67 protein-coding genes, 4 pseudogenes and 1 riboswitch (2 of these 72 running past the window's edge) are annotated in these 115,343 nt (G+C 72.2%); of the genes and pseudogenes, 35 read left to right on the top strand and 36 right to left on the bottom strand.

All coding sequences use genetic code 11. From position 1 onward, the window contains the following. Positions 1-718, bottom strand: the 5' portion of a protein-coding gene (locus ACRAS8_RS08885) for a helix-turn-helix transcriptional regulator (protein ID WP_438485403.1). Its footprint begins 20 nt before the window's first position; only the first 718 of its 738 coding nucleotides appear in the window; the start codon lies at positions 716-718; its stop codon lies off the left edge, out of view. Between the two features lie 260 nt (positions 719-978). Between ACRAS8_RS08885 and ACRAS8_RS08880 the strand changes: the two genes are divergently transcribed. Then, positions 979-1,488, top strand: a complete 510-nt coding sequence (locus tag ACRAS8_RS08880; protein WP_438490393.1) for a DoxX family protein — start codon at positions 979-981, stop codon at positions 1,486-1,488. A gap of 86 nt (positions 1,489-1,574) precedes the next feature. On the opposite strand, the gene ACRAS8_RS08875 is transcribed toward ACRAS8_RS08880, so the two are convergent. Then, positions 1,575-1,760, bottom strand: a complete 186-nt coding sequence (locus ACRAS8_RS08875) for a hypothetical protein (protein WP_438485402.1) — start codon at positions 1,758-1,760, stop codon at positions 1,575-1,577. 230 nt (positions 1,761-1,990) lie between these two features. Here ACRAS8_RS08875 and ACRAS8_RS08870 point away from each other — a divergent pair, with 230 nt between their 5' ends. Further along, the gene (locus ACRAS8_RS08870) at positions 1,991-3,157 is read left to right on the top strand and encodes a sensor histidine kinase (RefSeq protein WP_438485401.1); all 1,167 of its coding nucleotides are present in this window, start codon (positions 1,991-1,993) and stop codon (positions 3,155-3,157) included. Further along, positions 3,145-3,798, top strand: a complete 654-nt coding sequence (locus ACRAS8_RS08865) for a LuxR C-terminal-related transcriptional regulator (RefSeq protein WP_438485400.1) — start codon at positions 3,145-3,147, stop codon at positions 3,796-3,798. The genes ACRAS8_RS08870 and ACRAS8_RS08865 overlap by 13 nt, the downstream gene beginning before the upstream one ends. A 141-nt stretch (positions 3,799-3,939) precedes the next feature. On the opposite strand, the gene ACRAS8_RS08860 is transcribed toward ACRAS8_RS08865, so the two are convergent. From ACRAS8_RS08860 to ACRAS8_RS08835, 6 genes are all read right to left on the bottom strand, one after another. Next, positions 3,940-4,551: a response regulator transcription factor gene (locus ACRAS8_RS08860; RefSeq protein WP_438485399.1), complete on the bottom strand. Its 612-nt coding sequence runs from the start codon at positions 4,549-4,551 to the stop codon at positions 3,940-3,942. Positions 4,552-4,570: 19 nt separating this feature from the next. After that, positions 4,571-5,812 (bottom strand): sensor histidine kinase, encoded by a 1,242-nt coding sequence (locus ACRAS8_RS08855; RefSeq protein ID WP_438485398.1) that lies wholly within the window; start codon positions 5,810-5,812, stop codon positions 4,571-4,573. A 78-nt stretch (positions 5,813-5,890) separates the two neighbouring features. Then, a complete protein-coding gene (locus ACRAS8_RS08850; RefSeq protein ID WP_438485397.1) occupies positions 5,891-8,209 on the bottom strand; it encodes a TOMM precursor leader peptide-binding protein in 2,319 nt (772 codons plus the stop codon). Between the two features lie 24 nt (positions 8,210-8,233). Continuing rightward, positions 8,234-8,425 carry a hypothetical protein gene (locus ACRAS8_RS08845; protein ID WP_438485396.1) on the bottom strand — a complete coding sequence of 64 codons (192 nt, stop codon included), beginning with the start codon at positions 8,423-8,425 and terminating at the stop codon, positions 8,234-8,236. Positions 8,426-8,530: 105 nt separating this feature from the next. Further along, on the bottom strand, positions 8,531-9,229 hold the full coding sequence (locus tag ACRAS8_RS08840) for a hypothetical protein (RefSeq protein ID WP_438485395.1): 699 nt from the start codon (positions 9,227-9,229) through the stop codon (positions 8,531-8,533). Beyond that, positions 9,226-10,074, bottom strand: coding sequence for an alpha/beta fold hydrolase (locus ACRAS8_RS08835; protein WP_438485394.1), 849 nt, complete (start codon positions 10,072-10,074; stop codon positions 9,226-9,228). Before ACRAS8_RS08835 ends, ACRAS8_RS08840 begins: the two co-directional genes overlap by 4 nt. A 159-nt stretch (positions 10,075-10,233) precedes the next feature. On the opposite strand from ACRAS8_RS08835, the gene ACRAS8_RS08830 reads away from it, so the two are divergent. Beyond that, the gene (locus ACRAS8_RS08830; RefSeq protein ID WP_438485393.1) at positions 10,234-10,461 is read left to right on the top strand and encodes an MbtH family protein; all 228 of its coding nucleotides are present in this window, start codon (positions 10,234-10,236) and stop codon (positions 10,459-10,461) included. 167 nt (positions 10,462-10,628) lie between these two features. Here ACRAS8_RS08830 and ACRAS8_RS08825 read toward each other — a convergent pair whose 3' ends face one another. Both ACRAS8_RS08825 and ACRAS8_RS08820 read right to left on the bottom strand, forming a co-directional pair. Further along, positions 10,629-13,184, bottom strand: coding sequence for an FtsX-like permease family protein (locus tag ACRAS8_RS08825; protein ID WP_438485392.1), 2,556 nt, complete (start codon positions 13,182-13,184; stop codon positions 10,629-10,631). 11 nt (positions 13,185-13,195) lie between these two features. Continuing rightward, a complete protein-coding gene (locus ACRAS8_RS08820; protein ID WP_438485391.1) occupies positions 13,196-13,978 on the bottom strand; it encodes an ABC transporter ATP-binding protein in 783 nt (260 codons plus the stop codon). Between the two features lie 230 nt (positions 13,979-14,208). Between ACRAS8_RS08820 and ACRAS8_RS08815 the strand changes: the two genes are divergently transcribed. The 4 genes from ACRAS8_RS08815 (at position 14,209) to ACRAS8_RS08800 (ending at position 51,702) form a co-directional block, all read left to right on the top strand. Continuing rightward, on the top strand, positions 14,209-15,615 hold the full coding sequence (locus ACRAS8_RS08815) for a serine hydrolase domain-containing protein (protein ID WP_438485390.1): 1,407 nt from the start codon (positions 14,209-14,211) through the stop codon (positions 15,613-15,615). Between the two features lie 75 nt (positions 15,616-15,690). Further along, positions 15,691-33,876: a non-ribosomal peptide synthase/polyketide synthase gene (locus ACRAS8_RS08810; protein ID WP_438485389.1), complete on the top strand. Its 18,186-nt coding sequence runs from the start codon at positions 15,691-15,693 to the stop codon at positions 33,874-33,876. 188 nt (positions 33,877-34,064) lie between these two features. Beyond that, positions 34,065-50,942, top strand: coding sequence for a non-ribosomal peptide synthase/polyketide synthase (locus ACRAS8_RS08805; RefSeq protein WP_438485388.1), 16,878 nt, complete (start codon positions 34,065-34,067; stop codon positions 50,940-50,942). Positions 50,943-51,174: 232 nt separating this feature from the next. Further along, the gene (locus ACRAS8_RS08800) at positions 51,175-51,702 is read left to right on the top strand and encodes an ATP-binding cassette domain-containing protein (RefSeq protein ID WP_438485387.1); all 528 of its coding nucleotides are present in this window, start codon (positions 51,175-51,177) and stop codon (positions 51,700-51,702) included. 34 nt (positions 51,703-51,736) lie between these two features. Here ACRAS8_RS08800 and ACRAS8_RS08795 read toward each other — a convergent pair whose 3' ends face one another. Both ACRAS8_RS08795 and gntA read right to left on the bottom strand, forming a co-directional pair. Beyond that, complete coding sequence (locus ACRAS8_RS08795; protein WP_438485386.1) at positions 51,737-52,639, bottom strand: winged helix-turn-helix domain-containing protein; 903 nt, start codon at positions 52,637-52,639, stop codon at positions 51,737-51,739. A 61-nt stretch (positions 52,640-52,700) separates the two neighbouring features. Then, a complete protein-coding gene (gene gntA, locus ACRAS8_RS08790) occupies positions 52,701-53,375 on the bottom strand; it encodes a guanitoxin biosynthesis heme-dependent pre-guanitoxin N-hydroxylase GntA (RefSeq protein WP_438485385.1) in 675 nt (224 codons plus the stop codon). A gap of 477 nt (positions 53,376-53,852) precedes the next feature. Between gntA and ACRAS8_RS08785 the strand changes: the two genes are divergently transcribed. The 3 genes from ACRAS8_RS08785 to ACRAS8_RS08775 all read left to right on the top strand — a co-directional run bounded on the left by ACRAS8_RS08785 (position 53,853) and on the right by ACRAS8_RS08775 (position 57,266). Continuing rightward, a complete protein-coding gene (locus ACRAS8_RS08785; RefSeq protein WP_438485384.1) occupies positions 53,853-54,818 on the top strand; it encodes an ATP-binding cassette domain-containing protein in 966 nt (321 codons plus the stop codon). Beyond that, positions 54,815-55,621 carry an ABC transporter permease gene (locus ACRAS8_RS08780; protein WP_438485383.1) on the top strand — a complete coding sequence of 269 codons (807 nt, stop codon included), beginning with the start codon at positions 54,815-54,817 and terminating at the stop codon, positions 55,619-55,621. The genes ACRAS8_RS08785 and ACRAS8_RS08780 overlap by 4 nt, the downstream gene beginning before the upstream one ends. A gap of 82 nt (positions 55,622-55,703) precedes the next feature. Continuing rightward, on the top strand, positions 55,704-57,266 hold the full coding sequence (locus ACRAS8_RS08775; protein WP_438485382.1) for an amino acid permease: 1,563 nt from the start codon (positions 55,704-55,706) through the stop codon (positions 57,264-57,266). Between the two features lie 930 nt (positions 57,267-58,196). Here the strand turns inward: ACRAS8_RS08775 and ACRAS8_RS08770 are convergent. From ACRAS8_RS08770 to ACRAS8_RS08755, 4 genes are all read right to left on the bottom strand, one after another. Beyond that, a complete protein-coding gene (locus ACRAS8_RS08770) occupies positions 58,197-59,096 on the bottom strand; it encodes a Vgb family protein (protein ID WP_438490392.1) in 900 nt (299 codons plus the stop codon). Between the two features lie 5 nt (positions 59,097-59,101). Then, entirely contained in the window at positions 59,102-59,758 is a 657-nt protein-coding gene (locus ACRAS8_RS08765; protein ID WP_438485381.1) for a CatB-related O-acetyltransferase, read from the bottom strand. A 68-nt stretch (positions 59,759-59,826) separates the two neighbouring features. Further along, positions 59,827-60,054: a VOC family protein gene (locus ACRAS8_RS08760; protein WP_438485380.1), complete on the bottom strand. Its 228-nt coding sequence runs from the start codon at positions 60,052-60,054 to the stop codon at positions 59,827-59,829. Positions 60,055-60,219: 165 nt separating this feature from the next. Beyond that, positions 60,220-61,746 (bottom strand): FAD-dependent monooxygenase, encoded by a 1,527-nt coding sequence (locus tag ACRAS8_RS08755; RefSeq protein WP_438485379.1) that lies wholly within the window; start codon positions 61,744-61,746, stop codon positions 60,220-60,222. 137 nt (positions 61,747-61,883) lie between these two features. Between ACRAS8_RS08755 and ACRAS8_RS08750 the strand changes: the two genes are divergently transcribed. Continuing rightward, the gene (locus ACRAS8_RS08750) at positions 61,884-62,474 is read left to right on the top strand and encodes a TetR/AcrR family transcriptional regulator (RefSeq protein ID WP_438485378.1); all 591 of its coding nucleotides are present in this window, start codon (positions 61,884-61,886) and stop codon (positions 62,472-62,474) included. A gap of 341 nt (positions 62,475-62,815) precedes the next feature. Here the strand turns inward: ACRAS8_RS08750 and ACRAS8_RS08745 are convergent. Further along, positions 62,816-63,319: pseudogene (locus tag ACRAS8_RS08745) on the bottom strand (nucleoside-diphosphate kinase); the annotation flags it as partial. Positions 63,320-63,665: 346 nt separating this feature from the next. Between ACRAS8_RS08745 and ACRAS8_RS08740 the strand changes: the two are divergent. Further along, positions 63,666-63,905: pseudogene (locus tag ACRAS8_RS08740) on the top strand (NUDIX hydrolase); the annotation flags it as partial. Further along, positions 63,902-64,065, top strand: a pseudogene (locus ACRAS8_RS08735) (NUDIX hydrolase); the annotation flags it as partial. The pseudogenes ACRAS8_RS08740 and ACRAS8_RS08735, both read left to right, overlap by 4 nt. Before the next feature lie 43 nt (positions 64,066-64,108). On the opposite strand, the gene ACRAS8_RS08730 reads toward ACRAS8_RS08735, so the two are convergent. The 3 genes from ACRAS8_RS08730 to ACRAS8_RS08720 are packed head-to-tail and all read right to left on the bottom strand — an operon-like array spanning position 64,109 to position 67,156. Continuing rightward, a complete protein-coding gene (locus tag ACRAS8_RS08730) occupies positions 64,109-64,282 on the bottom strand; it encodes a hypothetical protein (RefSeq protein WP_438490695.1) in 174 nt (57 codons plus the stop codon). Between the two features lie 26 nt (positions 64,283-64,308). Next, positions 64,309-66,438, bottom strand: a complete 2,130-nt coding sequence (locus ACRAS8_RS08725) for a CHAT domain-containing WD40 repeat protein (protein ID WP_438485377.1) — start codon at positions 66,436-66,438, stop codon at positions 64,309-64,311. 25 nt (positions 66,439-66,463) lie between these two features. Beyond that, on the bottom strand, positions 66,464-67,156 hold the full coding sequence (locus ACRAS8_RS08720) for a hypothetical protein (RefSeq protein WP_438485376.1): 693 nt from the start codon (positions 67,154-67,156) through the stop codon (positions 66,464-66,466). Positions 67,157-67,300: 144 nt separating this feature from the next. On the opposite strand from ACRAS8_RS08720, the gene ACRAS8_RS08715 reads away from it, so the two are divergent. From ACRAS8_RS08715 to ACRAS8_RS08705, 3 genes are all read left to right on the top strand, one after another. Then, entirely contained in the window at positions 67,301-67,621 is a 321-nt protein-coding gene (locus ACRAS8_RS08715; protein WP_438485375.1) for a CU044_2847 family protein, read from the top strand. 880 nt (positions 67,622-68,501) lie between these two features. Next, a riboswitch (guanidine-III (ykkC-III) riboswitch) is annotated at positions 68,502-68,572 on the top strand. 315 nt (positions 68,573-68,887) lie between these two features. Beyond that, positions 68,888-69,313 (top strand): ACT domain-containing protein, encoded by a 426-nt coding sequence (locus ACRAS8_RS08710; protein WP_438485374.1) that lies wholly within the window; start codon positions 68,888-68,890, stop codon positions 69,311-69,313. After that, positions 69,285-69,785, top strand: a complete 501-nt coding sequence (locus ACRAS8_RS08705) for a hypothetical protein (RefSeq protein WP_438485373.1) — start codon at positions 69,285-69,287, stop codon at positions 69,783-69,785. The genes ACRAS8_RS08710 and ACRAS8_RS08705 overlap by 29 nt, the downstream gene beginning before the upstream one ends. 130 nt (positions 69,786-69,915) lie before the next feature. Here ACRAS8_RS08705 and ACRAS8_RS08700 read toward each other — a convergent pair whose 3' ends face one another. Further along, entirely contained in the window at positions 69,916-71,445 is a 1,530-nt protein-coding gene (locus ACRAS8_RS08700; RefSeq protein ID WP_438485372.1) for a helix-turn-helix domain-containing protein, read from the bottom strand. Positions 71,446-71,545: 100 nt separating this feature from the next. Between ACRAS8_RS08700 and ACRAS8_RS08695 the strand changes: the two genes are divergently transcribed. From ACRAS8_RS08695 to acnA, 3 genes are all read left to right on the top strand, one after another. Then, positions 71,546-72,538, top strand: a complete 993-nt coding sequence (locus ACRAS8_RS08695; RefSeq protein ID WP_438485371.1) for a DUF1648 domain-containing protein — start codon at positions 71,546-71,548, stop codon at positions 72,536-72,538. 1 nt (position 72,539) lies between these two features. Beyond that, positions 72,540-72,899: a GntR family transcriptional regulator gene (locus ACRAS8_RS08690; protein WP_018536974.1), complete on the top strand. Its 360-nt coding sequence runs from the start codon at positions 72,540-72,542 to the stop codon at positions 72,897-72,899. Positions 72,900-73,354: 455 nt separating this feature from the next. Further along, positions 73,355-76,075, top strand: a complete 2,721-nt coding sequence (gene acnA, locus ACRAS8_RS08685; RefSeq protein WP_438485370.1) for an aconitate hydratase AcnA — start codon at positions 73,355-73,357, stop codon at positions 76,073-76,075. 262 nt (positions 76,076-76,337) lie between these two features. On the opposite strand, the gene ACRAS8_RS08680 is transcribed toward acnA, so the two are convergent. Next, positions 76,338-79,757: a GH92 family glycosyl hydrolase gene (locus ACRAS8_RS08680; protein ID WP_438485369.1), complete on the bottom strand. Its 3,420-nt coding sequence runs from the start codon at positions 79,755-79,757 to the stop codon at positions 76,338-76,340. Positions 79,758-80,263: 506 nt separating this feature from the next. On the opposite strand from ACRAS8_RS08680, the gene ngcE reads away from it, so the two are divergent. The 9 genes from ngcE to ACRAS8_RS08635 all read left to right on the top strand — a co-directional run bounded on the left by ngcE (position 80,264) and on the right by ACRAS8_RS08635 (position 92,567). Next, the gene (gene ngcE, locus ACRAS8_RS08675) at positions 80,264-81,697 is read left to right on the top strand and encodes an N-acetylglucosamine/diacetylchitobiose ABC transporter substrate-binding protein (protein ID WP_438485368.1); all 1,434 of its coding nucleotides are present in this window, start codon (positions 80,264-80,266) and stop codon (positions 81,695-81,697) included. A 62-nt stretch (positions 81,698-81,759) separates the two neighbouring features. Next, a complete protein-coding gene (locus ACRAS8_RS08670; protein WP_438485367.1) occupies positions 81,760-82,683 on the top strand; it encodes a carbohydrate ABC transporter permease in 924 nt (307 codons plus the stop codon). Positions 82,684-82,694: 11 nt separating this feature from the next. Then, a complete protein-coding gene (locus ACRAS8_RS08665; protein ID WP_438485366.1) occupies positions 82,695-83,570 on the top strand; it encodes a carbohydrate ABC transporter permease in 876 nt (291 codons plus the stop codon). Between the two features lie 246 nt (positions 83,571-83,816). Next, the gene (locus ACRAS8_RS08660; protein WP_018536965.1) at positions 83,817-85,016 is read left to right on the top strand and encodes an ROK family transcriptional regulator; all 1,200 of its coding nucleotides are present in this window, start codon (positions 83,817-83,819) and stop codon (positions 85,014-85,016) included. Positions 85,017-85,277: 261 nt separating this feature from the next. After that, the gene (locus tag ACRAS8_RS08655; RefSeq protein ID WP_438490391.1) at positions 85,278-86,321 is read left to right on the top strand and encodes a substrate-binding domain-containing protein; all 1,044 of its coding nucleotides are present in this window, start codon (positions 85,278-85,280) and stop codon (positions 86,319-86,321) included. A gap of 125 nt (positions 86,322-86,446) precedes the next feature. Further along, a complete protein-coding gene (locus ACRAS8_RS08650; RefSeq protein ID WP_438485365.1) occupies positions 86,447-87,250 on the top strand; it encodes an ATP-binding cassette domain-containing protein in 804 nt (267 codons plus the stop codon). Beyond that, a complete protein-coding gene (locus ACRAS8_RS08645) occupies positions 87,243-88,517 on the top strand; it encodes a sugar ABC transporter permease (RefSeq protein WP_438485364.1) in 1,275 nt (424 codons plus the stop codon). The genes ACRAS8_RS08650 and ACRAS8_RS08645 overlap by 8 nt, the downstream gene beginning before the upstream one ends. Before the next feature lie 330 nt (positions 88,518-88,847). Continuing rightward, the gene (gene dxs, locus ACRAS8_RS08640) at positions 88,848-90,770 is read left to right on the top strand and encodes a 1-deoxy-D-xylulose-5-phosphate synthase (protein ID WP_438485363.1); all 1,923 of its coding nucleotides are present in this window, start codon (positions 88,848-88,850) and stop codon (positions 90,768-90,770) included. Between the two features lie 204 nt (positions 90,771-90,974). Continuing rightward, complete coding sequence (locus ACRAS8_RS08635) at positions 90,975-92,567, top strand: amino acid permease (protein WP_438485362.1); 1,593 nt, start codon at positions 90,975-90,977, stop codon at positions 92,565-92,567. Positions 92,568-92,606: 39 nt separating this feature from the next. Here ACRAS8_RS08635 and ACRAS8_RS08630 read toward each other — a convergent pair whose 3' ends face one another. The 3 genes from ACRAS8_RS08630 to ACRAS8_RS08620 form a co-directional block, all read right to left on the bottom strand. After that, positions 92,607-93,005, bottom strand: a complete 399-nt coding sequence (locus ACRAS8_RS08630; protein WP_438485361.1) for an NTP pyrophosphohydrolase — start codon at positions 93,003-93,005, stop codon at positions 92,607-92,609. Positions 93,006-93,128: 123 nt separating this feature from the next. Further along, complete coding sequence (locus ACRAS8_RS08625; protein WP_438485360.1) at positions 93,129-95,258, bottom strand: 3-hydroxyacyl-CoA dehydrogenase NAD-binding domain-containing protein; 2,130 nt, start codon at positions 95,256-95,258, stop codon at positions 93,129-93,131. Beyond that, positions 95,255-96,475, bottom strand: a complete 1,221-nt coding sequence (locus ACRAS8_RS08620) for a thiolase family protein (protein ID WP_438485359.1) — start codon at positions 96,473-96,475, stop codon at positions 95,255-95,257. Before ACRAS8_RS08620 ends, ACRAS8_RS08625 begins: the two co-directional genes overlap by 4 nt. 258 nt (positions 96,476-96,733) lie before the next feature. On the opposite strand from ACRAS8_RS08620, the gene ACRAS8_RS08615 reads away from it, so the two are divergent. After that, positions 96,734-97,381 (top strand): PepSY domain-containing protein, encoded by a 648-nt coding sequence (locus tag ACRAS8_RS08615; protein ID WP_438485358.1) that lies wholly within the window; start codon positions 96,734-96,736, stop codon positions 97,379-97,381. Positions 97,382-97,429: 48 nt separating this feature from the next. On the opposite strand, the gene ACRAS8_RS08610 is transcribed toward ACRAS8_RS08615, so the two are convergent. From ACRAS8_RS08610 to ACRAS8_RS08600, 3 genes are all read right to left on the bottom strand, one after another. Beyond that, positions 97,430-98,710: a ribonuclease D gene (locus tag ACRAS8_RS08610; protein ID WP_438485357.1), complete on the bottom strand. Its 1,281-nt coding sequence runs from the start codon at positions 98,708-98,710 to the stop codon at positions 97,430-97,432. A gap of 80 nt (positions 98,711-98,790) precedes the next feature. After that, on the bottom strand, positions 98,791-99,453 hold the full coding sequence (locus ACRAS8_RS08605) for a response regulator transcription factor (RefSeq protein WP_018536954.1): 663 nt from the start codon (positions 99,451-99,453) through the stop codon (positions 98,791-98,793). A 272-nt stretch (positions 99,454-99,725) separates the two neighbouring features. Further along, positions 99,726-100,382, bottom strand: coding sequence for a DUF3000 domain-containing protein (locus ACRAS8_RS08600; protein WP_438485356.1), 657 nt, complete (start codon positions 100,380-100,382; stop codon positions 99,726-99,728). A 102-nt stretch (positions 100,383-100,484) separates the two neighbouring features. Here ACRAS8_RS08600 and hemE point away from each other — a divergent pair, with 102 nt between their 5' ends. Continuing rightward, on the top strand, positions 100,485-101,552 hold the full coding sequence (gene hemE, locus ACRAS8_RS08595; RefSeq protein WP_438485355.1) for a uroporphyrinogen decarboxylase: 1,068 nt from the start codon (positions 100,485-100,487) through the stop codon (positions 101,550-101,552). A gap of 32 nt (positions 101,553-101,584) precedes the next feature. On the opposite strand, the gene ACRAS8_RS08590 is transcribed toward hemE, so the two are convergent. The 3 genes from ACRAS8_RS08590 to ACRAS8_RS08580 all read right to left on the bottom strand — a co-directional run bounded on the left by ACRAS8_RS08590 (position 101,585) and on the right by ACRAS8_RS08580 (position 105,840). Then, entirely contained in the window at positions 101,585-102,973 is a 1,389-nt protein-coding gene (locus tag ACRAS8_RS08590) for an FAD-dependent oxidoreductase (protein WP_438490390.1), read from the bottom strand. A 72-nt stretch (positions 102,974-103,045) separates the two neighbouring features. Next, positions 103,046-104,503, bottom strand: coding sequence for an aldehyde dehydrogenase family protein (locus tag ACRAS8_RS08585; RefSeq protein WP_438490389.1), 1,458 nt, complete (start codon positions 104,501-104,503; stop codon positions 103,046-103,048). 128 nt (positions 104,504-104,631) lie between these two features. After that, positions 104,632-105,840, bottom strand: coding sequence for a thiolase family protein (locus ACRAS8_RS08580; protein ID WP_438485354.1), 1,209 nt, complete (start codon positions 105,838-105,840; stop codon positions 104,632-104,634). 213 nt (positions 105,841-106,053) lie between these two features. Here ACRAS8_RS08580 and hemG point away from each other — a divergent pair, with 213 nt between their 5' ends. Continuing rightward, on the top strand, positions 106,054-107,526 hold the full coding sequence (gene hemG, locus ACRAS8_RS08575; protein ID WP_438485353.1) for a protoporphyrinogen oxidase: 1,473 nt from the start codon (positions 106,054-106,056) through the stop codon (positions 107,524-107,526). 2 nt (positions 107,527-107,528) lie between these two features. Continuing rightward, on the top strand, positions 107,529-108,266 hold the full coding sequence (hemQ, locus tag ACRAS8_RS08570) for a hydrogen peroxide-dependent heme synthase (RefSeq protein ID WP_438485352.1): 738 nt from the start codon (positions 107,529-107,531) through the stop codon (positions 108,264-108,266). Between the two features lie 104 nt (positions 108,267-108,370). Here hemQ and ACRAS8_RS08565 read toward each other — a convergent pair whose 3' ends face one another. The 5 genes and pseudogenes from ACRAS8_RS08565 to ACRAS8_RS08545 form a co-directional block, all read right to left on the bottom strand. Further along, on the bottom strand, positions 108,371-110,083 hold the full coding sequence (locus tag ACRAS8_RS08565; RefSeq protein WP_438485351.1) for an alpha/beta hydrolase: 1,713 nt from the start codon (positions 110,081-110,083) through the stop codon (positions 108,371-108,373). Between the two features lie 142 nt (positions 110,084-110,225). Then, entirely contained in the window at positions 110,226-111,026 is an 801-nt protein-coding gene (locus tag ACRAS8_RS08560) for a TIGR04222 domain-containing membrane protein (protein WP_438485350.1), read from the bottom strand. Between the two features lie 163 nt (positions 111,027-111,189). Next, positions 111,190-112,483 (bottom strand): annotated as a pseudogene (locus tag ACRAS8_RS08555) (DUF692 domain-containing protein). 149 nt (positions 112,484-112,632) lie between these two features. Continuing rightward, positions 112,633-112,788 (bottom strand): hypothetical protein, encoded by a 156-nt coding sequence (locus ACRAS8_RS08550; protein WP_438485349.1) that lies wholly within the window; start codon positions 112,786-112,788, stop codon positions 112,633-112,635. 79 nt (positions 112,789-112,867) lie between these two features. Next, positions 112,868-113,680, bottom strand: coding sequence for a peptidyl-tRNA hydrolase (locus ACRAS8_RS08545; RefSeq protein ID WP_438485348.1), 813 nt, complete (start codon positions 113,678-113,680; stop codon positions 112,868-112,870). 166 nt (positions 113,681-113,846) lie between these two features. Here ACRAS8_RS08545 and ACRAS8_RS08540 point away from each other — a divergent pair, with 166 nt between their 5' ends. Both ACRAS8_RS08540 and ACRAS8_RS08535 read left to right on the top strand, forming a co-directional pair. Further along, entirely contained in the window at positions 113,847-114,761 is a 915-nt protein-coding gene (locus ACRAS8_RS08540) for an ATP-binding cassette domain-containing protein (RefSeq protein WP_438490388.1), read from the top strand. Further along, positions 114,758-115,343: the 5' portion of an ABC transporter gene (locus ACRAS8_RS08535; protein ID WP_438485347.1), read on the top strand. Its footprint extends 95 nt past the window's final position; only the first 586 of its 681 coding nucleotides appear in the window; its start codon is at positions 114,758-114,760; its stop codon lies beyond the right edge, outside the window. Before ACRAS8_RS08540 ends, ACRAS8_RS08535 begins: the two co-directional genes overlap by 4 nt.

Below are 115,343 nucleotides of genomic sequence, written 5' to 3'. Positions count from 1 at the left end.
CGTCCTCCGGGGGCCGGGCCGCCGCCTCGTCGCCGCGCAGTTCGACGCAGCACGAGCCGGGCCGCGGTGCCTGCACGGCGCGGGTCCGGTCGCTGCCCAGGCCGCGCAGATAGCCGGCCAGGAACGCCTGGTTGACGCCGCAGACGAGCTCCGGGGCCGTGGCGGCCAGCGGATGGAACGGGCAGTTCCGCAGCCGCAGCACGGTGGGGGCGGTGCGCTCCGGCTCGAACCCGAACGCGTCCAGCGTCTCCGCGGCCAGACTCAGTCCGCGCTCGGCGCCCAGCCGCCCGGGCCGCACTCGCGCGCGGTCGGCGGCGCCCAGCGCCTCGCCGTGCTCGCGGGCGACCCGGAGCGCGGCCGCGCGGGCCGACTCACCGTCCGCGGCGGTCGTGACCGCCTCGGTGAGGAAACCGGCCAGGAGCTCGTGGCGGCGCTCGGGGATGCTCACCGCGATGGCCTCGGCCACCAGCTCGTACACCTTGGGCCGGCGGCCGACCTTGCGGACGCCGGCGGCGGCCTCGTAGCGGGTGTGCAGCAGCCCCGCCGCCACCAGCTTGTCGAGGTGGAAAGCGGCCAGCTTGCGGGAGATCCCCAGGCTGTCGGCCACCTCTTCGCGGGTGACCGGCCGCCGGGCCCGCCGCGCGAACTGGAACATGCGACGGCGGAGGTCGTCACCGAGGACGGCCAGCGAGGTCAGCGAGGCGGCATCCAGTCCCACAGCGCCACTCTAGTGCCCCTAACACCCATCTTTCTGCGTCAAATACGTACTTCCACGTATTTCTCCCAGTTCGCTTGACCTCGCGGAGGAATAAATCCAACAATGATGGGAGAAATAGTCGAGAACAGCCGAACACAGCCGACGGTGAGTCCGGTCGGCGCCCCGCCGCCACCCGTCCTCGCCACCTCGTAACCGTCCTCCGTTCCCCTCCGGAGCACGAGATGAAGACCGTCAACGGGCCGTCCCCGCCCGCGGAGCGCATGGCGCGGTACCCCGCCGGACCCTGGTCCGCCGCGGGCGACTGGGGACTTCTGCTTCTCCGACTCACCTTCGGCCTGCTCATGGCCGCGCACGGCGCCCAGAAGCTCTTCGGGGTCTTCGGCGGCCAGGGCCTGACGGCCACCGGCCAGGGCTTCGAGGCCCTCGGCTACCGCCCGGGCAGGGTCTTCGCCGTGATCGGCGGCCTCTCCGAGGGTCTCGGCGGCCTGGGCCTGGCGCTGGGGTTCCTGACCCCGCTCGCTGCGGCGGCCCTCATCGGCGTGATGATCAATGCCATGGCCACCGTCACCGGTGCCAACGGGCTGTGGGAGGCCCAGGGCGGCGTGGAGTACAGCGTCGGCATCACCGTCGTGGCGCTCGCCGTCGCCGCCCTCGGCCCCGGCCGCCTCGCCGTCGACCGCTTCTTCCCGTGGGGCCGGGGCGGCTGGCTCTCCGCCGCCGTCGCCCTGGGCCTCGGTGGCATCGGAGCCGCGATCACCCTGAGCCTCTGACCCCGCCCCGTGGCCCCCACCGCACCCCACTCCGGCCGCACCCCGCGGCGGGCCTTGCGACGCAGGACGGGGCCGGACCCCGTGGATCAGGAAGTCTTCGTCCGCCGCTTGTTGCGCGTGAGGAAGAGGCACACCGCCGACGCGATGGCCACCGAGCCCGTGCTGACGCTGATGGCGACCTGCTTGGCGCCCTCGAAGGCGAAGCTGGTGGAGACGTTGGCGGCGACGGCTGCCACGAGGAGGATCCAGAGCAGGGCCTTCAGGGCCTTCATGGCCGTTTCCCTTCGTTGAGCGGTGGGGACGGTTCCCCGGGCGTTCTCTCCGGGGCGTTGCCCCGGGGGCGTTTCCACCGGGGCGTTTTCCCCGGTGGACACCACAATGCCGCTTCCCGGGCCGGAGATCGAGGGAGCGCTCTACCGGACTCGTGGTGTAGCCCGCTACACCACGGGGCGGGTGGTGCGCACTCCTTTGCCGTGCTCGGTGGTCGCCTAGTCTCATAGCCATGAGAGAGAGGCTGTGGCTCGCGTGGCGGGCGACGAGGCAGCTGCTGAGATCGGCCGGGCTGGCTCTGGCGTCGCTTCTGTTCCTGCCCGTCCTGGTGTTCACCGCGGTCGTCACGGTGCTGGTGATCGGCGCGGGTGTGCTGCCGGAGACCGTGCTGCTGCTGCGCAAGCTCGCCGGGGTCAAGCGGCGTGAGGTGGCCCACTGGACGGGGGAGGAGGTCCCCGAGGCGTACGTGCCGCTCGCCGGCACGCTTTCCGAGCGCGTGCGCACGGCGGTCAAGGACCAGGGCACCTACCGCGACCTGCGATGGCTGGCGGCTCACTTCCTCTACGGCTGGCTGCTGGCGTACGCCGCGCTCCTCGTCTGGATCTTCGCCCTCCTCGTCGACGGCGTGTGGTGCGGGCTGCTGGGCCACCGCGCCCTGGTGCTGCCGCTCGTCACCCGGCTCGCCGACCTGGACGCGGCCTGGTCCCGGTCCCTGCTGGAGCCCTCGGCGGACGCCCGGCGCAACGCCGAACTCGCCGAGCGCGTAGAGGAGTTGACCGCGACCCGGGCGGGCGCGGTGGCGGCGCACGGCGCCGAGCTGCGGCGCATCGAGCGCGACCTGCACGACGGTACGCAGGCCCGCCTGGTGGCGCTGTCGATGCGGGTGGGGCTGGCCAGGAGGGCGTACGACAGCAACCCCGACGCCGCCCGCAAGCTCCTCAGCGACGCGCAGGACCAGGTCGAGGAGGCGCTGACCGAGCTCCGGCACGTGGTGCGCGGCATGCACCCGCCGATCCTGACCGACCGCGGGCTGGTCGGCGCGGTCCGGGCGCTCGCCGCCGGCAGCGGCCTGGAGGTCGCGGTGGCAGAGAAGGACATGCAGGACGAGGTGCGCGCGCCTGCCGCGGTGGAGGCGGCGGCGTACTTCGCCGTCGCCGAAGCGCTCACCAACGCGGCCAAGCACAGCGGGTCCCGCCGCGCCTGGGTGGAACTCGCCCGGACACCTCGGGCGTTGAGGATCACGGTGCGTGACGAGGGTTGCGGGGGCGCCGACGAGACGGGTGGCAGCGGGCTGCTCGGCATGCGGCGGCGGATCGCGGCGCTCGACGGCACCGTCCGGGTGTCGAGCCCCATCGGGGGGCCGACCACGATCGAAGTGGAGCTGCCGTGCGTGTGGTGATCGCCGAGGACAACGCCCTGCTGCGGGAGGGGCTCGTCCTGCTCCTCACCTCCGCGGGGCACGAGGTGGTGGCGGTGGCGGCCGGCGGCCCCGAGGTGCTGCCCGCCCTCCTGGAACACCGACCGGACGTCGCGGTACTGGACGTGCGGATGCCGCCCGGCTTCCGGGACGAAGGGCTGCGCGCGGCGCTCGCGGCGCGGGCGCAGATCCCCGGGATGCCCGTGCTCGTGCTGTCGCAGTACGTCGAGGAGACCTACGCGGCCGAGCTGCTGGGCGGCGGCGCGAGCGGCGTGGGCTACCTGCTCAAGGACCGCGTCGGGCGGGTCGACGAGTTCCTCGACGCCCTGGACCGGGTCGCCTCCGGCGGCACCGCGCTGGACCCGGAGGTGGTGGCCGAGCTGCTGGCCACCCGCAAGGACGACCCGATCGACTCGCTGACGCCGCGCGAGCGCGAGGTGCTCCAGCTGATGGCGGAGGGCCGGGACAACGCCACGATCGCCGCCCAACTGGTGGTCACCGAGCGCGCGGTGAGCAAGCACATCGGCAATGTCTTCCTCAAACTCGGGCTGCCGGCGAGCGACAGCGGCCACCGCCGCGTGCTCGCCGTCCTCGCCTATCTCAACAAGAGGGACGGGGCGTGACGCATCCGTGTCGCAGGTGGAGGCGGAGGGCCTGTGCCCCGCGTTGTACACGTGAAAGATTCATGCCGAAGTCATGAGTCTCGCGGTACCGCCGCCCCCGGCCCGGCCGCCATACTCGTCCGTGGTGCTCGTACGGGAACGTCACAGCAGCCATTCGGAATCGCGTGCGATCTTGATGGCGTCCACCCGGTTCCGGGCGTTGAGCTTGGTCACCACGGTGGTGAGGTAGTTCCGGACGGTGCCGAGCGAGAGTTGGAGGTGTCTGGCTATGTCGACGGGTTCCAGGCCGTCGGCCGCCAGTCGCAGGACCTCCGACTCGCGTGCGGTCAGCGGGCTCTCCGTGCTGTTCCACGCGGAGAGGGCCAGCTGCGAGTCGATCACCCGGTTCCCGGCCGCCACGCTGCGTACGGCCGCGGCCAGTTCCTGGGGAGGGGCGTCCTTGAGCAGGAAGCCGGACACCTGCGCGGCCAGCGCCCTGCGCAGCGCGCCGGGACGGCCGAGGCTGGTGAGGATCAGGGTGCGGCACCCCGGGAGCTGCCTGTGCAGCCGCTCGGCCGCGGTGAGTCCGTCGATTCCGGGCAGGTCGATGTCGATGATGGCGACGTCCGGCGTGTGCCGGGCGGCGGCGTCGAGGATCTCGTCGCCGCGCTCGACCTCGCAGACGACTTCCAGGTCGTCCTCCAGGTTGAGCAGGGCGACCAGGGCGCCGCGCACCATGTTCATGTCTTCTGCCAGCAGGATGCGGATCGTCATGATGAAGGGTCCTCCCAGGTCAGGCGGCGGGGTCCTGGGCGCCGAGGCCGGCGTCGTCAGGGTCTGCGAGTCTGCGCGGCGGCCGTGCCGGGGTCTGTGCGACCAGTTCGAAGGTGCCGCCCGGGCCGCGGGTGACGGTGAGCGTGCCCTGGGTGGACCGCAGGCGCTCCCGCAGATTGCCCAGCCCGCGGCCACTGTGGGGCGACGCGTCGCGGTACGACGGGTCCACGCCGTCGTTGGAGACCGAAAGCCGCACCCGGCCTTCCTCCTGGACGGCCGTCAGCACGCAGGTGCCGGCGCGCGAGTGCCGCAGCACGTTGGTCACGGCCTCGCGGAGCACGGCGGCCAGCACGGAGTCGACGTCCTGGCCGAGGGTGCCCAGCCGGATCTCCAACCGCACCTCGACATCGGCCGCCTCCAGCACCGACTGGGCCGACCGCATCTCCTGCTCCAGGGACATGCTGCGCAGGCCGCTGGAGACCGCGCGCACGTCGGCCAGCGACTGCCGGGAGATGCTGAGCACCTCGCTGACCTCCTCCATGGCCCTGCGGGGCTGGACGGGAATCAGGCGGTGGATCAGCTCGCTCTTGAGCGTGATCGCCGAGAGGCTGTAGCCGAGGAGGTCATGGAGGTCCCGGGCGAAGCGCAGCCGTTCCCTGGCCACCGCCAGGCCCGCGAGCTGGCTGCGGGTGTCGTGCAGGGCCTGGACGAGCTCGGCCATCCGCGTCAGTCCGTACACCACCAGGCCGGTCAGCAGGGTGGACTGTGCCAGGTAGACGGTCTCCACGAGGGAGAGGCCGTCCAGGGTCGGCGGGATCAGCATGGTCAGCCCGACGCACCCGTACGCGGGCCAGGCCCAGCGGCCGGGCAGCAGCAGGAGCAGTGAGCCGGCGAGGAAGCCGGCCATGGCGCCCCATTGCGAGTGGAAGACCGCGATCGGCAGGTAGGTCAGCAGCGCCTGGGCGCCCAGGGTCAGGGTCCTGTGCCGGCCGGGGGCCCGGCGCACGGCGGCGCCGGAGTGCCGCAGCTGGAGGGCGAAGATGAGGACCAGGCAGACGAGCGAGGTGAGGAGCGACGGTGTGGGCAGGTCGGTGCCCACCAGGTTGAGGACCGTGACGCTCAGGTAGCTGATCAGTGCGGCCGTGAGGATCACGCGGGCCAGCCGGGGTGCCGGCAGGTCCGGGACGTCGGGCGTGTGGTGTGCGGCCCCGCCCGGCACGGTCGCCGGAGGTGCGGTGTCGGTCTTGTCGTGCCGTGGCATGGTCGTGTGCGTGGGCTGCCTTGTCTGCTTTGTGGCCGAACCTTAGCGTTTGGCTTGATCATAGGGTTGGTCGAACAGCTAAACGAACAGCGGGACTGGATTCAGATGTTCGTACGGAGTCGGCCGCGCGAGGTGCCCCAGGGCCACCGGGGCGTCGAAGAGCCGGCCGGGCGCGAACCGGGGCCAGAAGTGCCGCAGCCCGGGCACCATCACCTTGACCACGGGAAGTTCCAGGTCGGGCCGTGTCTGGTCGAGGACGAGCAGCTCCATCCCGCGGGCGCGGACGGTGTCGGTGATCAGCTCGACGTCCTCCCGCAGGTCGGCGGTCGCCACGTACGTCCAGTCGGCGGGGCCGTGCGGCCGTGAGCCGTCGGGGCGCAGATACGGGCGGCCGGAGACCGTGGCGCGCAGCCACCAGTCCAGCGGCTCGGGGTCGGTGACGCGGTAGCCGGTGCCCTCCGGTGTGGCCGCGGCCACGAGCGGCAGCAGCTGGCCCATCTCGGTCAGCGCGCGGCGCAGCGCGAGGCGCGGGTCGAAGTGCGCGCCGAAGCCGAAGACGATGTCCTCGGCCGGCTTGTCGGTGCGCCGGGACAGGGCCGCCACCACCGGGATGCCGAAGTCGGAGGTGAGGTCCAGGGCCCAGATTTCGCGGTCCACGGAGCGGTAGCCCGCGCGGAGCCGGCCGATGTACGGCTCGTCGAACGCGTCGAGGTCGATCCCGGGACGCCGGGTCCGGTTGTACCACCACAAGGCCACCGCGTCCCGCTCGATGAGCTCCAGGAACCCCTGGACCAGGGCGTCCTCGGGGCTGGAGCCGGCGGCGTTGCCGTTGGAGTCGGCGAACAGCCCGTCGGGCGAGGGCTCTTCGCTGAAGTACAGCAGGGAGGTGGGCACCAGGCGTCGGACGCCGTGGGTGAGTGACCAGACCGGGGTCCAGTCGGTGGGCAGGTCCTCGTCGAAGCGCGGCGGTACGTACTGCAGCCGGTCGCCGCGCGCGTTGACGGCGTCGCGCCGGGCGAACTGCTCGTCGGAGTAGAGCTGGTAGGCGTTGGGGTGCAGCGCGGCCGCGGGTCCCAGCGCGCGGTAGGTGTCGCGGACGACGGGCTCGTCGCCCTGCCGGGTGGCGCTGTACCGTTCGACCGCCTCACCCAGGGCGCTGGTCCGGGCCTCCTCCTCGCTCAGGCCCTTGCCGCCGCTGAGGGAGCGCAGGCCGGCGCGCAGCCCCGCGAGGGTGGGGCTGCGCATGGCCAGGTTCTCGCCGGCCACGAAGGCGTCGACGAAGGCGGGGCTGCCCGGGGCCCGCCGGATCTCGCGGACGATCCCGGTGACCGGGTCGACCAGCGGCGCGTACCGGCGCAGCATCTCGGCGGGGGACAGGGCCCGGTGGCCGTTGAGGCCGAGCGCGGTCTTGGGGCGCGACCGCGCCACGAACGGGCGGCCGGCCCGCCGCGCCACCAGGCCGGGGTCGCCGCAGGCCGGGCACTGGGGCAGCCGGGCGACCGGGTGGGAGGTGGCGCCGAACCGCAGGGTGTCGAAGATGTGGACGGCGCTCTGGGTGTCGTTGCGCACGCCTGCCAGCCACTTGGCGGCTTCCAGGACGGCCAGCTGGACCGTCAGTGAGCGCCCTGCCGGCAGGGTGGCCGCCGGGCGCGGCGGTGGCCCGGCCAGAGCGAGGGCTCGCCGCAGCGGTTCCTCGGAGCGGCGGTGGCCGCGCAGCCGGGTCGCCAGGCAGTGCCAGCAGGGGCCGTCGTGCGGCCGGAGCACCGGTCCGACCCAGGAGGCGGTGGAGCCGAGGCCGGCCAGCAGCCAGGGGCGTCCGGCCGCGCGGTGTTCGGCGTCGATCTCCCGCAGCCATGGCGAGAGGTAGTCCTCACACAGGACGAGGGTGAGGGTCGCGTCCTCTGCGGAGGCGGCGAGGACGAGGCCGGAGGCGGCGCAGGCGGCTTCGGCCTCGGCGGTGTCCATGCCCGCGGGCGCGACCACCCGCAGGGTGCGGTGCGACAGCTCGTGCGGGACCTGGCCGCCGTCGAGGCCGGCCAGGTCCCAGTAAGCCTCCGCCGCCGGGTCACCGTGCGTGCCGCCGGGCGCGGCGTCCGGGGCGGCGGGCCGCAGCCGGAGCAGCCCGGCGGCGTCCAGAGCGCGCAGCGAGGCGTGGGCCTCCTCCGGTGTCAGCGACGGAGCGGCCTCGCGCACGACGGCCGCGGGGGCGCGGCTGCCGTCCAGCAGGGGGACGAGGACCTCGGCGGGCGGGCCGTGCAGGGCCGTGACGCCGCGGTGCGAGACGAGATACGCGGCTTCTCCGGGGACCAGGGTCGCCCGCAGATGGCTCTTGAAACCGAGCCGCGCGCCGTCCTCCTCCCCCGACGGCGCGGCATGGTCCACGTCCGGCACGGACATGCGTCGATCCCCTGTCCCCGTCTGCTACTCGGCGTGTACGGGGGTCACGAGGGACGTGCCGGCCGGTGCGGAAACGACGCAGACGGACAGCAGGGCGGCGCCCGCGGACGAGGGCGCGTCGAGGTCCTCGATGACCAGCTCGCGCAGGGCCGAGCGCATGGTGTCCGCCGCGGTCTGCTCACCGAACCGGCTGTACGCGGAGATGGAATTGGACATGGATGTTCCCCCAACTTTTCGGTTTCGATTGATTCTGAATCAGTCCCGCGCGGCACCAGCACCTTACAGGCAGGTCCCGCAAAGGCGGCGAAGGGTGTCAACAAGTCATGAACCTGGCGGAGCCTTCGAATCCGGTTCGGGGACTCCGAGTGGCACAGGTGTCATGGTCAGTTCGATCCGGGCCGCGGCGAGGACCTCGGCGACGGTGGCGCCGATCTCCTCGGCGTGCGCCGCGTCCTCGCCGGGCGCACCGAGGACCACGAGGAGGGCCTCGTGGGTGTCCGCGGTGAGCTGGTGGGCGGCCGCGTCGCAGTCGCGCTTGCCCAGCCAGGCGAGCGGCTCCACGGTCCGGCCGTCCCGGGTGAGGCCGTAGACGAGGTCGCCCGGCGGGATCGGACGGGACTTGGTGGAGAAGGCCGGGACGATCCGCTCGCCGCCCTCCGCGCGGGTGACGAGCAGGTCCTGCCCGTCACCGGCCGACGGTGCCCGGTGCAGCCCGATGCCCGCACCGTGGCGCAGTGTCGCCACGGTGACGGCGTCGACGACGGCGCCGTGCGACTGCCAGCCGCGGGTGGCCACGAGCTCGCGCAGGCGTTCACCGGCGGGTACGACGGACGGGTGGCCCAGTGCGGAGAGCAGTTCGCGGTATCCCGCGGGGACCGGCCGGTGCGGCTGGTGGAGAGAGGCCGCCTCGTCGGCCGAAAGGCCCGCCGCCGACAGCAGCGGACGCTCAGACGCCAGGCGCCAGACCCGCGGGTGGAGCAGGCCAAGTTCCCTCGCCCGCACGGACGTTGCGACAATCATGCGCGCACTTCCTCCGCTCGCCCGGAAACCTCTGTTTCCTCAAGGCGCCCGAAAAAGCGCAGGAGTTCGGCGTTCACACGGTCCGGGCGTTCCATGTAGCCGTAATGGCCCGCGTTCTCGATCTCGACGTACCGCGCACCCGGGATGGCGTCCGCGACCTCCCGGCTCAGACGCGGGGGGAGAACCAGGTCGTCGGCGAACCCGATGACCAGACAGCGTGCCGTGATCTGCCGGTAGGCACGCAGCCGGTCCGGGGCCATCTCGATGCCCAGCTGGGCCCGGTAGCCGGGCGCCGCACCGGCCGGAGCCACCTCGAAGAGGTCGAGCCAGTCCTGGATCTCGCCGTCCTTGTCGAGCGTCGCGGGGGAGAGGTACTCCATGGCGCGTACGGTCGCGGCGTAGCTCGGCGGCAGGACGGCCCCGCTGTCGTGCAACTCCCGTACGGCGCGGTCGCGGTAGCGGCGCATCGCGTCCTTGCGGCCCCGGGTCGCCAGCAGCGCGGCGTCGGTGACCAGGTCCGGACGGGACAGGCACAGCTCCTGGACGACGTGGGCGCCGAGCGAGGTGCCCACGAACCGGCTGGGCCCCAGGCCCAGATGCTCGACCAGGGCGGCCGTGTCGGCCACCAGGTCCTCGACGGTGATCCCGTCCGCGCAGGCGTCGGTGGGCGGGATGCCGCGGTTGTTGAAGGTGACCACCTGATAGCCCGCGGCCACCAGCGCCGGCACCTGGTGCAGGTGCCAGGCACGGCCGCCGGCCCCGGTGCCCATGACCATCACCACGGGCTCGCCGTGGCCGGTGACCTCGTAGCCGAGGCTGATTCCGTTGATTGTGCTGACCGGCACGGTCACGCCCTCCTCTGCGCCGCAGAACCGGGTGGTTCCGGCTCGGAACGTAGTGGGCCGCGCGTGGCCGGACCATGAGCTTCGGCCCTGCCTTAAATCGTTGCGCCGTGCCGATCACACGGGCCACCATCGGCACGACCGAAGGGGAGACACAGACTCATGGACAATCCGTTCGACGACGACAACGGCACCTTCTACGTCCTGGTGAACGACGAGAACCAGCACTCGCTGTGGCCCGTCTTCGCCGAGGTCCCGGCCGGCTGGACCATCGTGTTCGGGGAGGACAGCCGCCAGGCGTGCCTCGACCACGTGGAGAAGAACTGGACCGACATGCGGCCCGCCAGCCTCATACGGGCGATGGAGCAGGCGGAGCAGACCGCTGCCTGACCCTCTGCCTGAGCCTCGCATCAGGTGCCTTGACGGCCTGTCGCCGCAGCCGTCGCCCCCCCACGGACAGGGCGGGTGCCCCGGAGAGATCCGGAGCACCCGCCCTGTTGTCGTACGGTACGCGGCCGAGTCGAGTCGATCACCTGCTCCGGCCGGTCATCGCGGCCCTAGTCACCCGTGTACACCGCGTCGATCGGCCGGCCGCGCAGGGCCGAGCGCGTGGACAGGGCGATGGAGGCCCAGCCGAGCAGGGCGACGAACGCGGCGACGCCCGCCCAGACCGCCGGGTCCACGTGCGGCAGGGGACGGCCCGTCATGGCCAGGCTGCTGCCGACCGTCGGCGGGACGGCGATGAAGACGCCCGCCACGATCGCCGTGATCACCACGACCCAGGACTCCACGCACATCATCCGGCGGGTCTGGCGCCGGCTGGTGCCGATCAGGCGGAGCATGGCGAACTCGCGGCTGCGGGCCGTGGTCGCCATCACCAGGGTGTTCACCACCGCGATCAGCACGTAGAGCAGCAACAGGGAGTTGGCTATCAGGTTGGTCCAGGACTGCTGGGCGAACTGGCCCTGCTGGACCGCCGCGAACTCGTCGGGCCGCTGCACCCGCAGGGTCGGGGTGTGCTGCGCCAGGCCGGTCAGGGCGGTGCCCACCCGCTCGCGGTCGCCTGCGCCCGCCGCCGTCACCAGCAGGGCCGCGTCGAGCCGGTCGGTGGTGTGCGCGGTCAGCAGGTCGTGGGGGAGCGTGACGTCGCCGAAGCCCAGGCCGTTGCCGTAGACGGCGACCACCTTCAGCTTCTTCTCGACGCCGTCGCCGAGATTGACGTCGGCGAGGTCGCCCACGCCGAGGCCCGCGGTGTCCGCGGCCATCCAGCTGAGCGCCACGGTGTCGCCGGTCAGCCCGTCCAGGCTGCCCTTGCGCACGTCCAGGTCGAGGGTCCGGCCGATGCCGCGCGGGTCGACGCCCTGCGCGCTGAAGGGACGGGTGGCCATCTTGTCGATCTCGCGGTAGGTGAGCATCACCTGGGAGCGGGCGACCGGGCCGGCCGTGCCGACACCCGGCAACGCCCGTACGGTACCGGCCAGTTCGGGTGAGAGCCCGGTGGCGTCGCTGGTCAGCACGTAGTCCGCGACGACGCCGGTGGCGGCCTGGTGCTTGGCGGCCGCCTCGACCGTGGAGAGGGTGGAGAGCTGCATCAGGGCCATGGCCGCGCCGAGCGCCAGCGGGACCACGGCGGCGCTGAGGCGGCGCGAGTTGGCGCTGGTGTTGGCGGCGGCCAGGTAGCCGCTGACCCGGAAGCGGCGCAGCAGCGGCGCCAGCAGGCCCGTGACGAGCTTCACCAGCTGAGGCCCGATCAGGGCGCAGCCGAACATCAGGATCAGCAGCGAGCCCGCGGCGCCCGCCATCGCGAGCTGGCCGGGTATCGCCATCGGCAGCCCGACGGCCGCCGCCAGGCCCAGCACGATGAGGATCCGCCCGGCGTTGAGCCGGACCCGGCCCAGCTTCGGCGGCTCGGTCTGCGACTCGCGCAGCGCCACCACGGGCTGGATCCGCGCGGTGCGGAAGGCGGCGATGAAACCGGCCAGCCGGGCACCCACCACGCTCAGCACCACGGCCGCGACCGCCGGAGCCGGGTTGTACGAGAGCGCGAAGTCGCCCGGCAGCACGCCCACCGCGGCGAACGCGTCGCGCAGGGTGCCCGCGATCAGGAAGCCCGGGCCCGCGCCGAGTACCGCGGCGACCGTCGCGACCAGCAGGATCTCGCTGCCGATCAGCGAGTGGATCTGGCGGGGCGAGGCGGCGATCGCGCGCAGCATGGCGAGCTCGCGGCGGCGCTGATGGACGGCCAGACCCAGAGTGGAGGACACCACGAAGACCACCACGACCAGCGCGGTGCCGCCGAACGACGCGGAGAGCGCGACCAGGAAGCCGCGCGACTGGCCCATGTCCAGGAACTCCAGGTCGCCGATGTCCGTACCGGTGTACACGGAGACCGGTTCCGGCGAGCCGGCCAGGGCCTTCTGGAGACGGTCGGCCAGCTTCCCGGCGTCGGTGCCCGGCTCGGCGAGCACGCCGATCGCGGTCACCCGGTCCGGGCGCTGCGACAGCTGCGCCGCCCGGGCGTCCGTGAGGAACACCGCCGACTGGCGGTCGAGACCGGACTTCGCCGCCGTCAGGCCGGTGACCCGGTACGAGGCCCCGGTGGTGCCGACGGCCAGCCGGACCGTGTCGCCGACCTTCACCCCGGCCTTCCGCGCCAGCGCGGCGTCCAGCACCGCGTCCTGGTCGCCGCGCGGCCCGCTGCCCTCGGTGAGGGAGAACGGGCCGAGCGCGGCCGACTCCCAGCCGTGCCCGTACAGCGGGTGGCCGAGGTCCAGGGTGTGGCCCCGCGGGCCGGCGATGCTCATCGCGACCGTGCGGTCGCCGACGGCCGCCCGCACGCCGGGCACCTTGGCGGCCTCGGCGGCCAGCGACGCCGGGAGGGTGACCCGCTCCGCGTAGTGCTGGTCGAAGTTCTGGGTGACGTCCTTGCTCTGCTTGCCGCCGATCATCACCGCGGCGCCCGCGTAGCGTTCGGGCGAGACCCCGGACAGCAGGCCGGACATGAGCAGGACGCCACAGGCGGCCACGACGGCGGACCCGCAGAAGACGGCGATGAACGCCGCGATGAACCCGCCCTTGCGGTTCTTGATGGTGCTCCACGCGATGTCGAACATGCCTCGCCGCCCTACCAGTTGCCCAGGTGCGTCAGACGCTCGGCCACCTGGTCCGGGGTCGGCCGCACCAGCTCGCCGGCCAGCCGGCCGTCGGCCAGGAAGACCACCGAGTCGGCGTACGACGCCGCCACCGGGTCGTGCGTCACCATCAGCAGGGTCTGCTCGGTCTCGTCGACGATCTGCCGGAACAGCCGCAGGACCTCCTGGCTGCTGCGGGTGTCCAGGGCACCCGTCGGCTCGTCGGCGAGCACCGCGTCGGGGCGGGTCAGCAGCGCGCGGGCGACGGCCACCCGCTGCTGCTGGCCGCCCGAGAGCTGGCCGGGGCGGCGGTCGGCGTACTCGCTCAGCCCGACCCGGCGCAGGATCTCCGCCAACCAGGCTTCGTCCACAGCGGTGTTGGACAGCCGGGGCACCAGGGTCACGTTCTGCTTCACCGTCAGGGCGGACATGAGGTTGTACGCCTGGAACACGTAGCCGATCCGCTCCCGGCGGACGGCCGTCAGCGCCGACTCCTTCAGGCCGCTCAGCTCGGTGTCACCGAGGTGGACGCGGCCGGACGTCGGCCGGTCGAGTCCGGCCAGACAGTGCAGGAAGGTGCTCTTGCCCGAGCCGGACGGACCCATGACGGCCGTGAACGACCCACGGGGAACCTCGAACGAGACGTCGTTCAGCGCGGTGACCGCGGCCGCTCCCGTGCCGTAGGTCTTGCTCACCGACTCCATCCGCATCGCGGCGGCCGGTATGTGGCCGTCGGGGTGCCCGGTCGTGGCGGACCGTCGCCAAACCGATGTCATATCTGTGCCCTTCAGTTCGTCAGCGGGATCAGAGTATGGGAAGAGATGATGCGCGGCGAACCGCCTTAACCCCGTATTGAAGGTGTAGCCGACTACACCCTCCCGGTTCCTCCGGCTCCACCGTCCGGGGCTCCCCACCCACCGGCCTGTTTAACTCCTGACTTTAGCTTTTTGGAGCGCACGTGGGGCGTCGTTAGCCTGGCGCTTATTCATCGACCTGGGTGGACTTGGTGACGGAATCCGCTGAAATTTCCATGGGGCTGCCCGCGCACGGCGAAGTGGCCGGCCTGCTCGAAACCCTCGCCCGTGAATACCTCGTACCCGGCGTGCAATTCGCCGTCTACGAGCGCGGCGAGATCACGTCCTTCGTCCACGGGGAGGTGAGCCACGGGTCGGGCCGGCCGGTCACACCCGACACCTTCTTCCCGTGGGGCTCGGTGACGAAGTCGGCGACCGCGCTGCTGCTGGCACAGCTGGTCAGCGACGGCGACCTGGAACTCGACGAGCCGATCGGCCCGTTGCTGCCGGAGCTGGCGGCGACCCCGGACAGCCCGCTGTACACCGCGACACCGCGCGGCCTGCTGAGCCACACCGCCGGGCTGCCGGACATGCCGCCCGTCGAGGACGACCTCTCGCTGCGCGACTGCGTGGCCGCCTCGGCCGGCGTCACCGCCCTGTGCGAGCCCGGCCGCCACTTCTCCTACGCCAACCTCGGCTACGTCCTCGCCGGCCGGATCCTCGAGTCCGTGACCGGGGTGACCTGGTGGGAGGCGGTGCGCGACTTCGTGCTCACCCCGCTCGGCGTCACGCCCGGCTTCCTCGGCGACTCCACGCCCGCCCAGGTGGCCGGGCAGCACGCCGTGCACCTGCCGACCGGCACGGTGCAGCCCGTCGACGAACCCGGGCTGCCCCGGGCGCTGGTGCCCGCGGGCGCGCTGCTGTCGAGCGCCGCCGGCCTGCTGCGCTACGCCGCCGTCCACCTCACCCCCGACGCCGACGGCGTGCTGGAACCCGAACTCCTCGCGGAGATGCGCACCCCGGTCCCGGGCTCGGCCGCCTTCGGCCTGGCAGAGGGCTGGGGACTGGGCCTCGCCGTCCACACCGACGGCGCGGGCCGCACCTGGCTGGGGCACGACGGCAACACCGGAGGGGCGAGCTGCTCCCTGCGCCTCGACCCCGAGCGGGGGATCGCGGTGGCCCTGATGACCAATGCCACCTCCGGCCGCCAGATGGGCAACGCCTTCTTCGAGGCGCTCGCCGCGAAGGGCTTCGACATCGGCCGCTTCCGCGAGCCGAATCTCGGGTCGCCGCTGTCCGGTGCCGACCTGGACGCGGCCGCCGCCGAGGTGTGCGGGGAGTACCGCTCGGGCGCCGACCTCCTCACCGTCCGCCGCTCCGACGGCGCAGGCGGCGGGGAATTGGTGCTGGACCGGCCGGGCCTGCGGCCGGCCGTACTGGAAATCCACCAGGGCCTCGAATTCCGGCTGCGAAGCGAGACGGCCGGCGGTGGGTACGGCAGCGATGAATCCAAGGATCTGTACTGCTTCGTACGGGATTCCCGCACCGGTCAGGTCGGCGGAATGTATATGAGCGGCGGACGACTGCAGGTGCGGGAGGGAATCGGCCGGCTCGGCTGATTTCCTTTTCGGTGCGCGTGGTTCGTTCTTCGTCCGTCTGAATTTTTTGTTTCTATGCGTGGGGGAGTGGTTCGGGTGCTGGAGTCGTGGGCTTCGCAGGGTGGCGGCTTCGGAGGTGTGGTCCTTCCCGAGGCGTTCGGCGCATGGGTGGTGAACACCCCGGACGCGCTCGCCGTGGTGTGTGACGGCGAGCGGGTGACGTACGCGGAGTTGGACGCCCGGGCCAACCGGCTCGCGCACGCCCTGCTGGACATGGGCGTCGGCTCCGGCGACCGGGTCGGCATCTGCCTCGACCGCGGTGTCCGGCCCGTCGAGGCCCTGCTCGGTGTGCTCAAGGCCGGCGCCGCCGCCCTGCCGCTCGACCCCGCATACCCGAGTGAGCGGCTGGAGTTCATGGTCGCCGACTCCGGCGCGGCCGTGGTGCTCGCCGAGGCCGCCACCGCCGACGTCGCGGCCGCCACCGGCGGCCGTGTGGTGCGCTGGGAGGAGCTCGGCCTCGGAGGCCGCCCCGCCACCGCCCCGGCGGCCGCCGTGTTCCCGCAGAGCCCCGCCTATGTCTTCTACACGTCCGGTTCCACCGGCCGCCCCAAGGGAGTTGTCCTTCCGCACGAGGGATTCGTTCGCGTCGCGCGCGACCCCCACTTCGACATCCGCGCCGCCGATGTCGTCTCGCAGCTGAGCACGCTGTCGTTCGACGCGGGTGCGCTGGAGATCTGGAACGCGCTGCTGAACGGCGCGGCTCTGGCGGTGTCCGTGGAGCGGATGCTGTCGGTGGACGAACTGGGCGCTTTCGTGCGTGCTCATGGTGTGAGCGTGCTGTGGCTGACGGCGGGCTTGTTCCACGAGGTGGTGGACGCGGACGTCCATGTCTTCGACGGTGTGCGGGTGGTGATGTCGGGTGGTGACGCGCTGTCGCCGCGGCATTGCCGGAAGGTGCTGGCGGAGGTTCCGGGCGTCCGGCTGGTCAACGCCTATGGTCCGACCGAGGTGTCGATCACTGCTTCCTCGCAGGTGATCGACGGTCCGGTGCTGCTCGGTGGCCCGGCTCCCGACACCCGGCTGTGGGTGCTCGACGGCCGCCTGAAGCCGGTCGGCCAGGGCGTCGAGGGTGAGTTGTATGTCTCGGGTGTCGGTCTGGCGCATGGGTATGGCGGTCGTGCGGGGTTGACGGCGGGGCGTTTTGTGGCGGCGCCGGATGGTTCCGGTGAGCGGATGTACCGCACGGGTGATGTGGTGCGGTGGGCGTCGGAGGGTGTGCTGGAGTTCGTCGGGCGTGCCGACGACCAGGTGAAGGTCCGTGGCTTCCGGGTGGAGTTGGGTGAGGTCGAGGAGGCGCTGGCCGCGCACCCGGACGTCTCGCGGGCCGTCGCCGTGGTCCGCACGGACGCGCGCGGCACCAAGCGGCTCGTCGCCTACGCGGTCGGCGGCGGCCTGCGACCGCGGCAGCTGGCCGACTTCCTCGCCAACTCCCTGCCCGCGTACATGGTTCCCACGGCCTTCGTCGTCATGGACGCGCTGCCGTTGACGGCGAACGGGAAGGTGGACCGGCGGGCGCTGCCGGAGCCGGATCTGTCGCGGCTGAGCGACGCGGAGTACGTCGCGCCGCGCACCCCGGCGGAGCAGGCCGTTGTCGCGGTTTTCGCCGAAGTGCTGGGTGTGGAGCGGGTCGGTGTTCACGATGACTTCTTCCGGATGGGCGGTGATTCCATCCGTGCGGTGCAGGCGGTGTCGCGTCTGCGGCGTGCGGGGCTGGAGATCCCGGTCCGGGAGCTGTTCGACCATCCCACCGCCGAAACCCTCGCCGCCCGCGCGGCCGACGCGGCTCCCTCCGGCGCGCCCGCTCCGGCACCGCGCCGCACCGAGCTGCCCGTGTCCCTCCCGCTGTCGTTCGCCCAGGCCCGCGTCTGGTTCGCCGCCGAGATCGACCCCGAGGGCACCGAGTACAACACCGGTGGCGCCGCCCGTATCCAGGGCTCGCTGGACGTACCCGCCCTCGAAGCCGCGCTCAACGCCCTCGTCGCCCGGCACGAGTCGCTGCGCACCACCTTCGACACCGTCGACGGCCAGGGCGTCCAGATCATCCACCCGCCCGCCCCCGTCACACTGACCGTGGCCGACTGCGCGCCCGAGGACGTCGAGCGCACCGTCCGTGCCCACCACGGCGCCCCCTTCGACCTGCGCACCGGGCCGCTGCTGCGCCCGCTGCTGCTGCGGACCGCCCCCGACGAGCACCTGCTCGTCCTGTCGATGCACCACATCGTCACCGACGGCTGGTCCATGGGCGTCCTGCTGCGCGAGCTCGGCGAGTTCTGCGCGGGCCGCACCCCGGAGGAACTGCCGCTCCAGTACGCCGACTACGCGGTCTGGCAGCGCGAGAACCTCACCCCGCAGGCCCTGGACGAGAACCTGGCGTACTGGCGGGGCCAGCTGGCCGGCGCGCCGGTCCTCGACCTGCCCACCGACCGCCCCCGCCCCGCCGTCCGCACCTCCAACGGTGCCACGCACCGGTTCGCCGTCCCGGCCGACGTGCTGGACCGTTTCCTCCGCATGTGCGAGGAGCAGGGCGTCACCCTCTTCATGGGTCTCGTCGCCGCCGTTCAGCTGGTGCTGGCCCGGCACAGCGGTCAGCAGGACGTCGTCGTCGGCACCGCCGACTCCGGCCGCGCCCACTGGGAGCTGGAGAACCAGGTCGGCTTCTTCGTCAACACCCTGGCCCTGCGTACGCGCATCGACGAGTCCGCGACGGGCGCCGAGCTCCTCGCCGCCGTCCGTGGCACGGTCCTGGACGCCTTCGCCCACGCCGAGGTGCCCTTCGAGCGCGTCGTGGACGCCGTCGTCACCGAGCGCGACCCCAGCCGCACGCCGCTCGTCCAGGCCATGACGGTGCTCCAGAGCATGCCCGGCGGCCTCGGCGACGCCGGTGGCCTGCGCTGGACCGAGCACCCCCTGGACATCGACTCCGCCCAGTTCGACGTGCTGATCGCCTTCGAGGAGCACGACGGCGGGCTCGGCGGCCTGGTCAACTACAACTCCGACCTCTTCGACGCCGCCACCGCCGACCGGATCGCCGCCCACGTGCTGATGGTCCTGACCGAGTGGGCCGCGCCCGGGGCCGTGACCCGTCCCGTCGCGGGGGCCGTACCCACGCTGACCGAGGCCGAACGGACCCGGATCCTCGACGAGTGGAACGCGCCCGGCGCGGAGCCGGCCGGTGTCCTCACCCTGGCGGAGATCTTCTCCGCCCAGCTCGCCCGCGACCAGCGGCAGACCGCCGTCGTCGAAGGCGAACTCACCCTCACCTACGCCGAGCTGGGCGCCGAGGCCGACCGGCTCGCCGGGGCCCTGCGCGCCCACGGCATCGGTACCGACGTCGTGGTCGGCGTCTGCCTGCCGCGCGGCGTGCGCTGGCTCACCGCCCTGCTCGCGGTCGCCAAGGCCGGTGGCGTGTACGTACCGCTGGATCCCCAGTACCCCGCCGACCGGCTCGCCTTCATGGCCGCCGACGCGGACATGGCGCTGATCCTCACCGACACCGACACCCTGGACCGGGTACCGGACAGTGGTGTGTCCGTGCTGCGCGTGGACGGTGAACTCCCCTGTGCAGAAGGGGAGATGGGGCAGGCCGCCGCGCCCACGCCGGACGCCGGCGCCTACATGATCTACACCTCGGGCTCGACCGGCCGCCCCAAGGGCGTCCTCGTCCCGCACCGTGGCCTGGCCGCCATGGCCGCCGCGCACCAGGAGGCGCTCGGCCTGACCGCCGGTTCCCGTCTCCTCCAGGCCGTCTCGCCCAACTTCGACGTGGCCATGGCCGACGTGCTCTCCGCCTGGTACGCCGGTGCCACCCTCGTGCTTCCGTCGTCCGGGCCGCTCGCCGGTGAGGCTCTGGGCCAGGTGCTGCGCGAGCAGCGCATCACCCACCTGGAGATGCCCCCCGCCGCCCTGCAGAGCGTCCCCGACATGGAACTCCCCGATCTGCGCGGCCTGTTGGTCGGCGGCGAGGCCATGTCGGCGGAGTTCCTCTCCCGCTGGGCGCCGGGCCGGACCCTGCGCAACGTCTACGGCCCCACCGAGACCACGGTGACGGTCACCGCAGGCGATCCGGTGCGTGACTTCGGCGCCGACGGTGTCCCCATCGGCCGCCCGGTCGCGGGCGCGCGGCTGTACGTCCTCGACGCGCGCCTGCGCCCGGTCCCGGCCGGAGTCGCGGGCGAGCTGTACATCGCCGGTCCCGGCGTGGCGCGCGGCTACGCGGGGCGCTTCGGCCTGACGGCGGAGCGCTTCGTGGCGTCACCGTTCGGTGGTCCGGGCGAGCGGATGTACCGCTCGGGCGATGTGGTGCGGTGGCTGCCGGACGGGCAGTTGGAGTTCGTGGGCCGTGCCGACCTTCAGGTGAAGGTGCGGGGTTTCCGCATCGAGATCGGTGAGATCGAGGCGGCGCTGGCGGCGCATCCGGACGTGGTGCAGGCCGTGGTGACGGTGCGTGAGGTGCGGCCGGGTGTGAAGCGGCTGGTGGGCTATGTGGTCGGGGAGCGTGTCGACCATGGTGGTCTGCGGGAGTTCGTGGCGAAGTCGCTGCCGGACTACATGGTTCCCGCGGCGTTCGTGGTGGTGGGCACGTTCCCGCTGACCGCGAACGGCAAGGTGGACCGCCGTGCCCTGCCCGAGCCCGACCTGAGCGCCGCCGCGGCGCAGCACGCGTACCTTGCCCCGCGCACCGAGGCGGAACGCGTGGTCGCCGACGTCTGGGCCCAGGTGCTGGGCGTCGAGCGGGTGGGTATCCGTGACAACTTCTTCGAGCTGGGCGGCGATTCGATCCTGAGCATCCAGGTCGTCTCGCGGCTCCGGCGCGCGGGATGGGTGGTCTCGCCGCAGGACGTGCTCGTCCGCCAGACGGTCGCCGGGGTCGCGGCGGTCGCCCGCGAGGCCGAGACGGACTTCGGCGATGCCCCTGCCGAGACGGTCGCGGGCCCGGTCGTGTTGTCCCCCGTCCAGGAATGGTTCCTGCGCACGCATCCGGTGGCGCCGGATCACTTCGGTATGTCGATGCGGGTGGAGATCGCCGAGGGTGTGGATCGGGAGGTGTTGTCCCGGGCCGTGTCGACGGTGCTGTCGCACCATGAGGGCCTGTGGGTGCGGTACGAGAAGGCCGCCGGCGGCTGGCGGCAGCGCGCCGGCGAGCCGGGCACGGTCGTGGTCGAGCGTGCGGCGGATGTCGGCGGTGTGGTGCAGGAGGGTTTCCGGCTGGAGGGCGGCCCGCTGGTGCGGGTGGTGCTCTCCGACGACGAACTGCTGATCGCTGTGCATCACATGGTGGTGGACGGTGTCTCGTGGCGAATCCTGCTGGAGGACATCGCCGTCGCCTACCGCCGGCTGGCCGCTGGTGAAGAGGTCGCCCTGGACGGGACGACGCTGTCCTTCCCGGCCTGGACGGCGAAGCTGGCCGCGCATGACTTCTCCGACCAAGTGCCCTACTGGAGCGAGGTCGTTGCCGGTGTGGAGCCGTTGTCGGAGGTTCCGGCGGGGGTGAACACGGTCGGCTCGGCCGAGATCGTGTCCGCGTCGCTCTCCGTTGAGGAGACCGAGGCCCTGCTGCAGCAGGTGCCGGCCGTCTTCCGTACCCAGGTCAACGACATCCTTCTCGCCGCGCTCGGCCGCGTGCTGGGCGAGTGGTCCGGCCGTGACCGCGTCGTGGTCGACATGGAGGGCCACGGCCGTGAGGAGGCCGTGATCGGTGCGGATGTGTCGCGTACGGTCGGCTGGTTCACGTCCATCTACCCCGTCGCGCTGGGTGCGAGTGCGGACTGGCGTGACCAGATCCGTGCGACGAAGGAGATGCTGCGGGCCGTCCCGGACCGGGGCATCGGCTTCGGTGCGCTGCGGTTCCTGCACGGTGCCGAGCTCGCCGATCCGGCGCAGGTCAGCTTCAACTACCTCGGGCGCTACGGCGCCGAGGGCGACCCGGACGTGTTCGCCGGGATGCTGCCCGTCACCGGCGACCACGCCCCCGCCGAGGAGCGCCCGTACCTCCTGGACGTGGTCTCCCGTGTCCAGGACGGCGCCCTCCACGTGGATCTCCACTACTCCGGCGCCGTCTACGACACCGCGCGGATGCGCGCGCTGGCCGGGCGCTACCGTGACGCGCTGCGCGAGGCGGTGGCGTACTGCCTGGCCGAGGGCACGGGCGGGCGGACCCCGTCCGACTTCCCGCTCGTCTCCTGGGACCAGGCCACCGTCGACCGCGTGCTCGGCACCGGTGAGCACATCGCCGACGTGTACCCGCTGTCGCCCATGCAGCAGGGCATGCTGTTCCACTCCGTCGAGGCCGGTGGCGGTGACGCCGCCTACGTCGAGCAGATGTCGTTCGTCCTGGAGGGCGTGGCCGACGTCGACCGCCTCGCCGCTGCCTGGCAGGAGACGGTCAACGCCTCCGACGCCCTGCGCGTCTCCGTGGTGTGGGAGACCGTCGACGAGCCTGCCGCCCTCGTCCACGAGCGGGTCGACGTGCCCGTTCACATGGCGGACTGGAGCGGTCTCGACGAGCAGCAGTGCGCGGCCGCGCTCGAAGAGCGGCGGGTGGCCGACCGGGCCGGCATCTCGCTGGACACCGCCCCGCTGATGCGCATTTCCCTCGCTCGCCTCGGCGGTGACCGGGCGCAGGTGGTCCTCACGTTCCACCACGTCCTGCTCGACGGCTGGAGCACCCCGCTGCTGCTGGAGGACCTGTTCACCCGTTACCCCGGCGGCACCCCGGAGGTCCGCCGCCCGTACCGGGACTACCTGGAGTGGCTGGCCGCCCGTGACACGGAAGCCGGCCTGGAGCACTGGCGCACCGTCCTGACCGGCTTCGACACCCCCGTGCCGCTGCCCGCCGACCGGACGGCCACGCCCGGCCACCAGACCTGGGCCACCCGGCACCTCCAGGTCGAGCTGCCCGGCTCGCTGGCGACCGACGTGGCGGACTTCGCGCGGCGTCACCGGCTGACCGTCAACGCGGTCGTCCAGGGTGCCTGGGCGCTGCTGCTGTCCGCGCACTCCGGCCGGAACGACATCGTCTTCGGCGCCACCACCTCCGGACGCCCGGCCGACCTGGCCGAGGCGGAGGGCATGCTGGGCCTGTTCATCAACACCGTTCCGGTGCGTACGGTCCTCGACCCGGCCGCGTCGGTGGTGGAGTGGCTCCAGCGGCTCCAGGCCGAGCAGTGGGAGTCCCGCGCCCACGAGTACCTGTCGCTCAGCCAGGTCAACACGGTCACCGAAGTGCCGTCCGGCACGGCCCTGTTCGACTCGCTGCTCGTCTTCGAGAACTACCCCGTCGACGAGGACATGGGCGGCCGCCACGGGCTCCGCGTCCGCGACACCTACGGCGAGGGCGGCAGCAGCTACCCGCTGTCCCTGACCGCGTACACCGGCGGCCGTCTCGTCGGGGACGCCGACCCCGGTGTGGCGCTGCGCATGTCGTACGACCCGCACCTCTTCTCGGACATCGCGGCCCGGGGCATCGCGGGCCGCCTCGCCGCCCTGCTCCGCTCCCTCCTCGACGAGCCGCGGCTCGCCCGGATCCCGCTGCTGACCGCCGACGAGTCCGTGACCCTCACCGGGGAGTGGAACGCCACGGACACGCACTGCCCGCCGCGCCTGCTGCCCGAACTCCTCGGCGCCCAGGCCGCGTCGACGCCCGATGCGCCCGCCGTCATCACCGAGGACACCACCCTCACCTACCGGGAGCTCGACGAGCGGGCCAACCGCCTCGCCCACCTCCTCCGGCGGCGCGGCGTGGGCGCCGACACCGTCGTCGCGGTCAGCCTGCCCCGCGGCGTCGACCTCGTCGTCAGCCTGCTCGCGGTCGTGAAGGCCGGCGGCGCGTACGTCCCCGTGGACCCCGAGTACCCGGACGACCGGATCGCGTACATGCTGAGCGACTCCGGGGCCCGGCTGCTGATCGCGGACCCGGCCGGTGCGGCGGCGCACGAGGGCGTCGAGGTCCTCGCCCCCGGCACCCCGGAGGCCGGCGCGCAGCCCGCCACGGCCCCGCGCCTGGACACGCTCGTGCAGCACGCGGCATACCTGATCTACACCTCGGGTTCCACCGGCCGCCCCAAGGGCGTCCTGGTCTCGCACGCGGCGATCTCCAACCGCCTGCTGTGGATGCAGTCCGTGTATCCCCTGACCGGTGCGGACCGGGTGCTCCAGAAGACCTCGTCGAGCTTCGACGTCGCCGTGTGGGAGTTCTTCGGCCCCCTCATCGCGGGCGCGGCCCTGGTGCTGCCCCGCCCCGACGGGCACCGCGACCCGCACTACATGGCCGGGATGATCCGCGACCACGGCGTGACGACCGTCCACTTCGTGCCGTCCATGCTCCGCGCCCTCGTCGCCGAGCCCGCCACCCGCGTCTGCACGAGCCTGCGCACCGTGTTCAGCGGCGGCGAGATGCTCCAGGGCACCCTGCGCGACCAGATCCGCGAGGTGCTGCCGCAGGCGAAGCTCTACAACCTGTACGGCCCCGCGGAGGCGGCCGTCGACGTCACCTCCCACCCGGCCGAGCCGGACACCGCGACCGTGCCGATCGGCCGCCCCGTCTGGAACACCCGCCTGTACGTCCTGGACCCGTGGCTGCGCCCGGTGCCGGAGGGCGTCCCCGGCGAGCTGTACGTCACCGGCGTGCAGCTGGCGCGCGGTTACGCGGGCAAGTCCGCGCTGACGGCGGGCCGGTTCGTGGCCTCGCCGTTCGGCGGCCCGGGCGAGCGCATGTACCGCACGGGCGACGTGGTGCGCTGGCTGCCCGGCGGCGTCATCGAGTTCGCCGGCCGCGCCGACGACCAGGTCAAGGTCCGCGGCTTCCGTATCGAACTCGGCGAGGTCGAGCGGGCGCTGGCGAGCCACCCCGAGGTCGGCCAGGCCGTCGTCGTCGCGCGGGAGGACCAGCCGGGCGTGAAGCGTCTGGTCGGCTACGTCGTGGCCAAGGACGTGACGTCGGCCGACCTGCGGGAGCACGTGGGCCGCTCGCTGCCCGAGTACATGGTCCCGGCGATCTGCGTCGTCCTCGACGCCCTGCCGGTCACCGCGAACGGCAAGGTCGACCGGCGTGCCCTGCCCGAGCCCGACCTGGGCGCGCTCCTCCGGGACTACGTCGCTCCGCGCACCGAGACGGAGCGTGTGGTCGCCGACGTGTGGGCGCAGGTCCTGGGTGTCGAGCGGGTGGGAGTGCGGGACAACTTCTTTGAGCTGGGCGGTGATTCGATTCTGAGTATTCAGGTCGTGTCGCGGTTGCGGCGTGCGGGTCTTGTGGTGTCGCCGCAGGATGTGCTGGTGCGGCAGACGGTGGCGGGTGTGGCTGCTGCCGCGCGTGCGGCCGGTGCGGTGGACGCGGGGCCGGTGGTGACGGGTCCTGTGGTGTTGTCTCCGGTTCAGGAGTGGTTTGTTCGGACGCATCCGGTGGCGCCGGATCACTTCGGTATGTCGATGCGGGTGGAGATCGCTGAGGGTGTGGACCGGGACGTGCTGTCTCGGGCTGTGTCGGTGGTGTTGTCGCATCACGAGGGTTTGTGGGTGCGGTTCGAGGAGACGGCTGAGGGCTGGCGGCAGTGTGCCGGCGAGCCGGGCACGGTTGTGGTGGAGCGTGCGGCGGATGTCGGCGGTGTGGTGCAGGAGGGTTTCCGGCTGGAGGGTGGCCCGTTGGTGCGGGTGGTGCTTTCCGAGGACGAGCTGCTGATCGCTGTGCATCACATGGTGGTGGACGGTGTCTCGTGGCGGATTCTGCTGGAGGACATCGCTGTTGCCTATCGCCAGATGGCCGCGGGTGAAGAAGTGGTCCTGGACGGGACGACGCTGTCCTTCCCGGCGTGGACGGCGAAGTTGGCCGCGCACGACTTCTCCGACCAAGTGCCGTACTGGAGCGAGGTCGTTGCCGGTGCGGAGCCGTTGCTGGAGGTTCCGGCGGGCGTGAACACCGTCGGTTCCGCCGGGATCGTGTCCGCGTCGCTGTCGGTGGCGGAGACCGAGGCGCTGCTCCAGCAGGTGCCGGCCGTCTTCCGTACCCAGGTCAACGACATCCTTCTCGCCGCGCTCGGCCGCGTGCTGGGGGAGTGGTCCGGCCGCGATCGCGTGGTCGTGGACCTGGAGGGCCACGGCCGTGAGGAGGCCGTGATCGGTGCGGATGTGTCGCGTACGGTCGGCTGGTTCACGTCGATCTACCCGGTGGCGCTCGGTGCGAGTGCGGACTGGCGTGAGCAGATCCGTGCGACGAAGGAGATGCTGCGGGCCGTGCCGGACCGGGGTATTGGTTTCGGTGCCCTGCGGTATCTGCACGGTGCCGAGCTCGCCGATCCGGCGCAGGTCAGCTTCAACTACCTCGGCCGTTTCGACGCGGGTGGCCAGCCGGACGTGTTCGCCGGGCTGCTGCCCGCCGACGACGACCGCAGCTCCCGCGAGGAGCGCCCGCACGCCCTCGACATCGTCGGCCGCGTCGTGGACGGCGAACTGGAGATCATGCTCCAGTACTCGACCGCGCTGCACACCGCCGAGGCCATGACGGCGCTGGCCGGGCGCTACCGTGACGCGCTCCGCGAGGCCGTGGCGTACTGCCTGAGCGAGGGCACGGGCGGGCGGACCCCGTCCGACTTCCCCCTGGTCTCGTGGGACCAGGCCACCGTCGACCGCGTGATCGGCACCGGCGAGCACATCACCGACGTCCACCCGCTGTCGCCCATGCAGCAGGGCATGCTCTTCCACACCCTCGAAGCCGGTGACGGGGACGCGGCGTACGTCGAGCAGATGTCCTTCGTCCTCGAAGGCGCCTCCGACGTCGACCGCCTCGCCACCGCCTGGCAGGAGGCCGTCAACGCCTCCGACGCGCTGCGCGTGTCCGTCTCCTGGGAGACGGTCGACGAGCCCGCGGCCCTGGTGCACGAGCGGGTCGACGTGCCCGTGCACACGGCGGACTGGAGTGATCTCGACGAGGAGCAGCGTGCCGCCGCGCTCGACGAGCGGCGTGCGGCGGACCGGGCCGGCATCTCGCTGGACGCCGCCCCGCTGACCCGCGTCTCCCTCGCCGGCCTCGGCGGCGACCGGATCCAGGTCGTGTGGACCTTCCACCACCTCCTCCTGGACGGCTGGAGCACGCCGCGCCTGCTGGAGGACGTCTTCACCCGCTACTCGGGCGGTGCCCCGGAGGTCCGCCGCCCGTACCGGGACTACCTGGAGTGGCTGGCCGCCCGCGACACGGAGGCCGGTCTGGAGCACTGGCGTACCGTCCTGGCGGGCTTCGACACCCCCGTGTCGCTGCCCACCGACCGGTCCGTCACCGCGGAGACCTGGGCGGCACGCGGCCACGACGTCGTCGTCGACCCCGAAGTGGCCACCCGCGTCGGCGAGTTCGCACGGCGCCACCGGCTCACCGTCAACGCGGTGATCCAGGGCGCCTGGGCCCTGCTGCTGTCCGCCCACTCCGGCCAGAACGACATCGTCTTCGGCGCCACCACCTCCGGACGCCCGGCGGACCTCGCCGACGCCGACTCCGTCATCGGCCTGTTCATCAACACCATCCCCGTGCGCACGGTCCTCGACCCGGCGACGCCGGTGGTGGAGTGGCTCCAGCGGCTCCAGGCCGAGCAGTGGGACTCCCGTGCCCACGAGTACCTGTCGCTCAGCCAGATCAACGCGGTCACCGAAGTGCCCTCCGGCACATCCCTGTTCGACTCGCTGGTCGTCTTCGAGAACTACCCCGTCGACGACGAGCTCGCGGCACGCCACGGCCTGACCGTCACCGGCACCGAGGGCGGCCTCGCCACCAACTACCCGCTCACCCTGAGCGCGTACGCCGGACGGCACCTGGTCGCGATGGGTGGCACGGCCGCCGAGATCGCGCTGCGCATCACCTACCGCCCCGAGCTCTTCGACGACTCCACCGTCGAGGTCCTGGCGGGCCACCTGGCCGCCATCCTGGACGCGCTCACCGAGGCCCCCGACCGGCCGCTGTCCGCGCTGCCCCGGCTCAGCCCGGCGGAACACGACGAGCCGGCCGCCTGGACCGAGGCCCGCCCGGCGGACCCGGGCACCAGCTTCCTGGACCTCTTCCAGGCGCGGGTCGCGGAGCGGCCCGAGGCGCCCGCCGTCCAGCACGGCGGCAAGGTCCTCGGCTACGCCGAGCTGGACGCCCGCGCGGACCGGCTCGCCGCCGTGCTCGCCGCCCGCGGCGCCGGGCCCGAGACGCGGATCGGCATCTCCATGTCGCGCACCACCGACCTGGTCGTGGCCGTCCTGGCCGTCCTCAAGGCCGGCGGCGCGTACGTGCCGCTGGACCCGCACTATCCCGCGGACCGGCTGCGCTACATGGCCGCCGACTCCGGCATCTCACTGGTGCTCACCGAGCGCGCCCTCGCCGGCCGGCTCCCGTTCACGGGCGAGGCCGAACTCCTCGCCGTGGACGAACTCCCGCAGGGCGACGGCCGGTTCGGCAGCGACACGTCCCCGGCGTCCCGTCCGCAGGCGCCGCGGGCCGCCGCCGCGTACGTGATCTACACCTCCGGCTCCACCGGCCGTCCCAAGGGCGTGGTGGTGTCCCACGAGGCCATGTCCTCCCTGGTGCAGTGGGCCGTCTCGCTCGGCGAGGACGTGTTCGCCCGGACCTGCTTCGCCACCTCGCTCAACTTCGACGTGTCCGTCTTCGAACTCTTCGGCACTCTTGCCGCGGGCGGTGTCGTCGAGGTGATGCGGGACGTCCTGGAGCTGGCGGAGCGGCCGGGCGGCTGGTCCGGCAGCCTGATCTCGGCAGTGCCGTCCGCGCTCGGCGCGGTCCTCACCGACGACGGCCTCGACGTCACGGCCGGGCACGTGGTGCTCGCCGGCGAGGCGTTCCCGGCGGCTCTGTACGACCGGATCGGCGCGGTCGCGCCCGACGCGGTGATCGCGAACATCTACGGCCCCACCGAGGCCACGGTCTACGCCACCGGCTGGTTCTCCGACGCCGAACAGGCCCCCGACGGCGGCTCCGTGCCCATCGGGCGCCCGGTCGCCGGTAAGTCCCTGCGCGTCCTCGACCCGTGGCTGCGGCCTGTCCCGGCGGGCGTCTGGGGCGAGCTGTACATCGGCGGGCAGGGCGTGGCCCGCGGCTACCACGACCGGGCCGCGCTGACCGCCGAGCGGTTCGTCGCCGACCCCGCCGTCCCCGGCGCGCGCCTCTACCGCACCGGCGACGTGGTGCGCCGGCGGGCCGACGGCGTACTCGACTACGCCGGGCGCAGCGACGACCAGGTCAAGATCCGCGGCTTCCGCATCGAACTCGCCGAGATCGAGGCCGCCTTGACCCGGCAGCCCGGCGTGGCACAGGCCGCCGTGATCGCCCGCGAGGACCAGCCCGGCGTGAAGCGGCTCGCCGCCTACGCCGTCCCGGCCACCGGCGCCGCCCTCGACCCGGACGCCCTCCGGGCCGGGCTCGCCGGGGCACTGCCCGAGTACATGGTCCCCGCGACGCTGACCGTGCTGGACGCCCTGCCGCTGAACGCCAACGGCAAGCTGGACCGGCGGGCCCTGCCCGCACCGGACCTGTCGGCCCTGGGCCAGGCGTACACCGCGCCCCGCACGCCGGGGGAGGCGCTGGTCGCCGAGGTCTTCGGCGCGGTGCTCGGCCTGGACCGGGTCGGTGCCCTGGACGACTTCTTCGAGCTGGGCGGCGACTCCATCCTGAGCATCCAGGTGGTGTCGCGCCTGCGCCGGGCCGGTGCGGAGATCTCCGTCCGGCAGCTGTTCGACCACCCCACGGCCGCGGCACTGGCCCCGCTCACCGGCACGTCCGGCACGGCGGACGCCCTCACCCGCGTTCCCCGGGACGGCGGCGCCCTGCCGCTGTCCTCGCCGCAGGCGCGCATGTGGTTCGCTGCCGAGCACGACACGGCCAGCGTCGAGTACAACTCCGGCCGGGCCCTCCGGCTGCGCGGGCCGCTCGACACCGAGGCGCTGCGCGGGGCGCTGGACGCCCTGGTGGCCCGGCACGAGTCGCTGCGCACGACCTTCGACACCGTCGACGGGCAGGGCGTCCAGATCGTCCACCCGCCCGCCCCGCTCGGCCTGCCGGTGCTGGACTGCCCGGCCGGCGGCGATGCGCTCGACGCGCTCGTCCACCAACTGCTCGGCGAGCCCTTCGACCTGCGCACCGGTCCGCTGTTGCGCCCCACGCTGATCCGCGTGGGCGAGGAGGAGCACGTACTCGTCCTGTCGATGCACCACATCGTCATGGACGGCTGGTCCCTCGGGGTCATCCGGCGCGAGCTGGGTGAGCTGTACGCGGGCCGTACGCCGGCGGAACTCCCCGTCCAGTACGCGGATTACGCGGTGTGGCAGCGGGAGAGGCTGACGGCGCAGGCGCTGGAGGACGGTCTGGGGTACTGGCGGGAGCAGCTCGCCGACGCTCCGGTGCTGGAGCTGCCGACCGACCGGCCGCGTCCGGCCGAGCGCACCACGCGGGGTGCGAGTCATCAGACGGTGGTTCCCGCCGACCTCGTGGCGCGTTTCACGGAGGTCTGCCAGGCGCAGGGCGCCACGCTGTTCATGGGGCTGACGGCGGCCGCGCAGCTGCTGCTGTCCCGTTACAGCGGTCAGCAGGACGTGGTGCTCGGCACCGTCACGGCCGGGCGCGACCGCGCCGAACTCCAGGACGTCGTCGGGTTCTTCATCAACACCCTGGCCCTGCGCACCCGCATCGACGAGCGCGCGACCACCGACGACCTGCTGACCGCCGTACGCGGCACGGTCCTGGACGCCTTCGCCCACGCCGAGGTGCCCTTCGACCGCGTCGTCGACGCCGTCGTCACCGAACGCGACCCCGGCCGCAACCCGCTCGTCCAGGCGGCGATCAGCTACGAGAAGCTCTCCGGCGCGCCCGCCGGGCCGGCGGCCGGCGGCCTGGACTGGCAGGACCACGCCCTGAAGTCCACCACGGCGCAGTTCGACCTCACCCTCGACTTCGGCGAGGTCGGCGGGGAACTGCTCAGCAACATCGTCTACAACACGGACCTGTTCGACGAGTCCACCGTCCGCCGCCTCTCCGCGCACCTGCTGCAGATCCTCGGCGCGATGGCCGCCGCCCCGCGGACCCCGCTGCGCGCCATGCCCCGGCTCACCGGCGCCGAGCGCGCCGAGATCCTGGGCGGCTGGAGCGACGGCGCCGAGGGCCCCGCCGGCCGGGTGCTCACCGAGGTCTTCGCGGAGCAGGTGGCCCGTACCCCCGACGCGGTCGCCGTGGTGTGCGAGGACGAGCGGCTCACGTACGCGGAGCTGGACGTCCGGGCGAACCGGCTCGCCCACGCCCTGCGCGCCCACGGGGTCGGCGCGGAGGTCCGGGTCGGTGTGTGCCTGCCCCGCGGCACCGCCCCGCTCGTCGCGCTGCTGGCCGTGCTCAAGGCGGGCGGCATCGTCGTGCCGCTCGACCCCGAATACCCGGCGGACCGGCTGGCGTTCATGATGAGCGACTCCGGGCTCCAGGTGCTGCTGGCCACCGGCGACAGCCGGCAGGCCGTGGCGGAGGCACCCGTGCCCGTCCTCCTCCTGGAGGAGCTGGCCGAGGCCGCGGACCCGGCCCACGACGCCCCGCCGCGGGTGGCGCTGGTCCCGCAGAACGGCGCGTACGTCTTCTACACCTCCGGCTCCACCGGCCGCCCCAAGGGCATCGTGGTGCCGCACGCCGGCGTCCTGCGCGTGGCGCGCGACCCGCGCCTCGCCTTCACCGCCGACGACGTGATCAGCCAGACCGCGACGCTGTCCTTCGACGCGAGCGCGCTGGAGATCTGGAGCGCCTTCACCAACGGGGCCACCCTCGTGGTCTCCACGGCCCGGGTGCTCTCCGTCGAGGAGCTGGGCAGCCTGGTACGCGCCCACGGCGTGACCGTGCTGTGGGTCACCACCGGCCTCTTCCACGAGGTCGTCGACGCCGACGTGCGGATGCTGCGCGGCCTGCGCATGGTGATGACCGGCGGCGACGTGCTCTCGCCCCGGCACTTCCAGCGGGTCCTCGACGAGGCCCCGGAGGTCCGGCTGGTGGCCGCCTACGGGCCCACCGAGACGACCATCTTCGCCACCGTCCACCTGGTCGACTGGGCGGAGCAGAAGCCGGCCGTGCCCATCGGCACGCCGCTCGGCCGGACCCGCGCGTACGTCCTGGACGCCTGGCTGCGGCCGGTGCCGGCCGGGGTCGCGGGCGAGCTGTACCTGGCCGGCGAGTGCGTGACCCGCGGCTACGCCGGGCACCCCGCGCTCACCGCGGGCCGCTACGTGGCCAGCCCGTACGTTCCGGGCGGCCGCATGTACCGCACCGGCGACGTGGTCCGCTGGCTGCCCGACGGGCAGCTGGACTTCGTGGGCCGCGCCGACAACCAGGTCAAGGTCCGCGGCTTCCGCATCGAGCCCGGCGAGATCGAGATCGCGCTGTCGTCCCACCCGGACGTCGCCCAGGCCGTCGTCGTGGTCCGCGAGATCACCCCCGGCACCAAGCGCCTGGTCGCCTACGCCGCGGGCACCGGCCTGGACCAGGCGGCGCTGCGCGCCCACGCGGCCGCGACGCTGCCGGACTACATGATGCCGACGGCCTTCGTCGTCCTCGACGCCCTGCCGCTCAACGCGAACGGCAAGGTGGACCGCAAGGCGCTGCCCGCACCCGACCCGCAGACCCCGGCCGGCAGCGCGTACACGGCGCCGCGCAACCCGCGCGAACGGCTCCTCGCCGAGGTGTGGGCGGCCGTCCTGGGCGTCCCCCAGGTCGGCGTGCACGACAACTTCTTCGAGCTCGGCGGCGATTCCATCCTCACCATCCAGGTGGTCTCGCGGGCCCGCGAGGCGGGCCTGACGATCTCGCCGAAGCAGCTGTTCAAGGCGCCGACGGTGGCCGGGCTCGCGGAGCTGGTCACCGAGGCCGACGGGCCGGACGCCAGGGAAGCGGCGGGGGCGGCACGCACGGAGCCGGTCACCGGCGACGTACCGCTCAGCCCCATCCAGCACTGGTTCTTCGACACCTTCACGGCGCCGGAGCACCTGACGATGGCCACCTTCGTCGAGCTGGGGTCCGGCACGGTGGACCTGCCCGCCCTGGAGACGGCGTTCGCCGCGCTGCTCCACCACCACGACGCCCTGCGCATGCGGTACGTCCGGGTACCCGGTGGGACCGGCGCCGGCGGCTGGCGCCAGCACAACCCGCCCGCCGAGACCGGCCCGGTGCTCGCCCGCCACGATCTGTCGCAAGCGGCCGACCCCGAGGCGGAGACCGGCCGGCTGATCGCCGAGGCCCAGGGCGGCCTCAGCCCGGAGCACGGGCCGATGATCAGGGCCCTGCTCCTGGAGTACGGCGACGGGCGCCGCCCGCGGCTCTTCGTCACCGTCCACCACCTGGTCGTCGACGGCGTCTCCTGGCGCGTCCTGCTCTCCGACCTGGCCACCGCCTACGGCCAGGCCGCGGCCGGCCGCCCGGTCGACCTCGGGGACCGGACGACGTCGTTCCGCGACTGGACCCGGGCGCTCGCCGCGCACACCGCGTCGGGCGCGCTCGACGCCGAGATCCCGTACTGGAACGCGCTCGCCGAAGGAGACGACGGGCGGCTGCCCGTCGACCTCGACGGCGCCAACCTGGACCGGCACCGCGCGACCGCCCATGCGGCGCTCGACGCGGAGACCACCCGCAGGCTCCTCCAGGAGGTCCCCGGCCGCTACCGCACCCAGATCAACGACGTGCTGCTGTCGGCCCTCGGCCGGACGCTCACCGCGTGGTCCGGCGAGCAGAGCGTGCTGGTCAACCTGGAGGGCCACGGACGCGAGGAGATCGTCGAGGGCGTGGACCTCTCCCGCACCGTCGGCTGGTTCACCACCCAGTTCCCCGTCCGCCTGACGGCCCCCGGCGACACCGCATGGCGGCCGCAGATCAACCAGGTCAAGCGCGCCCTGCGGGCCGTGCCGCAGCGCGGCATCGGCTACGGGCTGCTCCGGCACCTCCGGGGCGCTCTCACGGAGGGGCCCGATCCGCAGGTCAGCTTCAACTACCTCGGCCAGTACGACACCTCCGAGGCCGGCGACGGCTTCTACGGCGCGCCCGTCCCGTACGACGTGCCCACGGCTCCGGCCACGGACCGCCGCCACCACCTGCTGGACATCGTGGCGGTCGTCTCCGGGGGCCGCCTGGAGGTCCAGGTGATGTACGCGACGGACACCTATCGCCCCGCCACGGTGACGGCGCTCGCCGAGCGGTTCACCGCGGCCCTGACGGAGATCGTCACCGCGGGCTGAGACCGCCGGGACCGCTGTGACCTCGGTCGGACCGGTCGGTGATCCCGACCGGTCCGACCGGCAATTTGGCCGTGCCTTTAGCGCGTTGTGCCGATCGCCGCGCCGGTGGTCTTCTCGATGCTCGATTACTGCTGGGTTCAGTTTCTATGCGTGGGGGAGTGGTCCGGGTGCCCGGTTTCGGTGGCGCGGTGATTACCGAGATCTTCGCGGAGTGGGTGGCGCGGGCGCCTGAGGCGCTTGCCATGGTGTGCGGCGGCGAGCGGGTGACGTACGCGGAGTTGGACGCCCGGGCCAACCGGCTCGCGCATGCCCTGCTGGACCGGGGCATCGGTGCCGGCGACCGGGTGGGCGTGTGCCTGCCGCGCGGCACGGAACCGGTGGTCGCCCTGCTCGGCGTGCTCAAGGCGGGCGCCGCCGCCGTGCCGCTCGACCCCGACTACCCGCGTGAGCGCCTGGAGTTCATGCTCCAGGACGCGGGCGTCTCCGCCGTGCTGACCGACCCCACGACCGAGCCGCTGATGCGCCGGGCGGGCGCACCCGCCCTCGTCGCGACGGCCGATGCCCTCGACCGCCCGGCCACCGCTCCGGCGGTCCCCGTGTTTCCGCAGAGCCCCGCCTATGTCTTCTACACCTCCGGTTCCACCGGCCGCCCCAAGGGAGTTGTCCTTCCGCACGAAGGCTTCCTGCGTGTGGTGCGGGACCCGAATTTCTCCGTCACGTCCGCCGATGTCGTCTCGCAGCTGAGCACGCTGTCGTTCGACGCGGGCGCGCTGGAGATCTGGAACGCGCTGCTGAACGGCGCGGCTCTGGCGGTGTCCGTGGAGCGGATGCTGTCGGTGGACGAGCTGGGTGCTTTCGTGCGTGCTCATGGTGTGAGCGTGCTGTGGCTGACCGCGGGCTTGTTCCACGAGGTCGTGGACGCGGACGTCCATGTCTTCGACGGTGTGCGGGTGGTGATGTCGGGTGGTGACGCGCTGTCGCCGCGGCACTGCCGGAAGGTGCTGGACGAGGTCCCGGAGGTCCGGCTCGTCAACGTCTACGGGCCGACCGAGGTCTCCATCAGCGCGTCCTCGCAGGTGATCGACGGTCCGGTGTTGTTGGGCGGTCCGGCTCCGGACACGCGCCTGTGGGTGCTGGACGGTCGGTTGAAGCCGGTGGGGGCCGGTGTCGAGGGTGAGTTGTATGTGTCGGGTGTCGGTCTGGCGCATGGGTATGGCGGTCGTGCGGGGTTGACGGCGGGGCGTTTTGTGGCGGCGCCGGATGGTTCCGGTGAGCGGATGTACCGCACGGGTGATGTGGTGCGGTGGGCGTCGGAGGGTGTGCTGGAGTTCGTCGGGCGTGCCGACGACCAGGTGAAGGTCCGTGGTTTTCGTGTCGAGTTGGGTGAGGTCGAGGAGGCGCTGGCCGCGCACCCGGACGTCTCGCGGGCCGTCGCCGTGGTCCGCACGGACGCGCGCGGCACCAAGCGGCTCGTCGCGTACGCCGTGGCGGGCCCGACGGCCGACGACGCGGCCCTGCGTGAATTCCTCGCCAACTCCCTGCCCGCGTACATGGTCCCGTCCGTGTGCGTGATCGTGGACGTGCTGCCGTTGACGGCGAACGGGAAGGTGGACCGGCGGGCGCTGCCGGAGCCGGATCTGTCGCGGCTGAGCGACGCGGAGTACGTCGCGCCGCGCACCCCGGCGGAGCAGGCCGTTGTCGCGGTTTTCGCCGAAGTGCTGGGTGTGGAGCAGGTCGGTGTTCACGATGACTTCTTCCGGATGGGTGGTGATTCCATCCGTGCGGTGCAGGCGGTGTCGCGTCTGCGGCGTGCGGGGCTGGAGATCCCGGTCCGGGAGCTGTTCGACCATCCCACCGCCGAAACCCTCGCCGCCCTCTGCCAGGACTCCGCACCGGCGGGACCGGCGCCCGTCCCCGCCGCCACCCGTGGCGGAGCGCTCCCGCTCTCGTTCGCGCAGGCCCGTATGTGGTTCGCCGCCGAGGTCGACCCGGACGGCACGGAGCACAACACCGGTGGCGCTGTCCGTATCCAGGGCCCGCTGGACGTGCCCGCTCTGGAGGCCGCGCTGGGGGCCCTCGTCGTCCGGCACGAGTCGCTGCGTACGACCTTCGACACCGTCGACGGCCAGGGCGTCCAGATCATCCGCCCGGCCGCCCCCGTCACCCTGCCGTTCCGCGAAGCCACCGCCGAGGAGGCGGCGGCCGTCCTGCGGACCGAGCTGGAGACGCCCTTCGACCTGCGGACCGGGCCGCTGCTGCGTCCCACCCTGCTGCGCACCGCCCCGGACGAGCACCTGCTCGTCCTGTCGATGCACCACATCGTCACCGACGGCTGGTCCGTGAACGTGCTGGCCCGCGAGCTCGCCGCGCTCTACGCCGGTGAGCCCCTGCCCGAACTCCCCGTCCAGTACGCCGACTACGCGGTCTGGCAGCGCGAGACTCTCACCTCCGAGGCGCTGGACGAGAACCTGGCGTACTGGCGCACCCAGCTGGCCGGCGCGCCGGTGCTCGACCTGCCCGCCGACCGCCCGCGCCCCGCCGTCCGCACCCGCGCGGGCAGCACCCACGACGTGGACCTGCCCGCGGAGCTCTTCGACCGCCTGGCCGAGGTCTGCCGCGCCCGGGGCGCCACCCTCTTCATGGGGCTGACCGCGGCCGTCCAGCTGACGCTGGCCCGCGCCACCGGCCAGCGGGACGTCGTCCTCGGCACCGCCACCATCGGCCGCGACCGCCCCGAACTCGAGGACGTGCTCGGCTTCTTCGTCAACACCCTGGCCCTGCGGACCCGCGTCGACGAGTCCGCGACCGGCACCGAACTCCTCGCGGCCGTGCGGGAGACGGTTCTGGACGCCTTCGCCCACGCCGAGGTGCCCTTCGACCGCGTCGTGGACGCCGTCGTCACCGAACGCGACCCGAGCCGTACCCCGCTCGTCCAGGCCATGATGGTGCTCCAGACACGCCCCTGGCAGGCGGACGACGTGCGCGGCCTGCGCGTCGAGGCCGCCGATCTGCCGCGCCAGGACGCGCAGTTCGAGCTGACGCTGGAGTTCTGGGAGCGGGCCGACGGCATGCGGCTCTCCCTGAACTACAACACCGACCTGTTCGACGCCGCCACCATCCACCGCATGGCCGGTCACCTGGAAGAGGTCATCGCCGCCCTCGCCGGTGCTCCGGAGCTGCCGCTGTCCCGCATCCCCCGGCTCGCCGGGCCCGAACGGGCCCTGGTGCTGGAGGACTGGGCACGGGGCGCCGACACCCCGGCCGCGGCCGTGCTCACCGACGTGTTCGCCGCGCAGGCCGCCCGCGCGCCCGAAGCCGTCGCACTGATCCGCGGCGACGAGCACACCACCTACGGTGAACTGGACGCCCGCACGGACCGGCTCGCGCACGCCCTGCGCGCGCAGGGCGTCCGACCCGAGACCCGGGTGGGCGTGTGCCTGCCGCGCGGCACCGAGCCGATCGTGGCACTGCTGGCCGTGCTCAAGGCGGGCGGTGTCTTCGTACCGCTCGACACGAACTACCCGGCCGAGCGCCTCGCGTACATGGTGCGCGACGCCGGCGTCGAACTGCTGCTGGCGGACGCCGCGACCGCCGACGCCATCCCCGGCACCGACGTCCCCGTGACGCTCCTGGCAGACCTCGACGCGTTCGCCGCCGCTCGCTTCGCGCACGTGCAGGGCGCGCCACAGGTGGCACTGACCCCGCAGAACGGCGCGTACGTCTTCTACACCTCCGGCTCCACCGGCCGCCCCAAGGGCATCGTGCTGCCGCACGCCGGCGTCCTGCGGGTGGTCCGCGACCCGCGCCTGGGCACCACGGCGGCCGACGTGGTCGGCCAGCTCGCGACGCTGTCCTTCGACGCGAGCGCGCTGGAGATCTGGAGCGCCCTCGCCAACGGCGCCGCCCTCGCGGTCTCCACCGCCCGGGTACTGAGCGTCGAAGAACTCGGCGCGCTGCTGCACGGCCAGGGCGTGACCGTCGCCTGGCTGACCGCCGGCCTCTTCCACGAGGTCGTCGACACCGACGTGACCGTGCTCGCCGGACTCCGGCTGCTGATGGCGGGCGGTGACGCGCTCGCACCGCACCACTGCCGCACCGTGCTCGAACGGCTGCCGCAGGTCCGGCTGCTCAACGGCTACGGCCCCACCGAGACCACCGTCTTCGCCGCCGTCCACCCCGTCGAGGCCACGACCGTGGGCGCATCCGTGCCGATCGGCGCGCCACTCGGCCGCACCGGCGCGTACGTCCTGGACGACTGGCTGCGCCCGGTCCCGGCCGGGGTGCCCGGCGAGCTCTACGTCACGGGCGACGGCGTGGCACGCGGCTATGCCGGCCGGCCCGGCCTGACGGCGGAGCGCTTCGTCGCCTCGCCGTTCGGAGGTCCGGGTGAACGCATGTATCGCACGGGCGATGTGGTGCGGTGGCTGCCGGACGGGCAGTTGGAGTTCGTGGGCCGTGCCGACCATCAGGTGAAGGTGCGGGGTTTCCGTATCGAGATCGGTGAGATCGAGGCGGCGCTGGCGGCGCATCCGGACGTGGTGCAGGCCGTGGTGACGGTGCGTGAGGTGCGGCCGGGTGTGAAGCGGCTGGTCGGCTATGTGGTCGGCGACCAGGTCGAGCACGTCGGTCTGCGGGAGTTCGTGGCGAAGTCGCTGCCGGACTACATGGTTCCCGCGGCGTTCGTGGTGGTGGGCACGTTCCCGCTGACCGCGAACGGCAAGGTCGACCGGCGAGCGCTGCCCGAGCCGGACCTGAACACGGCCACGGCCAAGGACCACGTCGTCCCCCGGACCCGGGCCGAGCGGATCGTCGCCGAGGTCTGGGGCGATGTCCTGGGTGTCGAGCGGGTGGGAGTGCGGGACAACTTCTTTGAGCTGGGCGGTGATTCGATTCTGAGTATTCAGGTCGTGTCGCGGTTGCGGCGTGCGGGTCTTGTGGTGTCGCCGCAGGATGTGCTGGTGCGGCAGACGGTGGCGGGTGTGGCTGCTGCGGCGCGTGCGGCTGGTGCGGTGGAGGCGGGGCCGGTGGTGACGGGTCCGGTGGTGTTGTCTCCGGTTCAGGAGTGGTTTGTTCGGACGCATCCGGTGGCGCCGGATCACTTCGGTATGTCGATGCGGGTGGAGATCGCCGGGGGTGTGGACCGGGACGTGCTGTCTCGGGCTGTGTCGGTGGTGTTGTCGCATCACGAGGGCCTGTGGGTGCGGTTCGAGGAGACGGCTGAGGGCTGGCGGCAGTGCGCCGGTGAGTCGGGCACGGTCGTGGTGGAGCGTGCGGCGGATGTCGGCGGTGTGGTGCAGGAGGGTTTCCGGCTGGAGGGTGGCCCGTTGGTGCGGGTGGTGCTTTCCGAGGACGAGCTGCTGATCGCTGTGCATCACATGGTGGTGGACGGTGTCTCGTGGCGGATTCTGCTGGAGGACATCGCTGTTGCCTATCGCCAGATGGCCGCGGGTGAAGAAGTGGTCCTGGACGGGACGACGCTGTCCTTCCCGGCGTGGACCGCGAAGTTGGCCGCGCACGACTTCTCCGACCAAGTGCCGTACTGGAGCGAGGTTGTGGAGGGCACAGGCCCGCTCTTCGACGATGGCACCTCCACCGTCGCCGACACGGCGATCGAGACCGTCTCCCTGACCGCGGAGGAGACCGAGGCGCTGCTCCAGCAGGTGCCGGCCGTCTTCCGTACCCAGGTCAACGACGTCCTTCTCGCCGCGCTCGGCAGGGCGTTGGGGGAGTGGTCCGGCCGTGACCGCGTGGTCGTGGACCTGGAGGGTCACGGCCGTGAGGAGGCCGTGATCGGTGCGGATGTGTCGCGTACGGTCGGCTGGTTCACGTCGATCTACCCGGTGGCGCTCGGTGCGAGTGCGGACTGGCGTGAGCAGATCCGTGCGACGAAGGAGATGCTGCGGGCCGTGCCGGACCGGGGTATCGGTTTCGGTGCGCTGCGGTATCTGCACGGTGCCGAACTCGCCGACCCCGCGCAGGTCAGCTTCAACTACCTCGGCCGTTACGGTGCCGAGGGCGACCCGGACGTGTTCGCCGGGATGCTGCCCGTCAGCGGCGACCACGCCCCCGCCGAACGCCGCCCGCACGTGTGGGACGTCGTCAGCCGGGTCGAGGACGGGCGGCTGCGCATTGACCTCTACCACCCGGCGGCCGGGTCCGGCCAGGCCCGGGAGTTCGCCGGGCGCTACCGTGACGCGCTGCGCGCGGCGGTGGCGTACTGCCTGGCCGAGGGCACGGGCGGCCGGACCCCGTCCGACTTCCCGCTCGTCTCCTGGGACCAGGCCACCGTCGACCGTGTCGTCGGCACCGGCGAGCACATCGCCGACGTCCACCCGCTGTCGCCCATGCAGCACGGACTGCTCTTCCATTCCCTGGAGGACTCCTCCGGCACGGCCTACGTCGAGCAGATGTCCTTCGTGCTCGAAGGCGTGGCCGACGTCGACCGCCTCGCCGCCGCCTGGCAGGAGGCCGTCAACGCCTCCGACGCGCTGCGGGTGTCCGTCGTGTGGGACCAGGCCGACGAACCGGCCGCCCTGGTCCACGAGCGCGTCGTGATCCCCGTCCACACCGAGGACTGGACCTCCCTCGACGCCGACGCCCGCGCCGCCCGCCTCGCCGAGCGCAAGCACAGCGACTTCCACGGCATCCGGCTCGACAGTGCCCCGCTGACGCGGCTGTCCCTCGCCACGCTCGGCGACGCCCGCGTCCAGCTCGTGTGGACCTTCCACCACCTCCTCCTGGACGGCTGGAGCACGCCGCAGCTGCTGGACGACGTCTTCGCCCGCTACGCCGGCGGCACCCCGCAGGTCCGTGCCCCCTACCGGGACTACCTGGCCTGGCTGGCCGCCCGCGACACCGAGGCCGACCGCGCCCACTGGCGCGCCGTCCTGGCCGGCTACGACACCGCCCTCACCCTGCCCGCCGCGCCCGACGCCGACGCGTCCGCCGAGGGCACGCGGCACCTCGACGTCGCGCTGCCGGGGACGCTGTCCACGGAGGTCGGCGCGTTCGCGCGGCGTCACCGGCTGACCGTCAACGCTGTCGTCCAGGGCGCCTGGGCGCTGCTGCTGTCCGCGCACTCCGGCCGGAACGACATCGTCTTCGGCGCCACCACCTCCGGTCGCCCGGCGGACCTCGCCGACGCCGACTCCGTCATCGGCCTGTTCATCAACACCGTTCCCGTGCGCACGGTCCTCGACCCGGCCGCGTCGGTGGTGGAGTGGCTCCAGCGGCTCCAGGCCGAGCAGTGGGAGTCCCGCGCCCACGAGTACCTGTCGCTGCCCGAACTCACGGCGCTCGCCGGCCTCCCCGCCGGGACCCGCCTCTTCGAGAGCGTCCTGGTCTTCGAGAACTACCCGGTGGCCGACGACCTCGCCGCGCGCCACGGCCTGACCGTCACCGAGGCGGACGCGGTCGTCCAGGGCGGCGACTACCCGCTCTCGCTGACGGCCTTCACCGGCCGCCAGCTCGTCGGCGGCACCGACCCGGGCGTCTCCCTGCGGCTCTCCTACGACCCCCGGGTGTTCGGGGACACCGCCGCCGGGCGCCTCGCCGACCGGCTCGCCGCCCTGCTCCGCGGCCTGCTCGACGAGCCCGTCCTGGCCCGGATCCCGCTGCTCACCCCGGCGGAACGGGACAGGTTCGCCGCCCCGGAGACCACCGCGGAGACGGGCCCGGACGGGGAGGCGGTGACCCTGCCGTCCCTCTTCGAGGCTCAGGCCGCCCGCCGCCCCGGCGCGCCCGCCGTCGTCTGCGACGGCACCGAGCTGTCGTACGGCGAACTGGACGCGCGCGCCAATGGACTGGCCCACCGCCTCGCCGCCACCGGCGCCGGCCCCGAGACCGTGGTCGGCATCAGCCTGCCGCGCGGCGTGGACTGGCTGGTGGCGCTGCTCGCGGTCGCCAAGACCGGTGCCGCCTGCCTGCCGCTCGACCCGGCCCACCCCGCCGACCGGCTCGCCTTCATGGCCGCCGACGCCGGCGCCCGGCTGGTCCTCGGCGACTCCGGCACCGCCCCCGAGCTGAACCCGGTGGACGTCACGGCACTCGGCGCCGGAACCGCCCCCCACCCCCCGGCCCGCCCCGACCACGCCGACGCGGCCGCCTACCTGATCTACACCTCCGGCTCCACCGGACGCCCCAAGGGCGTCACCGTCCCCCACCGCGGCCTGCGGAACCTGGGCACCGCCCACACCCGCGCCCTGCAGCTCGACGGCGACGCGCGCGTCCTGCAGAGCGTCTCGCCGGGCTTCGACGTCGCCATGGGCGACCTGGTCAACGCGTGGACCGCGGGTGCGGCCCTCGTCCTCGCCGGGCCCGGCCAGAGTGTCGGCGAGCCCCTCGCCCAGCTCCTGGACGAGCAGCGCATCACCCACGCGATGCTCCCGCTCGCCGCTCTCTCCACCCTGCCCGACGTGCCGCTGCCGCACCTGCGGTCCCTGGTCTCCGGCGGCGAGGCGATGCCTGCCGAGATCCCCGCCCGTTGGGCCCCCGGCCGGATCCTCGTCAACGCCTACGGGCCGACCGAGACCACCGTCGCGGCCACCCTCAGCGACCCGCTCGCCCCGGGCACCGCCACGCCGCCGATCGGCCGGCCCGTCGACGGCGCCCGCGCGTTCGTCCTGGACGGCTGGCTGCGCCCGGTGCCCGACGGCACCGCGGGCGAGCTCTACCTCGCCGGGTCCGGCGTCGCCCGCGGCTACGCGGGCCGCCCCGGCCTGACCGCGGGCGCCTTCGTGGCCTGCCCGTTCACCGGCGGCCGCATGTACCGCACCGGCGACCTCGTACGCCGCCGCGGCGACGGCCAGCTGGAGTTCCTCGGCCGCACCGACCACCAGGTCAAGGTGCGCGGCCACCGCATCGAGCCCGGTGAGGTGGAGGCCGCGCTGACCCGGCACCCCGCCGTGTCCCAGGCCGTCGCCGTGGTCCGCGAGGACCAGCCCGGCACCCGGCGCCTCGTCGGCTACGCCATGGCCGAGGGCGTGACCCCGGCCGAACTGCGCGAGTACGCCGGCCGCTCGCTGCCCGAGTACATGGTCCCGGCGGTCTGCGTGGTCCTCGACGCCTTCCCGCTCAACGCCAACGGCAAGGTCGACCGCAAGGCCCTGCCCGCCCCCGACCTGTCCACCCTCGTCCGGGAGTACATCGCCCCCGAGACCGACGCCGAGCGGGCCGTGGCGGCCGCCTTCGCGGAGGTCCTCGGCGCCGGACGGATCGGCACGGCCGACGACTTCTTCGCGCTCGGCGGCGACTCGCTGCTCAGCATCCAGGTCGTCTCACGGCTGCGCCGGGCCGGCTACCCGGCCGCCGTCCGCACCCTGTTCGACCACCCCACCGTCGCCGGCCTGGCCGCGCGGCTCCAGGCGGACCGGCCCGTCCACGGCGCGGTCGGCGCGCCGGAGGCCGCCGCCCCGCTCGTCCCGGCCCGCCGCGACGGCGGCCCGCTGCCCCTGTCGTACGCCCAGCGCCGGCTGTGGTTCGCGGCCGAACTCGACCCGGAGAGCACCGAGTACAACTCCGGCGGCGCCCTGCGGCTCACCGGCCCGCTGGACCTCCCGGCACTGCGCCGGGCCCTGGACGCCCTCGTCGCCCGGCACGAGCCGCTCCGCACGACCTTCGCCGAGACCGACGGCGAGGCTGTCCAGCTCGTCCGCCCGGCCACTCCCGTCCACCTGCCGGTCGAGGACTGCGCGCCCGCCGACGTCTCCGCGCGGATCCGTGCCGCGCTCGGCGGCGTCTTCGACCTGCGCACCGGGCCGCTGCTGCGCGCCACCCTCCTCCGGGTCGGCGCGGAGGAGCACGTCCTGGTCCTCGCGATGCACCACCTGATCACCGACGGCTGGTCGATGGGCGTCGTCGTCCGCGAGCTCGGCCGGCTCTACCAGGGCGCCGAACTGCCCCCGCTCGCCCTCCAGTACGCCGACTACGCCGTCTGGCAGCGCGACCGGCTCACCCCCGAGGCGCTCGCCGCGGGCCTGGAGCACTGGCGTGCGCGGCTGGCCGGCGCACCGGTGCTGGAACTGCCCACCGACCGGCCCCGGCCGGCCCGCCGCACCTGGGACGGCGCCCTCGCCGAGGTCGACATCCCGGCCGACGTCGTGGACCGCTTCACCGAGATGTGCCGGGCCCGCGGAGTGACCCTGTTCATGGGGCTCGTCGCCGCCGTGCAGCTGGTCCTGTCCCGCTACAGCGGCCAGCAGGACGTGGTCGTCGGCACCGTCACCTCCGGCCGCGACCGGGCCGAACTGGAGGGCCTGATCGGCTTCTTCGTCAACACCGTCGCCCTGCGCACGCGTGTCGACGAGCAGGACAGCGTCTCCGGCCTGCTGGCCGGCGTGCGTGAGACCGTGCTGGACGCCTTCGCCCACGACGAGATCCCCTTCGACCGGGTCGTCGATGCCGTGGTCACCGAGCGCGACCCCAGCCGCAGCCCCCTCGTCCAGGCCCTGGTCAGCATGGAGACCACGCCCGCGCCCGTCTCCGGGGCCGGACTGACCTGGCGGGACCAGCCCTTCGACGTCGACACCGCGCAGTTCGAGCTCGCCGTGGACTTCGCCGCCCGCGAGGACGGGCTGGCCGCCGCGATCAACTACAACACCTCGCTGTTCGACGAGGCCACCGTCCGGCGCCTGGGCGCCCACCTGACGACCGTGCTCGCCGGGATGGCGGGCCCGGACAAGCGGCTCGCGGACGTCCGCATGCTCACCGCCGAGGAGGAGCACACCCTCGTCCACGGCTGGAACGACACCGCCCAGGACGTCCCGGAGCCGCTGCTGCCGGAGCTCTTCGCGGTCCAGGCCGCCCGGACCCCCGACGCGGTCGCCCTGGTCCACGGCGCGGAGCGGACGACCTTCGCCGAACTCGACCGGGCCGCGGGCCGGCTCGCCCACCGTCTGCGCGAGCGGGGCGCGGGCCCCGACACCGTCGTCGGCATCTGCGCCGAACGCGGCACGGACGTCGTCGTCGCCCTGCTCGGCATCCTCCGGGCCGGCGCGGCCTGCCTGCCCATCGACCCCGCCTACCCGGCGGACCGCGTGCGGCACATGCTCGGCGACTCCGGCGCGGCGACCGTCCTGGTCCAGGAGCACCTGGCCGACCGGTTCGCCGACTACGACGGCACGTTGCTCACCCTGGAGCGCGGCGCCGACGGCGACCCGGAGGCCCCGGCCGTACCGCAGGTCACCGCCGACCACCTGGCCTACGTCATCTACACCTCCGGCTCCACCGGCCTGCCCAAGGGCACGCTCATCCGGCACGGCGCGTTCCGCAACCTCTTCGCCCACCACCGCCGCCGCATGTTCGAACCCGCCTCCCGGGGCCGCCAGATGCGGATGGCCCAGACCGCGTCGATCTCCTTCGACGCCTCCTGCGTCGCCCTCCTCTGGCTGGTCGGCGGGCACCAGCTGCACGCCGTCGACCACGACACCCACATCGACCTGCGCGCCTTCCGCAGCTACCTGCGCGACGCGCGGGTCGACGTCATCGACGAGGCACCCACGTACCTGCGGGAGCTCATCGCCGACGGCATGCTGACCGACGAGGTCCACGTGCCGAGCGTGATCGTGTTCGGCGGCGAGGCCGTCGACGGCCGCATCTGGGACATCCTGCGGGCCCACCCCGAGGTCACCGCGTACAACTTCTACGGGCCCACCGAATGCACCTGCGACTCCCTGACCTGGACCGTCCAGGGCAGCGAACGCCCCCTGATCGGGCGCCCGGTCGGCAACGCGCGCGCCTTCGTCCTGGACGCGCGGCTGCGCCCCGTCCCCGCCGGGGTCGTCGGCGAGCTGTACATCGAGGGCGCGGGCCTGGCCCGCGGCTACCTCGGCAAGCCGGGCCTGACCGCGGGCCGCTTCGTGGCCTGCCCGTTCACCGGCGGCCGCATGTACCGCTCGGGTGACCTGGTCCGCTGGACCCGCGAGGGCACCGTCGAGTTCCTCGGCCGCCGCGACGACCAGGTCAAGGTACGCGGCTTCCGCATCGAGCTCGGCGAGATCGAGACCGTGCTGTCCCGCCACCCCGCCGTCGCCCAGGCCGTCGTGGTGGCCCGCGAGGACCGGCCCGGCGTCAAGCGCCTGGTGGCCTACATCGTGCGCGACGGAGCCGCGGCCGACCCGGCCGAACTGCGCGCCTACGCCGCCGACGCGCTCCCGGACTACATGGTCCCGGCGGCCTGGCTGCTGCTGGACGCCTTCCCGCTCAACCAGAGCGGCAAGGTCGACCGCAAGTCCCTGCCCGCCCCGGACCCGGCGGCCCTCGCGACCGCCTACACCGCGCCGCGCACACCGGCCGAGGAGGCCGTCGCCGCCGCGTGGGCCGACGTGCTCGGACTGGAACGCGTCGGCGCCCACGACGACTTCTTCGACCTCGGCGGCGATTCGATCCTCAGCACCCGGGCCGTCTCCCGGCTGCGGGCGGCGGGGTACGACGTCAGCGTCCGCGACCTGTTCAACGCGCCGACCGTCGCCGGGCTCGCCGCCCTGGTGGCCGCCTCCGCCGAACCGGGCGACCGGATCACCCCGGCCGCCCGCGACGCGGCGCTGCCCCTGTCGTACGCCCAGGCCCGTATGTGGTTCGCGGCCGAACTCGACCCGGAGAGCACCGAGTACAACTCCGGGATGGCGCTGCGCCTGTCCGGACCGCTGGACCTCGGGGCGCTGCGCGGGGCGCTGGACGCCCTGGTGGCCCGCCACGAGTCGCTGCGCACGACCTTCGACACCGTCGACGGACAGGGCGTCCAGATCGTCCGTCCGGCCGTCGCCGTGCCGCTGCCGGTGCGCGAAGCCGGGCCGGTCTCGTCGGACTCCCCGGACTCCCCGGCGGAGGACGCGGAGACCCTGATCCGGTCCCTGTTCGCCGAGCCCTTCGACCTGCGCACCGGGCCCCTGCTGCGTCCCACCCTGATCCGCGTCGGCGAGGACGAGCACGTGCTCGTCCTGTCGATGCACCACATCGTCACCGACGGCTGGTCCCTCGGCGTGGTGCAGCGTGAGCTGGGTGAGCTGTACGCGGGCCGTGCGCCGGCGGAACTTCCCGTCCAGTACGCGGATTACGCGGTGTGGCAGCGGGAGACGCTGACGGCGCAGGCGCTGGAGGACGGTCTGGAGTACTGGCGGGCTCAGCTCGCGGACGCCCCGGTGCTGGAGCTGCCCACGGACCGGCCGCGTCCGGCCGAGCGCACCACGCGGGGTGCGAGCTACCGGACGGTGGTCCCGGCGGAGCTGGTGGCGCGGTTCACGGAGGTCTGTCAGGCGCAGGGCGCCACGCTGTTCATGGGGCTGACGGCGGCCGCGCAGCTGCTGCTGTCCCGTTACAGCGGCCAGCAGGACGTGGTCCTCGGCACCGTGACCTCGGGCCGGGACCGGGCCGAACTGGAGGACCTGGTCGGCTTCTTCGTCAACACCCTGGCGCTGCGCACGCGGATCGACGAGCGCGAGAACGTGCACGGGCTGCTGGCCGCGGTGCGCGGCACGGTCCTGGACGCCTTCGCCCACGCCGAGGTGCCCTTCGACCGCGTCGTCGACGCCGTCGTCACCGAACGCGACCCCAGCCGCAGCCCGCTCGTCCAGGCGGTCATCAGCTTCGACAGCCAGGCCGACGGCCCCGGCACCCCGGAGGCCGCCGACGCGACCGCGCTGCGCTGGTCGGAGCACCCGCTCACGACGCGGACCTCGCAGTTCGACCTCACCTTCGACTTCGGCGCCGGTGGCGCCGGCGGCGAGCTCCAGGCCCATCTCGTCTACAACACCGACCTGTTCGACGAGACCACCATCCGCCGCATGGCGGGCCACCTGCTCACCGTCCTGACGGCGTTCGCCGACGACCCGGCCCGGGTCCTGTCCGACCTGGAGCTGCTCTCCGCCGACGAGCGGCGCGCGCTGCTCCACGACGGCAACGCCACCGGCTCCGACGTGGCACCGCTGTCGCTGCCCGCCCTCTTCGAGCGGCGCCGGGCCGAACGGCCCGACGCGCCGGCCGTCGTCACCGACACCGCCACCTGGACCCACGCGGAGATCGACGACCGCGCCACGGCCCTGGCCCGGCGGCTGCGGGCCGAGGGTGCCGGCGCCGAGACCGTCGTCGGGGTGTGCCTGCCGCGCGGGGCCGACTGGCTCGCCGCCCTGCTCGCCGTGGTGAAGGCGGGCGGCGTCTACCTCCCGCTCGACCCCGACTACCCCGCCGACCGGCGGGCGTTCATGCTCGCCGACTCGGGCGCCCGGCTCGTGCTCACCGACGCGGAGCACGCGCGGCTGCTCGACGGCACCGGGGTGCGCGTGCTGACGACCGGTGAGGAGCCGACGCCCGACCACGCTTCCCGCCCTGCGTCCGACCCCGGCCACGGCACGGACCTGCGCGGACCCGTTTCCCCGGACTCCGGCGCGTACCTGATCTACACCTCCGGGTCGACCGGCGTCCCCAAGGGCGTCCTCGTCGCCCACCGCGGCCTGGCAGCCTTCGCCGCCACCCAGGCGGACCGCTTCGGGCTCACCCCTGACTCCCGGGTCCTCCAGGCGGCGTCGGCCAACTTCGACGCCTCCGTGATGGAGATCCTCATGGCCTGGTCCGTGGGCGCGGCCCTGGTGCTGCCCGCCCCGGGACGGGTCCTGGGCGAGGAACTGGCCGAGGTGCTCACCCGGCAGCGGGTCACCCACGCCATGATCCCGCCGGCCGCGCTGGCCGGCGTCGGCAGCGCGGAACTCCCGGACCTCACCACTCTGGTGGTGGGCGGCGAGGCATGTCCGCCCGAGCTGGTCGGCCGCTGGGCACCGGGCCGGGCCATGCACAACGCCTACGGACCCACCGAGATCACCATCTCCGCGACCATCAGCGAGCGCCTCGTGCCGGGCACCGTACCGCCCATCGGCCGCCCGAACCTGGACACCCGGGTCCATGTCCTGGACACCTGGCTGCGTCCGGTGCCGGAGGGCGTCCCCGGCGAGCTCTACGTTGCCGGCGCCGGTGTGGCCCGCGGCTACCTGGGCCGCCCCGGGCTGACCGCGAGCCGTTTCGTGCCCTCGCCGTTCACCGGGGAGCGGATGTACCGCACCGGCGACGTGGTCCGCCGACTGCCCGGCGGACAGCTGGAGTTCGTGGGCCGCGCCGACGACCAGGTCAAGATCCGCGGCTTCCGCATCGAGCCCGGCGAGATCGAGAGCGTCCTCGCCGCCCATCCGGGCGTGCGCCAGGCCGTCGTCCAGGTCCGCGAGGACCAGCCCGGCGTCAAGCGCCTGGTGGCCTACGTCGTCCCGGACGCTTCCGGCACCGCCCCCGCCGGCACGGCCCCCGGCTCCGAGGAACTGCGCGAGCACACCGCCCGTTCGCTCCCGGACTACATGGTCCCGGCGGCCTGGGTGACGTTGGAGGCGATCCCGCTCACCGCCAACGGCAAGCTCGACCGGCGGGCCCTGCCGGCCCCGGACCTGTCGACACCCGGCGAGACCCGGACGGCGCCGCGCACCGCGACCGAGCGCGCGCTCGCCGAGGTGTGGCAGGCGGTACTCGGCATTGAGGAAGTCGGCGTCGAGGACAACTTCTTCGAGCTCGGCGGCGACTCCATCCTCAGCATCCAGGTGGTGGCCCGCGCCCGCGCGGCCGGGCTGACGGTCTCCACGAGGGACCTGTTCACCGCGCCCACGGTGGCCGGACTGGCCGCGCTCGCCGTTCGGGCGGACGGCGCCGAGGACGACCCCGACGCCGGCCGGGTCACCGGAGAGGTGCCCCTGAGCCCGGTCCAGCGCTGGTTCCTGGACGGGGAACGGGACGCGTACGGACGGTTCACCATGTCCGTCTACGCCGAACTGGCCGAACGGCCCGACCGCGACGCCCTCCGGGCGGCCGTGGCGGCCCTGTACGAGCACCACGACGGACTGCGCAGCCGCTTCACCCGCGAAGGCGGCTGCTGGCGGCAGACCGTCGTCGCGCGGGAGGACGGCGACTGGTTCACCTGGCACGACCTGGCCGGGGAGGACACGGCGGCCCGAGAGGCGGCCATCGAGCGGATCCTCGCCGAGACGCACGCCGGCCTGGACATCGGCAGCGGCCCGCTGCTGCGCGCGCTCGTCCTCGACCAGGGCCCGGACCTGCCGGTCCGGCTCGCCCTCGTGGCTCACCACCTGGTGCTCGACGTCGTCTCCTGGGGCGTGCTGCTCTCCGACCTGGCCCGCGCGTACGAGCGGACCGCGGCGGGCGAGCGCCCCGGACTCGGCGCCCGCACCACCTCGTTCCAGGAGTGGTCCGGCACGCTCACCGCCCTGGCGGAGGCCGGCCGCTTCGACGAGGAGATCACGTACTGGCAGGAGGCCGAGCGGGTACCGCGGCTGCCGGGATCCGGCTCCGCGGCCAACACCGCGGACTCCGAGGAGACCGTCTCCGTACGGCTGGACGAACGGACCACGGCGGCACTCCTCCAGACGGTGCCGGGGCGCCATCGGGCCCGCGCCAACGAGGTGCTGCTCGCCGCCCTCGGCCGGGCGCTGGCCGAATGGACCGGCCAGGACCGGGTGGCGGTGGCCCTGGAGGGCCACGGCCGTGAGGAGGAGGTGGCCGACGGCGTCGACCTGTCCCGTACGGTCGGCTGGTTCACCACCGTCTTCCCCTTCGCCTGGGACGCGCCCGGGCAGGGGGACTGGCGGTCCGCGGTGACGGCGGTCAAGCGCCGCCTGCGCGCGGTCCCGCACAAGGGCCTGGGCTACGGCGTCCTGCGTCACCTGCGCGAGGACTCCCCGCTCACCGGTCCGCTGCCCGATGTGAGCTTCAACTACGTCGGCCGGTCAGACGGGTTCGAGCCGGGGCTCTACACGCGCCTGCTGGACGACCCGTCCGCCACCCAGGGCGGCGCGGGCACCCGTGCCCACCTGCTGGACATCGTGTGCGGGGTGCAGGGCGAGCGGCTTACGGTCGGGGTGTCGTACTCGGCGGCGGTGCACGACCGCGCCGACGTCGAGCGGCTCACGGACCGGCTGGCCGGACTGCTGCGCGACCTCGCGGGCACCGGCGAGCCGATACCGGAAGCCGACGCCGGGCCGCTGTCGCGGGGAACCCGCACCGGCACGCCGTCGCAGGAATGAGAAAAGCCCCGGCCCGCAGGCGCTCACGGGGGACAAGCGCAATGCGGGCCGGGGAGCCTTTTGTCCGCCGGGAAGAGGGCTACGCGGGGAAATGGTGGGGGCATTGGTTCCGGCCCCCCACTCCATGGTGGAGCTGGCTCCACTTTCGGAAGTGTATCCCGCGGGCTTACCCGAACCCTTTCCGGATCGATAGCTTTTCACCGTCGCCCAATGCACTGGAGGTCCCCCGGATATGAATATCGATGAGGCTCCGCAGGGCTGCCCGCAGCGCGAGTTCTCGCCCTACGCCCTGGAAATGGACGCGGTCTCTCTTGCGTACGGCTCCGTGACGGTGCTGAGCGAGGTGACCGTCGGGCTGGTGCGCGGCGGGGTGACCGCGGTCATCGGTCCGCCCGGGTCGGGCAGGAGCACCCTGCTGGACTGCGCCACCGGCCGCCGTACGCCCACCTCGGGCTGGGTCGGCCCGCACGACCGGATCGCGCGGCCCGCGCCCGGACAGTGGGACCGGCTGCCGCACGCCGACCCGGAGAACCCCGAACTGCTGGTCGCCGACGACCTGGAGGACGCGCGGCCGCTCCACGCGGTGATGGCGCTGGAGGACCAGGCCCGTACCGTGCTCGTGACGACGTCGTCGGCGGCCGTCGCGGCGGCCGCCGACGTGACCCTGTTCCTGGCGGACGGACGGCTCACCGACGTGATGTGCGGAGCGTCCGCCGAGGAGATCGCGGCCCGGCTGGCGGGACTCACCACGCGCCGCTGAGACGGGCCGGTGAGGTGTCGTATCCGGTGGGGCGCTACAGCCGGGCCTGCGCCAGGTCCCGGTGGTGGAAGCCGTCGAGCAGGGCGGCGCCCAGGGGGGTCAGCGAATGGCGGGCGGTGTTGAGCCGCCGCTGCGTGGTGATGAGGCCGGCGCTGCGCAGCACGGAGGTGTGCTGGCTCGCGGAGGCCGCGGAGATGCCGATGCGGCGGCCGAGCTCGGTGGTGGTGCAGCTGTCGGTCAGGCTCTTCATGATGGCCGCGCGGGTCCGTCCGACCAGTGGGCCGAGCGCGTCGGCGGCGTTCTGTTCGGCCGCGGGTGCGGCCAGCACGACCTCGATGGCGCCGGCGGAGGCCGGGTAGGCCAGCATCGGCGGCCGGTTGCGGCCGGCGGCCGGCACGAGCACCGGGCGGTCGGTCAGGAAAAGGGAGGGGGCCAGCAGCAGGCCGGCCCCGTTCGGCACGACGTCCTGTGAGCGGTGGCTGGGGATCTCCAGCACGCCGCCGTCCCAGCGCACCGAGGGGTGCAGCGTGGACAGCAGCCGCTCGATGCCGCCGGAGAGCACCGTGCGGCCGCGGGAGGCGCAGTCGTCGTTGAGGGCGGCCGAGACCCGGTCCCAGTAGGGCGCGAGGGCGACCTTGTGGAACTCCTCCAGCATCACGGTCAGATTCTGCCGCTCGGTCCCGGTCTCCGGATTCGCCGCGTCCTCGGCCATGCGCAGCAGGTCGGGGACGGTGCGCAGGGTGCGGGCCAGGGTCAGCAGGGAGCCGGAGCGCCGCCCCAGCCGGCTCGTGGTCCGCCGGCGCCAGGACGCGTAGGCGTCGCCACCGCCCTGACGGGCCAGCAGGTCGAGGGCGAACAGCGTCTCCACGAGAGGCCGTTCGGCGACCTTGACGACCGTGCGCGCCAGGTCCTGGGCGGAAAAATGGACGCGTTGCATGGCGGAAAGCACTCCGTGATCGAAGAAGTGGTGGGGGACCGGGACCGGGCGGCGGCTCGGTTCAGACGCCGGACACCGTGGTGTCCAGCGGATGGAAGGGGCAGCTCCACTGCTCGTCCGTCGGCGCCCCGGAATACTGGCGGGCGTCGGACGCCTCGCCGAACTCCGCGAGGTTGGGATTGATGGAGTTCTGCAGGCGCTCCTCGCGCTGGCGGATGCGGCGCTGGAGGCCGTAGTAGACGCCGGACTGCTTCAGCCGCCGGAACTGGTGGTTGGAGTTGAAGGCGAGAGCCGGCCGGGAATAGCGCCGGGAGATCCGGGACGCGTTCTCGTGCATGCCGACGACGAAGAACGGGTGCCCGGCCACGCTGAACGCGAAGTCCGGGGACGCGGGGTCGTGGGCGACGTCCTGCGCCCAGGTGAAGCCGCGGTCGGCGTCGAGCCGGTGCAGATCGGTGAGCTGTTGCCACATCAGCTCGTCGAATTCCGGCTCGGTGAGCCGGGCCGGTCCCTCGAAGACGGCGACGAAGGTCGCGAAGTTCTCGGTCGGGCGCAGCTGGTCGGCGACGAATCCGGAAATTGCCGAGTGGAGATCCGACGTGGCGTCGGTGCTGCCCATCGTGCCGAACTCGACGGGCTTCAGAATGCCTCGCCTAACGGCGGCTTTGGCAGCCAGGCACGAAAAGTCCTCGCTCATGATCCAGTCTGTGAAATGACGGTGAACCGGAATATCCATAGTTCCCCCTTGCCGGAATGTGCATCGTGTATAAACTTCATGCACTTCCTCCCCCATGCGGCGTCATCCACCTTATGTGCAGGTCTGTTTCTGCGCAATGTGAGTAATTCGTGGGTGAGGTATGAATTCCTCTCCCTTCTGCACGTGAATCCTTCATGGTTACTGGCGGGGAACTTGTTGTTCTGTCAGGTGTTCGCGCAGGTGGGAGCCTTGCGGTGGCTCTGACGGATGCTCGCCGGACGCCTTCGAGTTGCCTGCCGGAGGCTTCGGCGGAAAACGAAACTCATGGTGCTGAGCCGGTCGCAGGGTTACGGTCCGCCCCAGGCACTTCCCCCTGTGCGGCCCTGAAACACCGTCAAGACGCGGGGGCCGCGGCATGCCCGGACGAGGTGATTCGGCGTGGCCTTAACGACTTTGTGAGCCCGATCCGGCCGGTGCAAGCATCGGCCCGGCCAGACAACCGAAAGGGGACCTCCCATGTCGCTCGCGATCGAGGCCGAGGGACTGGTCAAACGGTACCGGGAGACGACGGCCTTGCGGGACGTCCACCTCGCCGTGCCGGCCGGCACCGTGCACGGGGTCCTCGGCCCCAACGGAGCCGGGAAGACGACCGCGGTACGCATCCTCGCGACCCTGCTGACCCCGGACGGTGGCCGGGCCGTCGTCGGCGGCCACGACGTCGTGCGCGACCCGGTCGCGGTGCGCGGTGTCATCGGCCTCACCGGCCAGTACGCGGCGCTCGACGAGGAGCTGAGCGCCGTCGAGAACCTCACGCTCATCGGCCGACTACTGCGCCTGCCGGCCACGGAGGCGCGCTCCCGGGCCCGCGAGCTGCTGGCCGACTTCAGCCTCACCGACGTCCAAACGCGCCCGGTGAAGACCTTCTCCGGCGGTATGCGGCGCCGCGTCGACCTCGCGGCGAGCCTCGTCGGCCGGCCCTCCGTGCTCTACCTGGACGAGCCGACGACCGGCCTCGACCCGCACAGCCGCAACGAGGTGTGGGACAGCGTGCGCAAGCTCGTCACCGACGGGGTCACCGTGCTGCTCACCACCCAGTACCTGGAGGAGGCCGACCAACTCGCCGACCGGATCACCGTGTTCAACCACGGCACGGTCGTCGCCGAGGGCAAGCCGGACGAGCTCAAGCGGATGACCGGCGGGCAGACCCTGGAGGTGCGGGCCGCCCGGCGCGAGCAGACGGACACGGTCGCCGAGATCATCCTCGGCATCACCGGGCAGCTGCCGGCCCGCGACGAGGACACCGGCCGGCTCACCGTGCCGGTCCAGGACCCGATGGTCCTCTCCGCGCTGGTCCACAAGCTCGACGCGGCCGACGTGGCCTTCGACGAACTCGGCCTGCGGCTGCCCACGATGGACGAGGCATTCCTCGCGATCACCAGCCCGGGCGGCGTGCGGGCCCCCCTCACGGAAGAGATGCGATGACGACCCCCACCCCTGCGAGCCGGCGCATCGGCCCGCTGGAAGCCCTCGGGAGCGCCCTGTTCCTGGCCTCCCGGAACGTCGGCAAGCTGTGGAAGAGCCCCGGGGCGATCCTGGACGTGACGCTCCAGCCGCTGCTGATGCTGTTCTTGTTCACGCTCCTGTTCAGCGGTGCCATCGGCGGCGGCGACCGGGACGGCTACCTTCAGCAACTGGTGCCCGGTCTGATGGTGTTCAGCCCGCTGTATGTGACGATCGGCACCGGCGTCGCCCTGTGCACGGACATCTCCAAGGGCTTCTTCGACCGGCTGCGCAGCCTCCCGATCGCCCGGTCCGCGCCGCTCGCGGGCATCGTGATCGGCGACGTCGCCCGCTACGTGGTGTCGGTCGCCGTGGTCCTGGGCGTCGGCATGCTGATGGGCTTCCGCGTCCACACCAACCCGCTCGCCGCACTGGCCTCGGTCGGCCTGATGATCGCCTTCGGCCTGTGCGTCTGCTGGATGGCGATCCTGGCCGGCATCATGCTCGACGCCCCGGCCTCCGTGCCCGGCGTGCTGATCGGCGCGGTCATGCCGCTGAGCTTCGGCAGCAATGTCTTCGCCGCCGCGGACTCCATGCCGGGCTGGGTGCAGGCATGGGTGAACATCAACCCCGTCACCCTGCTGACCGATGTCAACCGGGCTCTGCTGCTGGGCGAGGGCGAGGTGACGGGCCCGCTGCTGGGCGGCCTGGCCTGGATGGCCGGCTTCCTCCTCGTCTTCTTCCCGCTGTCGATGCGGGCCTACCGACGCCGGCTGGGCAAGTGACCCACGCGGCGTACGGGGCGGCATGGGGTCCCGGCCGGCCGACGGACCAGGGAGGCGCCCCTGTATCGAGAGGAGTACGAACGTGAGCGGCCCTGATCCGACCCCGTCCGACCGCGGCCGGCCGGCGGTCGGCATGCGCGCACCGCACGGGGCACCCGCGCTGGACCGCCCGTGCGTGCGACGCACCGGGAAACAGCAACGTGCACCACGAACGGCAGGAACGCTGCGGCGGGAGTTGAGCGGCCGTCAACTCGGCATGATCGCACTCGGTGGTGCCATCGGCACCGGACTGTTCCTCGGCTCCGGACAAGGGCTCTCCCTCGCCGGCCCGGCGGTCGTGGTGGCGTACGCGGCGGCGGCCGTCCTGGCCCTCGCCGTCACCTTCGCCGTTGCCGAGATGGCTTCCGTGCACCCGGAGGCCGGCGGATTCGGCGCCGTCGCCCATGCCTATCTCGGTCCGATGGCCGGGTTCGTGCAGCGCTGGACCTACTGGGGAGCCCAGGTCGTCAATATCGGCAGCGAGGCGGTGGCCGCCGGGCTGTACACGCGCTTCTGGTGGCCGGACCTCCCCTTGTGGGTACCGGTGGCGGTCTTCTCCGTCGCCATGGTTGGCGTGAACGCCTTGTCCGTACGCTTCTTCGGCGCGTTCGAGTACTGGTTCGCGATGGTCAAGGTCTGCGCGATCGTGGCATTCGTCCTCGTCGGCGTCGCGGCCATCGTGCTCGGCCTGCCCGGGCAGAAACCCATCGGCGCCTCCACCCTCACCGCCCACGGAGGTCTGGCCCCCAACGGACTGACCGGCCTGTGGATGGCGCTGTGCATCGCCACGTTCAGCTACATCGGTACCGAGACCCTCTCCCTCACGGCCGCGGAGGCCCGGAACCCGTCCCGCGACCTCCCCCGGGCCGCCCGCGCCACGGTCTTCCGGCTCACTCTCTTCTACGTACTGAGTATGTGTGTGGTGGTGGCCATCGTGCCCTGGACCGAAGCCTCGGACGGTGACGGTGTCGCCCAGAGCCCGTTCGTGCGCCTCTTCGGTGCCGCCGGCGTCCCGGCCGCCGCAGCCGTCATGAATCTCGTCGTCCTCACCGCCGCCCTCTCCGCGATGAACACCAATCTCTTCGCCACCGCCCGCACACTGCATTCCCTCGGCCAAGTCGGTCACGCCCCGGCCCACTTCACCCGGTTGAACCGACGCGGAATTCCCCTGCCCGCACTGCTGCTCTCCACCGTCGGCGCGCTCGCTGCCGTGCTGATCTCCGCCCTCGCACCGGCTCACGTCTTCCCCGCGATGATCGCGGTCGCGCTCTTCAACGCCCTGATCACCTGGCTGCTCATCTTCGCCACGCACCTGGCCTTCCACCGCGCCCGCAGGGCCGCAGGCCGCCCCGCGGCTCCTGTGAGGCTGGCGGGTGCGCCGGTAACCACCGTCCTGGCGATGGCCTCCATCGTGGCCGTACTCGTGACGATGGCCTGCACGGACCAATTCCGCCTCGCCATCCTCGCCGGCCTCCCCTGCCTTGCCGCGATCACCGCCCTCTACCCTCTGGTCCGACGAAACCTCCGGCCCCGCCCCGGAACCGGCTCCGCCCTCGCACATAACGGCGCCACGACCGCCGGCGCGATCGAGGAGGCCGAGGACTGACTCCTTCTCGGCGAGCCGTACGGCCATGCCGAGGCCCACCCCTCGGGTGCCGGACGTCAGCCCGCCCGGACCGCGGCCTGTAGGACCCCACCGGAGGCACAAAGTCCCAGACATGTCCCACGGATGCCGCAGACTTGTCAAATGTCCGTCTCATCTTGGGGGTTGTGTGTCCTGGTACGGCAGTATCGGCCGCCCCCGCCCCCGGCTGACTGGTCGGTCCGTCGTTTGTCCGTGTTGAAGCGTGATGGCTTCCAGTGCGTGGCCGTCCCCAGCGCTGAGGGCGCGGCGGCTCGACGGAAGAGGGTGCCCAGACGGCGGCCGGAGAAGCAACATCCGGGAGAGCCGGCCTGGCGCGTCACGGTCCCCGGTGTATGGGAGCGTGCACGAAGCACGGCGGCTGACCAGCAGACGGGCATACCGCTTGGCGGTTGTCCCTCGACTCCATGCACAGTGGCGAACCTGCCGCTACAAGGGATCACCTGTCACCCGCCACAGGCCGAGGCAACCTACGACTTACGAGCGAGTCTCAAGAGCAGCAGAGACTTTTTCCTGCCCGGAGCCCTCGTATGCAACTCGGTGCGGGTCGGTTTCAGGTGGGCTCGCAGGGGCTGGGGGGCGGGTCGGCTCCCAACTGGCTCCCAGCCCCTGCCTTGCTGGCTCCTCATGGCGGTTTGCCGGGGGACCGGCTTCAATGCCTGCGTCGTTGCCTTTCCGGGCCCCGGACGCGTAGCAGGTGGCCGAGGCCCGGAGCATCCTCAGCGGGTGAACCAGGTTGCCGTCACCAGCCCGCAGGTAACCACTGTGCTCACGACCGTAGGCCACCTGCGTGGCGCACGATCGATAGTCACCCGCACGCCGTCGCACCGGAGGCTCCTTTCCGGCCGCCGTACGGGCAATCGATGCTGATGGCGTGTAAGGGGGCAAGTCTGGTCAGGGGGCGCCGTCCGCTGGAGCGATGCGGGCAAGTACGCCGATCTCCAGCGCGGCCCACAGGGCGCCGTCGGGACCGACGGTGATGCCGTGCGGTTCGGAGTGGGGGGTGGGCAGGTCGTGGACGGTGAGGGAGCCGTCGGGGGTGATCGTGCCGACGCGGTTGCCTCCCCATTCGGTGAACCAAGCGGTGCCGTCACCGTCGACGGTGACGGCGTGGGGTCGGGTGGTGCGGTCGGGCAGCGGGAACTCGGTGATCTGCCCGTCGGGAGTGATCCGGCCGATCTGACCGGCGGCGATCTCGACGAACCACAGCGCGCCGTCGCGCCCTGCGGCGATCCCCACCGGCGCTGCCGCCTCCGTCGGCAGGGGGTGGATGGTGACCGCACCGTCCATGCTGATCCGGCCGATGGCGTTCGCCTGGTTGAGGGTGAACCACATCCCGTCGTCGTCACCGGCGGTGATCGCTGAGGGGAATGCGCCTGTGACGGGGAGCGGGAACTCGGTGATGTGGCCGTCGACGGTGATGCGGCCGATGCGGTCGGCGGCCGTCTCGGTGAACCACAGCGCACCGTCGGGTCCCGCCGCGATACCGAACGGTCCGCAGCCGGGGGTGGGTACGTCGAATTCGTCGAGGACGCCGTCGGTGGTGATCCGCCCGATCCGGTCGGCCCGGTACTCGGTGAACCACAGCGCACGGTCGGGGCCTGGTGCGATGACGGTAGGCCCGCAGGTGGGGTCGAGCTGGTGGTTCGTCGGCTCCTCGCCGGGGACGAGGCGGCCGATCCGGCCGCTGTGGACGAGGGTGAACCACAGCGCCCCGTCCGGGCCCGTGGTGAGGGCGTAGGGGCCGGCCGTGCTGTCAGACACCGCGTGCTCTTCGATGGATATCCGGGTCACGTGACTCAAAGGGGCTTCCCCGATCCGTGCTCGGTGGCGATGCGTTCGATGTCGGCCGGGGTTCCGGCCATGATGGTGCGGGCGTGTTCGGTGACCAGGTCGGCGGGCCAGTCCCACCACGCGGCGCGCAGCAGCCGCTCGATGTCGGCGTCGGTGAAGCGCTGTCGGATCGGTCGGGCCGGGTTGCCGCCGACGATCGTGTAGGGCGGAACGTCGGCGGTGACCATGGCGCCGGCTGCGATGATCGCGCCGTCGCCGATGCGTACGCCGGGCATGACGGTCGCCTGGTGACCGAACCAGACATCATTGCCGATCACCGTGTCCCCGCGGCTGGGCATGGACGTGACGATGTCCAGGGTCTCCTCGGTCCAGCGGCCGCCGAACATGGTGAACGGGAACGTGGACACCCCCATCGTCGGATGCTCCGCACCCGCCATCAGGAACCTGGTTCCCGTGGCGATCGCGCAGTACCTGCCGATGACCAGACGCTCGGGGCCGTACGCGTACAGGACGTTGAGGTGCTCGAACCCGGTCGCACCGGCCGGGTCGTCGTAGTAGGTGTACTCGCCCACGACGATCTTCGGCGAGGTGACCAGCGGTTTGAGGAACACCACCCGGTCATGCGTCGGCAGTGGGTGAACGGCGGTGGGATCAGGCGACAACGTACGGTCCTTCGGGTCTGTGGCCCATGGCCTTCGGGATGGGTTCGTCCGCGGCTTCGCGCGGGTGGTCAGGCAGGGTCGGAAGGGGTGGCCCGCTCAACGAACTGGAGGACCACTCCGTTCTGGTCCTTGATCTGGAACAGCCGCTCACCCCAAGGCTCTTCACGCAGCGGCATGGTGATGTCGACCCCCTCGGCGGCGGCCTGCTCGGCATAGCCGAGGTGGCTGGTGAAGAAATACTGGGACGCGGCGACGTCGTCGACGGTGAGCGAGACGGTGGACGCGCTGATCTGCAAGACGGTTCTCCTCATGGATTCCTCGCGGAGTCCGTCGCCGCCGGTAGGCAAGGCGGTCGGGCGTGATCGTCGGTGGGGTGCGGGCCATCAGAAGCGCCCTAACCGCCGCATCGCGGCGCCGGCGCCTTGTCTGCGCCGTCAGGCACAGGTGATCGGCTGTCGTTCTCAGGGAGTGCCGAACCAACCGCTGAGGGCTTCTCGCAGCGCGGGTCCGGCGCTGTCGGCTGGTTCGTCGATGGCCGCGGCCCAGGCGATGTGGGCGTCCGGACGGATCAGCAGGACATCAGCCGGTCGATCGTCGGTTTTGGCGGTGTGGACCTCCACGCGCTGTTGCCAGTCTCGGGCGGTCTCGCGGAGCTCCAGGCGGTCGGCGAGGTCCAGGAAGAGGGGCCGTGCGGTGTGCATGAGTTCGGCCACGCTGGTGGTGCCCTGGTCGGTGTGCAGAGTGAGGTCGGGCGCGAAGGTGCCCGCCAACGCGTGGTGGTGGGAGCCGGGCATCGGATAGCGGATGTCGGATCCGGCGACAAGAGCTCCCGTACGGCGCAACGGCTGCTCGTCCGTGAGCAGTTCCTGAAAGACCTCGCGAAGCGCTTCGGCCGCCGGGTCGTGTCCCCGCCGCAGGGCCACCTGGGCTTGGGTGTGCAGCATGGTGCGCTCGCCGGCGAGGCGGCGTTCGTCGTGGTAAGTGTCCAGCAGACCGGCCGGTGCCCAGCCGTGGACGTCGGCGGCCAGCTTCCAGGCCAGGTTGACCGCGTCGAGCATGCCGGCGTTGAGTGCCACACCGGTGGCGGGGAACAGGTGCGCCGCGTCGCCGGCCAGCAGGATCCGACCGTCGCGGTAGCGCTCGGCCTGCCGGGCCTTGAAGGTGAACCGCGACAGCCGAAGCGGTTCCCCCAAGGGCAGCTCCGCGTCGAGCACGCGGCGGATGCTGTCCTGGAGTTCGGCGACGGTCATGGGGGTGTCGTCGTCGTATTCGGTGCTCTCGTCTTCGATGGTGTAGAGGGAGACCACCTTGGAGTCCGGCGACGCGCCGAGTCCGAACAATCCCTGGTCGGTCCGGGTGAAGCCGGCGCGGATCGTGCCGAAGCCGGGAACGTCGAGATCGCCGTCGCCGACCACGGTCACAGTGTCGGGCAAGGTGATCTGGGCCAGCCGGTTGACCTCCGGGTAGGCGGTGCCCGGGAACGGAATGCCGGCCTGGTCACGGACCCGGCTGCGTGCACCGTCGCACCCCACCAGGTAGCGGCCGGTCACCCGATACGGCCCGTCCGGGCCACGGACGTCCACGATCACTGCGGCGTCGTCCTGGCTCGCCCTGGTCACCTCGTGCCCGCGGCGGACGTCGACACCGAGTTCGCCGGCGTGGTCCTCGAGCAGTCGCTCAAGCCGCGGTTGCGGCAGCGGCAGTGCGTGCATCGGCGGATCCGTCAGCTGGGTGAGGTCCACATGCACACCGCCGAACGGGAACCGGGGAGCCGGGACGGGGTCGGTGCAGGCCGCTTCGAAGCGTTCCAACAAGCCGCGGTAGCCCAGCAGTTGCAGGATCTGCCCACCGATTCCACCGGCCTTCGGGGTGTCCCGGCGCTGCGACTGTCGCTCCAGCACCAGCGGTCGCACACCAGCCAGACGCAGTTCAGCGGCCAACATCAGGCCGGTCGGGCCGGCACCCACAACGATCACATCGGCGTCCATCACTGGCCACTTCTCTCGCAGTTTCGATGGCTGACCTGGCAGGGGCAGATCGGCACGGCACGGTCCGTGCCGTAGAAGAGTGATCAATGGGCAGCCTTCTGTCAATACGGCACGTGCCGTGCCGGTAGGGTGGTGGCATGACCGATGGCCGCGCCAGTCGTCACGACAACCGAACCGAAGCGATCATGAGGGCCGCACTCGACCTGGCCCTGGAAGTCGGCTACGCCAAGCTCAGCATCGAGGCGGTCGCGACCAGGGCCGGCGTCGGCAAGCACACGGTCTACCGCCGCTGGTCCTCCCGTGGCCTGCTCTTCCTCGACGCGGTCCTCAGCCTGGACACCGGAGGTCTGAGCCACCCCAATACCGGCGACGTCGTCGCCGACCTGCGCGAGACGATGACCAAGGCTGTCAACCTGCTGGGCCAACCCCCTTGGGGTCCGCTGTATCAGGCCCTCATCGGCGAGGCGCAGCACGATCCCGAGGTCGCCGCCGCGCTCAACCGGCGTTTCATCGAGCCGCAGACCGCCGACACCCTGGCTCGCCTCAAGGCGGCCAAGGACCAGGGCGAAATCGCGCCCGACTTCGATCTCGACCTGGCCTTCGGCATCCTGTCCGGCCCGCTGTACTACAGACTCCTCATCACGCAGCAGCCGATCACGGACGATTACATCGGCCGTGTCCTACAAGCGGTTTTCGCCGGGATGAGCCCCAGGCCACAAACGCGATAGAGGGTGTCGCCCGTGCGGGGCCGAACTGTCCCTGACGGCGGGCTTTGACCGTCCACCTTCGTATGCATGCCGCCTTACCGCGCTGTCGAGTCAGTGCGACGCCACCATTGCCGGTAAGCGATGACTGGTGAACACGGACGCCTTCCGGTCCGCCGCCGATCACGGTCACATCCATCGCGAAATCCCCATTCATTGCGGACTGGCGACGCGGCTCGCCGTTCGACCCTGAAGCAACATCACGACCTTTTCCCCGCGCTTCCCCTGATCAGGAGTTGGGGATCATCTTGCTGGGCCGAAGCCGGAGCCGACAACGAGGAGTCCGTCAGCGAAGCGTCAGGGCGCTAGTAGGTGTAGATCTCCGCGAGGGTCTTGTAGTCGTGCAGCTCGTCCTTGTCGAACCACAGCTCGACCTCCTGCTGCGCCTCCTCCTTGTTGCCGGAGGCGTACATGCGGTTGGCGACGACCTTGTGCGAGGCGACGCCGACGGCGGAGCTGTAGTGCGAGAAGTTGCCTCGCACCGTCCCGGCCGGCGCCTCGTTCGGGTACGTGCTGCCGACGATCTTCCGCACGGTGGCGATGGCGTCGAACCCTTCCAGCACCAGGGCGATGACCGGCCCCTGCTGCATGAACGCCGACGTGACGCGGTAGACCTCCGATTCCAGCCGCTCCTCAAGAGCGAAGTAGCGGCGCCGGGTGAACTCCTCGTCCATCCACTTCATCTGGGTGCCGACGATCTTCAGCGTGGCTTCCTCGAAGCGGGTGATGACCCTTCCTGCCAGGCCGCGTACGAGCGCATCGGGCTTGAGAAGGGCGAGCGTGCGCTCGACGGGGCGTGCCTGATCCTCCGTTGTGGAGTCCCTTTCGGCTTATATGCAAGGGGCGTTGACGGCGAATCAGCAGGAAGATGCCGAGGCTACCGGCGCCCGCTTGGTCGACCGGACACTCGGGCCTTCCCTGGGAGGGGACATCGAAAACAACAGGGCAGGACTGAGACTGCGGGCCTGTTGCAGCCAAGTTCCTTGGCCGGACTAATGGTTGGTGGCGTTCACCCAGACTCTCCCTTTGGTCGACCGGCGCTCTTACGCTCAGGTGGTAGGCCGCCCGGAGCGATTCCTGACGGTCACCTCGTCCTGGTGACTCTCATTCTTCCGAGGCACCTACAGCGCGACCACGAACCGCCAGTGCAGCTGGACGCTGGATGAGACCGGCGTGCACTGCGCGGTCCGGCAGCATCTCGGAAACCGAGTCCACCCGGTGACCGGCGTCCTGTGCGAATACTTCCGGTGCGAGTACCTCGCAGGTCAGGTCACCAACTCCGACGCCGTCGAGAACGTCGACGTGATGTGGGTCCCCAGAAACGCGGTGACCCGATTCATCCCCGCCGATACGCTCTTCCCACCCGTGCCGGCCGTTCTGGGGGAGCACTCGTGACGCAGCAGACAGCCGATGAGCGACTCGGCATCGCAGCCGCGATCATCGTCCACGAGGGCCGTGTTCTGATGGTGCGACGCCGGATCAGCGAGGGAAGCTCTCCTGACAGTTCCCGGCCGGCGAGGTCGAGTCCGGCGAATCCCGCGAGGACGCCGCCGTGCATGTCGGCGGCGTAAGCGCCTGGTGGAGGGCGAGGGTCTGCCTCAGATCCAGGGGCGGGCGCGGGCGTTGAGCTGGTCGGTGGCGACGCGGGGCGCGTGTGCGATGTGGTCGCGGTCGCCGAAGGAGCGCGCCGCAAACGCGCAGTGGAGGAGATCCTGGCCGCCGTCGACCTGGAACTCATCGAGGAGCAGTGAGCCCGGCTGGACTCGGCTCACCGAGTCCCGACGCCGGGGAGGATTTGTCACCACTGGACCTCGGGAAGCGGGGTGCTGCGCACCACCTTGTCCTCACCCGCGCTGGCGAGGTACCGGCCGTCCGGATAGAACGCCAGGGCGTTCACCGAGCGGTGGTGTTTGAGCGTGAGCAGTGCCAGTCCTGTGTCCGCCCGCCACACGCATACGGTGCCGTCCTCGCTGCCAGTGGCGATCATGTTGCTGTCGGAACTGAACGCCACTGCTCTCAGACCGCTGTGGTGCTCGACATGGAAAAGCGGCGTCCATGTCTCCGTATCCCTAATTTCAGCGGTGTGGTCCTCGCTGCACGTGGCGATTTTCCGCCCGTCCGGGGAGAAGGCGACACCGAGGACGAAGTCCTTGTGCGGAATCTGTGCCTTCTGCCGGCCGGTGTCCGTGTCCCAGACGTACGCCTTCCTGTCCTCGGATGCCGTGAGCAGCAGGCGCCCGTCCGGGCTGAACTTCACGTCCTTCACCGCGCGGGCGTGGCGTAGCGACAGGACGCGGCTCCTGGTGCCCAGATCCCAGACGCAGGCCATCGCATCCGCGCTTCCGGTGGCCAGGTATCTCCCGCTGGGGTCGAAGTCGGCTGTGTTGACGAAGTGGTCGTGAGCCAGCTCGGCGGCCACGGCTCCGGTCGCCATGTCCCAAACACGGGCGAGGTTGTCCGTGCTGCCGGTCGCCAGTCTCTCCCCGTCGGGACTGAAGGCGATCGCGTTCACCATCGTGCTCCACCCGCCGAGTTGGTGTTCCCACCTCGGCTGGCCGGTGACCACGTCCCAGACCCGCACGAGTCTGCGGGCGCCGGTGGCGAGCAGCCGCCCCTGCGGATGGATGGCGAGACTGACCACCCAGTGCCCGGTGTCGATATCCGTGCGTGGCGTGATGCCGGGAGAGGGCGTGCTGGGGGGAGGTGGCGTCCGCCGGGGAGGCGAACGCGAGGGCCGTGGGGCGGCGGGCTGCTCGGTGCGCCTGGGGGGCTCCGCTCCCCACTGCAGTTGGTTGATCTCCTCGACCACGGTCCGCGCGGGAGCGGACTGCCGCGGAGCGGTGAGGTCGAAGAGCCGGGCGTCGCCACTGCGCTGGTAGAGGACGGGGGTGAAGCACTCAAGGCTGTCGTCCTTGTCGGCACGCAGCGCGATACGGCCCGTGCGTACCGCCTCGTCGACCGGCCGGTTGGCGGCGATGGCCTGGTAGAAGGCCCGGGCGAAGAGAACGGCCGCCTTGTCGGTCACCGCGAACTGCATGGCCACCACGGCCGGCACCACGTGCTCCAGCTCGGCCGCCGTGCTGGAGAACAGATCCTGCGCGTGGGAGGTTCCGGTCTCGCAGCTGTTGAGGACGACGAGGCGTGGTGAGGGCTCGGCAACGGTGATGAGCGAGCCGAGCGCCTCGGCGTGCAGCGGATCCTCCCGCCCCTGCTTGTCGGCGAAGACGATCATTCCCTGACGCCGGGCGTCGTCGAACTTTCCGTGACCGGTGAAGTGGAAGATGTGACAGCCCCGGAGCAGAGCCTCGAAGAGGTGCTGTTTGGTCTGGCCGCATACCCAGTCGAGCTGCACCATCCTCTCGTCGATGAGCGGCTTGAGCGCGGTGCTCAGGCTCTCCCGCTCGGCTTCCGCGTCCAGTACCCCCAGCGAGCCGGGTAGGGACACCATGCCCAGGATGCGCAGCGGCGGCACCACGCGCAGAGGCGAGACCGGCTGCAGGATCTCGACGTAGCGGATGATCGGGTGGTGCAGGCACAGATAGCCGCCGAGCTTCGGATCGTGCAGCAGCTCCCAGGGCAGTGCGGCGAGTTCCGGTGAGCGGACCCGCAGCACCATGCGCAGCCTCTGCCCGCGCTCCTGCGCTTTCTGCCTGCTGGAAAGATAGAGCGCCTTGATCGCGTTCTGGAACACGGCGTCGTACAGGGTGCCGCCGACCTGCCGAGCCGGTGCCTCGAGCTCGGTCCCCACGCCCCGCGCACGCACGGCGGACCCGAGAACCGCCGCCTGGAGGGACGGCAGCCGCTCCAACAGCGCGGGTGCGTCGATTTCGGCAATGGCGCGGTCCTCACCGCACGGCGACTGGACCTTGATGCTGTAGCCACCGGGTGCCTCGCTCATTTCGAGTACAAAGTCGAACTCCTCCGTCATGGCGCCCTTCCCTACTGGGGTCGGGTCAGCTCCCGCCGGGGGTCTGCGAGGGAGTCGGGGGAGCGGTGTCTGTCGGCCCTGGGGGCTGCGAGGTCTTGTCGACCCAGTTGATGAAATCGGAGAACTTCTGTGGGTCCGATTCGTCAGCCATGATGACCATGTTGAAACGCCGGTCCGTGTATGCAACCACAGCCGTATTTCCGTCCATGGAACAGGCGACGTCGCCGATAGTGATGGACTGGTCGCCGAGGGAGTACGTCCCCTTGCTCCCCTTCTCGAAGTCGTCGGTGGTATTGCACTGGGTTCCCGGAAGGTTCGATGGGTTGGCTTTCCCTATCCAGTATTTCTGCATCGAATTCACGTCGGGGAACATGGCGTAATAGACGTGGTCCGGGAAGCCGCCCTGCGTGCTGCAGTCCAGCGCCACCCCGTTCTTGGGGCTTTCGCTGGCTTCCGTGCAGTTCAGTGCGGACTTGACGTCGGCGGGAACGTGAGCCCGGAGATCGTCCAGGGTCGGGCTGTGCTTCGCCGTCCCGGTCCACAGCCCCCACATACCGCCGGCCAGCAGCAACACGCCGAGAACGGCCAGCACGATACGCGGCGCCCGATGCATTTTCGGGATGGTCATCAGACGCCGGGAGATGCCACTGCCGATCAGGGCGAGGATCAGGAGGAGAACGCCGATGACGATGAGGACAATTTTGGCGGCGAGTGGCATCGCTTTCGCTCCTTCGTCAGGACGCCTCAACCAGTGCGGCCGAAGCCCACCGACTCTGCCCTCGCCTTCGGCACGCGTACTCAGGAATTGGAAGAACCATCAACTAGATGACGGTATCCAACATTTCATGCTAATCCATAGTTTATGACCATTATGCAGTTCTCGCTACAGGACGGCAGCGCCGTGCTCGTCAGGGTCTCCGACGAGCAGGCGACGAGCCCCGTGCTCACGCGGGGCGCGTCGACGACGGTGATCGAGAAGGCCGAGGGCACGTTCGAGTCCGTCATGCAGGCCGTGCGGGCGGTGGCCCGGGGTCTGAGCGCACAGGTGGAGGACTTCGTGCAGCGGCCCGACGTCCTCGTCCTGGAGTTCGGCGTCGAGCTGAACGCCCAGGCAGGAGCGGTCATCACGGCGGCCGGAGCCTCGGCTCAGCTGAGAGTCAGCCTGACGTGGAACAAGTCGTGACCGGTGACCACCACGATGGCCACCGGTGACCCGCGAATTCGTCCAGCTACCCAGTCACTTCGCACACGAGTCGTTCGAGATACATGACGGGCCCGACCGGGGAACCAGCCGGGCCCGCGGGCAATGCGCGGTCGGCGTCTTCAGTGCCGTTGGCCGGCTACGGTTCCGCGCCCGGATCAGCGTCGCGGTGCGCGTGGTGCTGGAGGCGTGGCGGCCACGGGAAGAGACCAGGGAGCCGCGTGACCTGCCACGCTGAGTGCCTGCGCTGCGCTGACCTACGCAGACTGGAGCGGCTCGCGGCTGGCGAGGAACCTGGAGCCTGGGCGCCGGGGGAGAGGCGCTCGGCCTATGCCCTGCGCTACCGGGGCCTGCTGACGGTCAGCAAGAGCGGTGGGGGGTGTCCACGTGGAGGTCACCGAGGCCGGCCGGTTCTACCTTCGGCATGGTTGTCATCAGACGCTCCGGCGTGCGCGGACGACGGCGTTCAGGTGGTGTCCGTCAGGCCGTCGGCGCCGGTGAAAGGCGCAGCGCGGAGGGAAGCGACGGGCCGAAAGGACAGTGCGGCGTCGCACAGCGAACGGCCTGTCGCGCGTGCTCGGCGGGCGAAGGCTCAGCAGTTGGTCGATCGTCTGGCCGCCGAGGGGCGGGTCCGTTTTGCCGAGGGCTCGCATCCCAACGCGCGGAGCCAGCGTCCGAAGGCCGGCGCGCCAGCGGTTCGGCTCCTCACGCAACTGAGCTCCCTCCAACTGGCGGTGGCTGCGCACCGGATAAATGAGAAGGTTAGTGCCTGTTTTCAGTCATGTGGGCAGGGTTTTGTTCAGCTGAGTCCGGGTGCGGTTCACCCCATGGGCATCGACATTGAGTTGTGTGAGCGTCGCTTGCGGCGGTGCCATTCTGCGCCTGCCCCGGACGAGAGCGCTGCCGTACCCGGCCGAGCAAAGACGGCGCGCATCACCAATGTCGTTAATGTGGTTTCGGAATCCTGCGGAGCTTTGTGGCTCTCTGCTCGTCCTCTGGTCCTTCGTCGCTGCGCAGGCAGGACGACTGAGTCAGGTCTCCACCGCCTGTCTGGCGCTCAACCTGGCTGGTTCCTCGACACTGGCGATTGTTGCGCTGGACCAGTACTCCTCGGGTTCCTCGGGTTCCTCCTCCTCGGGGGAGTCTGGGCTGCCGTGTCCGCGGTCTCCTTGGTATCCGCATCCAAGTGTGTGTGAGTCTCACCCGCGTTCTCTCTCGCCTGTCGCTTTTCACGTAAGGAGTAGGAAGTTGGCTGGAGAAACCCAACTGTCGGCGTTGCTCAGCGGTATGCGCCCGGAGCTTCACCCCGGTGAGTACGTATTCGTATCGACCCCCGCCGGCGCGATTCCCGACGGAGTGGCCCCGGTCGTGACGGTCGCGGAGGAAGAGGGGCTCACCCTCGTTCTGCGCAGGCAGGACGCTGACAGGCTGGGGCTTGGATACGACTACGTGGCCGGCTGGATCACACTGCGGGTGCATTCATCCCTGGAAGCCGTCGGGTTGACGGCGGCCGTATCCGCGGTACTGACCCGTGCGGGGATCAGCTGCAATGTCGTGGCCGGCTTCTACCACGACCACTTGTTCGTCCCGTACGACAGCGCCGCCGTGGCGGTCCAGCTGCTTGAGGGCCTCGCGCGGGAGTCGTGTGCTGGGCACGGCGAGACTGCCGGATGAGTCACGCGGGCTGGCGCCCGTTTCGCTGACGGGCCACGCGGGCCCGGACCGCTACCAGCTCCTCGTCGTGATCGGCGCGAGCCTGGGGCTCCGACAGCGCGAGGCACTCGGGCTCGCCTTGGAGGACATCGACTTCGCCAAGGAGGTCTTCCACGTCCGGCGGCAGGTCCGGGCGAAGCTGCGTTTCGCGCTTCCCAAGGGCCGCAAGGTCCGGGACGTGCCGCTGCCGTCCAGTGTGGCCCAGGCCATCCGCCAGCACATGGAGCAGTTCGCGCCGGTGCCGGTCACGCTGCCGTGGGACGCCCCGACTCCTGCCGAGACGACGGTGGAAGCCAAAAACCGGCGGTGGAAGCCAAACACCGGCGGCCGAGGACCTAGAGCCTCCTGGCGACGGGACGCGAGCGGAAGGCGATCAACCGGAACTACTTCAACTCCTACGTGTGGAAGCCCGCTCTTGCCGCGGCGGGCGTGAACGCTCCGCTGGAAGAGGGCAGCGCCGGCGGCACTCGTACGCGATCACACCCAAAGTCCCATAGGTGCCGCCGCCCCCTTTCCTGACCCGCTTCACCACAGGTCACACAGGACGCGGCGGCATCCGCGTATCAAATGTCCCGGAAGATCTCGATCTGGGCGCCGATCGAGTTGAGGCGTTCGGCGAGGTCCTCGTAGCCGCGGTTGATGACGTAGACGTTGCGCAGGACCGAGGTGCCCTCGGCGGCCATCATGGCCAGCAGGACGACGACGGCGGGGCGGAGTGCCGGGGGGCACATCATTTCCGCGGAGCGCCAGCGGGTGGGGCCGTCGACCAGGACGCGGTGCGGGTCCAGGAGTTTGACCTGGGCGCCGAGGCGGGTGAGGTCGGTGAGGTAGATGGCGCGGTTGTCGTAGACCCAGTCGTGGATGAGGGTCTGGCCCTGGGCGGTGGCCGCGATGGCCGCGAAGAACGGGACATTGTCGATGTTGAGGCCCGGGAAGGGCATCGGGTGGATCTTGTCGAGCGGGGCCTGGAGCTTGGAGGGGCGGACCGTCAGGTCGATGAGCCGGGTACGGCCGTTGTCGGCGCGGTACTCCGTGCTGCGCTCGTGGTCGAGGCCCATCTCCTCCAGGACGGCCAGCTCGATCTCCAGGAACTCCACCGGGACCCGACGGATCGTCAGTTCCGACTCGGTGACGACGGCCGCCGCCAGCAGGCTCATCGCCTCGACCGGGTCCTCGGACGGCGCGTAGTCCACATCACGGTCGATCTTGGCGACGCCGTGGACGGTGAGGGTGGTGGTGCCGATGCCGTCGACCCGGACGCCCAGCTCCTCCAGGAAGAAGCAGAGGTCCTGGACCATGTAGTTGGAGGAGGCGTTGCGGATGACCGTGACGCCGTCGTGCCGGGCGGCGGCCAGCAGCGCGTTCTCGGTGACGGTGTCGCCGCGTTCGGTCAGGACGATGGCGCGCTTGGGGGCGACGGTGCGGTCGACCTCGGCGAGGTAGGTGCCGTCGGTCGCGGTGACCTCCAGCCCGAAGTGCCGCAAAGCCGTCATATGGGGCGTGACGGTCCGGGTGCCGAGGTCGCAGCCGCCCGCGTACGGCAGCTTGAAGTGGTCCATCCGGTGCAGCAGCGGACCGAGGAACATGATGACGCTGCGGGTGCGGCGGGCCGCCTCCATGTCCATGGCGTCCAGGTCGAGTTGGGCCGGCGGCACGATCTCCAGGTCGTTGCCGTCGTTGATCCAGCGGGTGCGGACGCCGATGCTGCCCAGCACCTCCAGGATGCGGTAGACCTCCTCAATACGGGCCACCCGCCGCAGAGTTGTGCGGCCCGCGTTGAGCAGCGTCGCGCACAGCAGCGCGACGCAGGCGTTCTTGCTCGTCTTGACGTCGATGCTGCCGGACAGCCGGCGTCCGCCGACGACCCGCAGATGCATCGGTCCGGCGTATCCGAGCGAGACGATTTCGCTGTCCAGGGCTTCGCCGATGCGGGCGATCATCTCAAGGCTGATGTTCTGGTTGCCGCGTTCGATGCGATTGACCGCACTCTGGCTGGTGCCGAGCGCCTCGGCGAGCTGCGTCTGTGTCCAGCCACGGTGTTGCCTGGCGTCACGGATGAGCCTGCCGATGCGTACGAGGTAGTCGTCTGCCATGGGGTGACCGTATCTCAGATATGAGATTGATGCGTGATTGCGAGGTCCTCTCGGGGTTGTTCTAGTACTGTGCGAACAACTGGAGGTCGCCATGGTCGTCATGAAGCAATCCGGGGCATCCGCCCCATCCGCCGGCACCCGTCGGCGGAGCTGGCTCGCCGCCGCGCCGTTCATCGTCGTCACCCTCGCCCTCGGCGTGCTCTACACGTGCGTCGCCGGCCGGCTGCCCGACCGGCTCGCCACCCACTTCGGCCTCGACGGCCGGCCCGACGGCGACGGCTACTCCTCGCCGCAGGGGTTCCTCGCGGAGTGCCTGGTGGTCCTGTTGGTGCTCGGCGCCGGCACCGGCCTGCTCGTCCGGGGCCGGATGCCCGCGTGGGGCGGGCGGGTACTGGTCGGGACGGGCTGGTTCACCGCCGTCGTCCTGGGCGCTCCGGTGGCCGCGATCCTGCTCGGGAACGCCGGTGACGCCGGGCCGGGTGCGGTACGGCTCCCCGCCTGGGGGATCGCCGTCACGCTGGGAGCGGGCGCCGTGGCCGGCGTTCTGGGCTGGCTGCTGGCCGGCCCCGACGCCCCGGCGCCCCGCACCGGAACGGGCACCGCGGGCCGCCTCGACCTGCCCGCCGGCGTCCGGGCCGGCTGGTCACGCACCGTCAGCTCGCTGCCGATGGCCCTCGTGGGCGGTCTGCTGATGGCCGTCGGAATCCTGGAGGTCGTACTCGGCGCCCTGCTCGGCGGTGTGGCGATGGGCGTGGGCGGCGCGACGGTTGTGGGCTGCTGCTCCGCACGGGTGACCGTCGACCGGCGCGGGCTGACCATCCAGCCGGCCCTGCTGCCGTTCCCGCTGCGCCGGATACCGCTCGACAAGGTGGCGGAGGCGACCAGCCGCTCGATCGCGGCGCTCTCCGAGTACGGTGGCTGGGGATACCGCATCCGGCCCGGCGGCAGCGGCCTGTTGCTCCGTTCTGGAGAGGGTGTGGTGCTCCGCCTCACCAACGGCCGGGAGTTCGTGGTGACGGTCGACGACGCCGCCACCGCCGCCGCCCTGCTCAACACCTACCTCGACCGCCGGCGCTCCGGAGAAGGAGGCTGACGTGCTGTTCCGCGTCGACCCCGGTTCGTCCGTCCCGCTCGGCGACCAGATCGCCGCCTCGGTCCGCGGCGCCATCGCCGACGGCTCGGTCCGCGCCGGGGAGCGCCTCCCCGCCGCCCGTGCGCTGGCCGCCTCCCTCGGCGTCAACGTCCACACCGTGCTGCGCGGCTACCAGCGGCTGAAGGAGGAGGGGCTGATCGAACTCCGCCGTGGCCGCGGCGCGGTGGTCACCGGAGCCGCCTCCCCGGCCCGCGCCCGTCTCGGCGAGGCCGCCGAGCGGTTGATCGCCGAGGCCCGCCACCTGGGCCTGAGCGACGAGGAGATCGTGCGGGTGGTGCGGCTCGGCCTGGACGGCGGATGAGCCGGGCCCGGGAGGCGGTGGGAGTCGGCAGGCATCGGCCGGAGCCACCGTCGGCCACCGCCGCTCTGCTCCGCGCCGTTCTGACGGGACTTCAGGAAAGGATGCCGCTCCGGAGCTCCGGCGCCTTCCTCGGCCCGGTGATCGCCTCCCTCGGCCCGGTGATCGGCCGGACGCCGGCCGCGTACGGGAGCGGCTGATCCGCGGGGAGATGCGGGGAGACGCGGGGCGCCTCGGGGCCGTGCCGGGCGGCCGGGCGCAGCGCGGCGGGCCGTCGGGGCATGACCCGGCAGCAGCGATGTACTAGAGTTATCTCGACATCGAGATATCTGCCGGAAGGCGTACCGCTGCCGTGAATAGTTAGGCGCACCTAACTTAGGTTCACCTTAGCGGATCGGCGACGAACCTGTGACGGCAGGATTGCGGTGGTACGCGCGAAATCATTGAAGGAGACTGTCGTGTCGGCGAACAGCTTCGACGCCCGCAGCACGCTGCAGGTGGGCGACGAGTCGTACGAGATCTTCAGGCTGGACAAGGTGGAGGGCTCGGCCCGTCTGCCCTACAGCCTCAAGGTGCTGCTGGAGAACCTGCTCCGCACCGAGGACGGCGCGAACATCACCGCCGACCACATCCGTGCCCTCGGCAACTGGGACTCCCAGGCGCAGCCCTCGCAGGAGATCCAGTTCACGCCGGCCCGCGTGATCATGCAGGACTTCACCGGCGTCCCGTGCGTCGTGGACCTGGCGACCATGCGTGAGGCCGTGAAGGAGCTGGGCGGCGACCCGGCGAAGATCAACCCGCTGGCGCCGGCCGAGCTGGTCATCGACCACTCCGTCATCGCCGACAAGTTCGGCACCAACGACGCGTTCAAGGAGAACGTGGAGCTGGAGTACGGCCGCAACCGCGAGCGCTACCAGTTCCTGCGCTGGGGCCAGACCGCCTTCGACGAGTTCAAGGTCGTCCCGCCGGGCACCGGCATCGTCCACCAGGTCAACATCGAGAAGCTCGCCCGCACGGTCATGGTCCGCAACGGCCAGGCCTACCCCGACACCCTCGTCGGCACCGACTCGCACACCACCATGGTCAACGGCCTGGGCGTGCTGGGCTGGGGCGTCGGCGGCATCGAGGCCGAGGCCGCGATGCTCGGCCAGCCGGTCTCCATGCTCATCCCGCGCGTGGTCGGCTTCAAGCTGACCGGCGAGCTCAAGCCGGGCACCACCGCCACCGACCTCGTGCTGACCATCACCGAGATGCTGCGCAAGCACGGTGTCGTCGGCAAGTTCGTCGAGTTCTACGGCGAGGGCGTCGCCGCCACCTCGCTCGCCAACCGCGCCACCATCGGCAACATGTCGCCGGAGTTCGGCTCCACCGCCGCGATCTTCCCGATCGACGACGAGACGCTGAACTACCTGAAGCTGACCGGCCGTTCGGAGCAGCAGGTCGCGCTGGTCGAGGCGTACGCCAAGGAGCAGGGCCTCTGGCTGGACCCGGCCGCCGAGCCGGACTTCTCCGAGAAGCTGGAGCTGGACCTCTCCACCGTCGTCCCGTCCATCGCCGGCCCGAAGCGCCCGCAGGACCGCATCGTCCTCGCCAACGCCGCCGAGCAGTTCAAGCGCGACGTCCTGAACTACGTCTCCACCGTCGACGAGGCCGAGCTGGAGTCCTTCCCGGCCTCCGACGCCCCGGCCATCCACCCCAACGGTGGCGCGCCGTCCAACCCGGTCACCGTGACCGCCCCCGACGGCACGACCTACGAGCTGGACCACGGCGCCGTCACCGTCGCCGCGATCACCTCCTGCACCAACACCTCGAACCCGTACGTCATGGTCGCCGCCGCCCTGGTGGCCAAGAAGGCGGTCGAGAAGGGCCTGACCCGCAAGCCGTGGGTCAAGACCACCCTCGCCCCGGGCTCGAAGGTCGTCACCGACTACTTCGACAAGGCGGGCCTGACCCCCTACCTCGACAAGGTCGGCTTCAACCTCGTCGGCTACGGCTGCACCACCTGCATCGGCAACTCCGGCCCGCTGCCGGAGGAGGTCTCCCAGGCCGTCAACGACCACGACCTGGCCGTCACCTCGGTGCTCTCCGGCAACCGCAACTTCGAGGGCCGGATCAACCCCGACGTCAAGATGAACTACCTGGCGTCCCCGCCGCTGGTCGTCGCCTACGCCCTCGCGGGCTCCATGAAGGTGGACATCACCACCGAGGCCCTGGGCATCGACCAGGACGGCAACCCGGTCTACCTCAAGGACATCTGGCCGTCCGAGGCCGAGGTCAACGACGTGGTCGCGAACGCGATCGGCGAGGACATGTTCAACAAGTCCTACGCCGACGTCTTCGCGGGCGACGCCCAGTGGCAGGCGCTGCCGATCCCGACCGGCAACACCTTCGAGTGGGACGCCGAGTCCACCTACGTCCGCAAGCCCCCGTACTTCGAGGGCATGCAGATGGAGCCCGCGCCGGTCCAGGACATCTCCGGTGCCCGCGTGCTGGCCAAGCTGGGCGACTCGGTCACCACCGACCACATCTCCCCGGCCGGCGCCATCAAGGCCGACACCCCGGCCGGCAAGTACCTCACGGAGCACGGCGTCGAGCGCCGCGACTTCAACAGCTACGGCTCCCGCCGCGGCAACCACGAGGTCATGATCCGCGGTACGTTCGCCAACATCCGCCTGCGCAACCAGATCGCGCCGGGCACCGAGGGCGGCTACACCCGCGACTTCACGCAGGCCGACGCGCCCGTCTCCTTCATCTACGACGCCTCGCGCAACTACATCGAGCAGGGCATCCCGCTGGTCGTCCTGGCCGGCAAGGAGTACGGCTCCGGCTCGTCCCGCGACTGGGCGGCCAAGGGCACCGCGCTGCTCGGCGTCAAGGCCGTCATCGCCGAGTCCTACGAGCGCATCCACCGCTCCAACCTCATCGGCATGGGCGTGCTGCCGCTGCAGTTCCCCGAGGGCGCCTCGGCGCAGTCCCTCGGCCTGACCGGCGAGGAGACCTTCTCCTTCGCGGGTGTCGAGGAGCTCAACAACGGCACCACCCCGCGCACGGTGAAGGTCACCACCGACACCGGTGTCGAGTTCGACGCGGTCGTCCGCATCGACACCCCCGGTGAGGCGGACTACTACCGCAACGGCGGCATCATGCAGTACGTGCTGCGCAGCCTGATCCGCAAGTAACCAGCACACGGCACGGCACCACACGCCACGCCACGAGGGCCGCACTCCCCGCACGGGGGGGTGCGGCCCTCGCGCTGTGCCGCGAACGGCTGGGGGAGCGACTGGGAGAACAGCTTGGTTTGGCCGCCCCAGTGGGTGCCGATCTTCTGGCGGGGCGCGAACGGCTTCCCTTCCGCCCGACTCCGTCTCTCTTGTTCCGCCTTGTGATCCTTCCGACACCGGGCGCCGGGCGGCGTGAGCGTCTGGCCTCGAAGGCCCCGTCTCACGGGCGCTGCCCCAGCAGTTCGACCTCCGCCAGGGTCGTTGGCTCGGGGAAGGTGAGGCGGTAGTGGTGGTGGGTGGTGGGGGTGGGGAGGGCGAAGGGGCGGGTTTGGTGGGACCAGGGGAAGTGTTGGTTGGTGCGGTGGTCCAGGGGGGTCCAGTGCACGCCGTCGTCGGAGGCTTCCAGGAGCCATTCGTGTGGGGCGGTCGGGGTGGTGGCGGAGGTGAGGGTGTAGGAGGAGACGGTGGCGCCGGCGGGGAGGGTGAAGGCGGCGCGGGTGACCGTGGCGGAGGTGGCGGAGGTGTCGTCGGTGAGCGGGCTGCCGTCCGGGACGGTCAGGTCGGAGGGCGGGACGGGGACCGTGTCGTCCTTGGTGAGCGAGGTGGGGCCGGCGTCCGGGCCGGTGGCCCAGCGGGACGGGCGGGGGCCCATGGCGAAGTCCAGGGTGCCGCCGCGGGCGAGCAGGGCGTGTGGCACTGCGGTGGAGTTCCACGGCGTGCCGTTGACCCGGAGGCTCTGGACGTAGACGTTGCGGGCGCTGTTGCGGGGCGCGTTGACGACGAGGTCGCGGCCGTTCTCCAGGTGGACGGTGGCCTTGGTGAAGAGCGGTGAGCCCACCGCGTACTCGCCCTGGCCCATCACCAGCGGATAGAAGCCCAGGGCGCTGAAGACGTACCAGGCGGACATCTCGCCGTTGTCCTCGTCGCCCGGGTAGCCCTGGCCGATCTCGCTGCCCAGGTAGAGCCGGGAGAGCACCTCGCGGACCTTGGCCTGGGTCTGGTACGGCTGCCCGGCCGCGTCGTAGAGGTAGGCGATGTGGTGGGCGGGCTGGTTGCTGTGGCCGTACATGCCCATGCGGACGTCGCGGGCCTCGGTCATCTCGTGGATGACGTCGCCGTAGGAGCCGGCGAACCGCTTCGCTGCGGTCTCCGGCGTACTGAAGTAGGTGTCCAGCTTCTTCGCCAGGCCGGCCCGGCCGCCGTAGAGGGCGGCCAGTCCGCGGGTGTCCTGCGGGGCGGCGAAGGCGAAGGTCCAGGCATTGGTCTCGGTGTAGTCGTAGCCCCAGACGCGGGGGTCGAAGCGGTCCGGCGGCAGCCGCCAGCCGCCCCGGGCGTCCCGGCCCTGGAAGAAGCCGACGCGGTCGTCGAAGAGCCGCACGTAGTTCCGGGCCCGGCCCAGGAAGTACGCCGCCTCCTCCTTGTAGCGGGGGTTGTGGGTCCTGGCGTACAGGGCTTGTCCCATCCGCGCGATGCCGAAGTCGTTGAGGTAGCCCTCCAGCGCCCAGGACGCGCCCTCGCGGGTGTCGGTGCTGGTGTAGCCGAGGAACGGCGCGGTGGTCATGCCCTTGCGGCCGACGCCGGCGGAGGGCGGGGCGACCGTGGCGTTCTTCACGGCCGCGTCGTAGGCCGCGGCGGCGTCGAACGGCACGCCCTTGACGTAGGCGTCGGCGAACGCGACGTCGGAGCTGGTCCCGGTCATCAGGTCCGCGTAACCGGGCGAGGACCAGCGGGAGATCCAGCCGCCGTCCTTGTACTGCTGGACGAACCCGTCCGCCAGCCGGCCGGCCCGGCCGGGGGTGAGCAGTGCGTAGGCGGGCCAGGTGGTGCGATAGGTGTCCCAGAAGCCGTTGTTGACGTACACCGCACCGTCGACGATCTTCGCGCCGGTGCGGGTGGGGGTGTCCGGGCCGGCCGGCGGGGAGAACGGGCTGGCGTGGCGGATCCGCGAACCGACCTGCTCCGAGCCGGAGTTGGGGTAGAGGTAGAGCCGGTAGAGGCTGGAGTAGAGGGTGGTCAGCTGATCACGGGTGGCGCCCTGCACCTCGACGCGGCCGAGCAGGGCGTCCCACTGGGCGCGGGCGCGGTCCTGGACGGCGGCGAAGGAGGTGCCGTCGGGGATCTCCCGGGCGAGGTTGGCCTTCGCCTGCCCGACGCCGATCAGCGAGGTGGCCAGCCGCAGCGTCACGGTGCGGTCCGCACCCGGCCGCAGCTTCAGATAGCCGGTGACGTCCTTGCCCCCTCCTCCTTCCAGCCGCCCGCTCGCGGTGACCGGCGCGTCCACCACGCCGTAGACGAACAGTCGGGTGGCGCCGACGGAGAGGCCGCTGCGGACGTCGGAGTAACCGGAGACGACGCCGTGCGCGGCATCCAGGGTCAGGCCGCCCTTGTTGTTGACGTTGTCGAAGAGCAGATCGGCGTCGGCGCCGGGGAAGGTGAACCGCATCATCGCCGCGTGGTCGGTCGGCGCGATCTCGGTGCGCAGGCCGTTGTCGAAGGTCACCGCGTAGCGGTACGGCCGGGCGGACTCGTGCTCGTGGTGGAAGGGCAGCGCGCGGCCGGTGCGCGAGGCGTCCGGGGTGCCGGCCGCCGTGGACGGCATCACCTGGAAGGTCTGCCGGTCGCCCATCCAGGGGCTCGGCTCGTGACTGGCGCTGAACGCCTGGAGGGTGGGGAGGTTGTCGGCGTTGTTCCGCCGCGCGTACTCGTAGAGCCAGTCGGTGGAGCCGGCGTTCGTCACCGGGGTCCAGAAGGTGAAGCCGTTGGGCACCGCGGTCGCGGGGAAGGTGTTGCCGCGCGAGAAGCCACCGCTGGAGAGGGTGCCGCGGGTGGTGACCGCGTAGTCGGAGAGGTGGGTGGCCGGCTTCTCCGGCGTCTTGGGGCCGATGGCGAGGTCGTCGAGCCAGCCGCGGAAGGCGGGCGCGGTGCGCGGGGCCCGGGGCGCGTCGTAGGCGAGCAGGACGCGCGCGATGGTCTTCCCGGCGGCGACCGCGCCGATCCGGGACTCGCGGTGGTTCCACTGGTTGACGTAGAGCGTCCTGGCGGCGGCCTGGCCCTGCGGGGTCAGCGGCGCGCCGTACTGGTCGGTCGCGGCCAGCTCGCTCAGGTACGTGCCGTCGGTGAAGGCCAGGTCGACCGCGACATGGGTGGCGGGGTAGTCGAGGTCGGTCCTGGCCAGCTCCGGGAAGAGCGCGTAGGAGAGCGTGGTGGCGGGGGCGACGAGGAGGTGCACCGCGAACAGCTTGTTGTACGAGTAGGCGCGGCCGGCGGCGGTGTGGGTGCCGGCGTAGCGCAGCGCGTGGCCGCCGGTGAATCCGGCGTGCGGCTTGGCGGTGGGGGAGTCGGCGGGGCCGGTGCCGGGCGCGGTGTTCATCCCGGGTGCGCCGGGCGTCGTTTCAGGGGCGACGCCGGCGGTTTTCGGGCGGCCGTCGGGGCCGGTCTCGACGGTGTCGGTCCAGTCCGGCGCCGGCTGGCCCGGTTCGAAGGAGGAGCGGAACTCCGTGGTGCTGCGCGGTGGTCGGGGCGGCGCGGCCTGCGCGGCGCCGGTCGCGGTGGGGGCGGTGACGACGAGCAGGGCGGCCGCCAAGAGGGCGGCTGGGCGGGCGAGCGCCCGCAGGGGACTGTGCCGGTGTCTGTGCCGCACGCGAGCCCTCTCAACGAGATTGACATCGTTGTCAGTTGCGTAGTGCAGAGACAAGTAAGGTGCGCACGGGGGCGGGTGTCAAGGGTGTGTGGGGCGGGCGGTGACCGTGTCGCGACCGCCGGTGCCTCCGGGGCGTCCGGCGCCGCCCGGTGGGCCTGCCGCCCTTCGCCGAGGACCCGCAAAGGGATGCCCGGGGCACATACCGGGGAGGTCTCAACTAGGGAAAGACTCCCGGCCAACCCGGTATCCGATCTTGCCGGTTCGGCCGGAAGTGGACTATACCTATCGCCTATCGGCGTCCGAATCCGGCCGTACACCAGATCCAGGGCCGGAATCCGGGGGAAAGCGGGGGCGGACGCATTTCCCGCACATCCCCGGGGCCTGATCCGCCGGACAAGCCCCGGCTCGCCCGGTGCACATCCCGTACAACTCAGCTTCATCTGACCTGCGGTGCCGGGGTGGTTCCGGTACACCGCCTGAGTCCTGAAGAAGGCGAGGACTTGAGCATGGGATCCACCTCAGAAGTAGGCCGTCGCGATCTGGTCAAGCGGGCCGCGGCCCTGGGAATTCTCGCGGTACCGGCGATGGGTGCCCTCACCTCCTGCGCCACCGGGGGTGGCGGCGGCTCGGACGACGGCATCAAGAACAAGGGCGCGACCTCCGCGAAGAATCCGCTCGGCGTGAAGAACGGGGCGCCGCTGGAGACCTTCATCTTCAAGGGAGGTCTGGGCGACCAGTACGCGAAGGACGCCGAGGCGGACTACGACAAGACCTACGGCGTCACCGTCAAGCACACCGGCACCCAGCAGATCGGCCCCAAACTCCAGCCGCGTTTCGCCGGCGGCAATCCGCCCGACCTGATCGACAACTCCGGCGCCGACCACCTGGATATGAACAAGCTGTCCGCACAGGGGCAGTTGCAGGATCTCACCGCACTGCTCGACGCCCCGTCTCTGGACGACCCGAAGAAGAAGGTCCGGGACACGCTCTACCCGAGCACCATCGAAAAGGGAAAGCACAAGGACGCCTTCGACGTCTTCTACTACGCCTTCACGGTGTACGGAACGTGGTATTCCCACAAGCTCCTGAAGGACAGGGGCTGGGCCTATCCCGCCTCCTTCGACGAGATGACCGCCCTCTGCGCCGAGATCAAGAAGGCCGGGATCGCCCCCTGGACGTATCCGGGAAAGTACCCGTACTACGTCCACTTCAACGTGTTCGCGCAGATCGCCAAGATCGGCGGCCTGGACAAGTGGATCGCCATCGACAACCTCGAACCCCACGCCTGGACCTCCAACGACGCGGTCAAGCAGGTCATCGGGCACTACGAGGAACTGGCCGCCAAGGGCTACTTCCTGCAGGGCAGCCAGGGCCTGACGCACATTCAGGCGCAGACCGCCTGGACCCGCGGCAAGGCCGTCTTCATCCCCAACGGCTCCTGGGTGGAGAACGAGGCCGCGCCCACCACACCGGCCGACTTCGACATGGCCGTCGGGGCGCTCTTCGACGGCGGCAGCGGCGACCGGATGCCGCACGGCACCCTGCGCGCCGAGCCCAGTGAGCCGTTCATCGTCGCCAAGGGCGGAAAGAACCCCGTCGGTGGCATGGAACTGCTGCGGATCATGCTTTCCAGGAAGCACGCCCAGAATTTCGCCACCAAGGTCAAGTCGCTGACGAGCGTGCAGGGCGCGACCGACGGAATGCAGCTCTCGCCCGGCCTGGCGTCCGCGGCGAAGGCCGTCAAGGAGGGCGGAAAAAACCTCCTGATGATCCAGCTGCAGGAGTGGTATCCGAAGCTGACCGACGAAAAGCTCGGCGGCCTCACCAGCCAGCTGCTCACCGGCGAACTCAAGGCCGCCGACTGGATCAGGAAGGCCCAGCAGTACGCGGACGAGGTCGCCAGGGACAGCTCCGTCACCAAGTTCCACCGCGCTTCCTGACCGGTCCGCCGACCGGGGTTCCGTCCACGTACCACCGCTGACGAGGGAGGGCCGGGAAGCTCATGCGACACGGCAAGTACCGATTCATCGCGGGGTTCCTGGCCCTGCCTCTGCTGATCTACGGGATCTTCGTGCTCTCGCCGTTCGTCCAGGCGTTCCAGATCTCCACCACGGAATGGAGCGGACTGCGCGGCACCGCCAGGAGCGTCGGGCTGGCCAACTACGGAAAACTGCTGCACAGCGACGAATTCTGGAACGCGCTCAAACACAACGTCGTCATGCTGGTGCTGGTGCCGATCGCCACCCTGGCACTGGGGCTGTTCTTCGCGTTCATGCTGAACGTCGGCGGCCGGGCCCGCCGGGGCGCCGTCATCACCGGCGTCCGCGGCGCGAAATTCTACAAGTTCGTCTACTTCTTCCCGCAGGTCATCTCGATCACCATCATCTCGGTGATCTGGTTCAACATCTACAATCCCGATCCGCACGACGGCATGCTCAACTCGCTGCTGGGCGCGGTCGGTCTGGATTCCGCCCAGAGCGCTTGGCTGGGGGAGGGCCGCCTGGCACTGGCCTGCATCATGGTCGTGATGGTGTGGGCCAACGTCGGCTTCTACGTCGTGCTGTTCTCCGCCGCCATGGCCTCCATTCCGCGGGACATCTACGAGGCCGCGCTGCTGGACGGTGCCGGCCGCTCGCACACCTTCTTCCGGATCACCCTGCCGCTGCTGTGGGACACCGTGCAGACGGGCTGGGTCTACATGGGCATCATCGCGATGGACGCGTTCGCGCTGGTGCAGATCATGTCGGTCAACATGGGCGGCCCGGACGGCGCGACCGACGTCGTCCCGCTCCGCCTGTACCAAACCGCCTTCCGCGACAGTCAGTTCGGCTACGCGGCGGCGATGGGCGTCGCCATGCTCGTCGTCACGCTGCTGTTCGCCGTCCTCACGATGCGCTTCGCGCGCCGTGAGCGGATCGAGTACTAGGGGCAGGGCGCATGACGAGACGAACCACCACGGCACGGCTGCGCCGGACCTCCGAGGGCGGCACGCTCAACGTCTTCTCGCACGGCATCCTCTTCGTGTGGGGCCTGATGGTGGGCCTTCCGCTGCTGTGGGTGCTGTGGAGCTCCTTCAAGAGCAGCGGCGACATCCTCACCACGCCGTGGTCCCTCCCGGGCCGGCTGCACTTCGAGAACTGGTTCAACGCCTGGGAGAAGGCGGACATCGGCCGGATGTTCCTCAACACCCTGATCGTGGTGGGCGGTTCGCTCACCGGGACGATGGTGCTGGGCTCCATGGCGGGCTACGTCCTGGCCCGCTTCGAGTTCCCGGGCAACCGCCTCATCTACTACCTCTTCGTCGCCGGCATGTCCTTCCCGGTCTTCATGCTGGTGATCCCGCTCTTCTTCGTGCTGCGGGACTTCCCCGGCGTCCCGCTGCTGGCGACGTACCAGGGCCTGATCCTCGTCTACATCGCCTACTCGCTGCCGTTCACGGTCTTCTTCATGACGGCGTTCTTCCGCACCCTGCCGACCTCGGTGGCGGAGGCGGCGATGATCGACGGCGCCTCGCACGCCCGGACGTTCTTCCAGGTCATGCTGCCGATGGCCAAACCCGGCCTGATCAGCGTCGGCATCTTCAACTTCCTGGGGCAGTGGAACCAGTACCTGCTGCCGATGGTCCTCAACCAGGACGAGAGCAAGTACGTGCTCACCCAGGGCCTGGCCAACCTCGCGCTCCAGCAGGGCTACCAGGGCGACTGGGGCGGGCTGATGGCCGGCATGATGATCGCGATGCTGCCGGTCCTGGTGGTGTACGTGATCTTCCAGCGGCAGGTGCAGGCCGGGCTGACGGCCGGTGCGCTCAAGTAGCACCGGTCACCTCGGCGGGGCGGTTCCGTACGGCAGTACCGGAACCGCCCTTTCCGTATGCCCCGCCGCGCCGTTGCCGCCCGCCCGCGTCATGTGTCCACCCGGGCTCAACGCCTTGACGAGACTTCCCCGCTGGAGTTCTGCTTAGAGTTCACATGTTGAATTCGGTTGCCGTCCCCCGACGACGTGGGTGCGGCCGGCGGGCAGTCGTCGCACTGTCCGCCAGAGGCGGGAGTGGATGAGTCGATGGAGACTCCGGGGTCGCAGTCCTCGCTGCACCGGGCCAATCTGGAGCGGGTCGTCCGGGCGGTGCGCATGGCGGGCTCGCTCACCCAGGCGGAGATCGCCCGGAGCACGGGGCTGTCCGCGGCCACCGTCTCCAACATCGTTCGCGAGTTGAAGGACGGCGGGACCGTCCAGGTGACGCCCACCTCCGCGGGCGGCCGCCGGGCGCGCAGCGTCTCGCTCTCCGGCGACGCCGGCATCGTGGTGGGCGTCGACTTCGGCCACTCCCACCTGCGGGTGGCGGTCGGCAACCTCGCCCACGAGGTGCTCGCCGAGGAGGCCGAGCCGATCGACGTGGACGCCTCCGCGGCGGAGGGCCTCTCCCGGGCCGAGCGGCTGGTCGGCCGGCTGATCGAGCGGACCGGCGTCAGCCCGGGCAAGATCATCGGCGTCGGGCTGGGCGTCCCCGGGCCCATCGACGTCGAGTCCGGCACCCTCGGCTCGACCGCGATCCTGCCGGGCTGGGCCGGCACCAAGCCCGGCGAGGAGCTGTCCGGGCGGCTCGGCGTCCCGGTCTACGTCGACAACGACGCCAACCTCGGCGCGCTCGGCGAGCTGGTGTGGGGCGGCGGCCGCGGCGCGGCGGACCTGGCGTACATCAAGGTGGCCAGCGGTGTCGGCGCCGGACTGGTGATCAGCGGCCAGATCTACCGCGGCCCGGGCGGCACGGCCGGCGAGATCGGCCACATCACCCTGGACGAGTCCGGCCCGGTCTGCCGCTGCGGCAACCGCGGCTGCCTGGAGACCTTCACCGCCGCCCGCTACGTCCTCCCGCTGCTCCAGCCCAGCCACGGCCCCGACCTGACCATGGCCCGGGTCGTCCAGCTGGCCCGCGAGGGCGACCCCGGGTGCCGCCGGGTCGTCGCGGACGTGGGCCGCCATATCGGCAGTGGTGTGGCGAATCTGTGCAATCTGCTCAATCCCAGCCGGGTGGTGCTCGGCGGCGATCTCGCCGAGGCGGGCGAACTGGTCCTCGGCCCGATCCGGGAGTCGGTGTCGCGGTACGCGATCCCCAGCGCCGCACGGCAGTTGGGCATCGTGCCGGGCACCCTCGGCGGCCGCGCCGAGGTGCTGGGCGCGCTGGCCCTGGTCCTGAGCGAGATGGGCGATTCGACCCTGCTCGACGGCGCCCGCGAGGCCGACGCGCCCGCGCCCGCATGACCGCGTGAAAACGCTTCAGGGCGTGTGTCGGAAGTCCCGTCGCGGGGCAGGCGGGACTTCCGACACACGCCCTAAGTTCACTCCCCTAACGCATGGCACCGTTGTCATCTCGTTAAGGATTTACTCCTTGACGGTCGGCTGGCGGCCGAGTTGACTTCCAGCCACCTCGGCCGCAACGACGCGGCCATGTCAGGGAGGTACCCCATGAAGTGCACGCACGTGTGGACGCGCCGCGCCGTCATAGCCACCGCCGCCGTCTCGATGGCGCTCTCCGTGGCCGCCTGCGGCAAGGCCGGCGACGGCGGCAAGGGCGGCGGCGACGGCAAGACCATCGGTCTGCTGCTGCCGGAGAACAAGACGACCCGCTACGAGACCTTCGACCGCCCGCTGATCACCAAGAAGATCAAGGCGCTGTGCCCGGACTGCAAGGTCCAGTACAACAACGCCGACCAGGACACCCAGGAACAGAAGAAGCAGTTCGACGCGCTGATCACCCAGGGCGTGAAGGTGATCGTGCTGGACCCGGTGGACTACAAGGCCACCAGATCCTGGGTGAACCAGGCCGCCAAGCAGGGCGTCAAGGTCGTCGCCTACGACCGCCTGGCCGAAGGGCAGATCTCCGCCTACGTCTCCTACGACAACGAGAAGATCGGCCGCCTCCAGGGCGAGGCGCTGGTCAAGGCGATGGGGGCCGGGGCCAAGGACGACGACGTCGTCATGATCAACGGCTCGCCGACCGACCCCAACGCGCCGTTCTTCAAGAGGGGCGCCCACAGCGTCCTCGACAAGCAGGTCAAGAAGGTCGTCTACGAGCAGGACATCCCCGACTGGTCGTCGGACGAGGCCAACAAGAAGATGAACGCGGCCATCGACGCGCTCGGCAAGGACGGCATCCAGGGCGTCTACTCCGCCAACGACGGCATGGCCGGCGGCATCATCACCGCCCTCAAGCAGCGCGGCATGAACGTACCCGTCGGCGGCCAGGACTCCGAGCTCGCGGGCCTGCAGCGGGTCCTCAAGGGCGACCAGGCGTTCACGATCTACAAGCAGATCCAGCCGCAGGCCGACACCACCGCCGAGATCGCGGTCCGGCTGCTCAAGGGCGAGAAGATCGACTCCCTGGCGCCCACCAAGGTCGACAGCCTCAGCGGCGAGGTCAAGGGCATCCCCGCCAAGCTCTACGACGCCCAGGTCGTGACCAAGGACAACATCAAGGACACGATCATCAAGGACAAGGTCTACCAGGCGGGCCAGATCTGCACCGCCGACGTCAAGGCGGCCTGCGCGGCGGCGGGCGTCAAGTAGCGCGGGCGGGCGGCCCCTTCAGGCCCGCTTCCGCCCACCCCGGCTCGGCAGCCGGCCGGCGCCGATCCCCGCACCGCCCCCGCACTCGCACCACCACTCCCGCCGCAGCGACGGCGGTGAAGGAGATGATTCACGTGTCCGCTACGCCCGTGCTGGCGTTGCGCGGCGTCTCCAAGCGGTTCGGCGCCGTCCAGGCGCTCACCGACGTCACCCTGGAGATCCGCGCCGGTGAGGTGGTCGCCCTGGTCGGCGACAACGGCGCCGGAAAGTCCACCCTCGTCAAGACCATCTCGGGCGTCCACCCGGTCGACGACGGCGTCATCGAATGGGAGGGCGTGCCGGTCCGCATCGGCAGGCCGCACGACGCCCAGGAGCTCGGCGTCGCCACCGTCTACCAGGACCTCGCCCTCTGCGACAACCTCGACGTGGTCGCCAACCTGTACCTCGGCAGCGAGCTCGCCACCTCCGGCGTCCTCGACGAGATCGCCATGGAGAAGCGGGCCAAGGAACTCCTGGACACCCTGTCCATCCGGATTCCCAGCGTCCGGATCCCGGTCGCCGCGCTCTCCGGCGGCCAGCGGCAGGTCGTCGCCATCGCCCGCGCGCTGGTCGGCGAGCCCAGGGTCGTCATCCTGGACGAGCCGACGGCCGCGCTGGGCGTCGAACAGACCGCGCAGGTCCTCGACCTCGTCGAGCGGCTCCGCGAGCGCGACCTCGGCGTCATTCTGATCAGCCACAACATGGCCGACGTGCTGGCCGTCGCGGACCGGGTCGCGGTGCTGCGGCTGGGCCGCAACAACGGTGTCTTCGACGTCGCGGACACCTCCCACGAAGAGATCATCGCCGCCATCACCGGTGCCGACGACAACGCCGTCACCCGCCGCACGGCGCGCACCACCCAGCTGAAGAAGGAGGCGGGCGATGAGTGAGCAGCAGACCGCCGAGGCCACACCGGAGACACCGCAGCCGACCGCCGTCGACCCCAGGCTGCTGGTCAGAGAGAAAGGTTTCGCCGGCTACTTCGAGGAGTTCGCGCGCCGGATCCGCGGCGGTGAGCTGGGATCCCTGCCGGTGATCGTCGGCCTGATCGTCATCGCCGTCGTCTTCCAGTTCAAGAACAGCAGCTTCCTGTCCGCGGGCAGCCTCGCCAACATCGGCGTCTACACCTCCGGCCTGGGCATCATGGCCGTCGGTATCGTCTTCGTCCTGCTGCTCGGCGAGATCGACCTCTCCGTCGGGTCGGTCGCCGGTGTGGGCGCGGCCGTCTGGGCGGTGCTGAGCGTCACCCACGGCGTCGACGACCGGCTCGCGGTCCTGATCGCGATCGCCGCCGGCGCCGCCATCGGCGTCCTGCACGGCTTCTTCTTCGCCAAGGTCGGGGTGCCCGCGTTCGTCGTCACCCTGGCCGGGTTCCTCGGCTGGAGCGGCCTGCAGATCTGGCTGATGGGCAAGGAAGGCTCCATCAACACGCCCAGCGGCAGCCTGGTCGAGGACCTCACCGGCTACTACTTCGACGACAAGGCCGCCGCCTACGGCCTGGCGCTGGTCGCGGTCCTCGCGTACGCCGGCTCGCTGCTGCTGGACACCCGGCGCCGCCGGGCCGCTGGCCTGCCGTTCCGGCCGCTCAGCGAGGTGCTGCTGCGCACCGGCGTGGTGGCGGTGATCGCCTTCGCTGTCGCCTACGTCCTCAACGAGCCGTCCGGCGCCCGCGGCCTGCCGCTGGCCCTGGTGCTCTTCCTCGCCGTCCTGGTCGTCGCGGACTTCGTGGTGCGCCGCACCCGCTACGGCCGGCAGATCTTCGCGGTCGGCGGCAACGCCGAGGCGGCTCGCCGGGCCGGCATCAACGTCAACCGGGTCCGGATCACCGTCTTCGCGATCTCCGGGATGCTGGCCGCCTTCGGTGGTCTCTTCATCGCCAGCCTCTCCGGCGGCGCCACCAAGAACCTGGGCTCGGGCAACACGCTGATGAACGTCATCGCCGCCGCGGTCATCGGCGGCACCAGCCTCTTCGGCGGCCGCGGCAAGATCTGGTCCGCGCTGCTGGGCATGCTGGTCATCCAGTCGATCCAGCAGGGCCTGAACCTGCTCGGCATGGCCAGCGAGATCCAGTACATGATCACCGGCGCGGTGCTGCTGGCCGCCGTGGTGATCGACTCGGTGTCGCGGCGGACCCAGAAGACCGCCGGGCGCACGTAGCTGCGGGTCGTTGTGCGTCTGCGGCAGCGCCTCGGGCGCACATAGCTGCGGGTCGTGTTGCGACTGCGGTAGCGCCTCGGGCGCCCGTAACCCCCGAAATGTTGCAGGACTGCAACAGTCTTCGTATCACGGTCGAAACCGGCCCCCATCGGACGTATTCCGGCGGGGGCCGTACCGTGCCCGGGGCGCCGCAGCGACGGCCCGCAACGGCGTTCGAGGGGGCATTCACCCGAGTGACATGCATCGCGAGGCCCGGCCGCGCCGGCGGCGGGCGCGACATTAGACTCATCTGATCGGCAAGCTCGACCTACGGCAGCAAGGAGGCATGGGGTGGCATTGCTGACCCGTATCAAGGGGCCGCGCGACCTGGACCGGCTCAGCCCTGAGCAGCTCGCACAGCTGGCGGCGGAGATCCGTGGTTTCCTCGTCGACGCGGTCTCCAAGACCGGCGGACACCTCGGCCCGAACCTCGGCGTGGTCGAGCTGACCATCGCCCTGCACCGCGTCTTCCATTCCCCCAAGGACAAGGTCCTGTGGGACACCGGACACCAGTCCTACGTCCACAAGCTGCTGACCGGCCGCCAGGACTTCTCCCGGCTCAAGGCCAAGGGCGGCCTCTCGGGCTACCCCTCCCGCGCCGAGTCCGCGCACGACGTCATCGAGAACAGCCACGCCTCCACCGTCCTGGGCTGGGCCGAGGGCATCGCCAAGGCCAACGAGGTCCGCGGCCGGGACGACCGGGTGGTGGCCGTCATCGGCGACGGCGCCCTCACCGGCGGCATGGCCTGGGAGGCGCTCAACAACATCGCCGCCGCCAAGGACCGCCCGCTGGTCATCGTCGTCAACGACAACGAGCGCTCCTACGCGCCGACCATCGGCGGCCTGGCCAACCACCTCGCCACCCTGCGCACCACCGACGGCTACGAGCGCTTCCTGGCCCGCGGCAAGGACATCCTGGAGCGCACCCCGGTCGTCGGCAAGCCCCTCTACGAGACCCTGCACGGCGCCAAGAAGGGCCTGAAGGACTTCATCGCGCCGCAGGGCATGTTCGAGGACCTGGGTCTGAAGTACGTCGGCCCGATCGACGGCCACGACATCGAGGCGCTGGAGTCCGCGCTGGCCCGCGCCAAGCGCTTCGGCGGCCCGGTGATCGTCCACTGCCTCACCCAGAAGGGCCGCGGCTACCGGCCCGCCGAGCAGGACGAGGCCGACCGCTTCCACGGCATCGGCCCGATCCACCCGGACACCGGCCTGCCGATCTCCTCCGGCGGCAAGGACTGGACCGGCGTCTTCGGCGACGAGATGGTCGCGCTGGGCAGGGAGCGCGAGGACATCGTCGCCATCACGGCGGCGATGCTCCAGCCGGTCGGCCTGGAGAAGTTCGCCAAGGCGTTCCCGGACCGGGTCTACGACGTCGGCATCGCCGAGCAGCACGCCGCGGTCTCCGCCGCCGGCATGGCCACCGCCGGACTCCACCCGGTCTTCGCGGTCTACGCCACCTTCCTCAACCGCGCCTTCGACCAGGTCCTGATGGACGTCGCGCTGCACCGGTGCGGTGTCACCTTCGTCCTGGACCGGGCCGGCATCACCGGCACCGACGGCGCCTCGCACAACGGCATGTGGGACATGTCGATCCTCCAGGTCGTCCCCGGCCTGCGGCTGGCCGCGCCGCGCGACGCCGAGCAGGTGCGCCTCCAGCTGCGGGAGGCCGTCGAGGTCGACGACGCGCCGACCGTGGTGCGCTACTCCAAGGGCGCGGTCGGCCCGGCGGTCGAGGCGGTCCGCCGGGTCGGCGGCATGGACGTGCTGCGCGAGGCCGGCACCGACGGGCGCCCCGACGTCCTGCTGGTGTCGGTCGGCGCGCTCGCCCCGATGTGCCTGGAGGTCGCCGACCTCCTCGACAAGCAGGGCATCTCCACCACCGTCGTGGACCCCCGCTGGGTCAAGCCGGTCGACGAGGCGCTGCCGGGCCTGGCCGCCGAGCACCGGGTCGTGGTCACCGTCGAGGACAACATCCGCACCGGCGGCGTCGGTTCGGCCATCGCCCAGGCGCTCCGGGACGCCGGCGTGGACATCCCGCTGCGCGACTTCGGGATCCCCGCGCGGTTCCTGGACCACGCCTCCCGCAAGGAGGTCATGGCCGAGGTCGGGCTCACCGCGCCGGACATCGCCCGCCAGGTGACCGGCCTGGTCGCCAAGATGGACAACCGCGACGCCGCCGCCCCCGCGCCCGCCGAGGTGGCCGGCGACTGACCGCGGCCCGCACCGCCCGCTCGATGGGCCGGCCGGACGTCCCCACGGATGTTCCGGCCGGCCCATCGGCGTCCGGTGTGATGCCCCCACCCATCGGGTGAATCCCCGCACCCCGAGGGCCCGCCGACGACGACCCCTTCCCGACATTGCGGAGACTCGGTCAGTTCAGCGCAGTCGCGAGGTCGTCCAGGCGGAGGTTCACCCATGAGCACAGAGCACGGACCACAGGGACATGGACCGGGACACGGGCCACAGGGACACGGGCCGGGACACGGGCCCCGGGAGGGGACGCGCCGGGACCGGAGCGTCCTGCGGACGAAGAGCATCGAGCAGTCCATCCAGGACACCGAGGAGCCGGAGCACGCCCTCAAGAAGTCCCTCTCGGCGCTGGACCTGACCGTCTTCGGCGTCGGTGTGGTGATCGGCACCGGCATCTTCGTCCTCACCGGGAAGATCGCCAAGGAGCAGGCGGGACCCGCCGTCGCGCTCTCCTTCGTCGTCGCCGGTGTGGTCTGCGCGCTGGCGGCGCTGTGCTACGCGGAGTTCGCCTCCACCGTGCCGGTCGCCGGCTCCGCCTACACCTTCTCGTACGCCTCGCTGGGCGAACTGCCCGCCTGGATCATCGGCTGGGACCTCATCCTGGAGCTGGCCCTGGGGTGCGCGGTGGTCTCCGTCGGCTGGTCCGGCTACGTCCGCTCGCTGCTCGACACCGGGGGGCTGCACCTGCCGCCGGAGCTGTCCGGCAGCCACGAGGGGCGCTTCGGGTTCGACCTGCTCGCCTGTGTCCTGGTCCTGGCCCTCACCGCCATCCTGGTGCTCGGCATGAAGCTCTCCTCCCGGGTGACGGCCGTGGTCGTGGGCGTCAAGGTCACCGTCGTGCTGCTGGTCGTCGTCGCCGGCGCGTTCTTCGTCTCCGGCGCCAACTACGACCCGTTCATCCCGCCCTCCCGGCCCGCCACGGCCGGCGGCGGCCTGGCCGCGCCGCTCTCCCAGCTGATGTTCGGCTTCGCCCCGTCCCACTTCGGCGTGATGGGCATCTTCGCGGCCGCCGCGGTGGTCTTCTTCGCCTTCATCGGCTTCGACATCGTGGCCACCGCGGCCGAGGAGACCCGCGTCCCGCAGCGCGACCTGCCGCGCGGCATCCTCGGCTCCCTGGCCATCTGCACCCTGCTCTACGTCGCCGTGTCGGTCGTCGTCACCGGCATGGAGAAATACAGCACGCTCTCCGTCGACGCCCCGCTGGCCGACGCCTTCAAGCACGTCGGGCGCCCCTTCTACGCGGGCCTGATCAGCTTCGGCGCGGCGGTCGGCCTGACCTCGGTGTGCATGATCCTGCTGCTCGGCCAGAGCCGGGTGTTCTTCGCGATGAGCCGGGACGGACTGCTGCCGCAGGTTTTCTCCCGCGTGCACCCCAAATTCGGCACCCCGCACCGCTCGACCATCGTGCTGGGCGTCGTCGTCGCGGTGGTCTCCGGCTTCACCTCCATCGACGTGCTCGCCGAACTCGTCAACATCGGCACGCTCTTCGCCTTCGTCGTGGTCGCCGTCGGCGTCGTCCTGCTCCGCCGCTCCCGCCCCGACCTGCCGCGCGCCTTCCGCACCCCGTGGGTGCCGTACGTCCCGCTGCTGTCGGTGCTGGCGTCGCTCTGGCTGATGCTCAACCTGCCCGCCGAGACCTGGATCCGCTTCGCGATCTGGATGGCGCTCGGCTTCGTCCTCTACTTCGTCTACGGCCGTTCGCACAGCCGCCTGGCCCTCAGGCAACGGGAGCGTGCCGCGGCCGGCGCCCGGTCGTAGGCCGGACGGCCGCGCGGCCGCACACGCCGTTCTCGCGGGCTATGACGCCCCGCCGCGCCCTCTGCCACCCCACACCGTCCGGGGGCCCGTCACACGGGCGCCCAGCGCCTGTACGCGCTCCCGCAGCCCGCGGTCCGCGGTGACCACCAGACAGTCCCGCCCGGCGCCCTCATCGGCCACCAGCTCCACGATCGCGTCGTCGCCGCTGCCGTACGCCGACACCACCCGCACGCCCGGTACGGACGCCACCCCGCGCGCCGCGCCCTCCACCACCAGCACCAGCTCCAGCGGCGGATCGGCCAGCCCCGGCAGCCCGGAGTCCGCACAGCCGGGCAGCGCGTCCCGCAGCCGCTCGGCCGCCCCGCGCCGATCCCGCCACCAGCCGTCCGGCACCGAGCCGACGACGTTCGCGGCATCGACGATGACCAAGGAATCCATGCCGCCAGCCTGCCACGGGCGGCACCGCCGGCGGATGCGTCCGGGCACACGAAAGACGCGCGGACCGGCTCCACCGAGCCGGTCCGCGCGCCAACGTCCGTGCCGCGGAGGTCCGTTACGGCCCTACGCGGGAACGCTCGCGATCCCCTGCGCCAGGAACTTCTTGCCCGTCACCCGCTCGGAGACGCCCTCGCGGTCCAGGTACGGCGTGATGCCGCCCAGGTGGAAGGGCCAGCCGGCACCGGTGATCAGGCACAGGTCGATGTCCTGCGCCTCGGCGACCACGCCCTCGTCCAGCATCAGGCCGATCTCCTGCGCCACGGCGTCCAGCACGCGGTCGCGCACCTGCTCCTCGGTCAGCACGGAGTCACCCTGCTTCAGCAGCGCGGCGACCTCCGGGTCCAGCTCCGGCGCGCCGGAGTCGTAGACGTAGAAGCCGCGCTTGCCGGCCTCGACGACCGCCTTGAGGTTCGGGGAGACCGTGAAGCGCTCCGGGAAGGCGCCGTGCAGCGTCTCGGAGACGTGCAGGCCGATCGCCGGGCCGACCAGCTCCAGCAGGACCAGCGGCGACATCGGCAGGCCGAGCGGCTCGACCGCCTTCTCGGCGACGGCGACCGGGGTGCCCTCGTCGATGACGTTCTGGATCTCGCCCATGAAGCGGGTCAGGATGCGGTTGACGACGAACGCCGGGGCGTCCTTCACCAGCACGGCCGTCTTCTTCAGCGACTTGGCGACCGCGAAGGCGGTGGCCAGCGACGCGTCGTCGGTCTTCTCTGCCCGGACGATCTCCAGCAGCGGCAGGACCGCGACCGGGTTGAAGAAGTGGAAGCCCACGACCCGCTCGGGGTGCTTGAGCTTGGAGGCCATCTCGGTGACCGAGAGGGAGGAGGTGTTGGTGGCGAGCACGGCGTGCTCCGGCACCACTGCCTCGACCTCCGCGAACACCTGCTGCTTGACGCCCATCTCCTCGAAGACGGCCTCGATGACGAAGTCCGCGTCGCCGAACGCCGCGGCCTTGTCCAGGTGGCCGGAGACCAGGCCCTTGAGGCGGTTCGCCTTGTCCTGATTGACCCGGCCCTTGAGCAGCAGCTTGTCGATCTCGCCGTGGACGTACTGCACGCCCTTGTCGATGCGGGCCTGGTCGATGTCGGTGAGGACGACCGGGACCTCCAGGCGGCGGGCGAACAGCAGCGCCAGCTGAGAGGCCATCAGGCCGGCGCCGACCACGCCCACCTTGGTGACGGGGCGGGCCAGCGACTTGTCCGGCGCGCCCGCCGGGCGCTTGGCGCGCTTCTGCACCAGGTTGAACGCGTAGATGCCGGAGCGCAGTTCGCCGCCCATGATGAGGTCGGCGAGCGCCTGGTCCTCCGCGTCGAAGCCCTGCCGCAGGTCGCCGTTCTTGGCGGCCGCGATGATGTCCAGCGCGCGGTAGGCGGCCGGGGCCGCGCCGTGCACCTTGCCGTCCGCGATCGCCTTGCCGCGCTGCACGGCGGCGTCCCATGCCTCGCCGCGGTCGACCTCGGGCCGGCTGACCTCGGCCTCGCCCGTCAGCACCGACGCGGTCCAGTCCAGCGACCGCTCCAGGAAGTCCGCGCCCTCGAAGAGCGCGTCCGCGATGCCGAGCTCGAAGACCTGCTGACCCTTGAGCTGCTTGTTCTGGTTGAGCGAGTTCTCGATGATCACCGAGATCGCCTTGTCCGCGCCGATGAGGTTCGGCAGCAGGGTGCAGCCGCCCCAGCCGGGCACCAGGCCCAGGAAGACCTCGGGCAGCGAGAAGGCCGGCAGCGCCTTGGAGACGGTGCGGTAGGTGCAGTGCAGACCGACCTCGACACCGCCGCCCATCGCGGCGCCGTTGTAGTACGCGAAGGTCGGCACGGCCAGCGTCGCCAGCCGCTTGAAGACGTCGTGGCCGCCCTTGCCGATGGCCAGCGCGTCCTCGTGGCGCTTGAGCAGCTCGACGCCCTTGAGGTCGGCGCCCACGGCGAAGATGAACGGCTTGCCGGTGATGCCGGCGCCGACGATCGCGCCGTCCGCGGCCTCCTTCTCGACCTGGTCGATCGCGGCGTTGAGGTTCGCCAGCGACTGCGGTCCGAAGGTGGTCGGCTTGGTGTGGTCCAGGCCGTTGTCCAGCGTGATGAGCGCGAACCGGCCGGCGCCCTTGGGGAGGTCGAGGTGGCGCACGTGCGCCTGCGTCACGACCTCGTCGGGGAACAGCTCGGCCGCACCCTTCAACAGCTCGGCGGTGGTGGTCACTTGCCTGCCCCCTTGTGGTGCGGGTTCTCCCAGATAACGGTGCCGCCCATGCCGAAGCCGACGCACATGGTGGTGATGCCGTAGCGGACCTCGGGCTGCTCCTCGAACTGCCGCGCCAGCTGCGTCATCAGACGCACGCCGGACGACGCCAGCGGGTGGCCGAAGGCGATCGCGCCGCCGTACTGGTTGACGCGCGGGTCGTCGTCGGCGATGCCGTAGTGGTCGAGCAGCGAGAGCACCTGGACGGCGAACGCCTCGTTGATCTCGAACAGACCGATGTCGTCGATCGTCAGACCGGCCTTGGCCAGCGCCTTCTCGGTCGCCGGGACCGGGCCGATGCCCATCACCTCGGGCTCGACACCGGCGAAGGCGTAGTCCACCAGGCGCATCTTGACCGGCAGGCCCAGCTCGCGGGCGACGTCCTCGGCGGCGATCAGCGAGGCGGTGGCGCCGTCGTTGAGACCGGCGGCGTTGCCCGCGGTCACCCGGCCGTGCGGGCGGAACGGGGTCTTCAGACCGGCGAGGTTCTCCAGCGTGGTGCCCGGACGCATCGGCTCGTCGGCGGTGGCCAGGCCCCAACCGGTCTCGCCGGCTTCGGCGTTGGTGCGGCGCACCGAGATCGGCACCAGGTCCTGCTGGATCTTGCCGTTGGCGTACGCCTTCGCGGCCTTCTCCTGGCTGCGCACCGCGTACTCGTCGGCGCGCTGCTTGGTGAGGTGCGGCAGCCGGTCGTGGAGGTTCTCGGCGGTCATGCCCATGAACAGAGCGGACTGGTCGACCAGCTTCTCGCTCACGAAGCGCGGGTTGGGGTCCACGCCCTCGCCCATCGGGTGCCGGCCCATGTGCTCGACACCGCCGGCGACGGCGAGGTCGTACGCGCCGAAGGCCACCCCGCCGGCGACGCTGGTCACCGCCGTCATCGCACCGGCGCACATCCGGTCCACGGAGAACCCGGGCACGGACTGCGGCAGTCCCGCCAGGATGGCGGCGGTACGGCCCAGGGTCAGGCCCTGGTCGCCGATCTGGGTGGTGGCGGCGAGGGCGACCTCGTCGATACGGGCCGGGTCCAGATCCGGGTTGCGGCGCAGCAGCTCCCGGATGCACTTGACGACCAGGTCGTCGGCGCGGGTCTCGTGGTAAATGCCCTTCGGGCCCGCCTTGCCGAACGGGGTGCGGACGCCGTCGACGAAGACGACGTCCCTAGCGGTACGAGGCACGTTGGCTCTCCTCCAGGTGCGGGATGGCACTGCTGCGGGGCGCCCCGGGGGCGCGTCCCACCGACATGCTACTTACGGGTAACCAACCTGCCCACCCCCACCGCCCGGAGCGGTGAAGGTCACACCGCTCCGGGCGGGCGGGCCGGAAGGCGTCATGCGCCCCGCGGGCGGGCGCGAGCGCGGAACAGGCGACCGGAATCGCCCGGATCCCGACGGGTCCTGACGCAAACCCGACCCTCCCTCACTTAAAGTGATCACATGACTACACAGAGGAGTGCGGTGCTGTGCACCGTCGTCGCCCTGGGCGGTGCCCTGCTCGCGGGCTGCGGGAACGACCACGCCACCGGGACCGGCGCCGCCGGCCACGAGCGGGCCGCCCCCGCCGCGGCCCCCGCGGCCTCGCCCGGCACCGGGCTCACCGCGGACCAGGCCGAACGGAAGGCGCTGATCCCCGCCGCCAGGGTCGACTACGAGCGGGCGCTGCGCGCGGCCGTCGCCGAGGTGCGGGCCGCGAAGCCGGTCGCGGCCGAGCTCAAGGGCACGCCGAAGAGCCCGTATTGGCGGACGGAGATCGCCACCTCCGGCGGGACGGCCCGTGTGGTCCACGTCGACGCGGTCACCGGCAGGGCTGAGCCGCCGCGCACCGACGCGGACGACGCCGGCGACCGGAGAAAGCTGGCCGACCGGCTCGCCGCGGCCACCGTCACCCCGCAGCAGGCCGTGGCGACGGCCACCGCCAGGACCAGGGGCACGGTCAGCGCCGTGGAGCTGGGCGAGGCCGACCACGGCAGCAGGAAGCCGGCCTGGTCGGTGGACGTGGTCACCACCGGCGACTGGAAGAAGACCACCTACGACATCGACGCCACCAACCGCAAGGTGCTCCGGACGCACGTCGACCGGGACTGATCCCTGGGATCGGTCCCGGTCGACGGGGGCGGGGGAGTGCCGGGGGCGTCAGCCGTCCCCGGTGCCCGACAGCAGGGCCTCGGTGAGGAGCGGCGCGACCAGCTCGATCTGCCAGGGACGGGCGCCGTGTCCGGCCAGGACGTCGGCGACCGTCTCCGGGGTCGGGCCGGCCGGCGGCTCCCAGCACAGCCGGCGCACGGTGTCGGGGGTGATCAGATTCTCCTGGGGGAGGTTCAGCCGCTCGGCGAGCGCGGTCACCGCGCCGCGGGCGGCCGAGAGCCGGGCCGCCGCGGCCGGGTCCTTGTCGGCCCACGAGCGGGGCGGCGGCGGGCCGTTGAGCGGCTGGCCGGGCTGCGGTAGCTCGCTCTCCGGCAGCGACCGCGCCCGGTCGACCGCGCCCTGCCACTGCTCCAGCTGACGCCGGCCCATCCGGTGCCCGAAACCGGACAGTGCGGCCAGCGCGTGGGTGTTGGGCGGGAGTTGGAGCGCGGCCTCGATGATCGCGGCGTCGCCGAGCACCTTGCCGGGCGAGACGTCGCGCCGCTGGGCGATCTGGTCGCGCAGCGTCCACAGCTCCCGGACCACCGCCATCTGCCGGCGCCGGCGCACCTTGTGCATGCCGGACGTGCGGCGCCAGGGGTCCTTGCGGGGTGGCGGCGGGGGAGCGGCGGCGATTGCCGCGAACTCCTGCCGGGCCCACTCCAGCTTGCCCTGCCGGTCCAGCTCCTCCTCCAGCGCGTCGCGCAGGTCCACCAGCAGCTCGACGTCGAGCGCGGCGTAGCGCAGCCACGGCTCGGGCAGCGGGCGGGTGGACCAGTCGACGGCGGAGTGGCCCTTCTCCAGGGCGAAGCCGAGGACGTTCTCGACCATGGCGCCCAGGCCGACCCGGGCGAAGCCGGCCAGCCGCCCGGCCAGCTCGGTGTCGAACAGCCGGCTCGGGACCATCCCTATGTCGCGCAGGCAGGGCAGATCCTGGGTGGCGGCGTGCAGCACCCACTCGGCGTCGGAGAGCGCCTCCCCCAGTGCGGAGAGATCGGGGCAGCCGACCGGGTCGATCAGTACGCTGCCGGCGCCCTCGCGGCGCAGCTGGACCAGGTAGGCGCGCTGGCCGTAGCGGTAGCCGGAGGCGCGCTCGGCGTCCACCGCGACCGGGCCGCGGCCGGCCGCGAAGGCGGCGACGACCTCGGCGAGCGCCTCGGGCGTGGCGGTCACCGGGGGGATGCCCTCGCGGGGGTCCAGTAGGGGTACCGGCGCCGGTGGGGAGGCCGGAGGCGACTCTCCGGGTGCTCGCAGTGTCGTGTCTGCTGCGGTCTTTTGGGCGTCGGTCACCAGTCAAGGGTATCCGTGGATGCACGTCGCCCGTCGGGGGAATGTTCCCTCGACGGGCGAGAAGGGGCGGGGAGCGGGCTTCAGTGGATGATGCCGGTGCGCAGCGCGACCGCCACCATCCCGGCCCGGTCGCCGGTGCCGAGCTTGCGCGCGATCCGTGCGAGGTGGCTCTTCACGGTCAGTGCCGAGAGTCCCATCGAGACGCCGATGGCCTTGTTCGACTGGCCCTCCGCCACCAGCCGCAACACCTCCACCTCGCGTCCGGACAGCTCACGGTAGCCGCCGGGGTGGCCCGGGGCGCCCGGCGGGCGGCGCTGCATCCGGGCCGCGTTGGCCCCGATCGGCGAGGTGCCCGGCCGGCCCGGCAGGCCGAGGTTGGTGCGGGTGCCGGTGACGACGTAGCCCTTGACGCCGCCGGCGAGGGCGTTGCGCACGGCACCGATGTCGTCGGCCGCGGAGAGCGCGAGGCCGTTGGGCCAGCCGGCCGCCCGGGTCTCAGACAGCAGTGTGAGGCCGGAGCCGTCGGGAAGGTGGACGTCGGCCACGCAGATGTCGCGTGGGTTGCCGACGCGGGGGCGGGCCTCCGCGATGGACGACGCCTCGATCACGTCACGTACGCCGAGGGCCCACAGGTGACGGGTGACGGTGGAGCGGACGCGAGGGTCGGCCACGACGACCATGGCGGTCGGCTTGTTCGGGCGGTAGGCGACCAGGCTCGAAGGCTGCTCAAGGAGAACTGACACCGGGCCTCCTGGGGAGTGGCGGGGACGGAAGCCGGCTGGGGAAAGCCGGAATGATCCGTGTTTGAAGGGTCACTGACCTCTTCGGCAGCAATCCGGCGGGACTTTAGAGTTTGATCACGATTTAGTTAGGGGCAATTCGGGCAAATCGGATGCGTGAGCGATCAAGGTGAGCATGGAGTGCACATCGAGGTGATCACAGGCGTACGGAAACGGCGAAGTGCCGCGCATCCGGACAACCCGGACACACGGCACCTCGCCGTCGTATTGCTCCCTCAGCGGGCCTGCGGACCGCGGCGCTGTGGCAGCGCCACCACCCCGCCGTGCGGCGGCGGGTCGAGCGGGGTCGGCGGCAGGCCCGCCACCTGGCACAGCAGATCGCACCACGCCGACAGATGCGCCGCGAGATCCGGCACCCCGCCGGGCCCCTCCTCAGGCGTCCACGACGCCCTGATCTCGATCTGGGTCACCGGCTCCCGCGCCGCCAGCCCGCCGAAGTAGTGCGACCCGGCCCGGGTGACCGTCCCGCTCGGCGCGCCGTAGCGCACCCCGCGCGCCTCCAGCGCACCGGTCAGCCAGGACCACGACACCTCGGGCAGCAGCGGATCGGTGCCCATCTCCGGCTCCAGCTCCGCACGGGCCAGCGTCACCACCCGGAACGTCCCCTGCCAGGTCTCGTCGCCGGCCGGCTGGTGCAGCACCACCAGCCGGCCGTCCGCCAGATCCCGGTCCTCGCCGTCCGGCCCCGCCCCGCGTTCGACGACCGCGGCCTCCAGTGCGTAGGCGTACGGTGCGAGCCGTTTCGGCGCGGGGGTCGGGTCGGTCTCGATCTCCGGCCGCAGCCGGGCCGCGCGGAGCGCCTCGACCGCCTGACGGAAGGGGATCGGTGTCTCGTCCGCGCTGTCCGCGAGGTGTTCTTGAGCCGCAGCCATGCCCGGAAGGGTAGGCGGAAGACGGCGCGCATACGGGGAGGACACCCGATGCGCGCGTCGCCCGTTCGGAGGTGCCGAGGGGCGCATGCGAAGATTTGCCGCGTGAGCGCCAACGATGCCCCGACGGGCCAGCAGCAGACCGCGACATACGACTCGGCCTTCCTCAAGGCGTGCCGGCGCGAGCCGGTGCCGCACACACCGGTGTGGTTCATGCGGCAGGCCGGGCGCTCGCTCCCCGAGTACCGCAAGGTCCGCGAGGGCATCGCGATGCTGGACTCCTGCATGCGGCCCGAGCTGGTCACCGAGATCACGCTCCAGCCCGTCCGCCGGCACGGCGTGGACGCCGCCATCTACTACAGCGACATCGTGGTGCCCCTGAAGGCCATCGGCGTCGACCTCGACATCAAGCCCGGCATCGGCCCGGTCATCGACAACCCGATCCGCAGCCGCGCCGACCTGGAGCGGCTGCGCCCGCTGGAGCCCGGCGACGTCTCCTACGTCACCGAGGCCATCGGCCTGCTCACCCGTGAGCTGGGCGGCACCCCGCTGATCGGCTTCGCGGGCGCCCCGTTCACGCTCGCCAGCTACCTCGTCGAGGGCGGCCCGTCCCGCAACCACGAGCACACCAAGGCCCTGATGTACGGCGACCCGCAGCTGTGGGCCGACCTGATCGACCGGCTCGCGGACATCACCGCCGCCTTCCTGAAGGTCCAGATCGAGGCCGGCGCGAGCGCGGTGCAGCTCTTCGACTCCTGGGTCGGCGCGCTCTCCCCGGCCGACTACCGGCGCGCGGTGCTGCCGGCCTCCGCCAAGGTCTTCGACGCGGTCGCCTCCTACGGCGTCCCGCGGATCCACTTCGGCGTCGGCACCGGCGAACTCCTCGGCCTGCTGGGCGAGGCCGGCGCGGACGTGGTCGGCGCCGACTGGCGGGTCCCGCTGGACGAGGCGGCCCGCCGGGTCGGCCCCGGCAAGGCGCTCCAGGGCAACCTCGACCCGGCCGTGCTCTTCGCCCCCCGCGAGGCCGTCGAGACCAAGGCCCGCGAGGTCCTCGACGCCGCCGCCGGTCTCCCGGGCCACATCTTCAACCTCGGCCACGGCGTGCTGCCCGACACCGACCCGGACGCGCTGACCCGCCTCGCCGAGTACGTCCACACGCAGACCGCGCGCTGAACGGGGCGGGAGGCCGGGCCGCCCCCACCGGGTCAGGCCCCGGCCTCCCGTACCGCCGCGGTCGCCTTGCGGGCCGCCACCAGGACCGGGTCCCACACCGGCGAGAACGGCGGGGCGTAGCCCAGGTCCAGGGCGGTCATCTGCTCCACCGTCATCCCCGCGGTGAGCGCCACCGCGGCGATGTCCACCCGCTTCCCGGCGCCCTCCCGGCCGACGATCTGCACCCCCAGCAGCCGCCCGGTGCGCCGCTCGGCGAGCATCTTCACCTGCATCGGGCGGGCCTCGGGGTAGTAGCCGGCGCGGCTGGTCGACTCGATGGTGACGGTCACGAACCGCAGCCCCGCCGCCCGCGCCTGGCGCTCCAGCAGCCCGGTGCGGGCGATCTCCAGATCGCAGACCTTGCTGACGGCCGTACCCACGACCCCCGGGAAGGTCGCATAGCCGCCCGCCACATTGGACCCGATGACCTGGCCGTGCTTGTTGGCGTGGGTGCCCAGCGCGATGTGCCGGTACTCACCGGTGACCAGGTCGCGCACCTCGACGCAGTCCCCGCCCGCCCACACGTGCTCCTGGCCGGCCACCCGCATCGCCAGGTCGGTGCGCAGGCCGCCGGACGTGCCCAGCGGCAGCCCCGCCGCCTCGGCCAGCGCGGTCTCCGGGCGCACGCCCAGCCCCAGCACGACCACGTCCGCCGGGTACTCGGCGTCGTCCGTGACCACCGCGCGCGCCGGACCGTCCGCCCCCTGTGTCAGCACGGCGGTCACCCGCGCACCGGTCACCACCTTGATGCCCATCCCGGACATCGCGGTGTGCACCAGCGCCCCCATGTCCGGGTCCAGGGTGGACATCGGCTGCGCGCTCCGCTCCAGTACCGTCACCTCGTAGCCCCGGTGGACCAGCGCCTCGGCCATCTCGACGCCGATGTAGCCGGCGCCGATCACCACCGCCCGCCGGACCGGCGCGCCGCGCAGACCGGCCAGCAGCCGCCGCCCGTCCTCCAGCGTCTGCACCCCGTACACGCCCGGCGCGTCGATCCCCGGCAGCGGCGGTCGCAGCGGGCGCGCCCCGGTGGCCACCACCAGCTTGTCGAAGCCGGTCCACTCCTCCCGGCCGCCGGCCGCCAGATCCCGGCTGCGCACCCGGCCCCGGTCCAGGTCGAGCTCGGTGACCTCGGTGCGCAGCCGCAGGTCGATGCCGCGGGCCCGGTGCTCGTCCGCGGTGCGGGCGATCAGGGCGTCCGGGCCGTCCACCAGGCCGCCCACCCAGTACGGGATGCCGCAGGCGGAGTACGACGTGAAGCGGCCGCGCTCGAAGGCCGTGATGGCCAGCGCGTCCGGGCCCTTCAGCCGCCGGGCCTGTGAGGCGGCGGACATCCCCGCCGCGTCGCCGCCGATGACCACCAGCCGCTCCGGCGCCGCCATCGCCGTCTCCTCTCGTTCGGTGCCGCGTTCCATGATCGCGGTGCGGGGTGCCGCGGTGCGGGACCGGCGGCATCAGAAGGGGTAGGCCGCCGGGGTGGCGCGCACCGTCGTCCAGCGGGTCTCGGTGAACGCGTCGAGGTTGGCCTCGCCCCCGAAGCGGGAGCCGGTCCCGGAGTCGGCCAGCCCGCCGAAGGCCGCCACCGGCTCGTCGTTGACGGTCTGGTCGTTGATGTGCAGCAGCCCGGTCGGGATCCGGTCGGCCAGCTCCAGGGCGCGGGCCGCGTCGCGGGTGACGATGCCCAGCGCCAGCCCGTAGGACGACTCGTTGGCCAGCGCCACCGCCTCGTCGAGGGTCCGGAAGGCGCGGACCGGCGCGACCGGCCCGAAGACCTCCTCGCGGTACGCGGGGGAGGCGCCCACCGAGCCCGGCCCGGTCGCGTCCGGGCCCGCGTCGGCGAGGACCGTCGGCCGGTAGAACAGCTCCTCGTGGGTGCCGCCGGCGGCGATCCGCACGCCCGCCGCGGCGCTCTCCCGCACCAGCGCGTCGATCCTGCCGAGCTGGCCGCGGTCGATGACCGGGCCGAGGTGGACCTGTGCGCGGAACGGGTCCCCGACCGTCAGCGCGTCCGCCTTCGCCGCCAGCCGCGCCACGTACTCGTCGTAGAGCGAGGCGGGCACGAGGTGCCGGCCGGCCGTCATACACACCTGGCCCTGGTGGAAGAACGACGCCCACGCGGCGCTGGACATCGCCGCGTCCAGATCGGCGTCCGGCAGCACCAGGAAGGCGCTGTTGCCGCCCAGTTCGAGATGGGCCCGCTTGAGGTGCCGGGCGGCCAGCGCGCCGACACTGCGGCCGGCCGCGGTCGAGCCGGTGAAGGAGACCACCCGCACCCGCGGGTCCTCGACCAGCGCCCGCCCGGCGTCCGCGCCGCCGGGCAGGACGTGCAGCAGCCCCGCCGGCAGACCGGCCTCGGCGAACACCGCGGCGAGCACGTGCCCGCCGCACACCGCGGTCCGCGGATCGGGCTTGAGCAGCACCGCGTTGCCCAGCGCCAGGGCCGGCGCGACGGACCGGACGGCGAGGACCAGCGGGACGTTGAACGGCGTGATCACCGCGACCACGCCGGCCGGCACCCGGGTGGTGTACGACAGGCGCGGCGCGCCCGAGGGCAGCACCTGGCCGAGCGGGCGGTGAGCGAGCGCCGCGGCCTCGTAGCACTCCTCGGCCGCGGTGCGGATCTCGAACTCGGCCTTGCCGCGGACGCTGCCGGCCTCCCGGACGAGCCACTCGCCGATCTCCCCGGCGTGCCGGTGCACGAGGTCGCCGGCCCGGCGCAGCACCGCGGCGCGTTCCGCGTACGGCCGGCGCGCCCAGTCCCGCTGCGCCGCGGCGGCCGCGACCGCCGCGTCCGCGACATCGGCGGGCGCGGCCAGCGTCAGCTCCGCCAGCGCCTCGCCGGTCGCGGGCTCCAGCGCCGCGGCGGGGCCGCCGCGCAGGGCACACCAGTCCTTGGGATCGAGCAGGGCCATCGGGTCAACCTCCGGGATCACGGGGGCAGTTGATTAGTCAACGAGTGTGCCCCACGGCGCCGCCGCCCGCCCGGTGGACGCCCGCCCCTCGGTCCTTCCCGGGGCCTGCCCATCGGAGAAGGCCCTGGCTAGCGCTCCAGTACCATCGCCGACCCCTGGCCCACGCCGATGCACAGGGCCGCCAGGCCGGTGCCCGAGCCCCGGGCGGCGAGCTGGTGGGCCACCGCGCCGGCGAGCCGGGCCCCGGAGGCGCCCAGCGGGTGGCCGATGGCGATGGCGCCGCCGCGCGGATTGACCACCGTGGGGTCGAGTTCCGGCCACTGGGCGACGCAGCCCAGCGCCTGGGCCGCGAACGCCTCGTTCAGCTCGCAGACCGCCAGGTCGGCGAAGCCCCGTCCGGCCCGCGCCAGCGCCCGCCGGACCGCCTCGACCGGGCCCAGCCCGAACAGCTGCGGCTCGACGCCGGTCACCGCGCTCGACCGGACGCGGGCCAGCGGCTCCCGCCCGGTGGCCCGCAGCCCCTCCTCGCTGACCAGCAGCAGCGCGGCGGCGCCGTCGTTGAGCGGCGAGGAGTTGCCGGCGGTGACCGTGCCGCCCTCGGCGCGGAACACCGGCTTCAGTTTGGAGAGCGCCTCCAGCGAGGAGTTCTCCCGGATCGTCTCGTCGCGGGCCAGGTCCACCCCCGGCACCGGCACGACCTCCGCGGCGTAGTCGCCCGCCGCCCAGGCCCGGACCGCCTTCTGATGGCTGGCCAGCGCGAACACGTCCTGCTGCTCGCGGGTGATGCCGTGCTTCTCGGCGACCAGCTCGGCGCCCTCCCCCAGCGACACCGTCCACTCCGGCGCCATCCGCGGATTGACCATCCGCCAGCCCAGCGTCGAGGAGAACATCTCCTGATGGCCCGCAGGGAAGGCCCGCTCCGGCTTGCGCAGCACGTACGGTGCCCGGCTCATCGACTCCACGCCGCCGGCCACCGCGATCTCCGCGTCGCCGTGCGCGACCGCCCGCGCCGCCTGGACGACCGCCTCCAGCCCGGACCCGCACAGCCGGTTGACCGTCACGCCGGGCACGGTGACCGGCAGCCCGGCCAGCAGCACCGCCATCCGCGCCACGTTGCGGTTGTCCTCGCCCGCGCCGTTGGCGTCGCCGAAGTACACGTCGTCGATCCGCGCCGGGTCGAGCCGCGGGGTGCGGTCCACCAGGGCGCGCAGCACATGCGCGGCGAGGTCGTCGGGGCGCGTCCCGGCCAGTGCGCCGCCGTACTTGCCGACCGGGGTCCGCACCGCGTCGACGATGTAGACGTCCCGTACGGCGTCCCCTGCGTGTGGCTCGGTCATCAGGCTGTGTCCTCGCTGTCTGCCCAGACTGGGCGCTCTGCGCTGTCCTCGCGTACCGGCTCGGGCGGCCGGGCGGTACGAAGATCGCCACCCGCCGCCCCGAGTCTTTGCCCGGCGCCGCCCGGTGTCAACGGTGCGCCCGGTCCCCAACGGTCCCCAACGGTCCCCAACGGCCCGGACCGGCCCCGAACGGCCCGGAGCGGCTCTGAGAGAGTGGAGGGCATGAGCACAGCGCACAGCGGTACGGGCCGGGCGCCCGGTCATGTCGTGGTCGTCGGCGGCGGCATCGCGGGGCTGGCCGCCGCGCACCGGCTGCTGGCGGGCGGCGCCCGGGTGACCCTCCTGGAGGCGTCGGAGCGCCTCGGCGGCAAGCTGCTGGCCGGCGACATCGCGGGCGTGCCGGTCGATCTCGGCGCCGAGTCGATGCTGGCCAGACGGCCGGAGGCGGTGGAGCTGGCGCGGGCCGTGGGCCTGGCCGACCGGCTCCAGCCGCCCGGCACCGCCACCGCCTCCCTGTGGACCCGCGGTGCGCTCCGCCCGATGCCCAAGGGGCACGTCATGGGCGTCCCCGGCGACCTGGGGCCGCTGGCCGCCTCCGGGGTGCTCTCCCCGGAGGGCCTGGCGCGCATCGAGGAGGACCGGACGCTGCCGACGACCGAGGCCGGCACCGACGTCGGGGTCGGCGAGTACGTCGCGGCCCGGCTCGGCCGGGAGGTCGTCGACCGGCTCGTCGAGCCGCTGCTCGGCGGGGTCTACGCCGGCGACGCCTACCGCATCTCGATGCGCGCCGCCGTGCCGCAGCTCTTCGAGGCGGCCCGCCGCGGCGGTTCGCTGATCGAGGGGGTCCGGGCCATCCAGGAGCGCGCCGCAGCCGCCGTCCCCGAGGGGCCGGCTGCAACCGGCCCGGCCCCGGTCTTCATGGGTATCGCCGGCGGCATCGGCACCCTGCCCGGCGCGGTCGCGGACGCGGTCCGCCGCTCCGGCGGCGAGATCCTGCTGCGCACGCCGGTGCACGAGCTGCGCTGGACCGGCGCGGACGGCTGGCACGTCCGGGCGGGCGAGCGCACGCTCACCGCCGACGCGGTGGTCCTGGCCGCCCCCGCGGCCGCCGCCGCACGGCTGCTGCACGCCGGCTGCCCGGCCGCCGCCGGCGAACTGGCCGCCGTCGAGTACGCCTCGATGGCGCTGGTCACCATGGCCTTCCGGCGCGCCGACCTGACCACCGTGCCCGGCGGCAGCGGCTTCCTCGTCCCGCCGGTCGACGGCCACCGGATCAAGGCGTCCACCTTCGCCGGCCACAAGTGGAACTGGATCGCCGAGGCCGACCCGGACCTCTTCGTTCTGCGCACCTCCCTGGGCCGCTACGGCGACGAGGCCGACCTCGCCCGTGACGACGGTGAACTGGTGAAGCTCTCCCTGGCCGACCTCGGCGAGGCGGTCGGCCTGGCCGCCCGGCCGGTGGCCACCACCGTCACCCGCTGGGACGGCGGGCTGCCGCAGTACACCGTCGGCCACGTGGACCGGGTGGCGCGCATCCGGGCCGCCGTCGCCGGCCTGCCGGGCCCGCTGCGGGTCTGCGGCGCGCTCTACGACGGCGTCGGCATCCCGGCGTGCGTCGGTTCCGCGCGGCGGGCCGCCGACGAGGTCCTCGGGACCCTGGCGGCGGGCTTCGCCGGCGGCGAGTGAGAATGGACGACATGACAGACGCTTCCACCCCCGACTCCGCCAAGATCCCCAACGCCGGCAAGAAGGCCAGGGACCTCAACGAGGTCATCCGCTACACCCTCTGGTCGGTCTTCAGGCTGCGCGACGTCCTCCCCGAGGACCGGTCCGGCTACGCCGACGAGGTCGAGGAGCTGTTCGCCCAGCTCGCCGCCAAGGACGTGGTGGTCCGCGGCACCTACGACCTCTCCGGCCTGCGCGCCGACGCGGACGTGATGATCTGGTGGCACTCGGAGAACTCCGACGACCTCCAGGAGGCGTACAACCGCTTCCGCCGCACGCGTCTGGGCCGCGCGCTGGAACCGGTCTGGTCGAACATGGCGCTGCACCGCCCCGCCGAGTTCAACAAGTCGCACATCCCGGCCTTCCTGGCCGACGAGCACGCCCGCGACTACGTGAGCGTCTACCCGTTCGTGCGCTCCTACGACTGGTACCTCCTCCCCGACGAGGACCGCCGCCGGATGCTCGCCGACCACGGCAAGATGGCCCGCGGCTTCCCCGACGTCCGCGCCAACACCGTCGCCTCCTTCTCGCTCGGCGACTACGAGTGGATCCTCGCCTTCGAAGCCGATGAGCTGCACCGCATCGTCGACCTGATGCGCCACCTGCGCGGCTCCGAGGCGCGGCGGCACGTCCGCGAGGAGATCCCCTTCTACACCGGCCGCCGCAAGCCGGTCGCCGAGCTGGTCGCCGGCCTGGCCTGACCGGCCGCCGGCCCGGGCACTGCAGCCGTACGGGCCGGCAGACAGCCGTACGGGCCGCCCCCGGGAGGGACGGCCCGTACGCGTGCACCGGGGCGGCGGCGCTCCTACCGCCCCTTCACCTTCATCTGCTGCACCAGCGCCTGCTTGGCCCGCTGGATCGGCTGCCCCGGCACCGGCTCGGCGCGCGGGGCGCAGTACGCCCGGTGCCCGGGCACCTTCCCGCGCAGCAGATACGCCTCGACGTGGGTGTTGACACAGGCGTTGTCGCCCAGCGCGATGCCGTGGGTGCCCGCGTTCCGCTCGGTGACCAGCGACGAACCGGGCAGCCGCCGCTGCAGCTCCAGCGCCCCCGGGTACGGCGTGGCCGCGTCCCGCTCGGCGGCCAGCAGCAGCACCGGCGGCAGCGCGCCGGGCTCGGTGCGGACGTCCAGCGGGCCGCGCGGGCCCAGCGCGGAGTCCAGGGCGGTGGCGGCGGCGTGCCGGGAGGCGTCGGCCAGCGCGCCGGCGGCCGGTGCGCCCCTGGCGGCCCGGTGGGCGGTGCCGCGGATCGCCTCCTCGACGTCGGCCGCCGCCGACTGCCGGTGGTTCGGCCAGAACGCACACGGCAGGTTCATCCAGACGTTGTCCCAGGTCTCGAACGGCGCGGTGCGGGCGAGGGAGGTGTTGTCCCGGTCCCAGACGCGCCAGTCGCGCGGCCAGGCCGCGTCGTTGCACTCGACGGCGGTGTAGACGGCGTTGGCGTTCTCCTCGCCCGCGGCGTCGGGGGAGGGCAGTGCCTGGGCGAGCAGCAGCTGGGCGTCACCGCGCAGGTACTTCGACAGCGCCTCCGCGCGCATCGGCCAGAACGCGTCGTTGTAGCCGGTCTTGAGGAACGCCGCCTGCAGCTGGCCGGGGCCGATCCGGCCGTTGGCCGGCTCCCGCCGCAGCCGCCTGACGACGGTGTCGTACGAGCGCTGCACGGCCTCCTGGTCGGCCCCCAGGTGGTAGGTGGCGTCGTGCTTGGCGACCCAGTTCAGCCAGTCGTGCCAGCGGCGTTCGAAGGCGACGCTCTGGTCGAGGTTGTTGCGGTACCAGATCTGCTGGGGGGCGGGGTTGACCACGCTGTCGAAGACCATCCGGCGGACATGGCCCGGGAACAGCGTCGCGTAGACCGCGCCGAAGTACGTCCCGTAGGACGCGCCCATGAACGTCAGCTTCTTCTCGCCGAGCGCCGCCCGCAGCATGTCCAGATCCCGGGCGTTGTTGACCGAGTTGTAGAACGGCAGGTCGGCGCCGGCCCGCTGGGCGCAGCCGTGGGCGTACGCCTTGGCCTCCGCCACCTTCTTCCGCTTGAAGGACTCGCTGGGGTACCGCGGGCTGTCCGTGGGGGCCTTGGCGAAGTCCTTGGGGTCCTCGCAGGACAGCGGCGCGCTGTGCCCCACCCCGCGCGGCGCGTAGCCGACGAAGTCGTAGGCGCGGGCGGTCCGGCGCCAGGTGGGCAGCATGCCGTAGAGGGGGAACTGCAGGCTGGAGGCGCCGGGGCCGCCGGGGTTGAAGACCAGGGCGCCCTGGCGCTCGCCGGGCGCGGCGGCCCGGGCCCGGCTGACCGTCAGCTTGATCTTCTTGCCGTTGGGGCGCGCGTAGTCGAGCGGCACGGTGAGGGTGCCGCACTCGATCGACGACGGGAGGTGTTCCACGGCCGCGCACCGGCCGAAAGTGAGGGGGTGGACGGGGGCGGGCGGCGCCGACGGGTCCCGGACGGCGCCGCCGGCCGGTGCGGTGGCGAGGCCGGTCAGGACCAGCGACCCGAGGGCGCCGTACAACGCAAGTGCTCTCACGAGCCGTCCCTTCGTATGGTGCGTGGTGCGCGGTGCGGGGCTCCGTGAGGGGCTCGCTGCACTGGGTCGCACGGTGGGCATACAAAAGGGATAGTTGGGCCAACTGGTGGCAAAGTAAAGCACCGTACGGCGGTGTCGGACGCTATGCCCCGGAAGAGTGGAGCGCCTCGCGCAAACCGGGATCGGTGAGCACGGCGGGCCCGAACAGCGCCAGCCCCGTCAGCCCGGCCGGGGCCCGGCCCGGCCGCCGCTTCCGTGGGCCGTGGTGCTCCTGGCGCAGCCGTGCCGCGCCGGCGTCGGTGGCCCAGCCGGTGTACGGGTGAGCCTCGGCACGGGCGACGATCCAGGTGCCGAGGGTGAGGATCAGCGGCAGCGCGAACCACGCCAGCACCAGCCGGTCCACCTGGCCGGACGGCGCCGCCCAATACGTCGCGCCGGCGGCCAGCAGCACCACCAGGGCGGCGGCCCGCACCTGGCGGACGGCGGCGCCGACCCCCGTACGGACCGCGGCGGGTGCCGCGAGACCGGCGCGCACCAGGCGGTCGGCCAGCCCGTGGACCGCGTCCGCACCGGACAGGGCGCGCCGCACGGCCGGTATGCGCCGCTGTCCCTCCGGGCCTATGGCGGTGAGCGCGGCGCGCTCGACGGGGTCCTTGCCGACCGGGTCGACGACCGTGGCCCAGCCGGTGTGGGCCAGGTGCAGCCGCCGTTGCTGGGCCATCAGGACGAGCACCACGTCGGCGAGCCGGTGCGGGCCGCCGGAGAGGTACGCCGTCTCGTACAGGGTCAGCCCGGCGGGGGCGGCGTCGGGGGCCGGACCGGCGTCCGGCGGCGTGCCCTGGGCGCGGTGCAGGGCGTGCCCCGCGACGACCGCCGCGCGGCAGACCCGGACGCAGGAGGCGACCGCCGCGGCCCAGGCGAGCAGGAGGAAAAGGAGCCACATGGCGGAGGTTCTACGGGACGGCGGTCGCCGCCGCCATGAGCTTTCTCACGATGCGGACATCTTGCCCGAGGCGGCCGGTGCCGCCCAACGCGCGGCAGCGGGCCGCCGCTTCACGTCGGCGGACGTGAACAGACAGGGAACGGACGGCCCGTCAGCTGCTGCGTCAGGTGCGGTGCAGGGCGCGCCGCAGGGACTCGGCGCGCCGGGCGGCGGCCCGTGCGAGGCGCGCCGCGGGGCCCGAGGACGGCGGCCGCGGCCCGGCCCGGTCGCGCCACCAGCGGGCCAGCCGCTGCCGCGCCACCGGGTCCGCGGGTTCCTCCCGGGCCAGGAGGAACGCCGCGAAGTCCAGGGCGTCCTGGCGGTAGCCGCCGCCCATGGGGCGGTTGCGGGCGTAACCGAGGAAGGCCGGACGGTAGCCGTCGCCGAGGATCTCCGGAAGCTCGGGCGCGACCTTGGCGACCACCGAGGCCCGCTTGGCGGCCAGCGCCCGGCTCTGCACCCGCAGCCGGGCCCGGTCGAAGCCCTCCGGGGCGGGCGTCCCGGCCACCAGCGCCGACAGCAGCGCCGCCTGCGCCAGCGCCAGCCGTTCCCGGGCCGGACCGGTGTCCCGCGCCTCAGGCCGCCGCGCCATGGCGGGCCCCCTCCACCACCGCGCGGATCGCGTCGAGTTCACCGGCCAGCGCCGCGCCCTCGGGGAAGTCGTCGTCGCGCTCCAGCAGCACCCCGGGCGGATCGACCCGGGCGCACAGCTCCGCGAGGACGTCCAGGACCGGCCGGGTCACCGGGTGCGCGTGGCTGTCGTGCCACACCCCGTCCCGCTCGACGCCGCCGGCGACATGGACGTAGGCGATCGCCTCCACCGGCAGCTCGTCGAGCGCCGCGGCCGGGTCCTCGCCGCGGTTGACGTGGTTGGTGTGGAGGTTGGCGACGTCGATCAGCAGCCGGACCCCGGTGCGCTCGACCAGCTCCGACAGGAAGCGCCCCTCGGTCATCTCCTCGCCTGGCCAGGAGAACAGCGCGGCGATGTTCTCCAGGGCCAGCGGCACCGGGAGCGCGTCCTGGGCGATCCGGACGTTCTCGCACAGCACGTCGAGCGCGTCCCGGGTGCGCGGCACGGGCAGCAGGTGCCCGGCCTCCATCACCGGCGACGCGGTCAGCGGGCCGCCCGCGCGGACGAACGCGAGATGCTCGGTGACCAACGGGGCGTCCAGCGCGGTGGCCCGCTCGGCGAGCGCCGCCAGCCGCCCGGCGTCCGGCCGGTCCGCGCCGCCGAGCCCCAGCGAGACACCGTGCGGCACCACCGTCGTGCCACGCTCCCGCAACTCCCGCAGGGCGTCCGGGAGATGGCCCGGGCAGACGTTCTCGGCCACCACCTCCACCCAGTCCACCCCGGGCAGTGCGGCGATCTCCGCGGCGATCTCCGGCCGCCAGCCGATGCCCGTCCCCAAGTGCCGCATGGTCCCCCCTTGTCGTTCTCTTGTCGTTCTCCTCGGTCCGGGTACTCCTCACCCCGCGCGACCCGGTCAATCGCCCGGCGGCGCGGTTCAGAGGTTGCTCTGAGCTTTGATCGGCACCGCCCGGACCGGCCGCCGCCTCCGGCCGGGTCTCAGCGGGCCACCTCGAACCCGACCGCCGCGCCCAGCGCCACCAGCACCCCGCCGGTGGCCTGGTCCAGCCGCCGTCGCACCCGTGGACGCTGCAGGACCGCCCGCGCCCGGTGCACCGCCGGCGTCACTCCGCCCAGCCACAGCACGCCCAGCACCGCGAGGTCAGCATGGGCACACGGTAGGTCCCGCCGCGGACGGCGCCTCCGCCGGGGGACGGGCAACCGGCCCGCCCCGTCAGCGGGCGGACGGCAGAGAGGAGCCGCGCAGCGCCGGGTGGTCGGCGACCACCGTGCACGAACCGCTGGGGATCTCCGTGAAGCCGGCATCCCGCACCACGGGCAGTCCGCCGGCGGTCAGCGCCGCCCACGCCGCGGGCTCCGCCGTCCGCACCGCCAGCGGGAAGCCCGCCGCCCGCCAGGACTCCCGCTCCGCCGCGGACAGCCCCCACCACGCCAGCTGCGCGCCGTGCCCGGCCTGCGCCATCGCCTTGCCCGCCGACATCTCCAGCGCGGGATTGAGCCACAGCACCGGCACGCCGTCCGCCGGCCGCGCGGGGGCGCCGGGATCGTCCAGCTCGGTGCCGGAGACCTGGAGCCGCGCCAGCTCCTTCGGCCAGCCGTCCAGCGGCACCGGCGGGAAGACCCGCACCTCGGCCGCGCGGCCGGTGACCGTGATGCCGGGCAGCGCGGCGGCCCGCCGCCACTCCGCGCCGCGCGCCCGCCGCACCACCTTCCGTATCCGGGAGTCCTGCCAGGCGCGCACCACCGGGGCCCACTCGCCCGCGCCGACGGCCCGCTCGTCGGAGAGCAGCACCAGCACCGCCCGCGCCGCCGTCTCCAGCGCGTCGGTGCGCGCCGGCGGGGCGTCCCGCTCCAGGCGCACCACCAGCGGCAGCACGTACTCCGGTGCCGTCTCCGCCCGCTCCGCAGCCGGTTCTGCGGCCTGCTCCGCGGTCTCCTCGCGGGCGGCCGGCGGGCGGTCGTGGTCGTCGATCCGGGTGGGCCGGCTGTGCTCGCCGGCCGGGCCGGCGGTCTCGGTACTGGTCACCCGATCAGTCTGCCAGCCGCCACCGACATCGCCCCGCGCGCGCCCGCGGTCGCCGCACGCGCCCCCGGCCAACCCGGCGCGCCCCGTGCCGCGTTACCGTCGACCCCGCCGGGGAAGCGGAGCAGCGGGGGAGGTGCCGCCCATGCCGGGGCCGAGTGCGCAGCGGATGCGGCTGGACGGAGTCGGACGGCGCTACGGGCTGCGCGGCCCCTGGGTGCTGCGCGAGGTGCGGCTCGACGTGCCGGCGGGCGCGCTGCTGCGCGTCGAGGGGACCAACGGCACCGGGAAGTCCACGCTGCTGCGGCTGCTCGCCGGCATCGACCGGCCCACCACCGGCCGGATCACCGGCTGCCCGCGCACCGCCTACGTACCCGAACGGTTCCCGGCCGCCCTGCCGTTCACCGCCGCCGGCTACCTCACCCACCTCGGCCGCGTCCACGGCCTGCGGACACCGGAGGCCGCCGGCCGGGCCGCCGAGTGGCTGACCCGCTTCGGCGCCTCCGAACATGCCCGCACCCCGCTGGCCGAACTCTCCAAGGGGACCAGCCAGAAGGTCGCGGTCGCCCAGGCGCTGATCGCCGAGCCCGAACTCCTCGTCCTGGACGAGGCGTGGACCGGTCTGGACCCGGCCGCCCGCGAGGTCCTCGACCGCGCGGTCGGCGAGCGGGTCGCCGCCGGCGGCACCGTCGTCTTCGTCGACCACGACCCGCAGCGGCTCGCCGGGGCCGCGGACGCCCGCTACCGCGTCGCCGACGGCCGGCTGCTGCCCCAGGAGTCCGCGGCGGCCGCCGACCCGGTGGACGGGGCCGCGCCCGACCCGGAGCCGTGGACCGTCGTCGAGGCGGCGGGCCCGCCGGGCAGCCCGCCGCCGGCCGGCCTCCCTGGCGCACTGCACCTCGCCCCCGGCCCCGATGGCGCCCTCCGGCTGACCGTCCCGGCCACCCATTCCGACGCCCTGCTACGCGCCCTGCTCACCGCGCGCCCGCCCTGGCACATCCGCGCGGTCGCCGCCGCCGAGCCGCCCGGCCCCGGAACACCGGCCACCGGCACGCCCGCCCCCGGAGGAGCGCCCCGCCCATGACCGCCTCCCTGCCCGCCCTGGTCCGCTACCAGGCGGCGCTGCTCGCCGGTTCGTACCGCTGGCTGCCGCCGCTCCTCGTCCACGCGGCCTTCCTCGCCATCGGTGTACAGACCGGCGGCCCGATCCTCGACGCGTACGGCTACGCCGCCGGCGGGCTGCTGCCGGTCACCGTCTGGCTGGCCCGGATCTGCGTCGCCAACGAGCCGCCCGCCGCCCGGAGTTGCACCGCGGCCGCCGCGGGACCGGGCCGGGTGCACCTCGCCGCCCTGCTGACCGCGGCCGGCGCCGCACTGCTCCTGGCGCTCGCCGGGACCGCCTTCGTCGCGCTGCTCTCCGACCCGTACTCGAACGGCCACCGGGTCGCCGTCCCGGTGCTGCCCGCGACCGCCGCCGGGCTGCTGACCCAGCTGGTCTGCCTGCTGCTGGGCGTCGGGGTCGGCGCGCTGTGCTCCTGGCCGGTGCTGCGCCGCCCCGGCTGGGGCGTCCCGACGGGGCTGGTCGCCGCGCTGCTGGTCCTCGTCCTGGGGGCGTCGCCCGCCAACGCCGCGCTGACCGGGATGATCACCGGCTCCGAGCACGGCA

The sequence above is a fragment of the Streptomyces sp. S186 genome (assembly GCF_051603415.1).
Taxonomy (GTDB): domain Bacteria; phylum Actinomycetota; class Actinomycetes; order Streptomycetales; family Streptomycetaceae; genus Streptomyces.
Note: the sequence above shows the minus strand (reverse complement) of the source record. Positions and strands in the feature narration are given on the sequence as shown.

Excerpts from the sequence above, each read along its gene's own strand:
- ACRAS8_RS08880 (WP_438490393.1), top strand. The coding sequence starts at position 979 with ATGGCGCGGTACCCCGCCGGACCCTGGTCCGCCGCGGGCGACTGGGGA.
- ACRAS8_RS08875 (WP_438485402.1), bottom strand. The coding sequence starts at position 1,760 with ATGAAGGCCCTGAAGGCCCTGCTCTGGATCCTCCTCGTGGCAGCCGTC.
- ACRAS8_RS08870 (WP_438485401.1), top strand. The coding sequence starts at position 1,991 with ATGAGAGAGAGGCTGTGGCTCGCGTGGCGGGCGACGAGGCAGCTGCTG.
- ACRAS8_RS08860 (WP_438485399.1), bottom strand. The coding sequence starts at position 4,551 with ATGACGATCCGCATCCTGCTGGCAGAAGACATGAACATGGTGCGCGGC.
- ACRAS8_RS08855 (WP_438485398.1), bottom strand. The coding sequence starts at position 5,812 with ATGCCACGGCACGACAAGACCGACACCGCACCTCCGGCGACCGTGCCG.
- ACRAS8_RS08850 (WP_438485397.1), bottom strand. The coding sequence starts at position 8,209 with ATGTCCGTGCCGGACGTGGACCATGCCGCGCCGTCGGGGGAGGAGGAC.
- ACRAS8_RS08845 (WP_438485396.1), bottom strand. The coding sequence starts at position 8,425 with ATGTCCAATTCCATCTCCGCGTACAGCCGGTTCGGTGAGCAGACCGCG.
- ACRAS8_RS08840 (WP_438485395.1), bottom strand. The coding sequence starts at position 9,229 with ATGATTGTCGCAACGTCCGTGCGGGCGAGGGAACTTGGCCTGCTCCAC.
- ACRAS8_RS08830 (WP_438485393.1), top strand. The coding sequence starts at position 10,234 with ATGGACAATCCGTTCGACGACGACAACGGCACCTTCTACGTCCTGGTG.
- ACRAS8_RS08825 (WP_438485392.1), bottom strand. The coding sequence starts at position 13,184 with ATGTTCGACATCGCGTGGAGCACCATCAAGAACCGCAAGGGCGGGTTC.
- ACRAS8_RS08820 (WP_438485391.1), bottom strand. The coding sequence starts at position 13,978 with ATGACATCGGTTTGGCGACGGTCCGCCACGACCGGGCACCCCGACGGC.
- ACRAS8_RS08800 (WP_438485387.1), top strand. The coding sequence starts at position 51,175 with ATGAATATCGATGAGGCTCCGCAGGGCTGCCCGCAGCGCGAGTTCTCG.
- ACRAS8_RS08795 (WP_438485386.1), bottom strand. The coding sequence starts at position 52,639 with ATGCAACGCGTCCATTTTTCCGCCCAGGACCTGGCGCGCACGGTCGTC.
- gntA (WP_438485385.1), bottom strand. The coding sequence starts at position 53,375 with ATGGATATTCCGGTTCACCGTCATTTCACAGACTGGATCATGAGCGAG.
- ACRAS8_RS08785 (WP_438485384.1), top strand. The coding sequence starts at position 53,853 with ATGTCGCTCGCGATCGAGGCCGAGGGACTGGTCAAACGGTACCGGGAG.
- ACRAS8_RS08780 (WP_438485383.1), top strand. The coding sequence starts at position 54,815 with ATGACGACCCCCACCCCTGCGAGCCGGCGCATCGGCCCGCTGGAAGCC.
- ACRAS8_RS08755 (WP_438485379.1), bottom strand. The coding sequence starts at position 61,746 with ATGGACGCCGATGTGATCGTTGTGGGTGCCGGCCCGACCGGCCTGATG.
- ACRAS8_RS08750 (WP_438485378.1), top strand. The coding sequence starts at position 61,884 with ATGACCGATGGCCGCGCCAGTCGTCACGACAACCGAACCGAAGCGATC.
- ACRAS8_RS08725 (WP_438485377.1), bottom strand. The coding sequence starts at position 66,438 with ATGACGGAGGAGTTCGACTTTGTACTCGAAATGAGCGAGGCACCCGGT.
- ACRAS8_RS08720 (WP_438485376.1), bottom strand. The coding sequence starts at position 67,156 with ATGCCACTCGCCGCCAAAATTGTCCTCATCGTCATCGGCGTTCTCCTC.
- ACRAS8_RS08715 (WP_438485375.1), top strand. The coding sequence starts at position 67,301 with ATGACCATTATGCAGTTCTCGCTACAGGACGGCAGCGCCGTGCTCGTC.
- ACRAS8_RS08700 (WP_438485372.1), bottom strand. The coding sequence starts at position 71,445 with ATGGCAGACGACTACCTCGTACGCATCGGCAGGCTCATCCGTGACGCC.
- ACRAS8_RS08695 (WP_438485371.1), top strand. The coding sequence starts at position 71,546 with ATGAAGCAATCCGGGGCATCCGCCCCATCCGCCGGCACCCGTCGGCGG.
- ngcE (WP_438485368.1), top strand. The coding sequence starts at position 80,264 with ATGGGATCCACCTCAGAAGTAGGCCGTCGCGATCTGGTCAAGCGGGCC.
- ACRAS8_RS08670 (WP_438485367.1), top strand. The coding sequence starts at position 81,760 with ATGCGACACGGCAAGTACCGATTCATCGCGGGGTTCCTGGCCCTGCCT.
- ACRAS8_RS08665 (WP_438485366.1), top strand. The coding sequence starts at position 82,695 with ATGACGAGACGAACCACCACGGCACGGCTGCGCCGGACCTCCGAGGGC.
- ACRAS8_RS08660 (WP_018536965.1), top strand. The coding sequence starts at position 83,817 with ATGGAGACTCCGGGGTCGCAGTCCTCGCTGCACCGGGCCAATCTGGAG.
- ACRAS8_RS08655 (WP_438490391.1), top strand. The coding sequence starts at position 85,278 with ATGGCGCTCTCCGTGGCCGCCTGCGGCAAGGCCGGCGACGGCGGCAAG.
- ACRAS8_RS08650 (WP_438485365.1), top strand. The coding sequence starts at position 86,447 with ATGATTCACGTGTCCGCTACGCCCGTGCTGGCGTTGCGCGGCGTCTCC.
- ACRAS8_RS08645 (WP_438485364.1), top strand. The coding sequence starts at position 87,243 with ATGAGTGAGCAGCAGACCGCCGAGGCCACACCGGAGACACCGCAGCCG.
- ACRAS8_RS08635 (WP_438485362.1), top strand. The coding sequence starts at position 90,975 with ATGAGCACAGAGCACGGACCACAGGGACATGGACCGGGACACGGGCCA.
- ACRAS8_RS08630 (WP_438485361.1), bottom strand. The coding sequence starts at position 93,005 with ATGGATTCCTTGGTCATCGTCGATGCCGCGAACGTCGTCGGCTCGGTG.
- ACRAS8_RS08615 (WP_438485358.1), top strand. The coding sequence starts at position 96,734 with ATGACTACACAGAGGAGTGCGGTGCTGTGCACCGTCGTCGCCCTGGGC.
- ACRAS8_RS08600 (WP_438485356.1), bottom strand. The coding sequence starts at position 100,382 with ATGGCTGCGGCTCAAGAACACCTCGCGGACAGCGCGGACGAGACACCG.
- ACRAS8_RS08590 (WP_438490390.1), bottom strand. The coding sequence starts at position 102,973 with ATGGCGGCGCCGGAGCGGCTGGTGGTCATCGGCGGCGACGCGGCGGGG.
- ACRAS8_RS08585 (WP_438490389.1), bottom strand. The coding sequence starts at position 104,503 with ATGGCCCTGCTCGATCCCAAGGACTGGTGTGCCCTGCGCGGCGGCCCC.
- ACRAS8_RS08580 (WP_438485354.1), bottom strand. The coding sequence starts at position 105,840 with ATGACCGAGCCACACGCAGGGGACGCCGTACGGGACGTCTACATCGTC.
- hemQ (WP_438485352.1), top strand. The coding sequence starts at position 107,529 with ATGGACGACATGACAGACGCTTCCACCCCCGACTCCGCCAAGATCCCC.
- ACRAS8_RS08560 (WP_438485350.1), bottom strand. The coding sequence starts at position 111,026 with ATGTGGCTCCTTTTCCTCCTGCTCGCCTGGGCCGCGGCGGTCGCCTCC.
- ACRAS8_RS08540 (WP_438490388.1), top strand. The coding sequence starts at position 113,847 with ATGCGGCTGGACGGAGTCGGACGGCGCTACGGGCTGCGCGGCCCCTGG.